This window comes from Plantactinospora sp. WMMB334, assembly GCF_049179095.1.
Lineage (GTDB): Bacteria > Actinomycetota > Actinomycetes > Mycobacteriales > Micromonosporaceae > Plantactinospora.
Window position 1 is genome coordinate 7,819,845 of record NZ_JBMHME010000002.1, and the last position, 113,598, is coordinate 7,933,442.

General features: G+C 72.5%; 108 protein-coding genes and 4 pseudogenes (2 of these 112 running past the window's edge). 77 read left to right on the forward strand and 35 right to left on the reverse strand.

The genetic code is table 11. The annotated features are described in order from the left end of the window. Positions 1–782: the 3' portion of a PrsW family intramembrane metalloprotease gene (locus ACN27G_RS33920; RefSeq protein WP_421497574.1), read on the forward strand. It extends 931 nt beyond the left edge of the window; the window shows 782 of its 1,713 coding nt (coding positions 932–1,713); the start codon falls outside the window, past its left edge; its stop codon occupies positions 780–782. A 23-nt stretch (positions 783–805) separates the two neighbouring features. Here ACN27G_RS33920 and ACN27G_RS33925 read toward each other — a convergent pair whose 3' ends face one another. Beyond that, positions 806–1,144, reverse strand: a complete 339-nt coding sequence (locus ACN27G_RS33925) for a GroES family chaperonin (protein ID WP_421497575.1) — start codon at positions 1,142–1,144, stop codon at positions 806–808. Positions 1,145–1,286: 142 nt separating this feature from the next. Here ACN27G_RS33925 and ACN27G_RS33930 point away from each other — a divergent pair, with 142 nt between their 5' ends. Beyond that, positions 1,287–2,582 carry an AI-2E family transporter gene (locus ACN27G_RS33930; RefSeq protein WP_421496715.1) on the forward strand — a complete coding sequence of 432 codons (1,296 nt, stop codon included), beginning with the start codon at positions 1,287–1,289 and terminating at the stop codon, positions 2,580–2,582. 79 nt (positions 2,583–2,661) lie between these two features. Here the strand turns inward: ACN27G_RS33930 and ACN27G_RS33935 are convergent. After that, positions 2,662–4,842: pseudogene (locus ACN27G_RS33935) on the reverse strand (ATP-dependent DNA helicase); the annotation flags it as partial. A 262-nt stretch (positions 4,843–5,104) separates the two neighbouring features. Here ACN27G_RS33935 and ACN27G_RS33940 point away from each other — a divergent pair. Then, positions 5,105–5,608, forward strand: a complete 504-nt coding sequence (locus ACN27G_RS33940; protein ID WP_421496716.1) for a DUF402 domain-containing protein — start codon at positions 5,105–5,107, stop codon at positions 5,606–5,608. 24 nt (positions 5,609–5,632) lie between these two features. On the opposite strand, the gene sigJ is transcribed toward ACN27G_RS33940, so the two are convergent. Next, positions 5,633–6,649 carry an RNA polymerase sigma factor SigJ gene (gene sigJ / locus ACN27G_RS33945; RefSeq protein ID WP_421496717.1) on the reverse strand — a complete coding sequence of 339 codons (1,017 nt, stop codon included), beginning with the start codon at positions 6,647–6,649 and terminating at the stop codon, positions 5,633–5,635. A 285-nt stretch (positions 6,650–6,934) separates the two neighbouring features. Here sigJ and ACN27G_RS33950 point away from each other — a divergent pair, with 285 nt between their 5' ends. Beyond that, the gene (locus ACN27G_RS33950; RefSeq protein WP_421496718.1) at positions 6,935–7,561 is read left to right on the forward strand and encodes a DUF47 domain-containing protein; all 627 of its coding nucleotides are present in this window, start codon (positions 6,935–6,937) and stop codon (positions 7,559–7,561) included. A 5-nt stretch (positions 7,562–7,566) separates the two neighbouring features. Beyond that, a complete protein-coding gene (locus ACN27G_RS33955) occupies positions 7,567–8,568 on the forward strand; it encodes an inorganic phosphate transporter (protein WP_421496719.1) in 1,002 nt (333 codons plus the stop codon). Between the two features lie 55 nt (positions 8,569–8,623). Here the strand turns inward: ACN27G_RS33955 and ACN27G_RS33960 are convergent, their stop codons facing one another. Continuing rightward, positions 8,624–9,592, reverse strand: a complete 969-nt coding sequence (locus tag ACN27G_RS33960) for a Gfo/Idh/MocA family protein (RefSeq protein WP_421496720.1) — start codon at positions 9,590–9,592, stop codon at positions 8,624–8,626. Positions 9,593–9,706: 114 nt separating this feature from the next. Here ACN27G_RS33960 and ACN27G_RS33965 point away from each other — a divergent pair, with 114 nt between their 5' ends. From ACN27G_RS33965 to pstB, 6 genes are all read left to right on the forward strand, one after another. After that, complete coding sequence (locus ACN27G_RS33965) at positions 9,707–10,537, forward strand: NUDIX hydrolase (RefSeq protein ID WP_421496721.1); 831 nt, start codon at positions 9,707–9,709, stop codon at positions 10,535–10,537. A gap of 233 nt (positions 10,538–10,770) precedes the next feature. Then, positions 10,771–11,217, forward strand: coding sequence for a hypothetical protein (locus ACN27G_RS33970; RefSeq protein ID WP_421496722.1), 447 nt, complete (start codon positions 10,771–10,773; stop codon positions 11,215–11,217). 235 nt (positions 11,218–11,452) lie between these two features. Beyond that, entirely contained in the window at positions 11,453–12,553 is a 1,101-nt protein-coding gene (gene pstS, locus ACN27G_RS33975) for a phosphate ABC transporter substrate-binding protein PstS (RefSeq protein ID WP_421496723.1), read from the forward strand. A 172-nt stretch (positions 12,554–12,725) separates the two neighbouring features. Then, positions 12,726–13,709, forward strand: coding sequence for a phosphate ABC transporter permease subunit PstC (pstC, locus tag ACN27G_RS33980; RefSeq protein WP_421496724.1), 984 nt, complete (start codon positions 12,726–12,728; stop codon positions 13,707–13,709). Continuing rightward, positions 13,706–14,782: a phosphate ABC transporter permease PstA gene (pstA, locus tag ACN27G_RS33985; protein WP_421496725.1), complete on the forward strand. Its 1,077-nt coding sequence runs from the start codon at positions 13,706–13,708 to the stop codon at positions 14,780–14,782. Before pstC ends, pstA begins: the two co-directional genes overlap by 4 nt. A gap of 19 nt (positions 14,783–14,801) precedes the next feature. Beyond that, on the forward strand, positions 14,802–15,581 hold the full coding sequence (gene pstB / locus ACN27G_RS33990) for a phosphate ABC transporter ATP-binding protein PstB (protein ID WP_421496726.1): 780 nt from the start codon (positions 14,802–14,804) through the stop codon (positions 15,579–15,581). 52 nt (positions 15,582–15,633) lie between these two features. Here the strand turns inward: pstB and mshD are convergent, their stop codons facing one another. The 3 genes from mshD to ACN27G_RS34005 all read right to left on the reverse strand — a co-directional run bounded on the left by mshD (position 15,634) and on the right by ACN27G_RS34005 (position 18,613). Continuing rightward, positions 15,634–16,641, reverse strand: coding sequence for a mycothiol synthase (gene mshD / locus ACN27G_RS33995; RefSeq protein WP_421496727.1), 1,008 nt, complete (start codon positions 16,639–16,641; stop codon positions 15,634–15,636). 32 nt (positions 16,642–16,673) lie between these two features. Continuing rightward, a complete protein-coding gene (locus ACN27G_RS34000) occupies positions 16,674–17,639 on the reverse strand; it encodes a polysaccharide deacetylase family protein (RefSeq protein ID WP_421496728.1) in 966 nt (321 codons plus the stop codon). A 260-nt stretch (positions 17,640–17,899) separates the two neighbouring features. Next, positions 17,900–18,613, reverse strand: coding sequence for a winged helix-turn-helix transcriptional regulator (locus ACN27G_RS34005; protein ID WP_421496729.1), 714 nt, complete (start codon positions 18,611–18,613; stop codon positions 17,900–17,902). Between the two features lie 275 nt (positions 18,614–18,888). On the opposite strand from ACN27G_RS34005, the gene ACN27G_RS34010 reads away from it, so the two are divergent. From ACN27G_RS34010 to ACN27G_RS34030, 5 genes are all read left to right on the forward strand, one after another. Continuing rightward, positions 18,889–19,899: a hypothetical protein gene (locus ACN27G_RS34010; protein ID WP_421496730.1), complete on the forward strand. Its 1,011-nt coding sequence runs from the start codon at positions 18,889–18,891 to the stop codon at positions 19,897–19,899. A gap of 190 nt (positions 19,900–20,089) precedes the next feature. Then, on the forward strand, positions 20,090–20,902 hold the full coding sequence (locus ACN27G_RS34015) for a DUF2993 domain-containing protein (RefSeq protein ID WP_421496731.1): 813 nt from the start codon (positions 20,090–20,092) through the stop codon (positions 20,900–20,902). Between the two features lie 101 nt (positions 20,903–21,003). After that, positions 21,004–21,081, forward strand: coding sequence for an Ms5788A family Cys-rich leader peptide (locus ACN27G_RS34020; protein WP_311202345.1), 78 nt, complete (start codon positions 21,004–21,006; stop codon positions 21,079–21,081). A gap of 170 nt (positions 21,082–21,251) precedes the next feature. Continuing rightward, the gene (locus tag ACN27G_RS34025; RefSeq protein WP_421496732.1) at positions 21,252–22,100 is read left to right on the forward strand and encodes a sulfurtransferase; all 849 of its coding nucleotides are present in this window, start codon (positions 21,252–21,254) and stop codon (positions 22,098–22,100) included. A gap of 5 nt (positions 22,101–22,105) precedes the next feature. Continuing rightward, positions 22,106–22,426 (forward strand): DUF1416 domain-containing protein, encoded by a 321-nt coding sequence (locus ACN27G_RS34030; RefSeq protein ID WP_421496733.1) that lies wholly within the window; start codon positions 22,106–22,108, stop codon positions 22,424–22,426. 116 nt (positions 22,427–22,542) lie between these two features. Here the strand turns inward: ACN27G_RS34030 and ACN27G_RS34035 are convergent, their stop codons facing one another. From ACN27G_RS34035 to ACN27G_RS34045, 3 genes are all read right to left on the reverse strand, one after another. Beyond that, positions 22,543–22,680 carry a hypothetical protein gene (locus ACN27G_RS34035; protein ID WP_421496734.1) on the reverse strand — a complete coding sequence of 46 codons (138 nt, stop codon included), beginning with the start codon at positions 22,678–22,680 and terminating at the stop codon, positions 22,543–22,545. Beyond that, on the reverse strand, positions 22,677–23,438 hold the full coding sequence (locus ACN27G_RS34040; RefSeq protein ID WP_421496735.1) for a class I SAM-dependent methyltransferase: 762 nt from the start codon (positions 23,436–23,438) through the stop codon (positions 22,677–22,679). Before ACN27G_RS34040 ends, ACN27G_RS34035 begins: the two co-directional genes overlap by 4 nt. A gap of 99 nt (positions 23,439–23,537) precedes the next feature. Further along, complete coding sequence (locus ACN27G_RS34045) at positions 23,538–24,563, reverse strand: esterase/lipase family protein (RefSeq protein ID WP_421496736.1); 1,026 nt, start codon at positions 24,561–24,563, stop codon at positions 23,538–23,540. Between the two features lie 221 nt (positions 24,564–24,784). Here ACN27G_RS34045 and ACN27G_RS34050 point away from each other — a divergent pair, with 221 nt between their 5' ends. From ACN27G_RS34050 to ACN27G_RS34070, 5 genes are all read left to right on the forward strand, one after another. Further along, positions 24,785–25,198, forward strand: coding sequence for a MerR family transcriptional regulator (locus ACN27G_RS34050; RefSeq protein ID WP_421496737.1), 414 nt, complete (start codon positions 24,785–24,787; stop codon positions 25,196–25,198). A 203-nt stretch (positions 25,199–25,401) separates the two neighbouring features. Next, complete coding sequence (locus ACN27G_RS34055) at positions 25,402–25,989, forward strand: hypothetical protein (protein WP_421496738.1); 588 nt, start codon at positions 25,402–25,404, stop codon at positions 25,987–25,989. Between the two features lie 28 nt (positions 25,990–26,017). Beyond that, positions 26,018–26,377, forward strand: a complete 360-nt coding sequence (locus ACN27G_RS34060) for a DinB family protein (RefSeq protein WP_421496739.1) — start codon at positions 26,018–26,020, stop codon at positions 26,375–26,377. A gap of 2 nt (positions 26,378–26,379) precedes the next feature. Next, positions 26,380–27,066, forward strand: coding sequence for an alpha/beta fold hydrolase (locus ACN27G_RS34065; RefSeq protein WP_421496740.1), 687 nt, complete (start codon positions 26,380–26,382; stop codon positions 27,064–27,066). A 280-nt stretch (positions 27,067–27,346) separates the two neighbouring features. After that, positions 27,347–30,268: a DEAD/DEAH box helicase family protein gene (locus tag ACN27G_RS34070; RefSeq protein ID WP_421496741.1), complete on the forward strand. Its 2,922-nt coding sequence runs from the start codon at positions 27,347–27,349 to the stop codon at positions 30,266–30,268. A gap of 67 nt (positions 30,269–30,335) precedes the next feature. Here the strand turns inward: ACN27G_RS34070 and ACN27G_RS34075 are convergent, their stop codons facing one another. Continuing rightward, complete coding sequence (locus tag ACN27G_RS34075; protein ID WP_421496742.1) at positions 30,336–31,157, reverse strand: SAM-dependent methyltransferase; 822 nt, start codon at positions 31,155–31,157, stop codon at positions 30,336–30,338. A gap of 167 nt (positions 31,158–31,324) precedes the next feature. Here ACN27G_RS34075 and ACN27G_RS34080 point away from each other — a divergent pair, with 167 nt between their 5' ends. Continuing rightward, the gene (locus ACN27G_RS34080; RefSeq protein ID WP_421496743.1) at positions 31,325–32,476 is read left to right on the forward strand and encodes a hypothetical protein; all 1,152 of its coding nucleotides are present in this window, start codon (positions 31,325–31,327) and stop codon (positions 32,474–32,476) included. Positions 32,477–32,483: 7 nt separating this feature from the next. On the opposite strand, the gene ACN27G_RS34085 is transcribed toward ACN27G_RS34080, so the two are convergent. Next, positions 32,484–33,257 carry a hypothetical protein gene (locus ACN27G_RS34085; protein ID WP_421496744.1) on the reverse strand — a complete coding sequence of 258 codons (774 nt, stop codon included), beginning with the start codon at positions 33,255–33,257 and terminating at the stop codon, positions 32,484–32,486. 264 nt (positions 33,258–33,521) lie between these two features. Between ACN27G_RS34085 and ACN27G_RS34090 the strand changes: the two genes are divergently transcribed. Together ACN27G_RS34090 and ACN27G_RS34095 are read left to right on the forward strand one after the other, a co-directional pair. Next, positions 33,522–34,343 (forward strand): hypothetical protein, encoded by an 822-nt coding sequence (locus tag ACN27G_RS34090; protein WP_421496745.1) that lies wholly within the window; start codon positions 33,522–33,524, stop codon positions 34,341–34,343. A gap of 560 nt (positions 34,344–34,903) precedes the next feature. Beyond that, positions 34,904–38,221, forward strand: a complete 3,318-nt coding sequence (locus ACN27G_RS34095; RefSeq protein ID WP_421496746.1) for an AfsR/SARP family transcriptional regulator — start codon at positions 34,904–34,906, stop codon at positions 38,219–38,221. Positions 38,222–38,300: 79 nt separating this feature from the next. Here the strand turns inward: ACN27G_RS34095 and ACN27G_RS34100 are convergent, their stop codons facing one another. Continuing rightward, complete coding sequence (locus tag ACN27G_RS34100) at positions 38,301–42,698, reverse strand: S8 family serine peptidase (RefSeq protein ID WP_421496747.1); 4,398 nt, start codon at positions 42,696–42,698, stop codon at positions 38,301–38,303. Between the two features lie 314 nt (positions 42,699–43,012). Between ACN27G_RS34100 and ACN27G_RS34105 the strand changes: the two genes are divergently transcribed. Both ACN27G_RS34105 and ACN27G_RS34110 read left to right on the forward strand, forming a co-directional pair. Next, positions 43,013–43,498, forward strand: coding sequence for a winged helix-turn-helix domain-containing protein (locus ACN27G_RS34105; RefSeq protein ID WP_421496748.1), 486 nt, complete (start codon positions 43,013–43,015; stop codon positions 43,496–43,498). A 198-nt stretch (positions 43,499–43,696) separates the two neighbouring features. Then, positions 43,697–44,563, forward strand: coding sequence for a hypothetical protein (locus tag ACN27G_RS34110; protein ID WP_421496749.1), 867 nt, complete (start codon positions 43,697–43,699; stop codon positions 44,561–44,563). 93 nt (positions 44,564–44,656) lie between these two features. Here the strand turns inward: ACN27G_RS34110 and ACN27G_RS34115 are convergent, their stop codons facing one another. Beyond that, on the reverse strand, positions 44,657–45,019 hold the full coding sequence (locus tag ACN27G_RS34115; protein WP_421496750.1) for a DsrE family protein: 363 nt from the start codon (positions 45,017–45,019) through the stop codon (positions 44,657–44,659). A gap of 25 nt (positions 45,020–45,044) precedes the next feature. On the opposite strand from ACN27G_RS34115, the gene mtfM reads away from it, so the two are divergent. Together mtfM and ACN27G_RS34125 are read left to right on the forward strand one after the other, a co-directional pair. Next, positions 45,045–45,149, forward strand: coding sequence for a small membrane protein MtfM (gene mtfM / locus ACN27G_RS34120; RefSeq protein ID WP_349337864.1), 105 nt, complete (start codon positions 45,045–45,047; stop codon positions 45,147–45,149). A gap of 175 nt (positions 45,150–45,324) precedes the next feature. Further along, entirely contained in the window at positions 45,325–45,918 is a 594-nt protein-coding gene (locus ACN27G_RS34125; protein ID WP_421496751.1) for an FABP family protein, read from the forward strand. Positions 45,919–45,986: 68 nt separating this feature from the next. Here the strand turns inward: ACN27G_RS34125 and ACN27G_RS34130 are convergent, their stop codons facing one another. Further along, a complete protein-coding gene (locus ACN27G_RS34130; protein WP_421496752.1) occupies positions 45,987–46,847 on the reverse strand; it encodes an aminotransferase class IV in 861 nt (286 codons plus the stop codon). 67 nt (positions 46,848–46,914) lie between these two features. Between ACN27G_RS34130 and ACN27G_RS34135 the strand changes: the two genes are divergently transcribed. The 10 genes from ACN27G_RS34135 to ACN27G_RS34180 all read left to right on the forward strand — a co-directional run bounded on the left by ACN27G_RS34135 (position 46,915) and on the right by ACN27G_RS34180 (position 55,250). After that, positions 46,915–47,346, forward strand: coding sequence for a Fur family transcriptional regulator (locus tag ACN27G_RS34135; RefSeq protein WP_421496753.1), 432 nt, complete (start codon positions 46,915–46,917; stop codon positions 47,344–47,346). Positions 47,347–47,400: 54 nt separating this feature from the next. Continuing rightward, positions 47,401–48,513 carry a YgfZ/GcvT domain-containing protein gene (locus ACN27G_RS34140; RefSeq protein WP_421496754.1) on the forward strand — a complete coding sequence of 371 codons (1,113 nt, stop codon included), beginning with the start codon at positions 47,401–47,403 and terminating at the stop codon, positions 48,511–48,513. Positions 48,514–48,742: 229 nt separating this feature from the next. Then, positions 48,743–49,579 (forward strand): 3-keto-5-aminohexanoate cleavage protein, encoded by an 837-nt coding sequence (locus ACN27G_RS34145; protein WP_421496755.1) that lies wholly within the window; start codon positions 48,743–48,745, stop codon positions 49,577–49,579. Positions 49,580–49,626: 47 nt separating this feature from the next. Continuing rightward, the gene (locus tag ACN27G_RS34150) at positions 49,627–50,607 is read left to right on the forward strand and encodes an asparaginase (RefSeq protein WP_421496756.1); all 981 of its coding nucleotides are present in this window, start codon (positions 49,627–49,629) and stop codon (positions 50,605–50,607) included. A gap of 152 nt (positions 50,608–50,759) precedes the next feature. After that, a complete protein-coding gene (locus ACN27G_RS34155) occupies positions 50,760–51,473 on the forward strand; it encodes a helix-turn-helix domain-containing protein (RefSeq protein WP_421496757.1) in 714 nt (237 codons plus the stop codon). Beyond that, on the forward strand, positions 51,470–52,150 hold the full coding sequence (locus tag ACN27G_RS34160) for a hypothetical protein (protein ID WP_421496758.1): 681 nt from the start codon (positions 51,470–51,472) through the stop codon (positions 52,148–52,150). The genes ACN27G_RS34155 and ACN27G_RS34160 overlap by 4 nt, the downstream gene beginning before the upstream one ends. Before the next feature lie 68 nt (positions 52,151–52,218). Then, on the forward strand, positions 52,219–52,533 hold the full coding sequence (locus tag ACN27G_RS34165; protein ID WP_421496759.1) for a DUF2516 family protein: 315 nt from the start codon (positions 52,219–52,221) through the stop codon (positions 52,531–52,533). Continuing rightward, positions 52,530–53,414, forward strand: coding sequence for an alpha/beta fold hydrolase (locus ACN27G_RS34170; protein ID WP_421496760.1), 885 nt, complete (start codon positions 52,530–52,532; stop codon positions 53,412–53,414). Before ACN27G_RS34165 ends, ACN27G_RS34170 begins: the two co-directional genes overlap by 4 nt. A gap of 75 nt (positions 53,415–53,489) precedes the next feature. Continuing rightward, the gene (locus tag ACN27G_RS34175; RefSeq protein WP_421496761.1) at positions 53,490–54,227 is read left to right on the forward strand and encodes an alanyl-tRNA editing protein; all 738 of its coding nucleotides are present in this window, start codon (positions 53,490–53,492) and stop codon (positions 54,225–54,227) included. A 96-nt stretch (positions 54,228–54,323) separates the two neighbouring features. Then, positions 54,324–55,250 (forward strand): SDR family oxidoreductase, encoded by a 927-nt coding sequence (locus ACN27G_RS34180; protein WP_421496762.1) that lies wholly within the window; start codon positions 54,324–54,326, stop codon positions 55,248–55,250. A gap of 60 nt (positions 55,251–55,310) precedes the next feature. Here the strand turns inward: ACN27G_RS34180 and ACN27G_RS34185 are convergent, their stop codons facing one another. Further along, entirely contained in the window at positions 55,311–56,276 is a 966-nt protein-coding gene (locus tag ACN27G_RS34185) for a helix-turn-helix transcriptional regulator (protein WP_421496763.1), read from the reverse strand. A gap of 102 nt (positions 56,277–56,378) precedes the next feature. Here ACN27G_RS34185 and ACN27G_RS34190 point away from each other — a divergent pair, with 102 nt between their 5' ends. Next, positions 56,379–57,161: an EI24 domain-containing protein gene (locus tag ACN27G_RS34190; protein WP_421497576.1), complete on the forward strand. Its 783-nt coding sequence runs from the start codon at positions 56,379–56,381 to the stop codon at positions 57,159–57,161. A gap of 36 nt (positions 57,162–57,197) precedes the next feature. Here the strand turns inward: ACN27G_RS34190 and ACN27G_RS34195 are convergent, their stop codons facing one another. After that, a complete protein-coding gene (locus ACN27G_RS34195) occupies positions 57,198–58,214 on the reverse strand; it encodes a LacI family DNA-binding transcriptional regulator (RefSeq protein ID WP_421496764.1) in 1,017 nt (338 codons plus the stop codon). A gap of 110 nt (positions 58,215–58,324) precedes the next feature. After that, on the reverse strand, positions 58,325–59,092 hold the full coding sequence (locus ACN27G_RS34200; protein ID WP_421496765.1) for a maleylpyruvate isomerase family mycothiol-dependent enzyme: 768 nt from the start codon (positions 59,090–59,092) through the stop codon (positions 58,325–58,327). A gap of 65 nt (positions 59,093–59,157) precedes the next feature. Between ACN27G_RS34200 and ACN27G_RS34205 the strand changes: the two genes are divergently transcribed. After that, a complete protein-coding gene (locus ACN27G_RS34205; protein WP_421496766.1) occupies positions 59,158–60,246 on the forward strand; it encodes a UDP-N-acetylmuramate dehydrogenase in 1,089 nt (362 codons plus the stop codon). Here ACN27G_RS34205 and ACN27G_RS34210 read toward each other — a convergent pair. Together ACN27G_RS34210 and ACN27G_RS34215 are read right to left on the reverse strand one after the other, a co-directional pair. Next, positions 60,230–61,138: a class I SAM-dependent methyltransferase gene (locus tag ACN27G_RS34210; RefSeq protein ID WP_421496767.1), complete on the reverse strand. Its 909-nt coding sequence runs from the start codon at positions 61,136–61,138 to the stop codon at positions 60,230–60,232. The genes ACN27G_RS34205 and ACN27G_RS34210 overlap by 17 nt on opposite strands. 5 nt (positions 61,139–61,143) lie before the next feature. Further along, the gene (locus tag ACN27G_RS34215) at positions 61,144–61,923 is read right to left on the reverse strand and encodes an SDR family NAD(P)-dependent oxidoreductase (protein WP_421496768.1); all 780 of its coding nucleotides are present in this window, start codon (positions 61,921–61,923) and stop codon (positions 61,144–61,146) included. 184 nt (positions 61,924–62,107) lie between these two features. On the opposite strand from ACN27G_RS34215, the gene mshA reads away from it, so the two are divergent. Then, on the forward strand, positions 62,108–63,481 hold the full coding sequence (mshA, locus tag ACN27G_RS34220; protein ID WP_421496769.1) for a D-inositol-3-phosphate glycosyltransferase: 1,374 nt from the start codon (positions 62,108–62,110) through the stop codon (positions 63,479–63,481). A gap of 91 nt (positions 63,482–63,572) precedes the next feature. After that, entirely contained in the window at positions 63,573–64,097 is a 525-nt protein-coding gene (locus tag ACN27G_RS34225; protein WP_421496770.1) for a YbjN domain-containing protein, read from the forward strand. A gap of 65 nt (positions 64,098–64,162) precedes the next feature. Here ACN27G_RS34225 and ACN27G_RS34230 read toward each other — a convergent pair whose 3' ends face one another. Continuing rightward, entirely contained in the window at positions 64,163–64,978 is an 816-nt protein-coding gene (locus tag ACN27G_RS34230; protein ID WP_421496771.1) for a hypothetical protein, read from the reverse strand. A gap of 145 nt (positions 64,979–65,123) precedes the next feature. Between ACN27G_RS34230 and ACN27G_RS34235 the strand changes: the two genes are divergently transcribed. Continuing rightward, positions 65,124–65,399: a hypothetical protein gene (locus tag ACN27G_RS34235; protein WP_421496772.1), complete on the forward strand. Its 276-nt coding sequence runs from the start codon at positions 65,124–65,126 to the stop codon at positions 65,397–65,399. A gap of 432 nt (positions 65,400–65,831) precedes the next feature. Further along, entirely contained in the window at positions 65,832–65,966 is a 135-nt protein-coding gene (locus ACN27G_RS34240) for a hypothetical protein (RefSeq protein WP_421496773.1), read from the forward strand. Between the two features lie 125 nt (positions 65,967–66,091). Here ACN27G_RS34240 and ACN27G_RS34245 read toward each other — a convergent pair whose 3' ends face one another. Further along, on the reverse strand, positions 66,092–67,387 hold the full coding sequence (locus ACN27G_RS34245) for an MDR family MFS transporter (RefSeq protein WP_421496774.1): 1,296 nt from the start codon (positions 67,385–67,387) through the stop codon (positions 66,092–66,094). 189 nt (positions 67,388–67,576) lie between these two features. Between ACN27G_RS34245 and ACN27G_RS34250 the strand changes: the two genes are divergently transcribed. Continuing rightward, positions 67,577–68,341, forward strand: a complete 765-nt coding sequence (locus tag ACN27G_RS34250; protein WP_421496775.1) for a phosphoglyceromutase — start codon at positions 67,577–67,579, stop codon at positions 68,339–68,341. A gap of 92 nt (positions 68,342–68,433) precedes the next feature. Here ACN27G_RS34250 and phoU read toward each other — a convergent pair whose 3' ends face one another. Continuing rightward, complete coding sequence (phoU, locus tag ACN27G_RS34255; RefSeq protein ID WP_421496776.1) at positions 68,434–69,081, reverse strand: phosphate signaling complex protein PhoU; 648 nt, start codon at positions 69,079–69,081, stop codon at positions 68,434–68,436. Positions 69,082–69,326: 245 nt separating this feature from the next. Between phoU and ACN27G_RS34260 the strand changes: the two genes are divergently transcribed. Then, the gene (locus ACN27G_RS34260; RefSeq protein ID WP_421497577.1) at positions 69,327–70,634 is read left to right on the forward strand and encodes a sensor histidine kinase; all 1,308 of its coding nucleotides are present in this window, start codon (positions 69,327–69,329) and stop codon (positions 70,632–70,634) included. A 47-nt stretch (positions 70,635–70,681) separates the two neighbouring features. Further along, positions 70,682–71,365 (forward strand): response regulator, encoded by a 684-nt coding sequence (locus tag ACN27G_RS34265; protein ID WP_421496777.1) that lies wholly within the window; start codon positions 70,682–70,684, stop codon positions 71,363–71,365. A 20-nt stretch (positions 71,366–71,385) separates the two neighbouring features. Here the strand turns inward: ACN27G_RS34265 and ACN27G_RS34270 are convergent, their stop codons facing one another. Further along, entirely contained in the window at positions 71,386–72,279 is an 894-nt protein-coding gene (locus tag ACN27G_RS34270) for a hypothetical protein (protein WP_421497578.1), read from the reverse strand. Positions 72,280–72,359: 80 nt separating this feature from the next. On the opposite strand from ACN27G_RS34270, the gene ACN27G_RS34275 reads away from it, so the two are divergent. Beyond that, positions 72,360–73,325, forward strand: a complete 966-nt coding sequence (locus ACN27G_RS34275; RefSeq protein ID WP_421496778.1) for a Ppx/GppA phosphatase family protein — start codon at positions 72,360–72,362, stop codon at positions 73,323–73,325. A 147-nt stretch (positions 73,326–73,472) separates the two neighbouring features. Then, the gene (locus ACN27G_RS34280) at positions 73,473–74,210 is read left to right on the forward strand and encodes a sugar phosphate isomerase/epimerase family protein (RefSeq protein WP_421497579.1); all 738 of its coding nucleotides are present in this window, start codon (positions 73,473–73,475) and stop codon (positions 74,208–74,210) included. A 142-nt stretch (positions 74,211–74,352) separates the two neighbouring features. On the opposite strand, the gene ACN27G_RS34285 is transcribed toward ACN27G_RS34280, so the two are convergent. Next, a complete protein-coding gene (locus tag ACN27G_RS34285) occupies positions 74,353–75,162 on the reverse strand; it encodes a permease-like cell division protein FtsX (protein WP_421496779.1) in 810 nt (269 codons plus the stop codon). A gap of 119 nt (positions 75,163–75,281) precedes the next feature. Between ACN27G_RS34285 and ACN27G_RS34290 the strand changes: the two genes are divergently transcribed. The 6 genes from ACN27G_RS34290 (at position 75,282) to ACN27G_RS34315 (ending at position 81,587) form a co-directional block, all read left to right on the forward strand. Next, on the forward strand, positions 75,282–76,145 hold the full coding sequence (locus ACN27G_RS34290; protein WP_421496780.1) for a hypothetical protein: 864 nt from the start codon (positions 75,282–75,284) through the stop codon (positions 76,143–76,145). After that, positions 76,142–77,362 (forward strand): hypothetical protein, encoded by a 1,221-nt coding sequence (locus ACN27G_RS34295; protein WP_421496781.1) that lies wholly within the window; start codon positions 76,142–76,144, stop codon positions 77,360–77,362. Before ACN27G_RS34290 ends, ACN27G_RS34295 begins: the two co-directional genes overlap by 4 nt. A 104-nt stretch (positions 77,363–77,466) precedes the next feature. Then, a complete protein-coding gene (locus ACN27G_RS34300; protein ID WP_421496782.1) occupies positions 77,467–77,670 on the forward strand; it encodes a hypothetical protein in 204 nt (67 codons plus the stop codon). Further along, positions 77,667–79,190 (forward strand): hypothetical protein, encoded by a 1,524-nt coding sequence (locus ACN27G_RS34305; RefSeq protein WP_421496783.1) that lies wholly within the window; start codon positions 77,667–77,669, stop codon positions 79,188–79,190. Before ACN27G_RS34300 ends, ACN27G_RS34305 begins: the two co-directional genes overlap by 4 nt. Next, positions 79,187–80,227: a virulence RhuM family protein gene (locus ACN27G_RS34310; protein ID WP_421496784.1), complete on the forward strand. Its 1,041-nt coding sequence runs from the start codon at positions 79,187–79,189 to the stop codon at positions 80,225–80,227. Before ACN27G_RS34305 ends, ACN27G_RS34310 begins: the two co-directional genes overlap by 4 nt. Beyond that, positions 80,214–81,587: an AAA domain-containing protein gene (locus ACN27G_RS34315; protein ID WP_421496785.1), complete on the forward strand. Its 1,374-nt coding sequence runs from the start codon at positions 80,214–80,216 to the stop codon at positions 81,585–81,587. Before ACN27G_RS34310 ends, ACN27G_RS34315 begins: the two co-directional genes overlap by 14 nt. A 136-nt stretch (positions 81,588–81,723) precedes the next feature. Here the strand turns inward: ACN27G_RS34315 and ACN27G_RS34320 are convergent, their stop codons facing one another. Together ACN27G_RS34320 and ACN27G_RS34325 are read right to left on the reverse strand one after the other, a co-directional pair. Next, positions 81,724–82,275, reverse strand: a complete 552-nt coding sequence (locus tag ACN27G_RS34320; RefSeq protein ID WP_421496786.1) for a flavoprotein — start codon at positions 82,273–82,275, stop codon at positions 81,724–81,726. Beyond that, a complete protein-coding gene (locus ACN27G_RS34325; protein WP_421496787.1) occupies positions 82,272–83,525 on the reverse strand; it encodes a helix-turn-helix transcriptional regulator in 1,254 nt (417 codons plus the stop codon). Before ACN27G_RS34325 ends, ACN27G_RS34320 begins: the two co-directional genes overlap by 4 nt. A 245-nt stretch (positions 83,526–83,770) precedes the next feature. Here ACN27G_RS34325 and ACN27G_RS34330 point away from each other — a divergent pair, with 245 nt between their 5' ends. The 4 genes from ACN27G_RS34330 to ACN27G_RS34345 all read left to right on the forward strand — a co-directional run bounded on the left by ACN27G_RS34330 (position 83,771) and on the right by ACN27G_RS34345 (position 85,919). After that, positions 83,771–84,043 carry a hypothetical protein gene (locus tag ACN27G_RS34330; protein WP_421496788.1) on the forward strand — a complete coding sequence of 91 codons (273 nt, stop codon included), beginning with the start codon at positions 83,771–83,773 and terminating at the stop codon, positions 84,041–84,043. After that, positions 84,040–84,387: a DivIVA domain-containing protein gene (locus ACN27G_RS34335; protein WP_421496789.1), complete on the forward strand. Its 348-nt coding sequence runs from the start codon at positions 84,040–84,042 to the stop codon at positions 84,385–84,387. Before ACN27G_RS34330 ends, ACN27G_RS34335 begins: the two co-directional genes overlap by 4 nt. Further along, positions 84,384–84,617: a hypothetical protein gene (locus tag ACN27G_RS34340; protein WP_421496790.1), complete on the forward strand. Its 234-nt coding sequence runs from the start codon at positions 84,384–84,386 to the stop codon at positions 84,615–84,617. Before ACN27G_RS34335 ends, ACN27G_RS34340 begins: the two co-directional genes overlap by 4 nt. Positions 84,618–84,776: 159 nt before the next feature. Continuing rightward, entirely contained in the window at positions 84,777–85,919 is a 1,143-nt protein-coding gene (locus ACN27G_RS34345; RefSeq protein WP_421496791.1) for a peptidoglycan recognition family protein, read from the forward strand. A gap of 21 nt (positions 85,920–85,940) precedes the next feature. On the opposite strand, the gene ACN27G_RS34350 is transcribed toward ACN27G_RS34345, so the two are convergent. Then, the gene (locus ACN27G_RS34350; protein WP_421496792.1) at positions 85,941–86,159 is read right to left on the reverse strand and encodes a hypothetical protein; all 219 of its coding nucleotides are present in this window, start codon (positions 86,157–86,159) and stop codon (positions 85,941–85,943) included. A 98-nt stretch (positions 86,160–86,257) separates the two neighbouring features. Between ACN27G_RS34350 and ACN27G_RS34355 the strand changes: the two genes are divergently transcribed. The 3 genes and pseudogenes from ACN27G_RS34355 to ACN27G_RS34365 form a co-directional block, all read left to right on the forward strand. Beyond that, on the forward strand, positions 86,258–88,126 hold the full coding sequence (locus ACN27G_RS34355) for a LamG-like jellyroll fold domain-containing protein (RefSeq protein ID WP_421496793.1): 1,869 nt from the start codon (positions 86,258–86,260) through the stop codon (positions 88,124–88,126). Between the two features lie 74 nt (positions 88,127–88,200). Beyond that, the gene (locus ACN27G_RS34360; RefSeq protein WP_421496794.1) at positions 88,201–88,716 is read left to right on the forward strand and encodes a GNAT family N-acetyltransferase; all 516 of its coding nucleotides are present in this window, start codon (positions 88,201–88,203) and stop codon (positions 88,714–88,716) included. Positions 88,717–88,753: 37 nt separating this feature from the next. Then, positions 88,754–88,813, forward strand: a pseudogene (locus ACN27G_RS34365) (hypothetical protein); the annotation flags it as partial. A gap of 246 nt (positions 88,814–89,059) precedes the next feature. On the opposite strand, the gene ACN27G_RS34370 reads toward ACN27G_RS34365, so the two are convergent. Beyond that, positions 89,060–89,689, reverse strand: a complete 630-nt coding sequence (locus tag ACN27G_RS34370) for a CGNR zinc finger domain-containing protein (protein ID WP_421496795.1) — start codon at positions 89,687–89,689, stop codon at positions 89,060–89,062. A 433-nt stretch (positions 89,690–90,122) separates the two neighbouring features. Between ACN27G_RS34370 and ACN27G_RS34375 the strand changes: the two genes are divergently transcribed. Both ACN27G_RS34375 and ACN27G_RS34380 read left to right on the forward strand, forming a co-directional pair. Continuing rightward, positions 90,123–91,043, forward strand: coding sequence for a proline dehydrogenase family protein (locus ACN27G_RS34375; RefSeq protein ID WP_421496796.1), 921 nt, complete (start codon positions 90,123–90,125; stop codon positions 91,041–91,043). A 73-nt stretch (positions 91,044–91,116) separates the two neighbouring features. Beyond that, positions 91,117–92,019, forward strand: coding sequence for a DUF1963 domain-containing protein (locus tag ACN27G_RS34380; RefSeq protein WP_421496797.1), 903 nt, complete (start codon positions 91,117–91,119; stop codon positions 92,017–92,019). A gap of 184 nt (positions 92,020–92,203) precedes the next feature. On the opposite strand, the gene ACN27G_RS34385 is transcribed toward ACN27G_RS34380, so the two are convergent. Next, positions 92,204–94,138, reverse strand: a complete 1,935-nt coding sequence (locus ACN27G_RS34385; protein WP_421496798.1) for a hypothetical protein — start codon at positions 94,136–94,138, stop codon at positions 92,204–92,206. A 488-nt stretch (positions 94,139–94,626) separates the two neighbouring features. Between ACN27G_RS34385 and ACN27G_RS34390 the strand changes: the two genes are divergently transcribed. The 9 genes and pseudogenes from ACN27G_RS34390 to ACN27G_RS34430 all read left to right on the forward strand — a co-directional run bounded on the left by ACN27G_RS34390 (position 94,627) and on the right by ACN27G_RS34430 (position 103,423). After that, positions 94,627–94,956: a hypothetical protein gene (locus ACN27G_RS34390; protein ID WP_421496799.1), complete on the forward strand. Its 330-nt coding sequence runs from the start codon at positions 94,627–94,629 to the stop codon at positions 94,954–94,956. Continuing rightward, positions 94,953–96,557, forward strand: coding sequence for a hypothetical protein (locus tag ACN27G_RS34395; RefSeq protein ID WP_421496800.1), 1,605 nt, complete (start codon positions 94,953–94,955; stop codon positions 96,555–96,557). Before ACN27G_RS34390 ends, ACN27G_RS34395 begins: the two co-directional genes overlap by 4 nt. 107 nt (positions 96,558–96,664) lie before the next feature. Continuing rightward, positions 96,665–98,089, forward strand: coding sequence for an efflux RND transporter periplasmic adaptor subunit (locus ACN27G_RS34400; RefSeq protein ID WP_421496801.1), 1,425 nt, complete (start codon positions 96,665–96,667; stop codon positions 98,087–98,089). A 95-nt stretch (positions 98,090–98,184) separates the two neighbouring features. After that, entirely contained in the window at positions 98,185–99,066 is an 882-nt protein-coding gene (locus ACN27G_RS34405) for an ABC transporter ATP-binding protein (RefSeq protein ID WP_421497580.1), read from the forward strand. Further along, positions 99,063–100,247, forward strand: a complete 1,185-nt coding sequence (locus tag ACN27G_RS34410) for an ABC transporter permease (protein WP_421496802.1) — start codon at positions 99,063–99,065, stop codon at positions 100,245–100,247. The genes ACN27G_RS34405 and ACN27G_RS34410 overlap by 4 nt, the downstream gene beginning before the upstream one ends. A 261-nt stretch (positions 100,248–100,508) precedes the next feature. Continuing rightward, on the forward strand, positions 100,509–100,721 hold the full coding sequence (locus tag ACN27G_RS34415; RefSeq protein WP_421496803.1) for a helix-turn-helix domain-containing protein: 213 nt from the start codon (positions 100,509–100,511) through the stop codon (positions 100,719–100,721). A 229-nt stretch (positions 100,722–100,950) separates the two neighbouring features. After that, on the forward strand, positions 100,951–101,052 hold the full coding sequence (locus tag ACN27G_RS34420; protein ID WP_007465623.1) for a 30S ribosomal protein bS22: 102 nt from the start codon (positions 100,951–100,953) through the stop codon (positions 101,050–101,052). A 119-nt stretch (positions 101,053–101,171) separates the two neighbouring features. Next, positions 101,172–102,239, forward strand: a pseudogene (locus ACN27G_RS34425) (NAD-dependent epimerase/dehydratase family protein); the annotation flags it as partial. Positions 102,240–102,403: 164 nt separating this feature from the next. Then, a complete protein-coding gene (locus ACN27G_RS34430) occupies positions 102,404–103,423 on the forward strand; it encodes a lysophospholipid acyltransferase family protein (RefSeq protein ID WP_421496804.1) in 1,020 nt (339 codons plus the stop codon). Positions 103,424–103,459: 36 nt separating this feature from the next. Here ACN27G_RS34430 and ACN27G_RS34435 read toward each other — a convergent pair whose 3' ends face one another. The 3 genes and pseudogenes from ACN27G_RS34435 to ACN27G_RS34445 all read right to left on the reverse strand — a co-directional run bounded on the left by ACN27G_RS34435 (position 103,460) and on the right by ACN27G_RS34445 (position 106,690). Further along, positions 103,460–104,338, reverse strand: coding sequence for an HAD family hydrolase (locus ACN27G_RS34435; protein WP_421496805.1), 879 nt, complete (start codon positions 104,336–104,338; stop codon positions 103,460–103,462). Between the two features lie 304 nt (positions 104,339–104,642). Continuing rightward, positions 104,643–105,542: pseudogene (locus ACN27G_RS34440) on the reverse strand (DUF5667 domain-containing protein); the annotation flags it as partial. 272 nt (positions 105,543–105,814) lie between these two features. Then, positions 105,815–106,690 carry an ECF subfamily RNA polymerase sigma factor, BldN family gene (locus tag ACN27G_RS34445; protein WP_421497581.1) on the reverse strand — a complete coding sequence of 292 codons (876 nt, stop codon included), beginning with the start codon at positions 106,688–106,690 and terminating at the stop codon, positions 105,815–105,817. Between the two features lie 823 nt (positions 106,691–107,513). Here ACN27G_RS34445 and ACN27G_RS34450 point away from each other — a divergent pair. The 3 genes from ACN27G_RS34450 to ACN27G_RS34460 are packed head-to-tail and all read left to right on the forward strand — an operon-like array spanning position 107,514 to position 110,178. Then, positions 107,514–109,265 carry an AMP-binding protein gene (locus ACN27G_RS34450; protein ID WP_421496806.1) on the forward strand — a complete coding sequence of 584 codons (1,752 nt, stop codon included), beginning with the start codon at positions 107,514–107,516 and terminating at the stop codon, positions 109,263–109,265. Then, a complete protein-coding gene (locus tag ACN27G_RS34455) occupies positions 109,262–109,519 on the forward strand; it encodes a glutaredoxin family protein (protein ID WP_421496807.1) in 258 nt (85 codons plus the stop codon). Before ACN27G_RS34450 ends, ACN27G_RS34455 begins: the two co-directional genes overlap by 4 nt. Before the next feature lie 17 nt (positions 109,520–109,536). Beyond that, positions 109,537–110,178 carry an HAD family hydrolase gene (locus ACN27G_RS34460; protein ID WP_421496808.1) on the forward strand — a complete coding sequence of 214 codons (642 nt, stop codon included), beginning with the start codon at positions 109,537–109,539 and terminating at the stop codon, positions 110,176–110,178. A 67-nt stretch (positions 110,179–110,245) separates the two neighbouring features. On the opposite strand, the gene ACN27G_RS34465 is transcribed toward ACN27G_RS34460, so the two are convergent. Further along, entirely contained in the window at positions 110,246–110,911 is a 666-nt protein-coding gene (locus ACN27G_RS34465; protein ID WP_421496809.1) for a response regulator, read from the reverse strand. Positions 110,912–111,023: 112 nt separating this feature from the next. Next, a complete protein-coding gene (locus ACN27G_RS34470) occupies positions 111,024–112,334 on the reverse strand; it encodes a sensor histidine kinase (RefSeq protein WP_421496810.1) in 1,311 nt (436 codons plus the stop codon). Between the two features lie 520 nt (positions 112,335–112,854). Between ACN27G_RS34470 and ACN27G_RS34475 the strand changes: the two genes are divergently transcribed. Then, positions 112,855–113,598 carry the 5' portion of a redox-sensing transcriptional repressor Rex gene (locus ACN27G_RS34475; protein ID WP_421496811.1) on the forward strand. 135 nt of this gene lie beyond the right edge of the window, so the window shows 744 of its 879 coding nt (coding positions 1–744); its start codon is at positions 112,855–112,857; the stop codon falls past the right edge of the window.

Here is a 113,598-nt window from a genome sequence, read left to right on the forward strand (position 1 = left end):
GCTACGTCGGCCTGATGGTGCCGATCTTCCTGGGCGTGGTCGGCCTCGCCGTCTGGGTGCGGAGCTGGGAGGGGCGGCTCACCCAGCGACGGCTGCCCGAGTACGTGCGGGCGGGCTGGCTCACCCCGCCCGAGCTGGCCGCGCTCGGCACGCTCGGCCGGCGGCACGCGGCCCGCCGCTGGGCCCGCCGGGTGGCCGGGGACGAGGGCGTGAAGGCGATGCGGAGGTTGCAGGCCGCCGCGACCAGACTGGCGCTGCTCCGGGACGGGCTGGTGCGCGGGCTGGAGACCCGGCCGGGGCGGCTGGCCCAGGGGCTGGGCGAGGAGCGCCGGCTGCTCGACGCGATCCAGGCCACCCGGCGGGTCTTCGTGGGCCGTGATCCGCAGGCGCCGGTCGGGATCTGGGACGGCAGCCGTTACCACCTGGCCTTCCCGGACGGCTCCCGGCGCAGTCTGGCGGCCCCGGCCGAGCCGGTGGTGCCGATCCCGGTGGTGCTGGTGACGCCGCCGCGACCGCCGGCCCCGGTCGGCACCGGCTATCCGCCCCCGCCGCCGGGTTACGGCGCCCCGCCGCCGGGTTACGGCGCACCGCCCGGTTACGGCGCCCAGTCACCGCCCGGTTACGGCGCCCAGTCACCGCCCGGTTACGGCGCCCAGTCACCGCCCGGTTACGGCGGCCCGCCCGGTTACGGGGCCCAGCCGCCGTCCGGCCACGGCGGCCCGTCGCCGGCCGGACACGGTTGGCCGCCGCCCGGCCCGCACGGTGGGCCGGGCCGGGCCTAGAGCGGGCCCTGGAGGCCCTGAAACTAGAGGTAGAGCCCGGTGGAGTCGGTCTCCACCCGCCTGGCGGCCACGGCGTGCACATCCCGCTCGCGGAGCAGCACATACTCCCGACCGTGCAGTTCCACCTCGGAGCGGTCGTCGGGATCGAAGAGCACCCGGTCACCGGAGACGATGGAGCGGACGTTCGGACCGACGCCCACCGCGGTCGCCCAGGCGAGCCGCCGCCCCATCGAAGCGGTTGCCGGGATGACGATGCCGGCGGTCGAGCGCCGCTCGCCCTCGCTGCCGTCCGTCCGCACCAGCACCCGGTCGTGCAGCAGTCGGATCGGCAGGCCGTCGTCGTTGTTCTCCTCGGCGATCACGACGGTGACGGTACCGTGCGCCACCGCTGGCGGAGTTGGTGGCGTCGGCCCGCTGGCCGCACCGGGCCGACCTGTGCCGGTGCGGCTACCGTAGGGAGGCCGATTCCGCCGCCGGGTCGACGCGGATGCCCCGGCGGCCGCCGTGGGAGGTGCGCGCTTGCGCCGTTTCGATGAGCTACGAGCAAGGATCCGTCGCGCGTACGCGTCCGGACGGTCGTCGGACCCCTCCGCCGGGCACGCTGCCGCGTCGGACAGTCACCCGGCCGCGACACCCGAGCCGGGGCCGCCTGCCGTGCCACCGCCCGACATCGAGGAATCGAAGGACCTCCACCCGTCGACGTCGAGCCGGGACGACGCGGACGTGCCGCACGCACTACGGATCGCCGCCGCCTGGTCCTGGCGACTGATCGTGATCGGCCTCGTCGCCTGGGCACTGGTCCGGGTGATCGGCACGATCCGGATCGTCATCATCCCGCTGGCGATCGCCCTGCTGCTCTCCGCCCTGCTCGCCCCGATGGTCGGGGTGCTGCTCCGGATCCGGTTGCCCCGCTCCCTGGCCACCGCCGTGGTGCTGGTCGCCGGGGTGGCCGCCGTGGTCGGCACGCTCACCCTGGTGGTCAACGAGTTCATCCAGGGCGTACCGGACCTGAGCCGCAACGCCACCCGGGGGATCCGGCAGATCCAGGAATGGCTGAAGACCGGGCCGCTGCACCTGTCGGACAACCAGCTCAACTCCTACATCGAGCAGGGCGAGCGGTGGATCGACGAGAACACCCAGTCGTTGACCAGCGGAGCGGTCTCGACCGCCGCGACCGTCGCCGAGCTGCTCACCGGCGCCCTGCTGGTGCTCTTCGCCACCTTCTTCTTCCTGCGGGACGGCGAGAAGATCTGGCGTTTCCTCGTCCGGTTGCTGCCGGTGGCCGCCCGGTGGCGGGTCGACGACGCCGGTAGGGCCTCCTGGTCGACGCTTGTCGCGTACGTCCGGGCGACCGTCCTGGTCGCCTTCATCGACGCGGTCGGGATCGGGATCTTCCTGGTCGTCTTCGACATCCCGTTCGCGTTTCCGCTCGCCGCGCTGGTCTTCCTCGGCGCGTTCATCCCGATCGTCGGCGCCACCCTCTCCGGTGCGGTGGCGGTGCTGGTCGCCCTGGTCGACAGCGGCTGGGTGACCGCTTTGATCATCCTCGGCGTGGTGATCGGGGTGCAGCAGGTGGAGGGGAACATCCTGCAACCGCTGATCATGGGGCGGGCGGTGGCGATCCACCCGCTCGCGGTGATCGTCGGCATCACCGCCGGGGTGGTGCTGGCCGGCATCGTCGGCGCCCTGGTCTCGGTGCCGCTGATCGCCGTGCTCAACACCGCGGTCCGCCGGCTGGCGCACCGCCGGGCGCCGGAGGTGCCACCGGACGCCGTGGTGATCGCCGCCAAGTCCCCGTAACCGGTCCGGGCCGGGTCGGCGTCGGTTCGCGTCCGATCGGTGTGTCCGGTGTGGCCGGTGTGGCTGGAAACGGGCCGGCTCAGGTCCGGCCGAGCCGCTCCAGGGCGCCCCGGGCGACCTCCGGCCGGGTGGTGTACCAGAACGGCGGCAGTGACCTGCGCAGGAAGGCGCCGTATCCCCGGGCGGTCTCCAGCCGGGAGTCGAGCACCGCCACCACACCCTTGTCGCCGGTCGAGCGGATCAGCCGGCCGACCCCCTGGGCCAGGCGTACGGCGGCGATCGGCACGCTGACCGAGGCGAAGCCCGAGCCGCCCGAGGCGTCCACGGCCGCCGACCGGGCCGCCGCCAGCGGCTCGTCCGGGCGCGGGAACGGCAGCCGGTCGATCACCACCAGTTGGCAGGAGTCGCCCGGCACGTCCACGCCCTGCCAGAGCGACATCACCCCGAACAGGCAGCTCGTCCGCTCCTCCCGGAACCGGCGCACCAGCAGCGGCAGCGCCTCCTCACCCTGCAACAGGATCGGCAGGTCGGTACGCGCCCGGAGCAGCTCGGCGGCCTGCAACGCCGCCCGGCGGGACGAGAACAACCCGAGGGTACGGCCGCCGAGCGCGCCCACCAGCCCGAGCAGTTCCTCACCGGCCGCCGCCGGCAGCCCCGAGGCACTGGGCCGGGGCAGGTGCGCGGCGACGTAGAGGATGCCCTGGCGGGGGTAGTCGAACGGGGAACCGACGTCGAGCGAGCGCCAGCCGGCGATCGGCTCCGTGTCGTCCCCGCCCGCCCGGGTCGCGCCGGTGTCCGACGGAGTCGGGTCCGTCCTCGCCGGGGCGGAGCCGGCGGGCGGGGTGGTGGCCGGGCTTGGTGACGGGTGCCGGTCCGGCCCCGCCGTCGTCCTGCCGGCCGGTGCGGGTGCGGGCGCCGGCCGGACGGTGCGGAGTGCGGCCGCCCGGGGATGCGGCCGGGTCGGGTCGGGCGCGGGATCCGCCGGGGCGGCCAGCCCGAGCGACCGGGCCACGGTGTCGAACCGGCCGCCGAGGGCGAGCGTGGCCGAGGTGGCGACGACGGTGCGGTCGTCGTACAGGTGGGTGGCGAGGGTGCCGGCCACGGAGAGCGGTGCGACGACCAGGGCGCGGCGTCCCGCGGCGGCGCCGTCCGGCTTCTCCACCCAGGCCACGTCGTGGTCGGCCTCCTCCAGCAGGCGCTGGGCGGTCGTGGAGAGGTCGTCGAGTACGGCCCTGGCCTGCTGCTTGCGCACCGGGTCGGGGTCGTCGGCCCTGACGTCGCCGATCTTCTCCAGCGCCGCCCGGGTCGCCCCGTCGAGCAGCGTGCACGCCTCGCGCAGCGGTGCCGGCAGCTCACCGGTGATCCGGCCGGCCGGCGCCTCGGCCAGCCCGACGGCCAGCGCGTCGCCGGCCGCGACCAGCGACTCGGCCAGCTCCGGTGTGAGCAGTGTCCGGCTGCGCCGGGCGGCCCGGTCGATCAGCTCCGGAATCAGCTCGGCCTGGGCCGCCGAGGAGACCCGGTCGGCCAGCTCGTGCGCCTCGTCGACCACCAGCAGCTTGTGCGGCGGCACGATGTGCCGGCCGGCGAGCATGTCCACGGCGAGCAGGCTGTGGTTGGTCACCACCACGTCCGCCTCCCGGGCGCGCAGCCGGGACGCCTCGGCGAAGCACTCGGTGCCGTACGGGCACCGGCCCGCGCCGACACACTCCCGGGCCGGCATCGAGACCAGCCGCCACGCCTGGTCGTCGACGCCCGGGTCGAGTTCGTCGCGGTCGCCGGTCTCGGTCTCCATCGCCCAGTCGCGGAGCCGCTCGACCTGCTTGCCCAGCCGGCCCGCCTCACCGAGCCACTTGGTCCCGCCACCGCCACCGCCGCCCCGGCCCGGTGCGTCGAAGAGGGCGTCCTCCGGCTCGTCCGCTGTGGAGTTCTCCAGCCGGGCCAGACAGAGGTAGTGGTGCCGGCCCTTCAGCACCGCGAAGGTCGGCCGCCGGCCGAGGACCGGGGCGACCGCGTCGGCCAACCGGGGCAGGTCGTGCTCGACGAGCTGGGACTGGAGCGCCAGCGTCGCCGTGGAGACCACGACCGGACCGTCGACGGTCAGCGCCGGGGCGAGGTACGCCAACGACTTGCCGGTGCCGGTGCCGGCCTGCACCAGCAGGTGCTCGCCGGAGAGGATGCTCTCCTCGATCGCGGTGGCCATCTGCTGCTGGCCCGCCCGGGCACTGCCGCCGGGCACGGCGCCGACCGCCGCGGCCAGCAGGTCGGAGCCGGTCGGACGGTCGCCCCTACGCCGCCGGCGGCCCGGGGATCGGCCGGGGTCTGCCGCCGTGGAGCCGGTCGGGGTGGGGGAGCTGGCGTCGGTGGCGGGCACGGTCACCGTGCGACCGTACCGGCCGATCCCGACACCGTCGCGCACCCACGCCCCCGGGCGGGTTCGCCGAGGGTGATGTTGTCGATCCAGACGCCTTCCGGACGCTTCGCACACCACGCGACGTGGGCGATATCGGCTAGGGTGCGGAGGCATGTCGAGCGATGTGGTCCGGGTCGTCTACCGCAAGTACGACGGCACCGCGCACCGGGACTACCCCGCCCGCAGACTGGCCGAGGACGACCTCGGGGTCTGGCTCGGCGTGACCGCCGGCACGGAGTCGGTCTATCATGGCCGGCCCTCGGTGGAGCAGATCCCGTTCGTGCTGCTGGTGCCGCACGACGCCTGGTGGAGCACGATGTTCAACCCGCCACCGCGGACGAGCGAGGTCTACTGCGACATCGCCAGCCCGGCCCGCTGGGAGGGCGACACGGTCCACCTGATCGACCTGGACCTGGACGTGGTGCGTCGGCGTGGCACCGGCCTGGTGGAGCTGCGCGACGAGGACGAGTTCGCCGAGCACCGGGTCCGGTTCGGCTATCCCGACGAGGTGGTGGCGCAGGCCAGGGCGGCGGCGGAACGGCTCTTCGTCGCCCTCGGTGACGGCACCGAGCCGTTCGCGTCGGCGTACCGGAAGTGGTTGGCCCTGGTGGTCTGACCCGGCACCCGCCCGGACGCGCCGCTAGCCACGCACCGGCGGCACCGGGTGGGCCCGTCCCTCTTCGGTGATCCTGGCCACCCGGGCCAGCTTCTCCGGGTTGACCTGGTGGTAGGCGCCGGTGATCCGGCCGTCCGCGACGGTGAACCACATGACGCCGTGCAGCGGCAGGCCCGGCCGGTACTCCGCCTCGACCTGGATGCCGAGCGTCCCGTTGACCAGGACCAGCCGCATCCGCAGGTCGCGGGTCTCCCAGGAGGCCCGGCGCATCAGCCCGAGGGCGAACCGGGCCACCTTGGCGGCGCCGGCGACCGGCTGCCGTGCGGTGGGGAAGAGGCCGCCGCCGTCGCCGACGAAGACCACGTCCGGGGCGAGCACCTCGAGCAGCCGCTCGGGATCGCCGGACTCGACCGCCCGGAGGAACGCGGCGACCAGGCGGCGGTGCTCGGCCGGGTCGGCGGAGTGGCGGGGGCCCTCCTCGGTGACGGCGCGCCGGGCCCGCGAGGCGAGCTGCCGGGCGGCGCCCGGACTGGTCCCCAGCACCACGGCGATCTCCGGGAACGGCACGGCGAAGACGTCGTGCAGCACGAACGCGACCCGCTGGTCCGGGGTGAGCCGCTCCATCAGGGTCAGCAGGGCGATGCCGACCTGTTCGGTCTGCGCGGCCCGTTCGGCCGGGTCCGGGGCGAACCCCTCCGCGCCGCCGCCCGGCCCGGAGCCGGCCGGGTCGGGTGTCCCGGGACCCTCCGGGCCGGGCAGCCGGCCGACGATCGGCTCCGGCAGCCACTGGCCCTGGTACGACTCCCGCCGTATCCGGGCCGAGCGGAGCAGGTCGAGACAGATCCGGGCGGTCGCGGTGGTCAGCCAGGCCCGCAGGTCGCGTATCTCGGCGCGGGCCTGCGGGGTGCCGAGCGCGGCGGCGTAGCGGAGCCAGGTCTCCTGGACGGCGTCCTCCGCCTCCGCCCGGCTGCCCAGCATCCGGTAGGCGACCGCGGTGAGGTGGTCCCGCTCGGCCTCGAACTCGGTTGCCAGGTCCCGCATCGCCGCCTCCCGCCGCCGTAGCCTCGTCCCGAGCTCTCGACTCCGAGGCTCTTTCCCGCGAGGTTAGCCCGGCGGTGTGTCCGGACCGGTCCCCTCTGTCGACCGGTTCCGGACTCTCCGTCCCGCCGTGTCGGGTTGCAAGGTGAACATTGGATGAATGGAAAATGAATCGACCCTGACCAGGGGTGGGCCGGCGAGAGCGCCGATCCGAGGTTTCCTAGCATTCCCGGGGGGCAGCCTCTTGCGCCCGCCACCCGTCCGCCGACGCAACGAGGTTCCTGAGCCGTGAAGTTTTCCCTCCGCCCCTCCGAGGGCGCCTTCTACGAGTTGTTCACGAGAGCTGCGCAGAACCTCGTACGGGGCACCGAACTCCTCAACGAGTTGGCGCTGCCCGGGGTCGACGTCCAGTCGGTCAGTGAGCGGCTCACCGAGGTCGAACACGACAGCGACCAGATCACCCACGAGCTGTACAAGAAGATCAACTCAACCTTCGTCACCCCGTTCGACCGGGAGGACATCTACCGGCTCGGCTCGCTGCTCGACGACGTGATGGACCACCTGGAGGCGGTCGGCAACCTGCTCTACCTCTACGGGCTGACCAAGCTCCCGTCGCTGCCCCGGGAGATGCACGAGCTGGTGAACGTCCTCGACCAGCAGGCGAAGCTCACCGCCGAGGCGATGCCCCGGCTGCGGGCGATGAAGGACCTCGAGGACTACTGGATCGAGTGCAACCGGCTGGAGAACGACGGCGACCAGGCGTACCGGATGCTGCTGGTCCGGCTCTTCTCCGGTGAGTACGACGCGCTGACCGTGCTGAAGATGAAGGAGGTCGCCGACGAGCTGGAGGCGGCCTGTGACGCCTTCGAGCACGTGGCCAACACGATCGAGACGATCGCGGTCAAGGAGAGCTGACCCCGGTGAACCCTGAACTCATCGCCGTCCTGGCGGTGATCGCCGTCGCGCTCGTCTTCGACTACACCAACGGCTTCCACGACGCCGCGAACGCGATCGCCACCAGCATCTCCACCCGGGCCCTGACCCCGAGGGTCGCCCTGGCCATGGCCGCCGTCGGCAACTTCGTCGGCGCGCACTTCGGCGCGGACGTGGCCAAGACGGTCGGTTCCGGGCTGGTCGAGCTGCCGACCGGCGTCTCCAGCCTCGGCATCGTCTTCGCCGGCGTGATCGGCGCGATCACCTGGAACCTGATCACCTGGTACTTCGGCCTCCCCTCGTCCTCCTCGCACGCCCTGATCGGCGGGCTGGTCGGTTCGACGCTCGCCGCCGCCGGCACGGTGCTCTGGAAGGGCATCGGGGAGAGCGTCGTGCTGCCGATGATCCTCTCCCCGATGGTCGGCTTCCTCCTCGGCTACCTGGTCATGGTCGCCGTGCAGTGGATCTTCCGGAACGGGCAGCCCAGCAAGCTCAACCGGGGTTTCCGGTGGGCCCAGACCGTCTCGGCGGCGGCGATGTCGATCGGGCACGGCATGCAGGACGCGGCCAAGACGATCGGCATCGTGGTGCTCGCCCTCTATGTCGGCGGCTACCAGGGCAGCGCCGAGCACATCCCCGAGTGGACGTTCTGGACCTCGGCGACCGTGCTGGCCCTCGGCACGTACGCGGGCGGGTGGCGGATCATCCGTACCCTCGGTCGGAAGATCATCGATCTCCGGCCGCCGGAGGGCTTCGCCGCGGAGACCGTCGCCAGCAGCGTGCTCTACTTCAACGCCCTGGTGCTGGGCGCCCCGATCTCCACCACGCACACCATCACCTCGGCGATCATGGGCGTCGGGGCGACCAAGCGGCTCTCCGCCGTCCGGTGGGGCGTGGCGGGCAACATCATCGGCGCCTGGGTCCTCACCTTCCCGGCGGCCGGCTCGATCGGCGCCCTGATGTACGTGCTCGTCAACCCGCTCTTCTGAGGTGTAAGGAGGGGGCCCTTCTACAACAGAAAACGATAAGCGGGGGCCCTTCCTTTCACGGGTATGTGACGCCGAGCTGCTCGCGGATGTCGTCGAGCAGGCCCATCACCTCGAGGGTGGCGGCGTGCGGCACCAGCGGGCTCTCCAGCAGCCCGGCGGCGAGGCAGCGCTGCACCTCGGCCGCCTCGTGCTGGTAACCGGAGCCGGTGAGGTCGACCGGCAGCAGCTCCGGGTCGGCGCCGTCCCGGAGCAGGGTGACCTGCCCGGGGCGGTAGAACGGCGGCGCCAGCTCGATCCGGCCGGTGCGGCCGGTGATCACCGCCGCCACCCGGCTGGCGCCGATCATGCCGCAGCTCAGTGTCGCGACCGCGCCCGAGTCGTAGCCGAGGATGACGCCGGTGTTCTCGTCGACACCCTCCGGGCTGATCTTCGCCCAGGAGCGGACGTGGTCCGGCAGGCCGAGCAGCAGGTGCGCCAGGCTGATCGGATAGACCCCGAGGTCCAGCAGGGCGCCGCCGCCGAGCGCCCGGGCCCGCATCCGGTGCTCCGGCGGGAACGGCCCGCCGACCCCGAAGTCCGCCTGCACGCCGGTCACCTCGCCGATCGCGCCGTCGGCGATCAGGTCCAGGATCCGGAGTACGACGGGATTGCAGCGCATCCACATCGCCTCCATCAGGAAGCGGTTGCCGGCGACGGCGGTGTCGACGAGCCGTTGGGCGGTGGCCCGCTCCAGGGTGATCGGCTTCTCCACCAGCACCGCCCGGCCGGCGGCGAGGCAGGCCGAGGCGGCCTCGAGGTGCGCCGCGTGCGGGGTGGCGACGTAGACGACGTCGATCTCGTCGTCGGCGGCGAGTTCCTGCCACGACCCGTACGCCCGGCCGATCCCGTGCCGGTCGGCGAAGGCCCGGGCGGTCTCCGGCGTACGGGAGCCGACCGCGACGACCTCGGCGTCGGGGAGCAGGCGGAGGTCCTCGACGAAGGTGGCGGCGATGTAGCCGGTGGCCAGGATGCCCCAACGTGTCATTCCGGCACGGTAGCCCAGCCGGGCCCCGGCCGGACGACGCGTCCCGGCGGGCAAGATCGCGGCTTCCCGGCCGGGACTCCCGGGCGCCGCTGCTCCGGGAACTACGCTCGCGGCATGACCAGCTTCGTCGCCCCGGAGTCGATCGTCGCGCACGCCCGCCGGTTCTACGCCGAGGGCGGGGTGCCGGCGCCGCCCCGGCCGGCAGCCACGGTGTTGCTGCTCCGGCCGGACCCGTCCGGTCCGGAGGGCTTCGAGGTGTACGTCATCCGCCGCGCCGCCTCGATGACCTTCGGCGGCATGTACGCCTTCCCGGGCGGCAGCGTCGACCCGGGCGACTCGCAGATCCGGCTGGACTGGTCGGGTCCCGCCCCGGCGGACTGGGGCGGCCGGCTCGGCCAACCCGCCGGGGCGGCCCAGGCGCTGGTCTGCGCGGCGGCCCGGGAGGTCTTCGAGGAGGCGGGCGTGCTGCTCGCCGGGCCGGGGCCGGAGGCGGTGGTCGGCGACGTCAGCGGCGAGGAGTGGGAGCGGGACCGGCGGGCGCTGGTGGAGCGGCGTACCGGCTTCGCCGACCTGCTCCGGGAGCGTGGGCTCACGCTCCGCTCCGACCTGCTGCTGCCGTGGAGCCGGTGGGTCACCCCGGAGTTCGAGCCGCGCCGCTTCGACACGTACTTCTTCGTGGCGCTGTTGCCGGCCGGGCAGCTCCCCCGGGACGTCTCCGGGGAGGCGGACCACACGATGTGGATCCGTCCGGCCGACGCGTTGGCCCGGGTCGGGGCCGGTGCGATCGCCATGCTGCCGCCCACGCTGATCACCCTGACCGAGCTGGCCGGCTGCCCCGACCTGGCCGCGGTGCCGGTCGCCGCCGCCGGGCGGGACCCGGCCCGGCCGCTGACCCCGAGGCTCGCCACCGCCCCGGACGGCACGTCCCGGTTCACACTGGACTGAATCTTCCACCGGACGTACGGCAGATGAATTCTCGGCGTCGAGTTGGTGTATCGGGTTGTCGCTCGGTGATCAAACGTTACCGAGTGGTGATATTTTGGCGCAGGCGGGACGGGTAGACGGAAGTCAATCGCCTTCGGCGGCGGTCGTACAGCTATCGGACGGGGTAGATGAACCCACAACGAGCATCAATCGCGAACGACACGCCGCGGGAATCGGATCTCGTACATATTGCCGTGCCGGCCGAGTACGTCGAACACATCGCCCGGCTGATCAAGGATCTCGACCGGCGGGCCCGACCGCTTGCGCCGCCGACCCGGCGGGGCAGGCCGGTGGTGGCCCCGCACGGTGGTGAGTGGCCGGTCGACGAGTTGCGTCGGTTCGCCCAGGGGCGGTCCCGCACCCACGAGACCGTCGTCGCCGTCCTCGACCTGCTCTCCGACCGTCCGGGGGAGCGGCTTCCGGTGAGCGAGATCGCCGCCGAACTCGGCAGTCCGGTCGGCAAACTGATCGGCGCGCTGGGCGGGCTCACCCGCATCGTGAAGGCGTACCACGATTATCAGCAATGGGGCCTTCCGGTGCACCGGACGTGCCAGTCTGCGCCGGGACGGGCCACCGTCGTCTACTACGGCGTCTCGGCGGAACAGGCCCGCCGGTGGCGGTTGGTCCGGGACGGCGAATAACGCGCCGGGCGCGGCGACAAACGGTAATAAGGGCGCGGGTCGGCCGGAAATGATCCGGACGGGGACGGTCGGGCGGGCGCAACTCCACGGCGACAGCTTTTGTTCAGCTTCCGTTCACCATGCCCGGTCCAGTCGTTTATGAACGGCTCGTACTGTCCACGGCGTTCGACACGGGACCAGTACCAGGCCGCTAGGCCGGCGGCTCGACCCAGACCTCAGAGAGGCAACCATTACCGTGAAGCGTAAGACCCTTCGGCTGGCCGCACTGCCGGTCGCCGTCATGCTTACCCTGGGCGCCGCCGCCTGTGGCGGCGGCGACAACGACTCCGACAGCGGCAACGGCGACGCGGCCTCGGTCAGCGGCAACCTCGCCGGTGCCGGCGCCTCCTCGCAGGGTGCCGCCATGGAGGCCTGGATCGCCGGGTTCTCGGAGCAGGCGCCGGACGCGACCGTGACCTACGACCCGGCCGGCTCCGGTGCCGGGCGCAAGCAGTTCACCAGCGGCGGCGTGCAGTTCGCCGGCTCCGACGCCTACCTCAAGCCGGAAGAGATCACCGCGGCGAACGCGACGTGCGGGCCGGACGGCTTCGTCGAGTTCCCGGGCTACATCAGCCCGATCGCCGTCGCCTTCAACCTGCCCGGCGTGCAGAAGCTCAACCTCTCACCGTCGGTGATCGCGAAGATCTTCGACGCCAAGATCACCAAGTGGAACGACCCGGCGATCGCCCAGCTCAACGAGGGCGTCCAGCTCCCCGACCGGAACATCACGCCGGTGCACCGCTCCGACGAGTCGGGGACGACCGAGAACTTCACCGACTACCTCGCCAAGGCCGCGCCGCAGGACTGGACGCACGAGGCCGACGGTGAGTGGCCGACCCAGACCGGTGAGGCGGCCGCGCAGACCCAGGGTGTCGCCGCCGCGCTGCGCGGTGGCGAGGGGACCATCGGCTACCTCGACGCCTCCCAGGCCAGCGGCCTCGGCAGCGTCGCCGTGCAGGTCGGTGAGGGCTTCGTCGAGTACTCGGCCCAGGCCGCCGCGGCGGTCGTGGACGCGGCCGAGAAGGTCTCCGGCCGGCCCACCCACAGCTACGCGATCGACCTGCCGCGCGACACCAAGCAGTCGGGCGTCTACCCGATCGTGCTGGTCTCCTACCAGCTCGCCTGCACCCAGTACGACAGCCAGGAGAAGGTCGACCTGGTCAAGGCGTTCCTCTCCTACGTGATCAGCCCGGAGGGCCAGGAGGCCGCCGCCGGGAACGCGGGCTCCGCGCCGATCTCGGACACCCTGCGCACGCAGGCCAAGCAGGCGATCGACGCCATCAAGGTCGCCGGCTGACCGCCGCACCGACGCGTCAGGTGGTGTGACGCGGTGGGCCCGGAAGACCGGTGTGATCGCCGGCCGGGCCCACCGCCGTGGCAGAAGGTCCGACAACCGAATACCAGTTCGACGAGGAACACCAGGAACACCACAGCCTGAGAACCGGGTACGAGCCTGAGGAGGCGTACACGTGACCACCCCCGCCACCGCGCAGAGCGGGGCACCGACCGGCGGAGAGGGACCGCAGGCGGGATGGACGACCGCCAGCCGGCGGATCGGCGACCGGGTCTTCTCCGGTACGGCGGTCGCCTCCGGGGTCCTCATCCTCCTCACGCTCGCCGCGGTCGCCGCCTTCCTGATCTACGAGGGCTATCCGGCGCTCATCGCCGACCCGGTGGACGTGCCGGGCGGTGAGGGCTTCCTCGCCTTCGTGGGCCCGCTCCTCTTCGGTACGGTCCTCGCCGCCGTGATCGCCCTGGTCGTGGCGGTGCCGCTCTCCATCGGCATCGCGCTGTTCATCTCGCACTACGCCCCCCGGAAGGTGGCCGCGGTGCTCGGCTACCTCGTCGACCTGCTGGCCGCCGTGCCGAGCGTCGTCTACGGCCTCTGGGGCATCTTCTTCCTCGCCCCGCAGGTGGTGCCGGTCTACCGCTGGCTGGAGAGCACCCTCGGCTTCATTCCGATCTTCGCCGGCCCGACCTCCACGACCGGCCGGACGATGCTCACCGCCGGCCTGGTGCTGGCGGTGATGGTCCTGCCGATCATGACGGCGGTCAACCGGGAGGTCTTCCTCCAGACGCCGACCCTGCAGGAGGAGGCGTCGCTCGCGCTCGGCGCCACCCGCTGGGAGATGATCCGGATGACCGTGCTGCCGTTCGGCCGCTCCGGCATCGTCAGCGCCAGCATGCTCGGGCTCGGCCGGGCCCTCGGCGAGACGCTGGCGGTCGCCATGCTGCTCTCCGCCTCCAACGTCATCACCGTGAACCTGATCAGCAGCACCAACACCAACACCATCGCGGCGAACATCGCGCTGGACTTCCCGGAGTCGAGCGGCCTCGCGGTCAACGCGCTGATCGCCTCCGGTTTGGTCCTCTTCGTCCTGACCTTCGTCGTCAACTACGCGGCGCGGGCGATCGTCGCCCGGCGGCGTGACTTCTCGGGAGCGAACGCATGACGGCGACGACCACCAAGCCGAGCGCACCGCCCGCCGCCCTCGGCGCCGCGCTGAGCCGGCCCGTCCTGCCCGCCTGGGCACCGTGGACCATCGCCGCGGCCTGCATCGTCGTCGGCGTCGTCGGTGCCACCCTGCTCGGCGCGGGGCTGCCGCTGGCCGTGGTGCTCGCGGTGCTGCTGGCCGCGATCGTGCTGCCGGCGGTATCCGCCCGGGTCGAGGGGGCGCGCCGCGCCAAGGACCGCTTCGTGACCATCGTGGTCTCGGTCGCCTTCAGCCTGGCGATCCTGCCGCTGATCTCCCTCCTCGTCACCGTGCTGACCAAGGGCATCGGCCGGCTCGACGGTGAGTTCATCAGCAGCGACATGCGGGGGGTCCTCGGACCGGGCGGCGGTGCGCTGCACGCCATCGTCGGCACCCTGCTGATGACCGGCGCGGCGGCGGCGATCTCCGTACCCGTCGGCATCATGTGCGCGGTCTACCTCGTCGAGTACGGCCGTGGCCGGCTCGCCCGGGCGATCACGCTGCTGGTCGACGTGATGACCGGCATCCCCTCCATCGTCGCCGGCCTCTTCGCCTTCGCCTTCTTCGCGATCTTCCTCGGCCCGAGCGTCCGGTTCGGCATCGGCGGTGCCGTGGCGCTCTCGGTGCTGATGGTGCCGATCGTGGTCCGGTCGGTCGAGGAGATGCTCAAGCTCGTCCCGAACGAGCTGCGCGAGGCGTCGTACGCGCTGGGCGTGCCGAAGTGGCGCACCGTCATCCGGGTCGTGCTCCGGACGGCCGCGGCCGGGATCGCCACCGGCGTCATGATCGCCATCGCCCGGGTGATCGGCGAGACGGCACCGCTGCTGATCATCGCCGGCGCGACGACCAGCGTGAACACCGACCTCTTCGACGGTCGGATGGCGTCGCTGCCGGTCTTCACCTACTACTCGTACAGCATTCCAGGGGCGCGGCCGGAGTTCGGCGTCGACCGCGCCTGGGCCGCCGCCCTGACGCTCTTCATCATCGTGATGGGCCTGAACCTGGTGGCCCGGCTCATCTCCCGGTTCTTCAGCATCTCGAACAACCGCTGACGCGCGGAAAGGACCTCTCGTGGGCAAGCGGATCGACGTCTCGGACCTCGACATCTTCTACGGCTCGTTCAAGGCCGTGGAGGGCGTGAACATGGCGATCGAGCCGCGCTCGGTGACGGCTCTGATCGGACCGTCCGGGTGCGGCAAGTCGACCTTCCTGCGCTCGCTGAACCGGATGCACGAGGTGCTGCCGGGTGGGCGGGTCGCCGGCAAGGTCGTGATGGACGGCCACGACCTCTACGGCGACGGCATCGACCCGGTCGCCGTACGCCGGCACGTCGGCATGGTCTTCCAGCGGCCGAACCCGTTCCCCACCATGTCGATCTACGACAACGTGGTGGCCGGGGTGAAGCTCAACAGCAAGCGGATGCGGAAGCCGGCCCTGGACGAGCTGGTCGAGAGCACGCTGCGCGGCGCGAACCTCTGGGAGGAGGTCAAGGACCGCCTCAACCGGCCGGGTTCCAGCCTCTCCGGTGGCCAGCAGCAGCGGCTCTGCATCGCCCGGGCCATCGCGGTCCAGCCGGACGTGCTGCTGATGGACGAGCCCTGCTCGGCGCTCGACCCGATCTCGACCCTGGCGATCGAGGACCTGATCTACAAGCTCAAGGAGCAGTTCACGATCGTGATCGTGACCCACAACATGCAGCAGGCCGCCCGGGTGAGCGAGCGGACCGGGTTCTTCAACATCGAGGGCACCGGCAAGCCGGGCCGGCTGATCGAGATGGACTCGACGCAGAAGATCTTCAGTAACCCGTCGGTGAAGGCCACCGAGGACTACATCACCGGTCGCTTCGGCTGAGCCGACGCACGTCGCCCGCCGGGCGGCCGCGCTGCGCGGCCGGTCCCGGCGGTCAGTCCCGGCGGTAGTGGACGTGTGCCGCCCAGTGGGCGAAGCCGAGGCGCTCGTAGAGCGCCACCGCCGAGGCGTTCGACTCGTCGACGTAGAGCATGACCCGGGCGACGCCCCGGTCCCGCAGGTAGGCCAGTCCGGCGACGGTCAGCGCCCGGCCCAGCCCGCCCCGGTGCGCCGACGGATCCACGCCGAGCACGTAGACCTCGCCGATGCGGTGCGGGCCCGGCTCGCCGTGCGCTCCTCGCTCGCCGGGCGGTCCCCCCTCGCCGTGTGGTTCTCCGTCGCCGTGCAGCTTCGTCCAGTGGAAGCCGAGCAGGCGATCGCCGGACTCCTCGACGGCGAGCAGGAAACCGGCCGGGTCGAACCACGGCTCGGCCAGCCGGAGCCGCAGGTCGGCAAGGCTCCACCGGCCCTGCTCCGGGTGGCTGGCGAAGGCCCGGCCGTTCACCGCCAGCCACGCCTCGTCGTCGAGGCCGGGACGGAAGGCGCGCAGCCGCACGCCCGCGGGCAGGGGCGTCTCCGGGAGCGTCGGGCCGAGCGGGCGGCGTAGTTGCCAGAGCATCCGGGCCCGCCGGAAGCCCAGGTCGACCGCGAGTGCGGCGGCGGAGGGATGGTCGCCGTGTGCCCAGAGGCGCAGCGGGCCCGGCGTCGCCGCCACCCTCTCCGCCAGCGCGCGCCCCACTCCGCGCCGCCGGTGCTCCGGATGCACCACCAGCTCGGCCATCGTCCCGGCCACCGGCCCGCCGGACTCGTCCGACCCGCCCGATCCATCGGGCCCACCCGGCTCGTCCGGTTCCAGGTAGGCGTAGCCGGCGAGTACGCCGTCGGCGGTGCGTACGGTCAGGTGTGTGGCCGGGGCATCCGGCTGGCGGAGCCGGAGCAGCACGTGCTCGGCGAGCGGGTCCGCCCCGTCGGCGGTGCCGGCGGCACGGGCGAGCGCCAGCACCTCGTCGACCTCGGCCGGGGTGAGCCGGCGTGTTCCGGAAACCGCGCTGCTGCCGTGCACCCCTATACCGTATCCGCGCCCTGATCTGGCGCTCAGGCCGGTCGAGGGGCGGTCGGCAGGGCCGCGAGCGCGTACCACCGGCCGAGGTTCGGCAACAGCCGGTAGAGCGCGTTGACCGTGCCCTGCCGGTTGCCGCCCGCGTCGTGCAGCAGCACGATGGCCCCGGGCGTGACCCCGGCGGTCACCCGGGCCGCGATGGTGCCGGCCCCGGGGCGGGTCCAGTCCTGCGGGTCCACCGCCCAGTGCAGCGACGTCATCCCCAACTGCCGGGCCACCGCGACGACGGACGAGGTCCAGGCGCCGCCGGGCTGCCGGAAGTAGCCGATCCGGGCATCGGGGACGGCCGCCCGGATCGCCGCGTTGGTGCGCTCCAGGTCGGCCCGGATGGTGGTGCCGGACCGGCTGCCGAGCTTGAGATCGTGCTGCCAGGAGTGGTTGCAGAGGGTGTGCCCGTCCGCCGCGATCGCCCGTACCAGCTCCGGGTACGCCTTGGCGTTCTGGCCGACCAGGCAGAACGTCGCCTTGACGTGGTGGTCGCGGAGCGCGGCCAGGGTCTGCGGGGTGTACCGGGGATCGGGGCCGTCGTCGAAGGTCAGCGCCACGTAACTGTCGCCGGTGCTGATCCGGGCGCCGTACGGGCCGCCCCGCTCGGCGGGGAGTTGCGCCGGCCCGTGGTCGGGATCGGGTCCGGTGGTGCCGGGCTGCGGGCTGCCGCCGGGCGAGGGCTGTGCGCCCGGCGACGTCGCGGCCGGTGCGCCGGTGCCGGTGCCACCTTCGGGCGGTGGAGCCGTCAGGCCGGGATCACCCCGCCCCTGCGGGCGCCCGCCGGGCCGGTCACCGGGCCGGACGTCCGGCTCCGCTCCGGCGTGCGGCTCCGGCTGCTGCTGGGCGCGGGGTGTGGGCGGGGCCAGTGGCCCGCCGGGCCGGCCAAGGACGTGGCCGAGCGCGTACGCACCGCCCAGTACGGCGACGGCGAGCACCGCCGCGGCGGTGAGCATGCGGCTCCTGGAGACGGCCGGCATCAGCGCGCCGCCCGGTGTGAAACCGCCCGTGCCGCGCCGCGGACCATCGTGGCGACCGCTGGTACCAAACCCTGCCTCCTACCGGATACTTCCGGTAAAAGGCTATGCGCGGAATGACCGAATTATCTCACTTTTCCGATAATTGCAGTCCTATCGTCGCTGCCCCGGCATGCCAGAAGGCCACCCGGTGCACCGGGTGGCCTTCGTGGTCGTGATCCGACGGGCGGCGGCACCGATCAGACGGGCAGCGGAATTCCCTCGGACTCCGGCAGCGGCCGGGACGGCGGGGTGACGAACTTGTAGCCCACCTGGCGGACGGTGCCGATCATCGACTCGTACTCCGAGCCGAGCTTGGCCCGCAGGCGCCGGACGTGCACGTCGACCGTGCGGGTGCCGCCGAAGTAGTCGTAGCCCCAGACCTCGCGCAGCAGCTGGTCCCGGGTGAAGACCCGGCCCGGGTGCTGGGCGAGGAACTTGAGCAGCTCGAACTCCTTGTAGGTCAGGTCGAGCGGCCGGCCCTTGAGCTTGGCGGCGTAGGTGTCCGGGTCGATGGTCAGCTCGCCGGCCCGGATCATGCCGCCGGCCGCCGCGGTCGCGTTGCTCAGCCGGCCCACCGCCAGCCGCAGCCGGGCCTCGACCTCGGCCGGACCGGCGCTGGCCAGGATGACGTCGTCGACGCCCCAGTCGGCGTTCAGCGCGATCAGGCCGGCCTCGGTCACCACCGCCACCAGCGGCACACCGAGCCCGGTGGCGTGCAGCATCCGGCAGGTCGCGCGGGCCTCGCTCAGTTCCGAGCGGGCGTCGACCAGTACGGCGTCCGGGCTCGGCCCGGAGACGAGGGTACGGACATCACGCGGAGCGGTACGCACCGAGTGGGGAAGCAGGTCGAGGGCCGGCAGCACAACGGACGGTTCGCCTGCGCGCGCGGTCACCAGCAGCAGGATCTCCACACATCACCTCCGTCCCCGCGGCACCAGGAGTATGCGCCGCGCGGTGGCCAGCGGCACTCGGGCGGGGGACACCGGGACCGCTGGAGACTGGGGTCGTCCCGGCGTCGCTGACGGGTAGGTAAGGCTTAACCTTATCGGAACTTCCGGCCGACGCTCTCACACGTTCGGTTCATCGCTTGTGTGATCGGTCATTACAGGCAGGTTTCCGGATCGTGTTTCCGGGTTGGGCGGGCCGGGCCCGGCGCGCCGGCCGGTCGGTCTGGCACGATCGGGGCGTGTACCCCTCGAAGCCACCGGAGACAGGTCGCGACTCCTGGCCGGAACCGCGCAACCCCTTCGACGGTCCACGCAGCGGCGACACCGGCCCGCGCAATCCGGGCGGCCCACGCGGCGGCGATGCCACCCGGCCGGCGGGGACGGACCCCGACCCGGCGGCGACCGACGGCGAGGACGACACCTCGCCCGTCCCGGTCCGCCGGCTGCTCTCGGTGGCCATCGCCGGCTTCGCCGGCCTGCTGGGCGTCGGACTGATCTTCGGCGCCCAGACCGCCGGGCCGGGCGCCCGACTGCCGTTCGCCGTGGTGCTCTTCGGCGTGCAGCTCCTCTTCGTGCTCGCCTGGACCATGGCGATGCGACCGCCGGCACTGCCGCTGGTCGCCGGGGTCGCGGTGGCGGTGGCGGTCGCCTCCGACGCGGCCGCCGTGCTGCCCCGGATAGCCGCGCTGGCCCCCCTCGGGTACGTCGCCGCGGGCGGCTTCCTCATCGGCGTACTCGGGCAGCTGGTCCGGCCGGCCGACCGGGCCCGGGTGACCGAATCGCTCGGCGCCACCCTCTTCATCGTGGTCGGCGTGGTCTCCTTCGGCACGCTGATCGTGCTCAGCCGGATCCCGAAGGGCACCCAGGCGATCTTCGTCTGCCTGACCGCGGCGGCGGTGGCCCTGGCCGTCGCCCGGCTGACCGACGCGCTGCTGCCCTGGCCGCGGCTTGCCCCGCAGGTGCCGCGCGGCGCGGCCGGCGTGGTGATCGGGGCGATGCTCGGCACCCTCGCCGCCGGTCTTCTCGGCAGCTATCTGGTCGCCTTCACCCCGACCAGCGGCGCCCTGGTCGGGCTGGTCGCGGCGGCGGCCGCCGCCCTGGCCGACCTCGGTGTGGGGTACGCCGAGGCGGGCCGCCAGATGGCCGGCGAACCGCCGACGATGTGGGTGGCCCGGCACATGCAGGGCCCGCTCGGCGGCTTCGCCCTGGCCGCCCCCGCCGCCTACGCCATGTCCGTCTTCTTCCTGTAAGGAAGGGCCCCCGCTTATCGCTTTCTGTTGTAGAAGGGCCCCCTCCTAACCGCTGGCCGCCGGGTCTGGCGGGTGGGCCGCGGGCGTCGCCGACGGTTGGAGATGTGCCGCGTCGGGTAGATAGTGGTCTCCGGCGACGATGATGGGACGAACGGTGCCGTATCACGGCACCTGTGATCGGGGAGGCGGCGTGGCGGACAGCTATCCGGCAGAGGGCGGGACCTACGGCGAGCGGCCGCGCCGGCGCAGGGGGCGTCGGGCGCTGGTCATCCTGGTCGTCGTCCTCCTCGTGTTGGCCGGGCTCCTGGTGGTGGCCGACCGGGTCGCCGCCGGGGTCGCCGAGCGGATGGTCGCCGACCAGGTCGAGCAGGAGCTCGCACAGCAGAACGTGCGGTCCAGCGCCCCCGAGGTGACGGTCGGTGGCTTCCCGTTCCTGACCCAGGTGCTCAACGGCAGGTACGACTCGATCAAGGTGCTGCTCCGCGACGTACAGGGCCCGGTGCAGGGCACCGACGCGGCGGTGCGGGTGCCGGAGCTGACCGTCGACGCGCAGGACGTGACCGCCTCGATGGACACGCTCCGCACCGGGCAGGGCGAGGTCACCGCCGCGACGGTGCGGGGCACCGGGACCATCGCGTACGACAGTGTGGTCGAGTTGATCGACCGGCCCGGGGTGCAACTGCGGGAGCAGGACGGCAACCTGGGCATCACCGCCCCGGTGCGGGTGCCGATTCTCAACCAGGAGTTGACCGTCCAGGGCACCGCGACGCTGAGCGTCGAGGGTGACGACGTCGTGATCAACTTTGAGAACCTGAGCTCCGCCGACCTGCCGGACAACCCGGTGATCCAGACCTTCGTCAACAACTTCGCCCGGCAGCTCGCCGTCCGGGTACCGCTGCCGTCCCTGCCGTTCGCGCTGCAACTGCACGAGGTACGGCCGGCGCCGGACGGTCTCGCCGTGACGGCCAGCGCCGAGAACGTGGCGCTCAGCCAGCTCAGTTGAGGGCGGCCCGACAGGCCGGCGGTCGCTCGTCGGGGTGGAACGATCCCGGATCGTGGTTGGTCCTGGGTGCCGGTCCGCTCCCGCTGGTAGGCTCCGGATCCATGGGGACGCTCCTCACCAAACGGCGCGCGGTCGACCTGTGCCGCGTGGCCACCTGCCTGTGTCGCCCCGTCATCTGACGGCGGGGCTGTTCTGCGTACCCTCTGAGTCCTTCCCTCACGCCCGGCAGCGGCGCCGTCGCACGTCCCGTGATCCGTCCTTCCATGGGTCCCGCGCGTGACATGCGACAACAACGGCGGTCGATAACCACGCGCAGGCTCACACACAATCCTCACCAAGGAGTGATCTGATGAGTCGCGACACCGCACTCGTCTCGGCCGACTGGGCCGAGAAGAACCTCGACGCCCCCGGCGTGGTCTTCGTCGAGGTCGACGAGGACACCACCGCCTACGACGGTGGGCACATCGCCGGTGCGATCAAGCTCGACTGGAAGAACGACCTCCAGGACCAGGTACGCCGGGACTTCGTCAACAAGGCACAGTTCGAGGCGCTCCTCTCCGAGCGGGGCATCTCCAACGACGACGTCGTGGTGCTCTACGGCGGCAACAACAACTGGTTCGCCGCGTACGCGTACTGGTACTTCAAGCTCTACGGCCACCGCGACGTGAAGCTGCTCGACGGCGGCCGCAAGAAGTGGGAGCTGGACGCCCGGCCGCTCGTCACCGACCAGGTCTCCCGGCCCGCCACGCGGTACACCGCCCAGGAGCCGGACCTGTCGATCCGGGCCTTCCGCGACGAGGCGGTGGCCGCGATCGGCACCAAGAACCTGGTCGACGTGCGCTCCCCCGACGAATACGCTGGTCGGCTGCTCGCCCCGGCCCACCTGCCGCAGGAGCAGGCGCAGCGCGCCGGGCACATCCCGACCGCGATCAGCGTGCCGTGGTCGAAGGCGGCCAACGAGGACGGCACGTTCAAGTCCGACGACGAGCTCCGCAGGATCTACGGCGAGGCCGGGCTGGACGGCGGCAGGGACACCATCGCCTACTGCCGGATCGGCGAGCGCTCCTCGCACACCTGGTTCGTGCTCAAGGAGCTGCTCGGGCACCAGAACGTGAAGAACTACGACGGATCCTGGACCGAGTACGGCTCGCTGGTCGGCGTGCCGGTGGCGCTCGGCGACGAACCGGGGGAGGCGTGACCACCATGACCGCTCCGATAGCCGCCGGCTGCGCGGCACCCGACCAGGCGGCGCCGCTGCCGGCAAGTCTGGACCTGGAGAAGGAAACCGTGATCACCGGGATCGTCAGCGCCGCGAGCGGCGAGATCGTGCCCGGGGCGTACGTCCGGCTGCTCGACTCGACCGGCGAGTTCACCGCCGAGGTGGTCACGTCGCCGGCCGGGCAGTTCCGGTTCTTCGCCGCACCCGGCACCTGGACGCTGCGGGCGCTGTCCCGGCACGGCAACGGCGACACCGAGGTGACCGCCGCCCGTGGCGTCAACGAGGTGACGGTCACGGTCGCCTGATTTTCCCGTGCCACGTCGGAAGGCCCGCCGATCTCGTGTGATCGGCGGGCCTTTCCGCGCGCCCCCGGCACCGGGCCACTCCGACCCGCCTCTGCGCCCGGCGGTGGTCAGGGGGGTCAGGGGGTGAGGACGACCTTGCCGACGACGGTCTTGGATTCGGCCAACCGCAGGGCGTCGGTGCCGCCGTCCGCGGCGAGCAGTTCGGCGTGCCTGTTGACGACCTCCACCGTCACGAACAAGCCCCTGGGGGTCATCGCTGGCCGGTTATGGTGCGAGCTGTCGCCGGCATGCCGTACCCGCCGGAGCTGGTTCGGTGTTCTTCGATCTCGGCGGTCATCAGGCGGCGGGCGGTGTCACGCTGACGCGCGTCCAGGGAGTCGAACAACGCCTTGAGAGGACCGAAACCGGTGTCGTAGCTCCACCATGATTCGAAGTCGGGATACTCGGTCACCCAGTTGAACCACGACGCATGGATGGTGTGGATGCCCGCGTTTTCCAGGTGCCGCTCGAACGCACCGGGCCGGGCAGCCTCGGTGAAGAGCACCTCCATGTCGGGAATTGCTCCTTCGGGAAGTATCTGGCGCAACACCGACAGGCCGACACGTGTGTACGGGCTGCCTGCCAGGTTACTCCAGGTAGCAATGCTGATCAGGCCGCCGGGCCGGAGAATGCGGCCGGCCTCCCGCGCCGCCACGTCGAACGGAGCCGTTCCCGGTAGGAACAGACCCATTCTGGAGACGACCGCGTCGGCACTACGATCGGCGAGGTCCAGCTCGGCCATGGACATTGCCCGGAACTCGACGCCCAGACCGTCCCGTGCCGCGCTCGCCCGCCCCACCGCGAGCACGGCCGGGTCGATGTCGACGGCGGTGATCCGCAGATCCGGACGGCGGCGGGCCAACGTCAGGCTCAGCTCCCCGGTGCCGCAGGCCAGTTGGACGACGTGGGCGCGGTCGGGCAACATCTCCACCGGATTCAGCAGCCGGTCTGCCAGGCCGGTCAGCAGCCGCATGACGTTGACAGCCGTCGCGTCGGGTTCGGGAGTTGTCACGGACAAGGTCCTCCTCGTAGAAGCATCGGGGCGGGTAGCGCCGGATCGCGGCCGGGTCGCCTAGCGTCGCGCGTACAGGTAGCGTTTCGCGGCGGGCTCTGCGGTGGCGAGCGGGGCCGCACCCCAGTTCGCGGCCAGGGTGGCGTTGAGTTCGGCGAGGTGTTGGTCGTACCTACCGGGGTCGACACCGGGCATGTGGGTCTGGGCGCACACGGCCGGCGGAATCCGGCCGGGCCGCGCTGCGCCGTGATGCGTGAGTGCGTCCATGGTCAGGGCGTAGGCGACCGCGTCGGAGGTGCCGACCGCGATGTGCTCACTCGTGTCGTCCGCACACAAGCTCTGTACCGAGACGTTGGTGATCGAACCGGGTCCGGTGTGCAAGCTTGTCGACCCGGTGCTGTCCTGGTTGGGCGTGACGTACTGATCCAGGGTCGTGTAGACGTTGGTGTAGGAGATGCCCCGGAAGGTTTCCTGGTACGAGTTGAGCGCCCCGATGAACGTCGCGTCGGGCGTCATCTGCCAGAAAGCCGCCGGGCAGGCACCACCGGAACAATTCGCGGCGCTGACGAGGCTGCCGTGGTTGGGCGTTGCCAGGGCGACGTTGTCAGCGACCATGCGGCGGGTGTCGGGCCAGAAGCGCAACGCGAACCGGGCCTCGAGCCCACCCTGGCTGTGTCCGATGACAGCGATCCTCCGACCGCTGATCCTGTGGACGTAGCGGATGGCATGCACGACGTACTCGGCGGACACCTGGATGTCGCCGAGACCGTGACCGGGCAGTGTCACCGAACAATACGGGTAATGGATCTTGTCGAGGGCGGCGAACCAGTTCCACGAGTACTGTGCCGGATCCAGCGCCGTCGCGGGGACGAACAGGGCCACCTCGGCCCGGGCCCGGGCTACGTTCGGCGTGCACGTCACTGCCGCCGCGAGCGCTGCCGCCGGCACCGACAGGCGCGGTCCCGGTTGAAAGACCGGCGCATAGTCCCGTGCCGGGCCGTCGGCGGACCGTCCGGTGGCCGACGCCTGCCCGGCCGTGCCTCCCAGCGCCCCGGACAGGAGCAGGCACGCCACCAGGCCAGGCACGAAGTTGCGGAGAAGAACGTTCATAGGGCTTCCTTCGAACAGTTGACAGGTCGTGTGGTGGCGTTGACCGTCGCGCCGCCAGTCAGAAGCTGGGCGGCGAACAGGCTGCCGAGGCCACGGCTCGCCCCACCGGCCACGGCGACTGCTCCACGTGTCTGCACACGAATACGCTACGATCTGACGTTGGCGTCAGAGACAAGGACTGTGACGGGAGACACCGCATGCGTATCGGCGACCTGGCAACAACGACTGGTGTCAGTGCGCGCGCCCTGCGCTACTACGAAGAACACGGCCTGCTCTGGTCCACTCGCACCCCTGGCGGCCAACGCAGCTATTCCGAAGCCGCCGTCGAACGCGTCCAGATCATCCAGCAGCTTTACGCCGCCGGAATACCCAGCCGGACCATCGCCAACCTGCTGCCCTGCATCGAGACCAGGACCAGCACACCAGAATCGCGCACCCTCCTGATCGGCGAACGAGACCGCATCAACACGCAGATGACGAAACTCGCGACCGCGCGTCAGCGCCTCGACGAACTCATCGCCTACTCGACGAGTGCGGAGAGCGGATGCGCCGTCGTACCGGGTGAACCCGAGTCCGACGCGCTAACCCTTTCGCGCCTGTCTGTACAGTAGACGGCCGATCTTGGCTTCTGCGTGGGTCGGTTGGTTGCCGGGGCCAGCCGGCCCTCGAAGGCGATCCCGAAGAGTGCCCTCAATGCCCTCGCCGGTCACCGCGGCGGACGTCATCACCGGAAACCGAAGGCGATCGCCGCCGCACCATTGAACGCCGCTGTTATCATGAGGTTCGATGGGGCAAGCGGACCCGGAGGTCTGTATTGGACGTCAACCTTGCCGTGAACATTGCCGCCATAGTAATCTCCCTGTCCGCCGTCGCCCTGTCCGCCTTCTTCGGTCTGCGCCAGCTGCGCTCGATGCGGAGGGCCAACAGCACGGTCGTGGCAATCGAGTTGTTGACCCGTGAGTGCCGCAGTGACGCCTTTCTGGACAGTGAAGAATTCGTTCTCTACGAGCTGTCGAGCCATCCGCCCGACGGCGGCGTGAACGGCTTGCGGCCTGAACACCGCCGGCACGCCACCCGCGTCGGCCTGTTCTTCAGCAGCCTCGGCGCACTGTCGGTATTTGGCGGAATCGAGACCAAGATGATCGTCGGCCTCGTGCCGACCCGCGCACGCCGTGCATGGGTGGCGTTGGAACCCTACATCCTCGCGGAAAGACAGCTGAGATCGCCAACCTATCTCTCGTTCTTCGAGCATCTGGTCTGCCTGATCGACGACGCCGAACCTGCCAGGCACCACGCCAGCCTCAACCTTCGCCGGATGGACCCGCTGTCCGGGCGATCCCGTATCGAGGCAGGAGCCGACGGAACCGGCAGCGGTGCGGGGGCAGCAGCGGTAAAGGTGTGAACGGCCGGCGCACGGGGCCTGGCAGGGGGTGCGGAAGCCGGCCGCCTGGGTGGGCCGGGCGCTCCTCGGCGATCCCTCGCCATGGCATCCGCTCGACCTGCACTGGGGCGGGGTGCCCGGCTGGGACGGCGTTCCGTGGGACCGCGAGGCACGTCCCTCGCTCGACGAGGTGCTCGCGGTCCGGCGCGACCGGCAGGCGATGGTCCGGCGGGTGCTGGAGTCGCTCACCGGGGAAGGGCTCGGCGCTGCGGTGACCCGCACCGGGCCCGGTTGGCCGCACCTGGAGGGCTTCCCGGTCAAGGAATGTCTCCGCATCGTCCTCAACGAGGAATGGGAACACCGGCGCTACGCCGAACGGGATCTGACCGTACTGGAGAAAGAGAACTGACCATGGACATCGTGCTCGTCGCCGGCCTCTGGCTGGACGGATCGGCGTGGGACGAGGTCGTCCCCGCGATCGCGGAACTCGGCCATCGCCCCGTGCCGCTGACCCTGCCCGGGCAGGGAGACGGAGCCGGCTCCGCCACGCTCGACGACCAGGTCGCGGCGGTGCTCGCCGCCGTCGACGCGGCGCCCGGAAAGGCCATGGTGGTGGGGCACTCCGCCGCCTGCACCCTGGCCTGGATGGCCGCCGACAGGCGGCCGGAGCGGGTCGCCGGGGTCGCCCTCATCGGCGGCGTCCCGGCCGTCGACGGGGACAGCTACGCCAGCTTCTTCGAGATCTCCGACGGCGTCATGCCGTTCCCCGGCTGGGGTCCGTTCGAAGGGCCGGACTCCGCCGACCTCGACGAGGAGACCAAGCGGCGTTTCGCGTCCGCCGCGGTCCCCGTCCCGGAGGGGGTGGCCAGGGGCGTGGTACGGCTGACCGACGACCGGCGGTTCGATGTTCCGGTCGTGCTGGTCTGCCCCGAGTTCACCCCCGCACAGGCGCGGAAGTGGATCGAAGGTGGTGATGTCCCCGAGCTCGCCGGGGCCAAACGGCTCGACTATGTCGACATCGATTCGGGTCATTGGCCCATGTTCAGCAGGCCGGTCGAGCTGGCCCGGTTGCTCGCCGAGGCGGCGGCCCGGGAGTGACCGGCGGGCAGGACGGCGTCGGCGGCAGGCGGGTGGGCGGAGGCCCGCCTGCCGCCTGTCGGTTTGTCGACAGGCGTCGCCCCGTCGCGGACCGGCCGCCCGCCGCGCTGCGACTACCCCCCGACGGGGAACGCCTGAACAGGGAACATTCACCGGCATGGTAACGATTGATCGGCATTTCAAGCCTTAACTCTGTGGGTCGTTCGAGGGTCTTCGAAGGCTCCGGGATATCGCTATCCTGACCTGTTCCCCGGCGGCTACGCGGAGTGAGTGGTTACGCATGGATCCTCGATACATCAGCAAGTTGGCGGAACAGTCCGCCAACTTCGGTTTCCTGAAGTCGCATCCGCTGCTGCTCTGGTACGGCGCCGGTGCCGAGTCAATGGTCTATGTGGACGCCCAGTCGTCGATCTTCAAGACCCGCGCCTTCGGTGAGGTCCTCGCCCGCGACCTGGTGCAGCGCACCGGGGTGCAGACGGTGGGCGGCAGGTTCAATCAGCACGTGCAGGCGCTCAACGCCAGCGGCGCCCTGGTGCCGCACATCTTCGAGGCATTCAACCGGCTGCGCAACGTCGGCAACCAGGCCGTGCACGACCACCTCGGCGAGGCGCGGTTCGCGCTGGAGTCGCTGCGTACCTGCTTCGAACTCGGGGTGTGGTTCCACCGGGCACTGACCGGTGACCGTACGCCGATCGGGTTCGTGCCGCCGAGCCCGCCGCCGCAGCAGGTGCCGCAGTCGGTCGTCGACGGGCTGCACGCCGAACTGGGCCGCTACCGGCAGGAACTGGCCCAGACGAAACTGCTGCTCACCGGCCGCCGGTCGCTGGCGGAGGCGCAGACGGCCGCCGCCGCCGAGGCCGAGCGGGTGGTGCGGGAGGCCGACGCGCGCCGGGACAGCACGGTCGACCTGGTGGCGACGCTGGAGGCGCAGGCCGAGGAGGCGCAGCGCGAGTTCGACAGCCGCAGGCCGGCGAAGGTCTCGGCGGCCAGGCGGGAGGAGTTCATCTCCCGCGCCCGCCGTGCCTCCCGCGAACCGCTCAACGAGCTGCAGACCCGGGCCGAGATCGACCGCCAACTCGCGGCGGCCGGCTGGGTCGTACAGCACGAGAACCAACTCAACCTCAACGCCTGCCAGGGCGTCGCCGTCCGCGAGGTCACCCTCGCCACCGGTCGGGCCGACTACCTGCTCCACGTCGACCAGCGGCTCGTCGGCGCCATCGAGGCGAAATGGGAGGGTACGGCGCCACGGGGCGCCGAGGCGCAGCTCGACCGCTATCTGGGTGGCCTCACCGCCGAGCAGCGGATGCGGGCGTGGCGGCGGGACGAGCCGCTGCCCTTCGGCTACCTCGCCACCGGCACCGAGACGGCGTTCGTGAACGGGCTCGACCCGTTTCCGCGTACCAGGGAGGTTTTCGCCTTCCACCGGCCCGAAACCCTCGCCCGGTGGATGCGCGAGGCGGACGACGACCCGACGACGCCGACGCTACGGGCCCGGCTGCGCCGGATGCCGGCACTCGACGGCGAGGGGCTGCGGCCGGCGCAGATCGACGCGATCCGGGGCGTGGAGCGCTCCCTGTCGGAGGACCGGGCCAGGTCGCTGGTCCAGATGGCGACCGGCGCGGGCAAGACCTTCACCGCCGTCACCGCCAGCTACCGGCTCTGCAGGCACGCCCGGGCCAACCGGATCCTCTTCCTCGTCGACCGGAACAACCTCGGCAAGCAGACGTTACGGGAGTACGCCGCCTACCGGACCCCGGACGATCGCCGCAGGTTCACCGAGCTCTACAACGTCGACCGGCTCTCCGGGGCCGGGATGCTCGGCTCCGCCACGGTCGTCATCTCCACCATCCAGCGGCTCTTCGGCGCGCTCTGCGGGCGGGAGCTGCCCGACGTCGACCTCGATGACCAGGCCTACGACAGCTATGACCGGGACGAGCCGGCGGAGGTGGGCTACAACCCGCAGATCCCGCCGGAGACCTTCGACCTGATCGTGGTGGACGAGTGTCACCGCTCGATCTACGGCAGGTGGCGGGGGGTGCTGGAATACTTCGACGCCTTCACGGTCGGGCTGACCGCGACCCCGGTGAAGCAGACCATGGGCTTCTTCCAGCAGAACCTGGTCTCGGAATACACCTACGAGCAGGCCGTCGCCGACGGGGTGAACGTCGACTTCGACGTGTACCGGATCAGGACCCACACCACCGAGGCCGGCGAGCGGATCGAGGCCGGCACGGTGGTGCCGCTCAAGGACCGGCGGACCCGGGCCGAGCGCTACCAGGAGATGGAGGACGATTTCGCGTACGAGGGCAGCCAGGTCGGCCGGTCGGTGATCTCCCGGGGTCAGCTCCGGCTGGTGCTGGAGACCTTCCGGGACCGGCTCTTCACAGAGATCTTTCCGGGTCGCTCCAAGGTGCCGAAGACGCTGATCTTCGCGCGGGACGACAACCACGCGGAGGAGATCGTCACGATGGTGCGGGACGTCTTCGCCCGGGGCAACGACTTCGCGCAGAAGATCACGTACGCCTCGCGGCGCGAGGGGAACAACCCCGACGACCTGATCCAGGACTTCCGGAACAGTCCCGAGCTGCGGATCGCGGTCACCGTCGGCATGATCGCCACCGGCACCGACGTACGCCCGCTGGAATGCGTCTTCTTCCTCCGCCCGGTACGCAGCGCCGCCTACTTCGAGCAGATGAAGGGGCGGGGCGCCCGCACCATCGAGCCCTCCGAGTTCCAGGCGGTCACCGAGGACGCCGAGGTGAAGGAGCGGTTCGTGGTCGTCGACGCGGTCGGGGTCACCGAGCTGAGGCTGGACGAGGCCGTACCGCTGGAACGGCACTCCGAGCGGCAGGTCTCCCTCGCCCAGCTCCTCGGCAGGGCGGGCCGGCTCAGCGCCACCCCCGACGAGGTGGCCACCCTCGCCTCCCGGCTCTCCCGGCTCGGGCAGCAGCTCACCGGGGAGGAGCGGCAGGAACTCGACGAACTGGCCGGCCAGCCGATGACCCAGATCGTGCGCGGCCTGGTCGACGCGGTCGCGCCGGAGCAGTTGAACGCCGCCCGGGAGGCCGGCCGGGATGCGGTGCAGGGCCTGATGGCCACCGCACTGCGTCCGCTGGCCGCCAGGCCGGAGCTGCGAGAGCGGATCATGGAGATCCGGCGCGCACACGACACCACAGACGACGGGGTCGGCGGGGGGTCGTAGTGTGCGGAGGCACCGGGCGGCTCGGCCAGCAGGGTCGTCTGGGGGCCGAGCCCCGCCCCGTCGTACGTCAGCGCTTGTAGGCGATGCCGCCGTAGCCGTCGACGTGGGCCGGGAGCTCGGATGCACCGGCCTCGGCCTCGGGGCGCCAGTGCGGGAAGGACACCACGCCCGGCTCGACGATCTCCAGCCCGTCGAGGAACCCCGCGAGCTGCTCGGGGCTGCGCACGATGTACGGGGGCTTGACCGACTGGTTGCGGACGCGGGTCGCCTGCACCATCGCCTCGCTGGTGTTCGTGCCGTCGCCGACCAGCAGATAGCTGCCGGCGGGCACCGCGTCCAGCAGCGTGCGTACGATCGCCCGGGCCTCGTCGTAGGACTCGATCGCGCCCAGGACGCCGAGCAGGATGACCCCGATCGGCCGCGTGAAGTCCAGCGTCCGGTGAGCCTCGCGCAGGATCTTGTCGGTGTCGCGCAGGTCGGCGTCGATGTAGTCGGTCGCGCCCTGCGGGTCGCTGGCCAGCAGGGCGCGGGCGTGCACCAGCACCAGCGGGTCGAAGTCCACATACACGATGCGGGACTCCGGGGCGGACGACTGGGCGATCTCGTGGGTGTTGTTGGCGGTCGGCAGGCCCGTGCCGATGTCGAGGAACTGGCGGATGCCCGCCTGCTCGACCTCGTAGCGCACCGCGCGGGTGAGGAAGACCCGCGACGCGCGGGCCATCGCGACCAGCCCCGGAGCGGCGGCCAGGACCGCCTTGCCGGCCTGCTCGTCCACCAGGTAGTTGTCCTTGCCGCCCAACAGGTAGTTCCACACCCTGGCCTGGTGCGGCACCGTGGTGTCGATTGTCGTCGCTCGCTCGACGTTGGGCGACGCGGCGGAATCGGTCATTGCGCAGCCTTCCATGATGGGGAGGTCGGTGCCTGCCGACAACAGCCGGATTCGGTGGCCCGGCCGCCACGGACTCGGAACAACACCCGAACATGAATCAGCATAGGCAGTCGGGGCCACGCTTTGCTGTGGGGTGGGGCCCGCCCGCGCCCGGATGGAGGATGCCGATGCCCTACCTGCCGATATCCCGGAAGCGGTGGCTGGAGCTGGCCCGGGAGAGCAACCACTACGGCGAGCAGGCCGCCCGGCTCCTGCTCGACCGTCAGTACAGCCTCGCGCTGGAGGTGGCGGACCGGGGAATCGGCGTGCGGGAGAAGCTCTACCGGCGCGGCCGGGGCGACCGCGAGGTCACCGAGGTCTTCGCCGACGACCTCCGCAACCGCGCCGAGATCCAGTCGACGTGGATGCAGGCCAGGCGGATGGAGGGCACGGAGCAGGCGGCCGATCTGCTCAGGGGCGGGATCGCGGACGCCACCCGGGCGCTGGCCCTCTTCGAAGAACTGGCCAGGGCACCGGAGGCGGAGTATCCGCTGCGGCCGGCGGAGGTCCGCCTGATGCTGAGCGAGCTGCTCGCCATGGCCGGTGACGCCGCGGCAGCCACCCGGCAGGCGGAACTCTCCATCGCGGACTACCGGCGGCACGGCGCAGGTGACGGGGATGCGGACGACGGGGGTATGAGCCAGCTCAAGTTCGCCCGCGCCCTGGCCCGGTATGCCGACATCATGGAGGCCACCGGATCGTCACCGGATCCGGTCGTGGCGGCGCGGCGCGAGTCCGTCGAGCTGAGCAGGCCGCACGCCCAGCCCGGCGGATGGCTGTGGCAGTGGCGGCTCGACCGGAGCCTGGTATGGCTCAGCACCCCGACGATGGAACGCTACTGCCTGAACGCGCTCCTGCTGGCCGCACGACTCACTCCGGCCACCGCCACCGCCACCGCCACCGGTCCGGCCACCGCCACCGGTCAGGGTGGCGGCACCGGCCCGGGTGGCGGTGCGGGTCCGGGCGGCGGCGCCGTCCCGGAGACCGTCGGCGGCGCGGTCGAGGCGCTGCTCGCGCTGCAGAGTGCCGCCGAGGGGTACGCGAGCCTCGGCGAAAGGGGCTACGGATGGCAGGTCGACACGTCGTTGGAGACCGCCCGGATTCTCCAGCGCCAGGCCGAGCTGCTGCGGGCGTACGGCCAGCGGACGGTCGCCGGTGCCTATCTCAGGCTGCGGGGCCGCATTTCCACCCCGACCGGGCAGGGCTGGTACGACGAGGTCACCCAGCTCCGGCCCACGCTTGCGCGGGCCGTCGCGGAGATGGCGTCCACGAGCCGGTGAGGTGCTGTCACGGCAGGTTCCGCAGGGCCTCGATCGCCACCCGCCGGCTCGTGTTCGCGTACGACGCGGCCTCGACGGCGGCCGGGTCGATCGGGCCCAACTGCCACTCGCCGAGCCAGTACTGCTCCAACTGCGTCGCGGTGTGGTTGCCGTAGACGGTGCAGGTGTAGGCCCGGATCAGCGGCACCGCGTTCGGCTCGGGGTAGTGGTAGCGGCAGCTCGGGGCGAGCTTGTCGATGAGCTTCTGCAGCGCGGCGCGGTAGTTGGTGCGCAGGTTGGCGGTGCCGAAGCCGGCCCGCGCGCGGGCGACCAGGGCGATCGGATAGAGCGTGACGACGGCGTACCCGACGTCGTCGATCGCTCCCTTGCCGGCGAGCGCGTCCAGGTAGCTGCTGGCCCGGATGGCGTCGTGGGTGACCTCCTGGGCCCAGTCCTCCAGCGTCTCCTCGGCGAAGTTGTTGATGTCGTCGAACTCGATGATCGCGGCGGTGGCGTCGTCACGGATGTCGGCCACCGCGATGGCGTCGAGGTGTGCGATCACCGCCGACTCGGCCTCGTTGAGCGCGTTGATCACTTCCTGGGTCATCGCGGCCAGCTCGGCCGGGGAGACGCCGCCGTCACCCACCCGGGACAACAGACCGAGGGCGAAGTCGACCATGTCGATCAGCGAGTCGTTGGGCCCGTCGGGATCGGTGGCGTGCGCCGGCTGGGCGGCGCCCGAGAGCACGAGCGTGAGCGCGAGCGCCGCCGCGGCGAACCCGCGCAGCAGTCTGGCCTTCATCTGGAGTCTCCTCTCACCCTGGTGCCGGCAGGCTGCCGGAGTCGACTGGACCTCCACTGGAGAGTGACTGGATCACCGGGCGATCCAGTCGGCGTCCAGTAGCTTTCCAGACCTGCTCAATACCGTGCGCCTGACGCCGATCGGCGTCCATCAGTGCCGGTCAGTGCCCGTCGTCCCACCTCACGCAGGTCCGCCTCCCCGGTGGCCGGCGTACCTACCCGGGTGGCTGGTGCCCGTGGCCGGCCCGGCTCTCCTGGAGGCGCAATGAGACGAAGGCTGCTGAAGACCGTCACCGCCGCGGTGCTGGCGACCGCGGTCGTGGTGCCGGGTGCCGCCCGGCCGGCCCAGGCGACGGATCCAGCCACGATCATCGCCGTCGCCCAGTTCGCCCTGCAGGCCTACTCGTACTTCAACAGTTCCGAGGACGGCGGGATGACGATCGAGGAGGCGACCAGCCGGATCATCGTCGAGATCGGCAACACCCGGAACACGATCATCGCGCACCTGGACGGGCTCGCCACCGCCGAGGCGCGGGCCTGCGCCGAGCACCACCTGCTCGAGTTCGCCGACATCGAGGAGTTCTCGCTCAGCCTGAAGCAGCGGTGGGCACAGGACGTCACCTCCTGCGTCACGCTGATCAACAGCCTCTGGAGCGCGGTCTCCACCGTCAGCGCCAAGAACCAGCTCGGCATCGCGCTCGGCACGGTCGGCCCGATCGCGCTGGTCGCCCGCGCCCAGGCCAGATTCAGCACCACCGAGCTGAAGAACCTGCTGATCGCGGCCTTCGAGCGGATCGAGCAGCGGTTCACGCCGTACTGCACCGCCGTCCCCAACGTGCCCGAGGAGTACTGGCAGTCGAATCCCGACCCCTCCTGGGTGTACGCCTGGTATTCCTGCGCACCCAGCCGGGAGCCGGGCAACCCGTGGGAGGAGACGAGCGTCGGCGCCTCCGGCGTCTACGAGCTGGGGCTCTGGCACTGGGGCGCCCCGGTCAACTACGCGAACTGGCCGACCCTCGTCGAGCAGTCCAAGGAGCGCTCCGCGGCGTCGGTTGCCAGGGCCGCGCTGAGCCAGCTCCGGGGGTAGCGTCGCCGGCTCCGGGGCCACGCGGCCGCTCGACGCCGTGATCATTCAATGATCGAAATATGACGCGTACGTGACGACTGCCGGCAGGGTCTCGATCAAGCGCCCGGCCGGGGCACGGATCAGCCGCCCCGGCCACCGGGGGCGAGTGCCCTGAGGGGGTGTGGGTAGAGACACCGTCGCAGCGCGACGTACCCGGCTGACCGGTTGGTTTCACGGGGGTACTCCGGCCGCCGCGAGCGCGGGCCAGCGGCGGCAGCCGGAGTGCACCGGTCAGCGCGGAGATCTACCGACACGACAGCATCCGGCGGCCGGAACACCGCTCCGGCCGTCGGATGCTGTGCCGCGTACGGTTGCCGCCGTCCCGCCGGTACCTTCTCCGCAGGCCACCGCGCCCGGATCCCCTCCGTCCCGACCACCCCGGGAGCCGTTCCGCGCTCCGCTGACCGGTCGACGGCTCCCCGGGACAGCCCGCTATTGCATACCGTCTGTCCAAACCGGGCAGTAAGGTTCGGGTCGACCACGGTTGCGTCGATCGGTAGCACACCATGCGGGGGAGCGGCGTGCGAGCTGTGACGTTTCGGCTGCTCGGGCCGGTCGAGGTTCGGGTGGACGACCGCCCGGTACGACTCGCCGGCCCGCGCAGCCAGGCCATCCTGGCCGCCATGCTGCTGGAACCCGACCGCCTCGTGCCGGTCTCCCGGCTCGTCGACGCCACCTGGGGCGAGAGCCCGCCGTCAAGTGCCAACGTGCAGGTACGCAACCGGGTGGCGGAGATGCGGCGGCTGTTGCGCGGCGTCGGCGTACCGGAGGACACGATCGAGACCCGTGGCTCCGGCTACCTGCTGCGACTGGCGGCGGGGCAACTCGACCTCGACGTCTTCGAACGCCGGGTCGCGGCGGCGGAGGACCACGCGCGGCGCGGCGAGTCGGCCGAGGCGGTCGAGGGGTTCGTCGCCGCGCTCACGCTCTGGCGAGGACCGGCGCTGGACGGGCTCCGCGCGCCGGTGCTGGCCGCCGCGGCCCAGCGCCTCGAAGAACGCCGGATGGCGGTGGTCGGCCACTGCATCGACCTCGAACTCGACCTCGGCCGGTACGACCTGGTCATCGGCAAGCTGCACGAGCTCGTCGACGCGTACCCATGGCGCGAGCCGCTGGTGGGCCGGCTGATCAGGGCGCTCTATCTCGCCAACCGGCAGCGGGAGGCGCTGGAGCGCTTCGACCAGCTGCGCACCCGGCTCGCCGACGAGCTCGGCGTCGACCCGTCGGCGGAACTCGTCGAGCTGCGCGACCTGATCCTGCGCAACGATCCCAGCCTGCGGGCCGGGGTGGCCCGGCCGCAAGGCGGCACGACATCGTCCGGAGCACAGCCGCGCACGGGGGCCGCCCCGGAGCCGCGCGCGGCGGCCGACCCGCGACCGCGCACGGCGGCCGGTCCGGAGTCGCGTCCGCCGCAGGTGGGCGGGGCCGGCGACGATCGGTCCGGTGACGATCCGGTGGATGCCGCGGCTCCGCCGGCCCGGATGCTCCCCGCCGAGGTGGCCGACTTCGTCGGCCGGGAGACGGAGGTGGCGGCGGTCCTCAACTGGCTGCCGGCGGAGCCGAAGGTCACCGTCGTGATGATCAGTGGCCTGCCGGGAGTGGGCAAGACCTCGCTCGCCGTACGGATCGCACACCGGCTCGGCTCCCGGTGTCCCGGCGCACAGCTCTACGTCGACCTCGCCGGCCACGAGCACCCGCTCGCCCCGGTGGAGGTGCTCGGGCGGTTCCTCCGGGCACTCGGCGTACCCGGTGACGACCTGCCGGCAGACCTGGACGAGCGCGCCGCGCGGTTCCGCGCGGCGGTCGCCGGCAAGCCCAGCCTGCTGGTGCTCGACAACGCCGGAAGCGCCGCACAGGTCCGCCCGCTGCTGCCCGGGATCGAGGCGGTCGTCCTGGTCACCGGCAGGCGCGCGCTGGTCGACCTCGACGGTGCGTATCAGCTCCGGCTGCGGCCGATGCCCGAGCCCGAGGCGGTACGGCTGCTCGCCGGTATCGTCGGCGCCGACCGGGTCAGTGCCGAGCCGGACTCGGCCACGCGGATCGTCCGGCACTGCGGCCTGCTGCCGCTCGCCGTGCGGATCTTCGCGGCGCGGCTCGCGGTGCGCAGTCGCGACACGCTCGGCCAGGCCGCCGAGCAGCTCGCCGAGGCCACCCACCGGCTCGACCACCTCACCCGGGCCGACCGCAGCGTCCGGGCCGCCTTCCAGTCGGCGTACGTCGGGCTCGACGTTGCCGCCCGGCGGGTGCTGCGCCGGCTCGCGGTGCTGGACCTCGACGACGCCCCCGGCTGGCTGGTGCCGGTGCTGCTGCCCGAGGAGCCGGCCACCGCCGCCGACGAGGTGGTCGGCAGCCTGGTGGAGGCGAGCCTGCTGGAGGTGACCGGGCCGGACGGCGCCGGCCAGCTCCGCTACCACGTGCACGACCTGGTCCGGGCCTTCGCCCGGGAACGCGCCGACGAGGAGGAGCCGGCGGACGGGCGCGAGGGGCTGCTCCGCCGGGTCCTCGGCACCTGGCTGACCCTGACCGAGGAGGCTCGGGTACGCCTCAGCCAGGAGGAACAGCCGCCACTCGCCCCCGGCCTGTCCCGGTTGCCGGCCCCGACCGACGCGCACCGACGCGACCCGCACGCCTGGTTCACCGCCGAGGCGACGGCGCTGCTGACGATGATCGAGCGGGCCGCGGCCGAGCCCGCACTCGCGGACTATGCCTGGGCGCTGACCTGGAACTGCGACTACTTCCTGCAACTCGACGTACGCCTGGACGACCTCGGCCGGGTCACCCGGATCGGGCTGGCCGCCGCCCGGCGCCGGGGTGATCCCGAGGGAGTCGCCCGGATGCGGCTCTGCGTCGCCTTCGCCGCGCTGCTGCGGGACGACCTGGAACCGGCGCGCGACCAGATCCGGGGAGCTGGCGACGGGGTGGCGGAGCCGTGGCTGCGCGCCGAGATCTACGGCGTGGAGCACCAGATCCAGGAGGCGCTCGGCAACTTCGCCGAGTCGCGGGCGGCGCTGACCCGGGCGATCGACCTCTACACCGAGGCCGGCGACCCTGCGTCGACCGGCACCAAGCTCACCCGGCTCGGGATGCTGCAACTCCAGCAGGGCGACCCCGCCGCCGGTGACACGCTGGCCCGCAGCGTCGGGCTGCTCCGCGCCGTCGCGGCCACCCGGCCGTTGGCCCTGGGGCTGCGCGGCCTGGCCGCCTGGCACGGCAGCCGGGGCGACATCGAGCCGGCCCGGACGGCATATCTGGAAAGTCTCGACCTGGTCCGGTCGCACCGGGACCACGTCGGCGAGGTGGTCGTGCTCAGCGAGTTGGCCGCGATGCTCACCGATCACCGGCGGCTCGTCGAGGCTGCCGGTCATCTCGACACCGCGCTCGACCGGGCCCGCCAGCTCGATGTGCCGCTCTACGCCGCCTACGCCCGGTCGGTGCACGGCCGGTGGCGGTTGGCGGCCGGTGAGCCCGGCCCGGCACGCGCCGAGATCGAGGCGGTGGTCGAGACCCTGGAGGTCCATCCGAGCTGGCACGTCACCGCGCTGATGGACCTGGCCCGCGCCCGTGACCGGCTCGGCGATGCCGAGGCTGCGGCGCGGGCCTGGTCGCGGGCGCTGAGGGTGGCTGTCCGGATCGGCGCCGAGGTCTGGGCGAACGAGATCGCCGAACGGCTTCCCACGCCGCCCGGCCTCACGCCGGGGCAACCGCCTCCCGACGACCCGGCCCGGTCGCCCGATCGCGACGACCTCCGGCCGACCGGCCGGGTCGTCCCGTCGAGTTCGCCCCGTCGGGAGGATCGGGTGCGGTCATCCGGCCGGCGGTCGGGCCGAGCCGCGCGGTGAGCGCCCGCCGCCCCGTCAGGGGACGGCGGGCACGCACCGTCTTCACCTCCCGCCGGTCGTCACCCGGCGGATCGGCCGATCAGATGCCGCCGAGCCGGGCCGGACACGGGTTCACCGGCTCCAGCACGTAGTCGAGCGTGCTGACCAGGCTGGGCTCGATCCGCTGGCGCTGCACCTGCGGCACCCAGCCGTCCTTGGCGACGATCACGTCGTACCGGCCCTTCGGCAGCCACCAGGAGTACATCCCCTTCTCGTTCGCCGAGAGGGTGTATCCGGTGGCCGGGTCGCCGACCCGGTTGACCCGGACCGTCGCCGGCAGCCGCAGCTCGGCACCGCCGCAGGTCCGGCCGATGACCGTCCCCTGCACCTTGCCCCAGCTACCCGGCGGGGAGACGTTCATCTCCACCCCGATCACCGGCAACGGATACGGGCTCTCCGTCACCAGGCCGAGGTCGGCGGTGTAGGTGCCGGGCTGCGCGACCCCGGCTGCCGCCGTGGCGGTCAGGGTGACCGTGACGCTCCGGGACGCACCGGGTGCCAGGGTGAAGCTGGCCGGCGTGCTGCTCAGCCAGGAGGCGTCGCCCGCCTCCAGGCAGGACTCGAGCCCGCCCAGCCGCTCGCTGTCGGCCGAACCCACGAACGAACTCGGCGAACCACCGACCTTGTACGCGCCGCAGACACCGGCGCCCCGATAGCGGGCGAACTGCGCGTTCGGCAGGTTCAGCCATGCCCCGGTCGCCGGGTCGTACGCCACCGTCCGGTTGGTAAGCGTGGTGGAGGCGGCGGTGGCGCCGCCGGCCAGCACCAGCATGCCGCCGGCGGCCGCGTACTGCGAGCCCCAGAGGTCGAGCGGCATCTCCGGCAGCGGGCTCCAGAGGTCGGTGCCCGGGTCGTAGACGTAGCCGTTCTTGAACTCCGTCGTGCCGACGCCACCGGCACAGTAGATCCGGCCGCCGATGCCGCCGCAGGACATCCAGGAGGAGCCCTGCGGATAGGAGTTCACAACTCCGAACGTCCGGGTGAGCGGGTCGAAGACTGTCACGTCCGCCGTGTCGACGGCGCACTCGTTGTCACCGCAGCCGCCGACGACGTAGAGCTTGCCGTCGACGGTCGCGAAGGCGGCCGCCGCCCGTGGCTCCGGATTCGTCACCCCGGGCAGGGTGCTCCAGGTGCCGGAGGCCGGGTCGAAGACGTCGACGGTCTCGACCGGCGCGTCACCGGCGCCCCAGCCGCCGACCGCGTAGATCCGGCCGTTCAGGGCGGCGACCGCCGGCTTCGACCGCCCGGACGGCATGTCCGGCAGGGCGGTCCAGACGTTGGTTGCCGGGTCGTACACCCAGGTCTTCCGCTCGGTGCCGGTGCCGGCACCGCCACCGATCGAGTAGACCTTGCCGTCCAGCGTCACCGCCGAGTTGTCGTAGACCGCGGCCGGCAGGTTGGCCACCCGGGTCCAGGCGTCGTCGACCAGCGGCGCCGCGCCGACGGTGCCGGCCCCGCCGCCGTACCTGACGCCGGTACGTCCCTTGCTGAGCCCTTTGATCTTCTGTTCCACCAGCTCCGCGCCGCTGGCGGAGAGTTCGCTGAACCGGGAGGCCCGCTCCAGCGCCTGCACCGTGGCGGGGGCGTTACCGGTGTTCGTCACCGTCACGGTGACGTTCCGGGTGCTGCCGTAGGGCTGGTGCAGCTCCAGGTTGGTCGGGCTGACCGCCAGCCGGGCGGCCCGGAGCGCGAAGTCGGCCCGCCGGGTGCCGTCCGCGACCACCGTCACCTGCTTGGTGAGCGGCCGGTACGGCGACAGGCTTGCGGTGAACGGCTGCGCGCCGGTCAGGCTGGAGAAGAGCCAGTAGAAGCCGTCCGGGATGTTCGGGTCGTCCGGCGTCGCCGCCGAGACACCCTTGTCCAGCGGCTCGTTGTCGCTGGTGACGGTGACACCGTTCAGGGGTCCGCCCGTGTTGGCGTCGGTGGTGAAGCCGGCGACCAGTCCGCCCGGCTCCGGCGTGCAGAGCCGGTTGACCACCGTGACGTCGTCCACCTCCCACCACCAGGCGAAGGTGCCCTTGAAACGGAACCGGACCAGCGCCTCCGCCGCCCCGGCGGCCGGGTCGAGCGGAATCTCCTCGATCCGGGGGCCGCGCCGGCTGACCGTCTGGTGCCAGACGTTGGTCCAGGTGGTGCCGCCGTCGGTCGAGACGTCGACGTCGGCGGTGTCGCTGACCCCCACCGCGCGCCAGTCGCTGTTGAAGCGCAGCAGCGGCGCGTCGACCGCCGAGAAGTCCAGCGGCGGCGTGATCAGATCGGTGTCCTGGGTGTTGCCGCTGCCCAGCGCGTCACTGTCGATGATGGCGAAGTTGCCGGTACCGCCGGTGAGGTTGCCCCGGCCGGCCGGGTCGTCGAAGGCCCAGCCACCCTTGTCGGTGCGGTTCACCACCGACCAGCCCGCCGGCGCCGAGCTGGCGTCGAAGCTCTCCGAGAGGAGCGGCTCGCCGATCCCGGCCCGGTATCCGGCGGCGGTGCAGCTCGGCAGCACGGCGACGGTGATGTTCTGCGTCTTGGAGCCGGTGCCGACCGCCACCTCGGTGCTGACCGGCCGGTAGCCGGGGTAGACGACCGTGGTGGCCAGCGTGTAGGTGGCGCTGCCGGGGACGGTGAACGAGTAGGCGCCGGTCACCGGGTTGGTGTAGACCGGGCCGCCGGGGCGTCCGGAGACCTCGATCCTCGCGTAGAGCGGCCAGCCGTGCCCGGAGCCGTCGGTGACCCTGCCGGCCACGGTGACCATCCGGGCCGGACTCAGGGCGAAGTCCTGGGCCAGCACGTCGCCACGGGCGACGGTCACGGTGGCGGTCGCCGGGGTGTAGCCGTAGGCGCCGGCGGTCAGCTCGTGCGTGCCGGGGGGCAGCATCAGCGCGTACGTCCCGTCGGCGTCGGTGAGGGCGGTGAAGGTGCCGGTGCGTACCTCGACACCGGCGATCGGCTCGGAGGTCGCCGCGTCGGTGACGGTGCCGGTGACCCGGCCGGCGTCGCCGCGCGGCGCGGCGCTGACCGCCTGGTACGCGTTGAGCCGCCCCTCCCCGAAGGTGTTGTTGTCGTCGAGGGTGCCGCCGCAGGTGAGCGCGTCGACGTCGGTGGCGGTGTCGTCGAGCAGGGTCTCGGTGGCCTCGATGTTGCCCTTCAGCGCGGGGGCGGCCGACCAGATCAGTGCGACGGTGGCCGAGACGTGCGGCGCCGCCATCGAGGTGCCGCTGCCGAGCCCGTAGCCGTTGCCGGGCAGGCTGGACCGGACGTTGCTGCCCGGCGCCGCGATGTTCGGCTTCACTCCGCCGTCGATGCTGGACGTGCCCCGGCCGGAGAAGCTGGAGATGACGTTGTTGCTGTCGTACGACCCGGCCGCGTACGCCAGCGGGTAGTCGCCGGGGTTCTCGGTGGTGTTGCAGCCCGGCCCGTCGTTGCCGGCGGAGAAGCTGGGGAAGATGCCGGCGGCGCGCCAGGCGGCCACGGTCTGCGTGTACCACTCGTCGCTGCGGCCGCCGCCCCACGAGTTGTTCACGACGTCGGGGCGCAGGTCGGGTCGGGGGTTCTGCCCGTTGAGGTCGGTCGGGGCGAGCACCCACTGGCCGGCGGCGAGCAGCGAGGCGTCGGAGCAGTTGTTGGTCTCGCAGCCCTTGGCGGCGATCCAGCGGGCGCCGGGTGCCACGCCGATCTGGTTGCCGGCACCGTCGTCGCCGACCATCGTGCCCATGGTGTGCGTGCCGTGGCCGTTGTTGTCGCACGGCGCCGGGTTGGCGCAGACCCCGGCCGGGTCGAACCAGTTGTAGTCGTGCTCGAAGCCGCTGCCGGTGTTGCCCCGGTAGGAGCCGCGCAGGGCCGGGTGGTCGAACTGGACGCCGCTGTCGATGTTGGCGACGACCAGGCCCTCGCCGCGGACGTCGAATTCGGACCAGACCCGGGGCGCCTCGATGTTGCCGATGTTCCACTCGACCGCGTCGGTGCCGGCATCGGTCGTGGCCCGAATCGGCTCGGGTTCGATCAGTTCGTAGTTACGACTGGGCTCGATGCGTCGCACGTCGTCCCGGGCGGCGATCGCGTCGAGCAGGGCCCGGTCGCCCTCGACCCGCAGGACGTTGGCGATCCAGTACGGCCGGTAGCTCGTGCCGCGTTTGTCCAGTTCGGCGCGGAGGCCGCGCTGGCTGCGCTCGGCAGTCGTGGTCAGCGCCCGGTAGACCGCGGTGGCCCGGTCGTCGGAGTCGGCCAGCTTCGCTGCCCCGCTGAGCTCGGCGCGGTCTCGCATGTAGACGGTGAAGGTGGTGGTGCCCTCGGCGGCGAGCTCGGAGAGGAGCTCTCGGCTCACCTCCGCGTCGGGTGCGGCTGCGGTGGCGACCGCAGGCTGTGCGGTGACGGCAAGCAGCGCGGCGGCGGCCACGGCCGCCAGCCGCCGGCGTAGTGGCTGGTCGGCCCGGCTCGATCTGGATCGGTGCGGCATGCTTCCTCCCCCATTGTTCGGTGTCCCGAGTGGTCTCGGGGCCGGTCGCCCAGCTCCGGATGTCCGGGCTAGCGCCACGCGTGTGCCCGACAATCGTTCACGGACAGCACCCCCCACATGGGCTAGGAGTAATGCTCTTGCTCCGGGGGGTAGTGATCAATGCTCGATGTCGGCCAGTATCTAGGCAGTAACTAGGCGTATTTCGGTCAGGAGTGAGCCTACTGCCCTACATCGGTTAGCGTCGCTGTTGACGCGCCCGGTCAAACCCGTTTGGCTAGGGCCCGCACAGCCGACGGGGGAGGAAGTGGAGCGAGGTGGCAAACGGAGAAGTCCCGCTGGTCGTGTGCGTCTCTACCGACGTCGCGGTGCGGGAACGCGTGGTGCGACGGCTGGACGACTTCGGCACCGTCGTGATCTGTTCGGATCTCTCCGAGCTGCGGGCGATGCTGTTTCCGACGGCCGGCGACGCAACGAACCCCGGCCCCGGCCCCGGCCCCGGCCCAGTGAGCCTCGGCGAGCTCTCCGTCGACCCCGGCGGCCACCTGGTCACCTGGCGCGGCGAGCCGCTGGCGCTGACCCGGCTCGAACGGGAGCTGCTGGCCCGGCTGGCAAGCGCCCCGCTCGGGGTCTGGACCTACGAGCGGCTCTTCGGCTCGGTCTGGGGTGGCGCCTACCTCGGTGACACCGCCATCCTGCACTCGGCCGTGAAACGGCTGCGCCGCAAGCTGCGCGCCGTCGAGGGCGGGCCGCAGGTGCAGACCGTACGCGGCGTCGGCTACCGCCTCGCCCCCGGTCGCTGACGACCGTCGGGGGTCGGTCCCCGTCGGTCGGCCCGGCTGTGCTGCGGGCCGGTCTCCGGTCGGCCCGGATGCGGTGCGGGCCGGTCTCCGGCGGTCGGCCCGGCTGCCGAGCTGGCCTGTCTCCGGTCGGCCCGCCCGGATGCCCTCGGCGCCGGCTCGATGCCGGCACTCCGAGGGCGCCGTGCCACCATGGCAGGCGTGAGCACAGACGTCCCGGTGCCGCCCCCGCCCGGCCAGCCGGCCCCTCCTCCGGCCAACCCCCGGTGGCGGCGCTGGCTGCTCGGCGCGCTCGCCGGCTGGGCGGCGCTGCTGCTGGTGCTCACCCTCGTCTCCGTGCGCCGCGACGACCCGACCGTACGGGAGCAGCGCAGCATCGAGCAGGCCGGACCGGTGGTGGACCGGGCGCTCGGGGAGCTCGTCGCCGCGGCCGGGCCGGACGTCGCCGTCGAACTCGCGCCGAGGGTCCCCGACGAGTGCGAGCTCACCGTGTTGCGCGAGGGCGCGACGTTGGACGCGACGGTCCTGATCCGCGCCCCGGAGGCGGAGCTGCCCGGGCTGCTGGACCGGATCGCCCAGCGGCTGCCGGCCGCGTACCGGGCCGGGGTCCGGCACAGTGCCGACGGCAGCGTGCACGTCCTGCGGGCCGACGCGGGAGAGTTCGTCGCGATCGAGGGCGGCCAGGCTGGTCCGGGCATCCTGGAGCTGACCGTCAGCACCGGCTGCCGGCCGGTCTCCGGCGGCCCGGACCGCCGCGCCGCCGCGCCGCTGCCGCCGGCCGAGCCGGACCCGCTCCGGGTGCTCGGCGCGCTCGGTGCGACCGAACCGACCCCGGTCGAGCTGGTCACCGTGGGCTGCCCGGGCCGGGGCAGGGCCTGGACGGCGTACGCCATCGGGCGGGGGAGCTCGGCCGGCCCGCCGGGCGCCCTGCTGCCCCGGCCCGCCGGGGCCGTCGTGATCGCCGACACCACCGAGCTGTACGCCTACCGCAGCGGCCCGGTCAGCGTGGTGGTCGAGAGCGGCGACGGCCGGGTCCGGGTCGCCACCACCACGAGCTGCGAGGGGTGACCGGACCATGCCGGCCCGGCCGATCCAGCCTGCCCGGCGGTCGTCAGGCCCGGCGGGTCTTCGAGCCCAGCGGTCGTCAACCCCCGGCGGTCATCAGTAGACCAGCGCCTGGGCGCCGTCGGCCATCGCCTCCTCGACGAAGACCGCCGCCCCGGCGATGCGTACGCCCGACAGCACGTCCGGCTCGCCGATCTCGCGCCGGGCGGCGCACTGGCTGCAGACGGTCACCCGACCGCTGCTCAGGATCACGTGTAGCAGCTCGGCCAGCGGCGCGGAGTGCGGCAGCTCGAACTCCTCGGCCCGGCCCGGCAGCGCGAACCAGCTCGACTCGCCGGTCAGCCAGAGCGACACGTCGACGCCGGAGGCGACCGCCGTGGCGGCCACGGTGAGGGCCTGTGCGCAGCGTTCCGGAGAATCCGAGCCGGCGGTGGCCTTGACGACCAGGGTACGAGCCATGCCGCCAGCATAGGATCTACCCGTCATGGTTACCGAGATCGGGTTCGTCAGCCTGCTGGTCGCGGGATTAGGCGCGCTCGCCGGTTATCTGGTCTATCTGGCCGTGAGAATTTCGAGAGGACGTTGGTGAGTGCGAGGAGTGAGCCGGGTTTGCGAGCCCCGCAGTCACGAACGGAGGGGATGTTGGTGAGTGCGAGGAGTGAGCCGGGTTTGCGAGCCCCGCAGTCACGAACGGAGGGGACGTTGGTGAGTGCGAGGAGTGAGCCGGGTTTGCGAGCCCCGCAGTCACGAACGGAGGGGACGCTGTGAGCGACAACTCGATCGAGCCGCCGCCCTGGCTGAACGCGCCACCGGTCGACCCGTACCCGTACGAGGAGACGTACGACCTGCGCAAGGGTCCGGACCTGCATCCGGCGCTGCTCGGGCTGCTGCCGTACGTCGGGCTGTGGCGGGGGCGGGGGCGGGGCGGCTTCCCCACCATCGAGGACTTCGACTACGCCCAGGAGATTCGGATCACCCATGACGGTCGGCCCTTCCTCCGCTACGAGTCGCGGGCCTGGATCCTCGACGAGCAGAGCCGGCCGGTCCGGCCGGCCGGGCGTGAGGTCGGCTGGTGGCGGGCGGTGCTCGACTCCGAGGGCAGGGGCACCGACGAGCTGGAGGTCACGCTGACCACCCCGACCGGGGTGACGGAGCTCTATCTGGGCAAGGTCACCGGTACCCGGGTGGAGTTGGTCACGGACGCGGTGCTGCGCACCTCGACGGCGAAGGAGGTCACCGCCGGGCACCGGCTGTTCGGCATCGTCGAGGGTGCGCTGCTCTACGCCCAGGACATGGCGGCGATGGGTCACCCGCTCTCGCCGCACCTATCCGCCCGCCTGATCCGCGTCGGCGGCTGACGTGTAAGGAAGGGCCCCTTCTTATCGTTTTCTGTTGTAGAAGGGCCCCCTCCTTACACACCCCCTCCTTACACCCATTCCTCACAGGTGAAGCCGAGGAGGTCGCGCAGTGCGGCGGTGTGCGGTGAGGCGGGCAGCGGTGCGCCGTCCAGCGCGCGGACCTCGGCGAGCCCGCGTACGGACGAGGTGAACCAGACCCCGTCGGCCGCCCGCAGCTCGGCGGGGGTGACCAGGCGCTCGGCCACCCCCCAGCCCAGGTCGCCGGCGTGCCGGAGCAGCCAGTCGACGGTCACGCCGGGCAGGATTCCGGTCCGGTCCGCCGGCACGGTGTGCAGTGTCCCGCCGGTCAGCCAGACCAGGTTGGCGGTCGGCCCCTCCAGGGCGTACCCCTCGATCGAGGTCCAGAGGGCGTCGTCGACGCCGTTCGCGGCGGCCCAGCGCCGGGCGGCCTCGCTCACCCCGTACGACGTGGTCTTGAGCCCGCCGAGCAGCCACGGCCGGCCGGTACGGGCGTCGGCGGCGATCCCGAGCGGCAGGGTCGCCACCGCGATGCCGTCCCGGCGGGCCCGGCGGGACGCGGCCGGCACGCCGGAGAGGGTGGCGTAGACGGTCGGCCCGCCGCCCTCGGGTCCCCGGGTGCAGACCAGCCGGAGCGCGCCTTCGGTCCCGGCCGGCCAGCCGGCGCAGGCGGTGTCGAGCAGGTCGCGCAGCGCGGCGGTGCCGGGCAGCGGCAGCTCCAGCGCGTTCGCCGCGCGGGCCAGGCGGGCCAGGTGCTCGTCGGCCAGCCAGGGACGGCCGGCACGGACGTGCATCGTCTCGAAGAGTCCGTCGCCCCGGAGTACGCCCCGGTCGTCCGCGCGGACCACCGGCTCGCCGGCCGGCACCACGCCCCGGCCCAACACCACGATCACCATCTCCGGGTGCGACATCCTGCCGAGGGTAGTCGGGCGTCGGGCCGTGACCCGGGTACGGCCGAGGGCGAACTATGCTTTGTCGGTGTCGGAATCGTCACTTGCGGAGATGCTGCGTTCCCGCGGACTGCGGTTGACGGCGCAGCGACAGTTGATCCTCGAGGCCGTGCTCGAGCTCGGGCACGCCACGCCCGAGCAGGTGCACTCGGCGGTCCGCGAGGTCGCCGCCGGAGTGAACATCACCACGATCTACCGGACACTGGAACTACTCGAACGCCTCGGATTGGTTACCCATACGCACCTGTCCCACGGGTCACCGACATACCACGCCGCGGGTGAGGACGCCCACGTGCACCTGGTCTGTCGGATCTGCGGGGCGGTCGACGAGGTCGATCCGGAGGTGTTCCAGCCGCTCTGCGACAAGCTGGCGGCCGAACGGGGCTTCCAGGTCGACATCGGGCACGTGGCGCTCTTCGGCGTCTGCGGCCGGAGCGACTGCGAGGAGCAGCGGGAATGAGTGGAGCAGCGGGAATGAGTGGAGTGGTCGCGGGATGACGGAGGAGCGGCGGGGATGATCGACATCGCGGGCGCGGTGGCTGTCGAGGCGATCGACGAGGAGACCCGGGACCGGCCGGCGCCGGAGCACGCCGCGGCCGGCGTACGTCCGGTGGCCGCGCACTACGGCGACCCGATCCGGGAGCAGCGGCTGCTCGCCACCGACGTCGGCCTGGTGGACCGCTCGCACCGGGGCGTGATCGCCGTACCGGGGGTCGAGCGGGCGGGTTGGCTGCACACCCTGACGACCCAGCACCTCGCCTCGCTCGCCGCCGGGCAGGGCAGCGAGCTGCTTGTGCTCTCCCCACACGGGCACGTCGAGCAGCACGCCATGGTCGCCGAGGACGGCGAGACCACCTGGCTGGACACCGAGCCGGCGGACACCGCCGGCCTGCTGACCTATCTCGAGAAGATGCGCTTCTTCACCCGGGTCGACCCGCGCGACGCGACCGCCGACTGGGCGCTGCTCTCCCTGGTCGGCCCGCGCGCCACCGAGGCGGTCGCCGTGCTGGGGGTCACCGGCCTGGCCGAACCGGACGTGCTCGGTGTGCCGGGCCCGAAGTTCGCCGCCGGCTCCCTGCCACCCCGGCCCACCGCGGTGTACGACGTGCGCGCGCTGCCGGGCGGCGGCTGGGCGCGCCGGGTTCGGCTCGGGGTCGACCTGCTGGTGCCCCGGGGAAGCCTGCCGGAGGTGGTCGGCACGGTGACCGGCGCCGGCACGCCGGTCGCCGGGCTGTGGGCGTACGAGGCGGTGCGGGTGGCGCAGCGGCTGCCCCGGGTCGGCTTCGAGACCGACCACCGGACGATCCCGGCCGAGGTGGGGCTGGTCGCACCGGCCGTACACCTGGACAAGGGCTGCTACCGGGGGCAGGAGACGGTGGCCCGGGTGCACAACCTGGGGCGCCCGCCGCGCCGGCTGGCGCTGCTGCACCTCGACGGGGTGAGCACCGACCAGCTTCCGGCGGTCGGCGCCCCGGTGACCGCCGACGGCCGTACGGTCGGGTTCGTCGGCACGGCGGTCCGGCACTTCGAGTTGGGGCCGGTCGCGCTCGCCGTGCTGAAGCGGTCGGTGCCGGCGGACGCCGCGCTGCGGGTCGAGGATTCGACGGCGGCGATCGACCCCGAGTAGACGGCGGCGGCGGTCGACCACGGGCAGACGGCGGCGGCGATCGACCCCGAGTAGACGGCGGCGGCGGTCGACCACGGGCAGACGGCGCCGGTCGGCGCCGGATAGACGGCGGCAGCGGTCGGCACCGGGCAGACGGCGGCGGTCGGCACCGGGCAGCGGCGACCGGACGGCCGGGGGCGCGGTTTCGCCGGTGGCGGGTGTGCCCGGACGCCTCGGTTAGGATCCCGGCATGACGGGCACCTTGATCACGGTCGCGCCGACCGGGGCCGAGTCGGCGAAGGCGGAGGTCCCGGCACTGCCGGTCACCCTCGACGAGCTGCTGGTCACCGCCAGGGAGTGCGAGGCGCTCGGCGCGGCAGTGATCCACGTGCACATCCGCGACGACGAGGGCCGGCCGACCCTCGACCCGGGCCGGCTGCGGGAGACCGTTGCCGCGCTGCGGGACGACACCGGGCTGGTCGTGCAGCTCTCCACCGGTGGCGCGGTCACCGATCCGGAGGCGGATCGGCTGGCGGTGCTCGACGCCGGTCCCGAGATGGCCTCCTGCACCATGGGCACTGTCAACTTCGGTGACGACGTCTTCCTCAACCGCTGGGAGTTCATCGTCGAGCTGCACACCCGGATGCAGGACCGGGGCATCGTGCCCGAGTACGAGATCTTCGACCTCGGCCACCTGACCACGCTGCGCCGGCTGCTCGACCGGTACGGCCTGCCGGCCGGCGGGCACGTGCACGTCGACTTCGTGATGGGGGTGCCCGGCGGCATGCCGGGCAGCACCGGGACGCTGGTCGCCTGCGCCGAGGCGCTGCGCGATCTGCCCGACGGGACGACCTTCTCGGCGACCGGCATCGGCCGGAGCACGATCCCGGTGATGCTCGCCTCGGTCTCGGCCGGCGGGCACCTGCGGGTCGGCATGGAGGACACGATCACCTACGCCAAGGGGCGCCCGGTGGAGTCGAACATGCAACTGGTCGCCCGGGCGGTCGGGCTGGCCCAGCTCGCCCAGCGTCCGCCGTTGGGCCCGGCACAGGCACGGGAGCTGTTGGGACTCGCCGTACAGCGTTGAGGGGGCGCCGGGTCGACCTCCCGGCCCGGTGGGTACCGTCCGCCGCCATGGGCGAGATCTACGACGGCGGTGCGCCGCTGGTGGAGGTGGTCCGGTCGGGCTTCGTGGAGTCCGTGCACCGCGGTTCGGTGGTGGTGCTGGACGCGGGCGGATCGGTGCTGGCCGGGGCGGGTGACGTCACCGGTCCGGTCTTTCCGCGATCGTCCAACAAGCCGCTCCAGGCGGTCGGGATGCTCGGCGTCGGGCTGCGGTGCGGCGGTGCCGACCTGGCCGTGGTCTGTGCCAGCCACCACGGCGAGGACCTGCACGTCGACCGGGTCGGCGGGCTGCTGCGGCGTACCGGGCTGGCGGAGTCGGCGCTGCGCTGCCCGCCGGACCTGCCGCTGTCGGAGCAGGCCCGGGAGGCGCTGTTCCGGGCCGGGGGCGGGCCGTCGCGGCTGCGGATGAACTGTTCCGGCAAGCACGTCGGAATGCTGCTCAGCTGCCAGGCCGCCGGCTGGCCGGTGGATGGGTACTGGCGCCCCGGGCACCCGCTTCAGCGGCGGATCACGGCCACGGTCGAGGAGTTCACCGGCGAGCCGGTCGCGGCGGTCGGGGTCGACGGCTGCGGCGCGCCGGTGCTCGCCGTCTCGCTGACCGGGCTGGCCCGGGCGTACCTGCGGCTGGTCTCGGCGGAGGCGGCCCCGGCGGCACGGACCGTCGCCGACGCGATGCGGGCGCATCCGGAGCTGGTCGCCGGCACCGCTGCGGAGGCGTACGACACCCGGCTGATGACCGGGATCCCCGGGCTGCTCGCCAAGAGCGGCGCGGAGGGAGTGGTCGCGGTGGCGGTGCCGGGGTACGGGGCGGTGGCCGTCAAGATCGACGACGGAGCGACCCGCGGCCGGATGCCGGTACTGGCCTCGGCGTTGCGCCGGCTCTCGGATCGCGCCGGCAACCCGCTGGACGCGCCGGTCCTCGACGAGCTTGCCGAGCTACCGCTGTACGGCGGTGGCGAGGTCGTCGGCTCGGTACGCGCCCGCTGGTGACCCCTGCCACGCCGGCCTCTGCCGGCTGTCCGACCCGATGCGTCAAACAGCTCGCCGAGCGGGAACGCCGGAACTGAGACGTGCACAACTATCGCTAACTCTGGCAAGCGTTTTGCTTGCAGGAGCAAGCGGGGGTCGTTACCGTCGAAGACATGGCCAACCCGAAGGACCTTCCCCGGGACATCGGTGGGTTCATCCGCGACCTGCGCCGCAACGCGAAGATCTCGTTGCGGCAACTGGCCGAGCAGGCGGGGGTGAGCAACCCCTACCTGAGCCAGATCGAGCGCGGGCTGCGTAAGCCGAGTGCGGAGGTGCTCCAGCAGTTGGCGAGCGCCCTGCGGGTCTCCACGCCGGTGCTCTATCTCCGGGCGGGGCTGCTCGACGACCGCGAGGGGCAGGGCGTGCTGGCCGCCATCGCGGCCGACCCCGACCTGACGATGCCGCAGAAACAGTCGTTGAGCCAGATCTACGAGACGTTCCGCCGGGAGAACCTCCGGCACGGGGACGCGGACGTCCGGCACCCGGACATGGACGCGGACGTCCCGACCGGACCGCCCACCGGCACCGGTGCCGGTGATGATCCGACGGAGGCCGTACTCGAATCGGTGGCGGTGACCGAGGCGGGCGCCGCCGCGCCGCCGGCCGGGACCCGACCGGGGGCGGAGTCCGCCCCGCCGGGCGGGGAGACCACGCCGCCGGGCGGGGAGACCACGCCGCCGGGCGGGGAGACCGCCCCGCCGGGCGGGGACACCACGAGGACAACCACGACGAGGACGACCACGAAGAGGACCGCCAGGAAAGCGGTCAAGAAGGCCGCGCCACCGGCTCCGTCGGTCGCCTCGGCCCCTGAGGAGGAGCAGCCATGACCCAGCCCCGTACCACCCGGATCCCCGGCCCGCTCTACGCGGTGGCCGGTGCCGGCGACATCGCGTACCAGCAGTTGCGCCGGCTGCCCGCCGTGGTGAGTGGGCTCGGCGACGAGACCACCCGCACCGAGCTGCGCGACAGGGCCGTGGCGACCAGCACCGAGCTGCGTCAGAAGGCCGCGCTGACCCTGCGCAACGCCAACTCCGGCGCGGTGAACCTGCGGCACCGCGCCGCGAGCCGCGAATTCGACCTCGACCGGCTGCGGGAGGCGACCATCCGCAACGCGGCCGTGGTGGTGGCCGGCGCGCAGGCCGCCCAGGAGCGGGCGCTCGCCGTCTACGGCGACCTCGTCGCCCGGGGCGAGCGGGTCGTCGGCAGCAGCGTGGTGCAGGCGGCCGACACCGTCAACGCGGACATGACCGCCAGCGAGACCCGGGCGGTGCCCGGCCCAGGGCAGCCGGCGCTGAGCACCACCCCGGCCGAGGTGGTCGAGCAGGTCAAGGAGCCGGCCGCCGCGACCGCCGCTACCGAGGCGACGCCGACGGCCACCGAGATCGGGGTGACACCGGCAGCGTCGGAGGCGACGCCGACGAAGCCACCGGCCGCGAAGCGCCGCCCGGCGGCGAAGTCGACCCGCCCGGCAACCCGGCGCACCCGCCCCACGACCGAGAAGTAGCGGGCAGGCGACCCGGGTGGGTGCGGCAAGTGGCACGCACCCGGGGTCGCCGGCATAAGCTTTCCGCCATGGCCCAAGCCGCGCCACTCTTCTTTGACGAGGTCGTCACCGTCATCAACCTGGTGCTGATCGTCTTCGCCCTCGTGGTCCAGGGCGTCGCGCTCGTGCACTGCATCACCCAGCGCTCGGATGCGTTCCCCGCGATCGGCACGCTCCCGAAGGGAGCCTGGATCGCCATCCTGGCCGTCTGTCTGGTGCTCACCCTGCTGCTCTACCAGCCGATCAACCTCTTCGCGCTGATCGGCATCGCGGCGGCACTTATCTATCTGCTCGACGTCCGGGTCGGACTGCGCGACCTGACCGACGGCAAAGGCTTCTGGTGAGAGACTTCCGCTGGCCACCGCCGCCCGACGGCGGACCACGGACGTACGGCCCCGGTCCGACCGCGCCGCGCAGCGGTCGGCCGGCGTTGCCGGATCCGGAGACCGAGCTGGTCGCCACCCCGCACGGCGTACGGCTGGAGCAGTTGGTGACCGGCGACGGTGACCCGGTCACGGTCTTCGCACACGGTCTCGGCACCGGCATCTCCACCACCCGGCCGCTGGGCAGCGCGGTCAACGGCCGCAAGATCTTCTTTCAGTTCCGTGGCCACGGCCGCTCCGACGCGCCGGAGGGCGAGTGGAGCTACGCCGACCTGGCCCGTGACCTGCGCGCCGTCGCCGACCTCGGCGGCGCCACCCGGGCCCTCGGGATCAGCCTCGGCGCGGGCGCGCTCTGCCGGCTCCTCTGGGAGAGCCCGGGCCGCTTCGCGCGGGCCGTCTTCGTGCTACCGGCCGTGCTCGACAGGCCCCGGCCGGAGGTGGCCCGGCGCCGGATCGGCGAACTCCTGGCCGCGGTACGCGGCGGCGACGCCGCCGAGGTGGCCGAGGCGGTCGCCTTCGAGGTGCCGCCGGCGATCCGCAACACACCGGCCGGCTGGGCCTACCTGCGGCAGCGGGTGGACCAGTTGACCCGGGACGGCCTCGCGGCCGGGCTGGCCGACCTGGCCGGTCAGGTCCCCGTCCGGCAGCCGTCGGCGCTGACGGCGGTCACCGCCCGTACCCTGGTGATCGGCTGTGCCGGTGACGACCTGCATCCGGTCCCGGTCGCCGAACAGCTCGCCGAGGCGCTGCCGGGGGCGAGCCTGCACGTCTACGACCGGCCCGGCCTGCTCTGGACACACCGCGCCGACCTGCGCGAACGGATCAGCAGCTTCCTCAACTGAGGCGACCGCGCGGCATGAGGCGACCGGGCGGCATCGGGCGCCCCTCGGCGGCGACCCGGAGTACCGTGACGATCCATGGGCGTTCATCAGCACGGCCGGACCAGCCGGCTCGACCTCGCCGACCCGACCGTGCGCGAGTGGGAGTGCACGGTGCTCGCCGTCGACCCCGAGCAGGGGATCGTGCTGGACAGGTCGGCCTTCTATCCGGGTGGCGGCGGCCAGCCGCCGGATCACGGGGTGCTGCTCTGGCAGGGCGTACAGACCCGGATCGTCGGCACCCGCAAGGGCGACGACCTCTACCTGATCCCCGCCGAGGGTGATCCGCTGCCGCCGGCCGGCACGGCGGTGACCGGGGCGGTCGAGGACGAGCGGCGCAGCCTGCTGATGCGCACCCACTCCGGGCTGCACGTGCTCTGCGGCGTGGTCTTCCGGGACTTCGGGGCCCTGGTCACCGGCGGCAACATGGAGCCGGGCGAGGCCCGGATGGACTTCAACCTGCCGGAGGTGCCGGGCGACTTCAAGGCCCGGCTGGAGGAGCTGGTCAACAGCGAGGTCGCCGCCGACCGGGCGGTCGCGGTCAGGGTGCTGCCCCGGGCGGAGGCGCTGGCGCTGCCGGACATCATCCGTACCCAGTCCAACCTGATCCCCGCCGACGAACAGGAGATCCGGATCGTCGACATCGCCGGGCTGGACGTACAGGCCGACGGCGGCACCCACGTCGCCTCGACCGCCCAGATCGGCAAGGTCCAGGTGGTCAAGGTGGAGAGCAAGGGGCGGGCCAACCGACGGGTACGCCTCCGGCTCGTCCCCTGACCGGTAGCACCGCCGCCGAGACGGGTGACCGGTAGCACCGCCGAGACGGGAAAATCCGGACGCCGGTTGTCAGGTTTCGCTGCCAGAGTCGCCACCATGACGCAAGACAGCACAGCAGGACTCACTGGAAAGATCGCCCTCGTCGCCGGGGCGACCCGGGGCGCCGGCCGGCAGATAGCCGTGCAGCTCGGCGCGGCCGGCGCCACCGTCTACGCCACCGGGCGCAGCACCCGGGAGAAGCGCTCGGAGGTGGACCGGCCGGAGACGATCGAGGAGACCGCCGAGCTGGTCACCGCCGCCGGCGGCGTCGGCATCGCCGTACGCGTCGATCACCTCGTACCCGACGAGGTGCGCGCGCTCGTCGAGCGGATCGACCGGGAGCAGGGCCGGCTGGACGTCCTCGTCAACGACGTCTGGGGCGCCGACCGCTACATCGGATGGCACCGGCCGATCTGGGAACAGTCCCTCGACGAGGGCTTTCGCACCCTCCGCCTCGCGGTCGACACCCACATCATCACCAGCCACCACGCCCTGCCGCTGCTGATCCGCAACCCGGGCGGCCTGGTGGTGGAGGTCGGCGACGGCACCAGGGAGTACAACGACGAGAACTACCGGCTCTCCGCCTTCTTCGACCTCGCCAAGACCTCGGTCAACCGGCTCGCCTTCCTCTGGGCGCACGAGCTGAGGGAGTTCGGCGGCACAGCGGTCGCGCTCACCCCGGGCTGGCTGCGCTCCGAGTTCATGCTCGACGAGTTCGGCGTCACCGAGGAGAACTGGCGGGACGCCGTCGAGAAGCAGCCGCACTTCGTCATCTCGGAGAGTCCGGCGTTCGTCGGCCGGGCGGTCGCCGCGCTCGCCGCCGACCCGGACCGGGCCCGCTGGTCCGGGCAGTCGCTCTCCAGTGGCCAGCTCGCCAGGGTCTACGGCTTCACCGACCTCGACGGCAGCCAGCCGGACGCCTGGCGCTACATGGTCGAGGTGGAGGCCACCGGCAGGCCCGCCGACGCCACCGGCTACCGCTGAGGCGCAAGGAAGGGCCCCCTATTATCGCTTTCTGTTGTAGCGGGGGCCCTTCCTAACACCTCAGGCGTAGAGCTCGGCCAGGCGGTGGGCAGCGGCGACGAGCCGGGCCCGCAGCTCCGGCGGCTCCAGCACCTCGACCTCCGGGCCGAGGCTGAGCAGTTGGCCGTACGCGACGTCGGGGGACTCGACGGGCAGCCGGCTGACCACCCAGCCGTGCGCGTCGGGCTCCCCGGCGTTCGCCTCCGCCTCCCGTACGGCGGGTGGCTCGGCGACGTACCGCAGGGCGTGCCGGCCGGCGGGGCTGAGTCGTACGGTGATCTCGTCGCGCAGCATCTCCCGGACGAACCTCTCCGCCTGGCTGCTCCAGTAGCCGGCCAGCTCGAAGGAGTCGTCCCTGGTGAACGTCTCCGGCCGCACCGTCACCTCGGTGATCCGGTCCACCCGGTAGGTGCGGTGCCCGGCGCCGACCCGGGCCACCAGATACCACCCGCCGCCCTTGCACACCAGCCCGTACGGCTCGACGGTCCGGGCCACCTCCCGCTCCCGGCGGCGGTAGCGGAACTCGACCGTACGGTCCTGCCACACCGCCTCCGCCAGCTCGGCGAGCCAGCTCGGCGGGTCCTTCTCCCGGAACCACCCCGGTACGTCGAGGTGGAACCGCCGTTCCACCCGGGTCGACGCGTCCCGCAACCCGCTCGGCAGGGCGGCGAGCACCTTCAGCCGGGCGGTCGCCACCACCTCGGCGAGACCCATCTCGCCGGCCGGCCCCGGCAGCCCGGAGAGGAAGAGGGCGTCGGCCTCGTCCCGGCTCAGCCCGGTCAGCCGGGTCCGGTAGCCGCCGAGCAGCCGGTAGCCGCCGGCCCGTCCCCGGTCGGCGTAGATCGGGATGCCGGCGGCGCCGAGCGCCAGCACGTCCCGGTAGATCGTCCGTTCCGAGACCTCGAGTTCCCGGGCCAGTTCGGCGCCGGTCATGGACTCGCGGTTCTGCAACAGCAGGACGAGGGAGATCAAGCGAGCGGCGCGCACGTCTCCATCCTGCCTGCCGTGGCCGATAGGCTGCCGGTCGTGCAGACCCCCACCCCCGGCGATCCCGACCCCGGCCGCCCCGGCGCCGACCGTTCCGGCTCCGTGCGTCCCGGTTCCTTCCTCTCGGCGTTCGGCTCCGGCGTCGGGCTGCTGTTCCGGGGGCTCGCCGTCTACGGCCGCAGCCCCAGGCTGGTGCTGCTCGGCATCGTGCCCGCGGTGATCTCCGGAGCGCTCTACCTCGCCGGCCTCGCCACGCTGATCTACTTCTCCGACGAGCTCGCCGAGCTGATCACCCCGTTCGCCGACGGCTGGTCGGAGGCGGCCCGTACGCTCGTACGGCTGGTCGCCGGGTTGGCTCTGCTGGGTGTGGGCGGGCTGCTCGGTGTGCTCACCTTCACCGCGATCACGCTGGTGATCGGCGACCCGTTCTACGAGAAGATCTCCGAGCGGGTGGAGGAACGGCTCGGCGGCGTACCGGACGAGGTCGAAATCTCCTGGTGGCGCTCGCTGCGGCGCAGCATCGCGGACGCGGCGCGGCTGATCGTCCGCTCCGTACTCTTCGGCGTGCCGCTCTTCGTCGCGGGTTTCCTGCCGATCGTCGGCCAGTTCGTCGTGCCGGTGATCGCCGCGCTGGTCGCCGGCTGGTTCCTCGCGATGGGCCTGGTCGGGGTGCCGTTCCAGCGGCGCGGGCTCCGGCTGGCGGAGCGGCAGCGGGCACTGCGGGCGCACCGCCCGCTGACCCTGGGCTTCGGGGTCGCGGTATTCCTCTGCTTTCTGATCCCGCTCGGCGCCGTGCTGCTCACCCCGGCCGCGGTCGCCGGGGCCACCCTGCTGGCCCGCCGGACGCTCGGGCTCTCGATCGACCGACCCGTCGCGCCGGCCTGACCCGGGAGCCGGCGGCGGACGAGCCGACAGCACCCATCAGGCGGAGGCGCGGAGCACGAGTTCGGTCGGGAGCAGGACCGTCGGCTCGATCAGGTCGCCGGCGGTCAGCTGGAGGAGTTGGCGGGTCATCGTCCGGCCGAGATCCTGGATCGGCTGCCGCACCGTGCTCAGCGGCGGATCGGTGTAGCCGGCCAGTTCGATGTCGTCGAAGCCGATCACCGCCACGTCCTCCGGGACCCGGCGGCCCGCCTCGCGCAGCGTGCGGAGTGCGCCGTGCGCCATCAGGTCGGAGGCGACGAAGACCGCGTCCAGCCCCGGGTCCTGGGCCAGGAGCTGCCGCATCGCGACCGCCCCCGACTCGCGGGTGAAGTCGCCCACCGCCTCAACGGGCCGGTGCCCGGCGTCGTGCACCTCGGCACGGTAGCCGGCCAGCCGGTCGATCCCGGCCACCATGTCCTGCGGGCCGGCGATGGTGGCGATCCGCCGCCGGCCGGACTCCAGCAGGTGCCGGACCGCGCCGCGCACCCCGGCGACGTGGTCGACATCGACGTACGGTACGGGTACGCGTGACCGGCCCAGCGGGCGGCCGCTGCAGACCACCGGCAGTCCCGCCTCGGCGAGGATGCCGGGCAGCGGGTCCGCGCCGTGCAGCGAGGCGAAGAGCACGCCATCGACGTGCCCGCCCATCGCGTACCGCTCGACCCGCTCGTGGCTCGCCGCCGACTCGGCCAGGGTCAGCACAAGCTGCTTGCCGGCCGCCTCAAGCTCCCGGCTGACCCCGAGGATGATCCGGGGAAAGACCTGGTCGTCGGAGAAGACCCGGGTGGACGCCTCCGGCAGGACCAGCGCGACCGAGTCGGTCTGCTGGGTGACGAGGCTGCGCGCGGCGAGGTTGGGCACGTAGCCCAACTCCTGCACGGCCCGCCGGACCGCCTGTTGAATCGGCTCTGCGACCGTGGTCGAGCCGTTTACCACGCGGGACACGGTCGCCCGGGACACTCCGGCCCGTCTCGCCACCGCCTCCAGCGTGGGCCGCGCGCGGATCACCGCCATCTCCGCTCCTCAGCTCAGCTGCCGGGAAAATGGTTCCACGCCTGCCTGAAGGTCAACAACCCGCCGGCCGGGTGGCCGACAGGTCGGTCGCTTCGCCGGCAGGGCCCGGCCTATCGGCCGGCGCGCAGTCCTTCCAGCAGCGAGACGTCACCGGCCACGTCCAGGGCGTCGAAGCCGAGCCGACCCCAGAGGGCCAGCAACAGGTCGCTGGCCGTACCCGAGACCTGCGCCCGGGCGTGGTGGTCGTCGCCGTCCAGGAGCGTGTCGGTGTCCAGCAGGGCGACACCCTCACCACGCAGCCGCAGGTACCACTCCTGGCCGGCGTCCGACGCGATCAGATGGACGACACCGTGGAACGGCTGGTCGGAGCCGCGCCGGCCGGCCGGCAGCAGGGTGTCGAGCACCTCGCCGACGCCGTCCGCCGCGAGCTTGGCCTCGATCGGCTCCCCGGCGGCGACCGCCATCTGCGCGTCCCAGCGGTGCACCGCGGTCTCCTGCGCCATCCGGCGGTGCCAGAACCCGGCCTTCTTCGGCTGGGGTGCCCAGTTCCACGCCGGTGCCTCCGGGTCGACCCGCTCCAGCACGGTCATCAGCTGGTCGAACTCCGCACGCCACCACTCCACCGCCGCCGCGCCGGTGGGCAGGCCGTCCGGCACGGTGAGCGGCCCGGGCGGCGGCTCGGTGTCGCCCCGGCCGACGATGCTCCGGACCCGGGTGTAGACCGAGCCGAGATGGTGCACCAGATAGGTCAGGGTCCACCCGGGGCAGGACGGCACCGGGATGTCGAGCTGCGCCTCGGCGACGGTGGCGGCGAACGCCGGTCCCTCGGTGCGGAGTGCTCCCACCCAGAAGTCCTTCGTGCCGTGCAATCTGGTCATGACCATCCTCCCGTGCGACCGGACCCGCCACCGGCCGGGCCACCCCTCAGCCTAGGGTGAACGGTGTGCCGGACGTTAATGCCCGCCCGACAAGTGCCACCGACTCCGCCGATCCCGATCGGCTGGCCGGTTATACGACTCTGCGGCTCGGCGGGGCCCCCCGGCACCTGCTGACCGCGACCGGGACGGCGGAGATCCCGCAGCGGCTGCGCGAGGCGGAGTTGCGGGACGAGCCGGTCCTGGTGCTGGCCGGCGGCAGCAACGTGGTCGTCGCGGACGAGGGCTTTCCGGGTACGGTGCTGCTGGTCCGGTCCCGGGGTTTCGAGGTCGTGGCCGAGGAGGAGACGGCGGTGACCCTCCGGGTCGCGGCCGGCGAGCCGTGGGACGACCTGGTCGCCGCCACCGTCGAGGCCGGCTGGTCGGGGGTGGAGTGCCTCTCCGGGATCCCCGGTTCGGCCGGCGCCACCCCGATCCAGAACGTCGGGGCGTACGGGCAGGAGGTCGCCGAGACGGTCACCGGGGTCGAGGTCTACGACCGGTCGACCGGCGAGGTGACCCGGATGGGCGCGGCGGAATGCCGGTTCGGCTACCGGTCCAGCGTGTTCAAGTACCACGACCGGCGGATTGTGCTCACCGTCGACTTCCGGTTGCTCCGCTCGACACTCTCCACGCCGGTGCGCTACGCGGAGCTGGCCCGCGCGCTCGGGGTCGAGGTCGGTGACCGGGTGCCGCTGGGCGACGCCCGGGCGGCCGTACGCGCGCTGCGCGCCGGCAAGGGCATGGTGCTGGACCCGGCCGACCCGGACACCCGCTCGGTCGGCTCGTTCTTCACCAATCCGGTGCTGGACGCCGGGGCGTACCAGGCGCTGCGGGAGCGGGCCGCCGGGTTGGGCGAGCCGCCGTCCTGGCCGGGTGCGGGCGGCACGGCGAAGGTCAGCGCCGCCTGGCTGATCGACAAGGCCGGGTTTCCCAAGGGCTATCAGGCGGCCGGTGGTGTCGCCATCTCCTCGAAGCACACCCTGGCGCTGACCAACCGGGACGGCGGCTCGACGGATGCGCTGCTCGCGCTGGCGCGGGAGATCCGCGACGGGGTGCACGACCGGTTCGGGGCCACGCTGCACCCGGAGCCGGTCCTGGTCAACTGCGCGTTGTGAGCTGTCCGCCGGGCGGAGCCACCGCCGCCCAGGCCACGGTGACCTCGCCGAGTCGCCACCGGGCCGGCCGGTCCAGTACGGGCCAGCCGGCCGTGCGGACCCCCTCGACCGTACGCCGCCAGCGTTGCCGGGGCCCGAAGGTGGCGTACGGGGCCGCGTTCCGCCAGGCGTCGTCGAGCGCCCGGATCAGCGCGTGGATGCCGGTGCCCGGCACGTTGTGGTGGATCAGCGCCTTGGGCAGCCGCTCGGCCAGCGCCGCCGGGCTGTCGAGTGTGGAGAGCCGGGCGGCCAGGGTCAGCGACCGGGGGCCGGCCGGATCGACGAGCAGCCAGCCGGCCAGCCGGCCCAGCTCGTCGCAGGTCCCCTCGACCAGCAGCCCGCCGGGGTGCAGCGCCCCCGTCATCGCCCGCCAGGCCGGTCCGACCTCCGGTTCGGCGTACTGCCGTAGCACGTTGAACGCCCGGACCAGCACCGGACGCAGCCCGGCCAGTTCGAACCCGCCCCGGGCGAAGGTCAGCCCGGGCGGGTCGGCGCTGGGCGCGGCGGTGGCGACGCGTACCGGATCGATCTCCAGCCCGACGACCCGGACGTCCGGCCGGACGACGGCCAGCCGGGCCCGCAGCTCGACCACGGTGACCGGGCTGGCGCCGTAGCCGAGGTCGACCACCAGCGGATCGCGGGCGTCCCGGAGCAGGTCGCCGCAGGTCGCCGCGATCCAGTTGTCGACCCGGCGCAGCCGGTTGGGGTTGGTGGTGCCCCGGGTGACCTCCCCGGCCGGCCGGCCGGCCGGCGGTCGGTCGTCCCGCCGGCCCGGCCCGCCAACCGGTGCCGGGCTGCCCCGCCGGCCCGGCCCGTCGGTCGGCTGTGGGCCCGGCCCGTCGGTCGGCGCCATCCGGCTCACTCCCCGGCGTCGGTCCCGACCCGGTGCACCTTGTGCTGGGCCGCCTGGGCCAACGGGCGGACGACCAGCCGGTCCACGTTGACGTGCTGCGGCCGGGTGGCGCACCAGGCGACGCAGTCGGCCACGTCCTCGGCGACCAGCGGCTCGGCGACCCCGGCGTAGACCGACGCCGCCCGCTGCTCGTCGCCGCCGAACCGGACCAGGCCGAACTCCTCGGTCTTGACCATGCCTGGGTCGATCTCGACCACCCGGACCGGCCGGCCGCAGAGCTCCAGCCGCAGCGTCTCGGCGAGCGCGGTCTGGGCGTGCTTGGCCGCCGCGTAGCCGCCACCGCCCTCGTAGACGATCAGGCCGGCGGTGGAGCTGAGCACGACCACCGTGCCGGCGCCGGAGGACTCCAGCGCGGGCAGCAGGGCCTGGGTGACCCGGAGCGTGCCGAGCACGTTCACGTCGTACATCCACTGCCAGTCGGCGGCCGAGCCCGACTCGACCGGATCCAGCCCGCGCGCGCCACCGGCGTTGTTCACCAGCAGGGTGACCGGCCCGCCCAGCTTGCCGGCGGCGGCGGCCAGCGCCGCGACCGATTCGTCGGAAGTGACGTCACAGGCGCAGGCGGTGGCGGTGCCGCCGGTCGCGCGGATCCCGGCGACCAGGGCGTCGAGCCGGTCGGTGCGCCGGGCGGCGGCGAGCACGGCGAAACCCTCGGCGGCCAGCCGGCGGGCGGTGGCGGCGCCGATCCCGCTGGACGCACCCGTGACGATCGCGACAGGGGTCATCGGGACATTCTGGCCCAACCGGGCCCGGGGCCGCGGTCGGGGCCCGAATGAGGTCGGTCACCTCCTTGCCGGGCCGGACGATTGACGGTCGCACGATCGGGAAGATGACACGCAGCACGGTGGTTGCTCTGTGAGGTACCCCGGTGGTGCGGGACGGCGTGACACGTTGACAGAAGGAGCGGACGTGGCGGAACTGCACACCGGAGTCGCCCGGCAGCGAGGTACCCAGCCGTGGCCCGTGCCGCGGCGGATCGCCACCCTCTCCGTACACACCTCGCCGCTGCACCAACCCGGCACCGGTGACGCCGGTGGGATGAACGTCTACGTCGTCGAGGTCGCCCGGCGGCTGGCGGAGGCCGGTGTCGAGGTCGAGATCTTCACCCGGGCCACCGCCAGCGACCTGCCGCCGGTGGTCGAGATGGCCCCGGGTGTGCAGGTTCGGCACGTCACCTCCGGGCCGTTCGAGGGGCTGGCCAAGGAGGACCTGCCCGGCCAGCTCTGCGCCTTCACCGCCGGGGTGCTGCGGGCCGAGGCCGCCCGGCCGCCGGGCCACTACGACCTGATCCACTCGCACTACTGGCTCTCCGGCCAGGTGGGCTGGTTGGCCAAGGAGCGCTGGGGGGTGCCGCTGGTGCACACCGCGCACACCCTGGCCAAGGTGAAGAACGTCCGGCTCGCCGAGGGGGACCGGCCCGAGCCGAAGGCGCGGGTGATCGGCGAGGAGCAGGTGGTGGCCGAGGCCGACCGGCTGGTCGCCAACACGACGGTCGAGGCCCGGGACCTGATATCCCGGTACAGTGCGGATCCGGAGCGGGTCGAGGTGGTGCGTCCCGGCGTCGACCTGGACCGCTTCACACCGGCCCGGCTCGGCCGGGAAGAGGCGGCCCGGGCCGCCGCCCGGCGCCGGTTGGGACTGCCCGAGCGGGGTGCGATCGTGGCGTTCGTCGGCCGGATCCAGCCGTTGAAGGCGCCGGACGTCCTGCTGCACGCCTTCGCCGAGATGCGCATCCGGCAGCCGGAGATCGCACGGTCGCTGACCGTGGTGATCGCGGGCGGTCCGAGCGGCAGCGGGCTGGAGAAGCCGACATCGCTCATCGAACTCGCCGGCCGGCTCGGCGTCGCCGACGCGGTGCGGTTCCTGCCGCCGCAGACCGGTGAGGACCTGCCCGCGCTCTACCGGGCAGCCGACCTGGTCGCGGTGCCGTCGCACAACGAGTCGTTCGGCCTGGTCGCCCTGGAGGCGCAGGCCTGCGGTACGCCGGTGGTCGCCGCCGCGGTCGGTGGTCTGGTCACCGCCGTCCGGGACGGGGTCAGCGGGGTGCTCGTCGACGGTCACCATCCGCCCGACTGGGCGCGGGTGCTCGGCAGTCTGCTGGCGGCACCCCGTCGCCGGGCCGAACTGGCGCGGGGCGCGGTCGAGCACGCGCGCGCCTTCTCCTGGGCCTGCACCGCCGCCGGGCTGCTCGCGGTCTACCGTGAGGCGATGGCGGGACACCGGAACCGGCTCGCCGCCGAGCTGGCGGACGGGACGGCGACCCTGCCGCTGGCAGCCTGCTGAGCGCGCCGACGGGGCGGGCGAGGGCTCTGGCGGGACGGAGGCAAGGCGCTCCGACGGTGTGGGGCAGGCGCTTCGACGGGAGGGCGGACAGATGCGGTCTCGGGCGGAGATCGGTCGGCTGATCGAACGGGTCTGTGCCGACCGGGAGTTGGCCTGCGAACCCACCGGCGAGTACTCGTACGCCGTGACCCTGCCGGGCACACACAAGCTCAGGACGATCTGCAACCTGATCGTCGGGGAACACGCGCTGCGGGTCGAGGCGTTCGTGATGCGCCAGCCGGACGAGCGGCGTGAGGAACTCTTCACCTGGCTGTTGCAGCGCAACGCCCGGATGTACGGCGTGGCCTTCTCGGTCGACGCGGTCGGCGACGTCTACCTGACCGGCCGGGTCGGGCTGGCCGGGGTGACCGAGGAGGAGCTGGACCGGCTCTTCGGCTCCGTGCTGACCTACGCGGACGAGTCGTTCGACACCATGCTGGAGATCGGGTTCGGTACGGCGATCCGCCGGGAGTGGGAGTGGCGGGTCAAGCGGGGGGAGTCGTTGGCGAACCTTCAGGCGTTCGCGCACCTCTTCGAGCGTTCGGCGGTGGATAGCTCGGGTTTGGACCGCCCCTGACGGGTATGCCCCGGCGGCGGCACCGGGATGTGGCGATGGCCGCGCCGCCTGCCGAGGACAGACTGTCAGAGGGAGCGTGAGGATCTCATGGCCCAGCGAAACAGTCCCGGTCGCGGCGCGACCGCGACCGCGACGAAGCGCCGATCCAGCAGCACGGCCGACGTCAACGAGAGCAAGATCGGCTTGATGAAGGCCGAAGACATCCGGGGACAACTCAGGAAACGCGGCATCTCGGGCGTATCGGCGCTTCGTAAGCCGGAGCTCGTGAAGAGCCTGGTCCGGACGCTACGTGCGGAGAGCCGGGGTGGCCCGAGCGGCCGGAGGGCCACGGCGGCGCCGGCCAAGCGTGCGACCGCGAAGAAGGCGCCGGCCAAGCGTACGGGCGCGGCCAAGGCTCCGGCGCGTACGGTCGCGGCGACGAAGGCGCCGGCCCGGAAGACGGCCACCGCCCGGACGACCGGCCGGAAGTCGACCGGCGCGCGGAAGACGACCACGGCCCGGGCGACCGGGGCGAAGAAGGCGCCGGCCAGCAGGACGACCGCGAAGCGGGCACCGGCGGGCAAGGCGACGGCGAAGCGGGCACCGGCGGGCAAGGCGACGGCGAAGCGGGCACCGGCGGGCAAGGCGACCGCCGCCAGGAAGGCGACGGCGAAGAAGGCGACTGCCAGGAAGGCGGCTGCCAAGCGGCCTGTTGCCAGCGGTGCCCAGGTGCGGAAGACCACCGCGCGCAAGACGACCGCCGCGCAGAAGAACACCGCGCAGAAGAACACCGCGCAGAAGAACACCGCGCAGAAGAACACCGCGCAGAAGAACACCGCGCAGAAGAACACCGCGCAGAAGACCGCGGCTCGGAAGAGGACCACGGCCGCCCGGCCGAGCACCGGTACCCGGTCGAGCGCGGCGGCCGGCCGGACGACGACCGGGTCCAGGTCCGCCCCGGCCAACGGCGGGCAGTCCAGGTCGCTGAAGTACGCCCAGCCGATCTCCTCGACGCAGGACGCGCCGGAGCGTCCGGGGCGGAGCCTGGTGACCCGGGAGCACGACGTGATCCGGCGCTGGGCGGAAGCCCGAAACGCCCAACCGGCAACGATCGAGGGCACCGAACGCGAGGGCCGGCTCGGCGTACTGACGTTTGACTTCCCCGGTTGGCGGGAAGGCGGACGACTGAAGCCGGTGAGCTGGGACGAGTGGTTCCACACCTTCGACCTACGACAACTGAATTTCATTTACCAGGAGCAGCTTTCCGACGGCCGGCAGAGCAACTTCTTCCGGACCGAATCGCCGATGCGGGAGGACGGCTGAGTTCCGGTTGCGCGAGTCGGGAATGCATCTGCCGTACAGCGCTGTTGCACCAACAAGGCGCCGGAAATCGATCGCTCTTGGATGTGATGGGCGAGACAGAGACACCGGCTTGTGCCGGTCATACGGCGACAACTAACGTTAATGCACGCGCCACGCTCGGTTGAGTTCGGGGGAACGCCAGATCGCGCAGATCTGTGCATCGGGTGGTGGCGCTGGGGGACGGGTGGCAGTTGAAGCCGTTGGGGGACGGCGCCGCCACCTGTAACCGGCGGCGTGTGCGGGCGACGTTTACGGGGGTGAGCGTCGCCCGCCGCCGCCGGTCCACTTGACGCGGTCCCGGCTCGGGAGAGCCAGGACCGCAGCCGTCTTCAGCGGGCCGCGCCGCCGGTCCCGGTTGGCACCGCAGTCGGCCCGACCGCGACGACGTCGCCGTTGGTCGGCACGCCGATTTCTCGCCGGGTGGAAGGAAATTTCCCGGGCGACATCCAGATCCGGATCGTCCATCAACTGGAAGTGGACACGCCGTCGGAGGAGTTGCCGGAATTCTGCCACTCCGCGACCGGCTGACCGGTTCGGACCCGGTCGCCGGGCCGCCGCGGCGACCAGGTCGATGGCGTACGCCTGCCAGTAGGGCGCGTACGTCGTGGCCGGGCACCCTGCTCGTCGGACTGGTCAACGCCGACCGTACGTACTTACGTGATAGCTGCCAGCCTCGGTCGTGGCCCGGGATGCGCGGCCTGCTCGGCGTCGACCTCGGCGGTACGCAGCTGCCGGGCCCGCCGTTCCCGCATCGGCCCGGAGAGCAGGTGGGCGACGGCCACGATCCCGGCGAGCGCCGCACAGCCGAGCCAGAGCGCCGCGTCGCCGACCTGCTCCCGGACGAAGCCGCCGGTGACCGGGGCGGCGAAGGTCGCCACCGACCAGGAGAGCGAGAAGAGCCCCTGGTAGCGACCGCGCAGCGTGGCCGGCGACAGCTCCGCGATCAGGGTGGAGTTGGAGGGCGAGCTGAGCATCTCGCCGAGGGTCCAGATCACCACGGTGAGCGCGTAGAACCAGGCGGCGTCCGCGAACGCGGTCAGCCCGAACCCGACCCCCACGACCAGCGCGGCCAGGGCCAGCACCCGGGACCGGCTCCGTCCCCGGATCAGTCGCGGTACGAAGAGCTGCCCGGCCACGATCAGCACCCCGTTGACCGCGATCACCGACCCGTACGTCGACGGCGAGAGCCCGTCCTCGCCCATCGCGATCGGCAGCATCGAGACGTGCTGCATGAAGACCAGCGCGAGCAGGATGTTCAGCGCCACGAAGCCGACGAAGACCCGGTCGGTCAACGCGCTGCCCAACCCGCCCCGGTGCGGGGCGGCGCCGAGCGGCCCGGAGGTGCGCTGCTCGGCGCGGACCCGGCGGGTCTCGCCCACCCTGGCGAAGATGATCGCCGCGGTGGCGAGCGTCGTCGCCGCGTCGACGACGAAGAGCAGCAGGTAGCTCGCCTCGGCGGCCAGCCCGGCGAGGATGGCGGCCGAGGCGAAGCCGAGGTTGATCGCCCAGTAGTTGAGGGTGAAGGCACGCAGCCGGTCCCGCTCCGGCACGACGTCGACCATCATCGCGCCAAACGCCGGCCGGGCCGCCTCGGCGAACATGCCGAGCAGCAGCGCGCCGAGCCCGACCAGCCAGAGGTCCCTGGCGAACGCGAGCGCCAGCATCATGGCCGCGGCGCCCAGGTGCGCGGTGAGCAGGGTGGGGCGTCGGCCCCACCGGTCGGCCAGGATCCCACCGGTGAGGGTGCCGGCCGCACCGCCGGCGCCCCAGGCCCCGAGCACCAGGCCGGTCTGGAATTCGGAGAAGCCCCGCTCGACGGTGAGGTAGATGGCGAGGAAGACGAGGACGAACGAACCGAGACGGTTGATCAGGGTGCCTGCCCAGAGATACCAGAAGGTCCGGGGTAAGCCGCCGGTGGTGTCCTGGAACCAGCTCCGGACCGTCCGCATCCACGCCCCCGTACGGTAATGACCAATTGTCCTTGACAAGCCTTACGACGCTAGTGCTGGCGGTCCGGCCGGGTCATCCGGTTTTCCACGTGTCGGTCGTCACCCTGGGTCGCCCGGTGCCCGCCCTTCCGGTCCGGCAGGATGAGTGCCATGACTGTGAGCACGAGTACTGCGCCGGAGGGAGCCCCGGTGGCTGGCGAGGGAGCCACGGTGGGCACGTTGGTGCTGCTCCGGCATGGCGAGAGCGACTGGAACGCCAAGAACCTCTTCACCGGCTGGGTCGACGTCGACCTCACGGCCAAGGGTGAGGGTGAGGCGCGGCGCGGCGGCGAGCTGCTGCGCGAGCACAACCTGCTGCCCGACGTGATGCACACCAGCGTGCTGCGCCGGGCGATCCGCACCGGCGAGCTGGCCCTGCACGCCGCCGACCGGCACTGGATCGCGGTACGCCGGTCGTGGCGGCTCAACGAGCGGCACTACGGCGCCCTGCAGGGCAAGGACAAGAAGCAGACGCTGGCCGAGTTCGGCGAGGAGCAGTTCATGCTCTGGCGCCGGTCGTACGACACCCCGCCGCCGCCGATCGCGGACGGTGACGAGTGGTCCCAGGCCGGCGATCCGCGCTACGCCCTGCTGCCGCCGGAGCTGATGCCGAGGACGGAGTGCCTGAAGGACGTCGTCAACCGGATGCTGCCGTACTGGTTCGACTCGATCGTCCCCGACATCATGGCCGGCCGGACGGTGCTGGTCGCCGCGCACGGCAACTCGCTGCGGGCACTGGTCAAGCACCTGGACGACATCTCGGACGAGGCGATCGCCAAGCTGAACATCCCGACCGGGATCCCGCTCCGCTACGACCTCGACCGCAGCATGCGACCGCTGGTGGCCGGCGGGGCGTACCTGGACCCGGAGGCGGCCAGGGAGGCGGCTGCCGCCGTCGCCAACCAGGGCCGCTGAGCGCTGCCCAAGGTGTTAGGAAGGGCCCCCGCTACAACAGAAAACGATAAGCGGGGGCCCTTCCTTACATGCCTTACATGCCTTCCTTGCACCTAGGCGTCGTGGGGTTCGCCGGTGACGAGGTAGACGACGTGCCGGCCGGCGTTGACGGCGTGGTCGGCGTACCGCTCGTAGAAGCGGCCGAGCAGGGTCGCGTCGATAGCCGTCTCGACCCCGTACGGCCAGTCGTCGGCGAGCAGCACCGCGAAGAGCTGCCGGTGCAGCTCGTCCATGGCGTCGTCGACCTGGTCCAGCTCGGCCGCGGCGTTGGCGTCGGGCTTGGAGAGGACGCTCGCGATCTTGTCGGCGATCCGGTCCGCCACCTCGGCCATCGCGCTGAAGGTCCCGCGCAGCTCGGCCGGTACGGCGGGCGACGGGTGCCGGCGTACCGCCGTCTTGGCCACGTGGTCGGCGAGGTCGCCCATCCGCTCCAGGTCGGCGGCGACGTGCAGTGCGGTGATCAGCGAGCGCAGGTCGGAGGCGACCGGGGCCTGCCGGGCCAGCAGGTCGCTGACCCGCTCCTCGACCTGCCGGTAGAGGGAGTCGATCTCCGCGTCCCGTTCGATCACGACTTCGGCGGCCGCCCGGTCGGCGGTGAGCAGCGCCCGGGTGGCCTGGCGCATGGCGACCCGGATCGCCTCGGCCATGTCCACCAGCAACTGGCTCACGATGTTCAGGTCGATCCGGAATTCCTCGCGCATGATCACGTCCTGCTGGGAGTGGGGAGTTTTCGCCGTCCGTGGTGGCTTCGCCCACGCACGGTGCTACACGTATCGGTCCGGACCACGGTAGGGGGATCCGGCTGCGGCCGGGTGAACATCGGTGAACGGAACTGGGACGGAGGGTGAACATTCTCGGATGCGAGCGTGATTCGCCCGGTTTTGCCTGGTCGACAGGTTAACGATGACCATACGATCGCCGCGTGGAATGGGGGGTGGTCGCGGCCGTGCTCGTCGGGCTCGGCCTCGGCCTGGCCCTCGGTCCACTCCGCCATCGGGTCGCCGGATGGTTCTCGGCCGGCACCACCGCACCCGGACGAGGCGGGACACCGGGATCCGGGCCGGGCGGGACACTGGGCTCCGGACGAGGCGGGACCCGCGGCAACAGGAGGCCGGCGATAGCAACCGACGAGCAGGCCGGCGGGCTGCCCGGACTCGGCCGCAAGACCCTCGACTCCCTCCGGGTGGGGGTGGTCGTCCTCGACGGCCACGACGTGCCGGTCCTGGTGAACCCGGCCGCCCGGGCGATGGGACTGCTCCGGGTCGGCGCCACCCCGGGGACCGTGGCCGCGCATCCGCTGATCCGTACCCTGGCCGGCCAGGTCCGGCGCACCGGGGTACGCCGCGAGGTCGAGCTGGACCTGCCCCGGGGGCGCGACGGCGGGATGTCCGACCCGCTGGGCGTGCATTTGCGGGCGATGGGGCTCGGCGCCGGTTACGTCGCGGTCGAGGCGGCCGACGTGACCGAGTCGCACCGGGTCGCCCGGGTGCGCCGGGACTTCGTCGCCAACGTCAGCCACGAGCTGAAGACCCCGATCGGGGCGCTGCAGCTGCTCGCCGAGGCGCTACTGGACGCCACCGACCAGACCACCGGAAACGGCACGCTGGACCCGTCGGAGGACATGGCGGCGGCCCGCCGGTTCGCCGAGCGGATCCAGCACGAGTCCACCCGGCTCGGCAAGCTCGTCAACGAGCTGCTCGAACTCACCCGGTTGCAGGGCGCCGAGCCGCTGCCCGCGCCGGAACCGGTCGCGCTGGACTGGGTCACCGCCGAGGTGGTCGACCGGACCCGCACCGCCGCCACCGCCCGGGAGATCACCGTCACGGTGGAGGGCGACCGTGACCTGACCGTCTACGGCAGCGACAGCCAGATCGCCACCGCGGTCAGCAACCTGGTGGAGAACGCGATCGCGTACTCGGGCGAGCGGACCAGGGTGACGGTGGCGCTGCGGCGTACGGAGGAGCACATCGAGATCGCCGTCACCGACCAGGGGATCGGGATCGCCCCCGACGACGTGGGCCGGATCTTCGAGCGCTTCTACCGGGCGGACCAGGCCCGGTCGCGGCAGACCGGCGGGACCGGGCTGGGCCTGGCGATCGTGAAGCACATCGCCACCAACCATGGCGGACGGGTCGAGGTGTCCAGCACCCTGGGAGGTGGCTCGACGTTCACCCTCCGGCTACCCGCGCACCCGCCGGACGCCTTCCTGCCGTCAGCACCGCAAGTTGAGATCGAGACCGGTTCGCTCGGATAGCTTCCGCTCGGACAGTTCGAGCCGGACCGACAGAGAAAGGAAAGTCCGTGGCCCGCGTACTCGTGGTCGAGGATGAGGAGTCGTTCTCCGACGCCCTCTCCTATCTGCTGCGCAAGGAAGGATTCGAGGTCTCGACCGCGGAGACCGGCACGGCCGCGTTGACCGAGTTCGACCGCACCGGCGCCGACATCGTGCTGCTCGACCTGATGCTGCCCGAGATGTCCGGTACCGAGGTCTGCCGGCAGCTCCGCCAGCGCTCCCAGGTGCCGATCATCATGGTCACCGCCCGGGACAGCGAGATCGACAAGGTGGTCGGGCTGGAGATCGGCGCCGACGACTACGTGACCAAGCCGTACTCGCCGCGCGAGCTGGTCGCCCGGGTCCGGGCGGTCCTGCGGCGGCGCGGCAACGAGACGGTCGAGCCGGGCACCCCGACGCTGACCGCCGGCCCGGTCCGGATGGACATCGAGCGGCACGTGGTCACCGTCGACGGCGCCCCGGTGCAGCTTCCGCTCAAGGAGTTCGAGCTGCTGGAGCTGCTGCTCCGCAACGCCGGCCGGGTGCTCACCCGGGGGCAGTTGATCGACCGGGTCTGGGGCGCGGACTACGTCGGCGACACCAAGACCCTCGACGTGCACGTGAAGCGGCTGCGCTCGAAGGTCGAGCCGGAGCCCTCCGCGCCGCGCTTCATCGTCACCGTCCGGGGCCTGGGCTACAAGTTCGAGCCGTAGACCGCGCCGGGCCACTCGGGCTATCGGCCGCGCGGGCGGCGTTGCGGTGCCGGGCGGCGGCCGGCGTCGGCGGCCTTCGGGCTGGCCGGCTCCCGGCCACCCTCCGCCGGGCGGTCCAGCACCGGGTCGGCACCGGCGGTCGCCGGGTGCGGCGCCACCAGGCCGCGCCGCTCCCGCTCGCCGCAGAGTTCGGCCAGTTTCGCGTACGCCGGCTTGCCGATCAGCGCGGTCAACTCGGGCTCGTAGGAGAGGTACATCGGCTCGGTGCCGACGTGCGCCTCCGGTGACGAGGTGCACCACCAGTCGAGGTCGTGCCCGCCCGCGCCCCAGCCCCGCCGGTCGAACTCGCCCAACGTGCTGACCAGCACCTTCGTCCCGTCCGGCCGCTTCACCCAGTCCTGGTCCCGGCGCACCGGCAGTTGCCAGCAGACGTCCGGCTTGTATTCCAGCGGGTGGACGCCGTCGCGCAGCGCCTGGGCGTGCAGGGCGCAGCCGCCGCCGCCCGGGAAGTCGGCGTCGTTGAGGAAGACGCACGGCGCCTCCTCGCCCCGGGTCGCCGTACGCCGGGCCGGGGTCTCGCCGTCGACCGAGTCGAGTTCGGTGTAGTTCTTGAAGCCCCGCCGGTAGTGCTGCCAGGTCTGCGGGGTGAGTCGCTTGACCGCCGTTCGGACCCGTTTCTCGTCGTCGGCGTCGGTGAAGAACGCGCCGTGCGAGCAGCAGCCGTCGGCGGAGCGCCCGGCGATGATGCCGTGGCAGGTCTGCCCGAAGACGCAGGTCCAGCGGGAGAGCAGCCAGGTCAGGTCGGCCCGGATGACGTGTTCCGGGTCGGCCGGGTCGGCGAACTCGATCCACTCCCGGGGGAAGTCGAGCGGGACCTCCCGGCTGCGGGGGTCGGCGGGATCGTCCACCAGGATCCGGAGCTGGTTGCGCGCTGCTGCCACCCGGTCAGCCTACGCCCGCTATCCGCCCCGGACCTGCGTCTAGTGTCTTTCCCATGCGGCTCGGCGTGCTTGATGTCGGTTCCAACACCGTGCACCTTCTGGTCGTGGACGCCCACCACGGCGCGCATCCCTGGCCGGCGCACTCCGAGAAGGCGGTGATCCGGCTCGCCGAGCAGATCGGCCGGGACGGTGAGCTGACGGTGGCCGCCGCGGACGCGCTGGTCGCGGCGGTGAACGAGGCGAAGATGGCGGCGGCCCGGCTGACCGCCGACGACCTGCTGGCCTTCGCGACCTCCGCCGTCCGGGACGCCACGAACGCGCCGGAGGTGCTGGCCCGGGTCCGGGCCGAGACCGGGGTACGCCTCCAGGTGCTCCCCGGCGCCGACGAGGCCCGGATGACCTTCCTCGCCGTACGCCGGTGGTTCGGCTGGTCGGCCGGGCGGCTGCTGGTGCTCGACATCGGCGGCGGCTCGCTGGAGCTGGCGGCCGGGATCGACGAGGAACCCGAGTTCGCCCAGTCGCTGCCGCTCGGCGCCGGCCGGCTGACCCGGGACTGGCTGGAGCTGGGTCCGGACAGCGCGCGCACCCCGTCGGCGGCGGCGGTGGCGAAGCTGGAGGCGTACGTCGAGGAGACGCTGGACACGGTCGTCGACGACACCGCCGAGATCGGCTGGGACCGGGCCGCCGCCACCAGCAAGACCTTCCGGACCCTGGCCCGGCTGGCCGGCGCGGCACCCTCGTCGGCCGGACTCTGGGCCCCGCGCCGCCTCTCCCTGACCGGGCTGCGGCAGGTGATCGGCTTCATCCGGCACATCCCGCCGAGCGAGCTCGCCGAGCTCGAAGGGGTCAGCGCCCGCCGGGCCCACCAACTGCTGGCCGGCGCGATCGTGGCGGAGGCGGCGATGCGCCGGCTCGGCGTACGCGAACTGGACATCTGCCCGTGGGCGCTCCGGGAGGGGGTCATCCTGCGCCGGCTCGATCTCCTGGAGCCGGCGGTCGGGCTACGAGAGCCGGTCTGACCTGCGGATATATCCGTCGGTCGGGCGCTGTGCCCGGTCCGCCAACGGGTGCGGCGCGGCGGGTGGGGCTACGCTGAGGTCGTGACCACCCGCGTGTTGCTGTCAAGTTCCTCGGTCTTTCCCGAGCCGACCGCGGCCGCCTTCCAGATGGCGGCGGCGCTCGGCTACGACGGTGTCGAGGTGATGGTCTGGACGGACGCGGTGAGCCAGGACGCCGGAGCGCTGCGCGGCCTGGCCCGGCACTACGGCGTACCGGTGCTCTCGGTGCACTCGCCGTGCCTGCTCGTCACCCAGCGGGTCTGGAGCTCCGACCCGTGGGAGCGGCTGCGCCGCTCGGCGGTGCTGGCCGAGGAGCTGGCGGCGCCGACCGTGGTGGTGCACCCGCCCTTCACCTGGCAGCGGGACTACGCCCGCACGTTCGTCGACGGGTTGGGGCGGATCGGCGACGACCATCCGGGGGTCCGGTTCGCGGTGGAGAACATGTATCCGGTCCGGATGGCCGGCCGGGAGTTCGTCCCCTACATGCCGGGTTGGAACCCGACCGAGACCGGTTACCCCGCCTACACCCTGGACCTGTCGCACTGCGCCGCCTCGCACAGCGACGCGATCGAGATGGCCGACAAGATGGGGGCCGGGCTGGCGCACGTACACCTCGGGGACGGCACCGGCGAGGGCCGGGACGAGCACCTGGTGCCCGGCCGGGGCACCCAGCCCTGCGCCGAGCTGCTCGCCTCGCTCGCCGGCCGGGGCTTCACCGGCTCGGTCGCGGTGGAGGTCTCCACCCGGCGGGCCCGCAGCCGCGCCGACCGGGAGAGCGACCTGCGCGAGGCGCTGGAGTTCGCCCGCCAGCACCTGGCCGCACCCACCCCGGTCGACGCCCGCTGACACCGTCCGCGACCGGACGTGTCGGGGTGGCGGGTTAGCCTCGGCGCGTGGTGACCGTATCCGACGTGCGGGCACTGGCCCGGACGCTGCGTTTCTGGCCCGGCAGCGGCTGGGGAGCTGACCCGGGGCGGCGGGGTGCGGGTCATCCGGGCATCTTCGGCGGCAGCACCACCCTGGTGACGCCGGGCAACCGGCAGAGCTCGGCGTCGAGGTCGGAGTCGGCGACCCGGTTCGCGGCGGCCCGGTCGGCCAGCTCCACCAGGTAGGAATCGCTCTGCTTCGCCGGCAGCACCGGTGCGGGCGATCCGCTGCCGTCGCTCTCCGGGGTGGCTCCGGGCTCGTCCCGGGGATCCAGCTTCACCGTGACCACGTCCGGCAGCGCCCTCAGCCGCGCCTCGATCGCCTGCCGCTCCGACTCGGTGATCGTCCTGGACAGATAGACCCAGATTTCGCGCCAGTCGCCGTGGGTCGGCACCGGCTTCAGGCTTCCCCAGGCACAGTCGTCGGCGGTCGGGGCCGCCCGGGGCGGGGTCGGCGGCGGCCCGTCCTCCGGATAGGACACGTCCTCGACGCCGGGCATCGCGCGCAGCTCGTCGAGGAGCGGACCGTCGACGGTACGGTCGAAGGCCGCCCGGTCGCGCAGGGTCAGCAGGAAGGACTCGGGCAGGATCTCCGGGCTCACGCTGTCGAGCAGTTCCGGGTCGTCCCTGGCCAGCTCCTTGAAGCGCGCGTACGCCTGCTCCCGGTCCTGGAAGGTGACCTCCGCCGCGTCCGGCACGCCGCGCAGCCGCTCCTCCACCGCCCGCTTCTGCTCCGGAGTCGCGTCGTGGCTGAGAAAGACGCTGATAGGGCCGTTCGGCCGGTTCACCCGTTCGGCCGGGGCCGGCCGGCAGCCGGCCAGCCCGGCGGCGAGCAGTGTCGCCAGGACCAGGGTCATCGCCGCTCTGCGCACGGTTGGGCACTGTAGCTGAGGGCAGCAACGCGGCGCCGCCCGGTTCCCGGCAGCCCGGTTCCCGCGTGTCGGGTTGCGGGTGTTTGCTGGAAAAGAGTGGAACTCATACTCTGCGACCCGTGCCGGAGCCGGTGGATCTCCTCGAACGCCGGATCGACGCCCTGCGGGCCGAGATCCGGCGGGCGGTGGCGGCCGGGGACACCGCCCGGACCCGGGGCCTGCGGGCGGAGCTGCGCGCCGCCGAGCGCGCCTGGGAGCAGGCCATCACCGATCTCGCGGCCGGGGTGGGCGGCGGGGCGGCGCCACCGGTGCCGGCCCGTGGGTCGTCGCTGCCGGTGCGGGGGTCGTTGGTGCCGGTACGTGAGCAGGTGCACCACGCGCTGACCCTGCTCTCCGTGCCGGCCGCACCGAGGCTGATCGCCGAGGTGCACGCGGCGTTCTTCGGCGTGACAGCCTTCGGCGCGACGGCGACCGGCCTGGCCGCGAACCGGCTCACCCACCTGCGGCGGGACGAGAAGCGCTCGTTCGCGGCCGCGCCGCACTCCCGGCCGTACCATCTCTGCGCCGCTCTGACCGCCGCGCACCTGGCGCCGGCGCGCGGCCTGATCGCGGTCTCGACCTGGCCGCTGGAGCGGCGGATCGTCGGCCCGCTCAGCGCCCGGGTCGACTTCCTGACGGCGGCGGTCCGGGTGGCGCAGCGGGCCGGCACGGTGCCGGAGGGCAGTGACGCGGTCAACCGGCTGCTGTGGCGGTTCGCCACCAATATCCCGGGTGCGACCGGTCCGCCCGGAACGATGTGTGATCGACATGACACAGTGGATCTCCAGCTGGTGATCCGGGCGGCCGAGGCCGAGTGCGCGGTGCACGCCGACGCCGACCGGGCACACCGGACGGCGGCGGCCGACCGGGCCCGCCGGCACCTCGACGAGGTGCGACAGCTCTTCGGCAACACGCTCCAGACGCTCGGAGGGAAGACGGCATGACGACCACGGGCACGAGCACGGGCACGGACAGGGATGTCGGGGTTGCCGAGCGGCTGGCGACGATCCGGGGCGGGGTCGGGCCGAAGCGGCACAACGCCCGCACCATCGCCGCGCTGACCCGCAACCCCGGCTGCGCGCGGCGGGCGGTGCTGGACACCGCCGGGGTGGACAAGCAGCGGCTGGCGGCGTACGTCGACTTCCCGGCCCGGTTCGGGCAGTCGCAGTTCGCCCTCGCCCGGGGCAACGCGTTCGAGGCGCTGGTGTTGGCGAGCGGCGCCGCCGAGCTGGTGCGGCTGCTGCGGGAACGGCTCGGGCTGCCGATCCCCGAGGTGGCGTACGACGACCTGGCGACGGTGACCGGGCGGGAGAAGGACACCCCCGAGGTCCGGTACGCCCGTTCCCGTGCCCAGCTGCTGCGGGCCGCCGCCGGGGGCGACGACGCCGGCACGCTCTTCGACCATCCGCTGCTGGCGCTGGAGGTGGCCGGGCAGCGGGTCTATCTCGAACCGGATGTGATCGCGTTCCGGCACGAGGGGCGGTTCCACGTCGTCGAGATCAAGTCGTTCGCGGTGGTGGACGGGCAGGCCGACCCGGCCAAGGTCTCGGCGGCGGCGATCCAGGCCGCCGTCTACGTGCTGGCGATGCGCGAGATGCTGGCCGGGGCGGGGCACGATCCGGAGCTCGTCGCCCATGACGTGGTCCTGGTCTGCCCGCGCGACTTCTCCAACCGGCCGACGGCGGTGCTGGTCGACGTACGCCGGCAGTTGGCCGTGTTGCGGCGGCAGCTGCGCCGGATGACGAGGGTGGAGGCGATGCTCGCCGCCCTGCCGCCGGAGCTGACCTTCGACCTGGCGCCCGACGCCGCAGGGGTGCCGACCCGGTCACCGGAGTCGCTTGTCGACGCGTTGCAGGCGATCGATGCCCGCTATGCCCCCGACTGCCTCTCGGTCTGCGAGCTGGCCTACTTCTGCCGGGTGGAGGCGCGGGGTCGCACCGCCGCGCTCGGCACCTCGGCCCGGGAGGAGCTGGGCGGGATCGACCGGGTCGAGACCGCGCTCGGGCTGGCCAGGGGCGAGCTGACCCCGGCCGAGGAGCAGGCGGAGGCGGCGGCGCTGCTCCGGAACGCCGCCCGGCTCCGCGCCGAGCTGCTGCCGACGGCGGTGGCCGGGGCGGCTGAAGCGGCCGGGGCGGCCGGGGCAGCCGGGGCGGCGGGATGACGCCGCTTGCTGTTCCCGCCGGATCGCACTACCTCCGGCGGAGACTGTCGAGCTGGGTGCACAGACGGGGCGGCCGGCCCGGTGCGGGTGGCCGGAGGGGCACGGTGACGGCGACGGCCACGGTGGCGGTCGCGGTAGTGGCCACGGTGGCGGTCACGGTCGCGGTGGCGGTAGTGGCCACGGTGGCGGTCGCGGTCGCCGTACCGGTGGCGGTCGCGGTGGCGGTAGTGGCCACGGTGGCGGTCGCCGTGGCGGTGGCGGTGGCGGTGGTGGTCGCCGTGGTGGTGACGGTCGTGGTGGTGGGGTGAGTACCCTGACCGCGCTGGCTCGGGCCGAGGCCGTGGCGGCCGGGCGGGCCCAGCGGATCACGACCGTCCGCCACCTGCACGTCGCGGACCGGCCGCTGGTGCTCATCCCGCTGAGCATGGCCGGTGAGGCGAACGCGCCGCTGGCTGCGCTGGTCGGCGACGACGTGGCCGCGCCGAGGCTGCTGCTGGTGCCGCAGCCGCGCAACCGTGACCAGCGGTTCGGCTTCGCCGCCGAGCTGGCCGAGGTGCTGCTGCCCTATCTGGACAGTTTCCGGGGCGTCGCGGAGCCGGTCGCCGTCAACCGGGGCCGGGAGGTCCGCTACCGGTACGCGGACGCGCCGCAGGTGCTGGTGCCGAACCCGGCAGGGATCGGCTTCGTCCGGATGTTCGGGCGGTCGACGCGGTTCCGGCGTACCGACGGGGACTATCCGGTGCGGCCGGACGTGCCGCTGCTCGGGCGGTGGCTGACCTTCCTGGCGGACCGGGCCGAGCATCCCGGCTCGGGGATGCTGCTGGCGATGACCGACGCGCTCGGGCTGCACTGGGCGACCGGGCAGTCGGCGCTGGAGGACGCCCATCTGGCGGCGCTGATGGCCTGGATCGACCCGCAGGAAGGGCTGACCGGCGCCGACGCGGCGACGATCGCCGAGGATCCGTTGCGCTGGCCGCCGGCCGGGCCGGTGACGGACCCGACCTTCGACAACGAGGTGCTGGCGCCGGCGACAGCAGGCTACGAGGAGGCGGCGGCGGGCGGTGACGAGGCGCGGCGGGAGCGGGCTCGGGGCGTACTCGAAGAAGCCGTGCGGTCGCAGCTCACGCCGACCTGGGAGCTGATGTGGCGGGGCGTTGCGCTGCTCCGGCAACTGCCGGTCGGGTCGCGGGTGGCCGGGCGCTGGGCCGAGGACCGGGACGTGTTCAGCACGTTCGCGCTCTATGTGGACGGTGGCGGGCATCCGCAGCCGCGCCGGGACGGTGCGGTGAACGCGGCGCACCGGCTGCACCGGCTGGAACGGGCGTCGCAGTCGTACGCCGTGCAGCGCGCCTACGACGACCCGCTGGTGATGGCCGATCACCGGCTGACCGGGGAAGCCTTCGTGGGTGAGGTGACGCTGGCCGACCCGCACCGGATCGACGACAGCGGGAAGCGGCGGGTGCTGCGACCCCGGATCCAGGTGACGACGGCGGATGTGGTGCTGGTGCCGGTGGGGGCGGTGCTGCACTCCCCGGGCCGGCCGGGGCAGCAGGCCCGGGTGGTCTTCGTGACCCCGGACGCGGCGGCCGGGCGGACGGACGTGGTACTGGAGCTGTCGGGTGGGCTGGGGCGGTCGCTGAGCCCGGCGCCGGGGAGCGTGCCGGAGGTGGGGGACCGGCTCTGCTACACGACGCTGTCGGACTCGTTCATGCCTCCGGGGGAGTTCCCGAGCCGGGACGAGACGCCGTGGACGCACGGCGGGCCGCCGAAGGCGTACGAGGAGCCGGCCGAGCCGAGCGCCGACGACGCTCGGGAGGAGTGGGCATGACAGAAGCGGCTGGCGAGATGATCGTCTACCGGACCGACGACGGCCGTACGGAGATCCAGCTACGCGCCGTCGACGGCACGGTCTGGCTCACCCAGGCGGAGATCGCCGCGCTCTTCGATACTCAGGTACCCAACATCAACAAGCACATCTCGGCTGTCCTGTCCGATGGGGAACAGGGCGAAGCAACCATTTCCGCTCAGGAAATAGTTCGCCAGGAAGGGTCCCGGCAGGTCAAGAGGACCGTACAGGTCTACAACCTGGACATGATTCTGTCCGTCGGGTATCGGGTCAGATCGGTCCGGGCGGTGCGGTTTCGGCAGTGGGCGACGACAGTATTGCGGGAGTACCTGGTCAAGGGCTTCGCGCTGAACGACGAACGGCTCAGGCAGCCCGGCGGCCACGACTACTTCGACGAACTGCTCGCCCGGATCCGGGACATCCGGGCCTCCGAAAAGCGCTTCTACCAGAAGGTACGGGATCTGTTCGCCCAGACCAGCGTGGACTACGACGGAACGAGCGAGTTGGCCCGGACCTTCTTCGCCACCATCCAGAACAAGCTGGTCTACGCGGTCACCGGCCGTACCGCCGCCGAGCTGATCGTGCTGCGGGCCGATCCGCATGCGCCGAACATGGGCCTGACCAGTTGGGCCGGCTCGACAGTACGCAAGACCGACGTGACGGTCTCGAAGAACTATCTGACGGCTGGTGAGATCGACGAACTGAACCGGCTGACCACGATGTTCCTCGACTTCGCGGAGGATCGGACGCGACGCCGTCAGCAGATCCGGATGGCCGAGTGGATCGTCCAGACCGACCGGTTCCTGGACTTCAACGAACGGCAGGTGTTGAGTCACGCCGGCCGGGTCTCGCAGAACGACATGCAGAAGATCGCTCACGAGCGTTTCGACGACTTCGACGACCAGCGTCGAGCCCGTGAGCGGGAGGAGGCCGACCGGGAAGCGGCCGAGGAGTTGGCGGCGCTGGAGGCCGAAGCCCGCCGGCTGAGTATCGACGGTGAGCGCGATGACCAGGAGTGATTCGCTGCTTCCCGGCGGCGGTGGGACCGGGCTGGAGTCTCCGGGCGAGGCGGCGCGGCGGGTGGTCGGCGAGGTGCTTGCCGACCTGCGCGAAGGGGACCACCGTGGGGTGGTGGTCGACTCGCCGCCCGGGGCCGGGAAGTCGACACTTGTGGTGCGGGCGGCCGGGGAGCTGGCCGAGGCGGGCGAGCCGCTGATCGTGGTCGCGCAGACCAACGAGCAGGTCGACGACCTGATCGACCGGTTGGCGCGGGCGAGGCCGGAACTGCCGATCGGGCGGCTCTCGGCCAGCGACTACACGGCGACGGACCGGATCAGGAACTATTCGACGGTCCGGGTCGCGGCGAAGGTCGCGGACCTGGGCGGGTCGTCCGTGATCATCGGTACGGCCGCCAAGTGGGCCCTGGTGCCGGAGGGTCGCTGGCCGTGGGCGATCGTGGACGAGGCGTACCAGATGCGCTCGGACGCGCTGCTCCGGGTGGCCGGGCGGTTCGACCGGGCGCTCTTCGTGGGTGATCCGGGGCAGTTGGATCCCTTCTCGACGGTGGAGACCGAGCGGTGGACCGGCCTGACCTGGGATCCGATGCAGTCGGCGGTGGCGGCGCTGCTGCGACACAACCCGGAGCTGCCGGTGCACCGGTTGCCGGTGTCGTGGCGGCTGCCGGCGTCGGCGGCGCCGGTGGTGGCCGAGGCGTTCTATCCGTTCACGGGCTTCTCGGCGGGTACGACCGCCGCGCAGCGGTCGCTGTCGTTCGCGGCGGCGGGGTTCGGCGGTGGGGCGGTGGACGAGGCGCTGGAGATGGCGGCGGTCACCGGCTGGGCGCTGTACGAGCTGCCGGCGCGGCACACGTTGCGGACGGACGGGGAAGCGGCGGCGGCCTGCGCGCGGCTGGCGTTGCGGGTGTTGGAGCGGGGTGCGGTGGCGGTGTCGGAGCGTTCTCCCGGGGGCGCGCCGGTGACCGCCGACCGGATCGCGGTCGGGGCGGCACACCGCGACCAGGTGGCGGCGATCCGTGCACATCTCGGGGCGGCCGGGGCGGGCATCACGGTCGACACGGCCAACCGGTTGCAGGGGCGCGAGTACGACGTGGTGATCGTGCTGCATCCGCTGTCGGGGCGGCGCGACGCGACCGCGTTCCATCTGGAGGCGGGGCGGTTGTGTGTGCTGGTGTCGCGGCACCGGCACGCGTGCGTGGTGGTGGCGAGGGCGGGGATCGCGGAGCTGCTGGACGCGCATCCGTCGACCGAGCCGGTGCACCTGAACGTACCGGTCAGGTTTCCGGACGGCTGGGAGGCGAATCAGGCCCTGCTGGGGCATGTCACAGACCACCGAGCAACCGCTCCACTGGTTTACGGCTGACCCGACTCGGCATACGTGGTACGTGCCGTGGAGCGCGGCCTGCATCTCCGGGCGTGGCCGTACCTCCGCCTGGCCGGCCCCCCACTTCGACACCGTCCGCTCGCTCACCCGAGGTGATCCGCGAAGTCTCGGATGCTCATCCGTGACGCCTGGCGCTGTGCAGGGCCGCACGACGTAGGTCCGCTAGCTCACCGGCTAACCGAGGCCACTCGAACTGGTCGGATGGCGCTGCGGGCCGTATGAAGTCCGATGGCGTGAAGATAACTCCGGCGTCGCCGAGCAGCTGCAGGTGAGACCGGTAGGCCGGGTGGGTGACAAGCGCGTTCTTGGCGTACGGGGAGACGAGGATGGGCAGGCCGAGGCCGAGTACCTCGTTCAGGATGCCTAGGGCGAGGGTGTCGTTGATGCCGAGCGCCCACTTGTTGATGGTGTTGAAGGTGGCGGGGGCGACCAGCACCGCATCTGCCTTTGGCAACAGATCCGGCTGGCCAGGTTTGCGGCGATCAGAGCGAGCGGGGTTACCCGTCTGCTGCGTGAGGGCCCCCTGATCGATCCAGCTTGCGGCCGTTGGCGTTGCAACGGCCCAAACCGCCCAGCCGTCCGCCATAAGCAGCTCAATGAGTGCATTGATCTGGAGCACCGGAGGAGCAGCGCAGACCACGAGGTAGAGGACGGGTCGCTCTGTCATGCCAGCAAGCCTGCTCTTTCAGCCAGCGGCCGCAGGCCGGGAGTAGCCGACCGGCATTCCCTTGACATCAGGTCGAGCAGCAGCGCACGGGCCTGCACGTTGACGCGCACCGACTCGGGGGCGACTCGTTCCGCCTCCAGCAGGTGCAGTATCGCGAGCGAGCCGCCGTCAGAGGTCATGGCGGTGGCCGCTGCCAGGTCGAGATGCACTTGAGCCCGGCGGCCGACGAGTGCGGCTGGCAGGCGGGAGGTGTCGAGTTTCGTGCCGATCTCGATGGCCCGGCTGCCGTTGCCGGCCTTCACCGCCGCCGAAACGCTGTGGATCAGGACGTTTGTCGGGCCGAAGCCTGTCCACAGCCGGTTCTGGTCCGTCTTGAGCTCTGCGGCCAAGCGCTGGCCCTCGGCCAGTCGGTTGTTTGCTGTCGGAGTCTGCCCTTGGCGCGCGGCAATGATGGCGGCCAGGAGCAGCAGGGCGCCGTGCGCGGACAGCAGGTTGAGATCGGTGGTGCGCCTGTCCTTCGTCAACCGCTCGATGCTGCTCTGTGTCACTCGCTCTGCCTCATCCAATCGGCCGGGCAGCCGAAGCAGTGCACAGGCAGCTTGGTAGGCCGCAATGGACGCCAGCCCCAGGTCGTCGGCGACTCGTGCGGCCGTGGCTGCACGATCGGCGACCAACAGCGCCGTGGCGCCATCTCCTATTTTCACGGCGACTTTGGAAGCCGCCAGGTACGCGGCGGCCAGCAATCGAAACGCGCTGCTCCGCTGCGGCCACGGGCCCCTACTCGTCAGATCGGTGGAGTGTCGGAGCAGCTCAGGCAGGAGTCTGGCAACCGCGCTGTAGCTTGCCCGGTGGTAGAGGGTGTGAACGCGGGTGACGTCGCGCCGTACTTCAGTGAGGGTGCGGGCCGGCCGTTCCAACTGCGGCTCGGGCAGGTAGTCGGTGAGGTAGGCGCGTAAGCCGCTGAGCAGATCGACTCGGACGGCCGATGAGGAGGAATGACGCGAGTCGTCTCCCATGGTCTGTCCCCGTCGGATCGGTGTGATCACATCACTGAGCATGTCGTCGAGCTGGTCAAGCGTGACCTGTAGCACCTCGGCGATGCGCGTCCGATGCCAGGGCTGCGGATCGGTCTCGGCGCTCTCCCACCGTACGACCGTCGACCGCTCCACCCCAAGAAACTCGGCCAGCCGTTCCTGGCTGTATCCGAGCGCCTTGCGGCGCTGGCAGAGCCGGTGTCGTTTCAAGGCCACGGCACCCCCCTCCGTCTGCCCGCCACTGTAGTGACACACCGTCTATGGATCAGTTACCCGAATGCCTCAGTTTTGCGCCGATCTGGCGCCCAAAGCGCTGTAGTTCCTGCTCACGTTCGTGGAAAGGGTGGAGTCGTGGCCCGGGGCGGGTGCTGGGCTCCGGTCGGTCCGGCGCGCGCGGTCGTACCGGTCGACCCCGCCCGCTTCGGCGCCAACCCTGCGAACCGGTCAACCGAGGGAGGAACATGAGCCAGGCCGGTGAACCCTCCGACATCTCCGACGACGAGCTGCCGATGCCGCCGTACGTGACGGCCGAGGATGTCGGCTTCGCGGTACGGGCCATCACGGTCCATGCCCCCGAGCTGTGGCCCACCGGACTGCTCTGCCGCAACGAGCACGCTCCACACCCGTGCCGGCTGCACCGCTGGGGGCGACGCGTCCTCGCCCTACGCGGCCTCACCACCACCGAGATTGCCGCCCTGGTCGCCCACTACGAGGCGACGGCGGTACGGCGATGATCTACCGCTCCGGTGGACGGCTACGCCCATCGGTCATCCGTGTCGCCTCCGCCGTGATGCGCTGCCGCTTTCGCGGCCTCGATCCCGACGAGGTCTACGAATTCCTCCGCCTGGTCGCCGCCGAGGTCGAACGCCTCGAACGCGAGGCCACCACCGCCCAGGCCCAGGCCGAGCGCGCCCGCCAGGGGCTACGCCAATGGAAGGCCCGGCACGTCGGCTGCAGGTTCGCCGAGCCATCCGATCCCGGTCCCCCACCCCCACCGCATCGGCGACCCGTCACCGGCCATCGCCCTGTCGACGGCGCCGAGCAGGACCGGCAACACCGCAACGGCGGCCGTTGGTGAGCACCGCACGCTGGGTGATCCACCTGCCCATCACCCTCACCGGCCGGGACGACACCGTCACCCTGTTCACCGCCGAGGACCATGTTGCCCGTGTCGCACGGGCGGTGGCCACGACGGAGACGGTACTCGGCACCTACGCCGAGCGTGCCGCTGCGCCAGCCGTCCGGACCAACGATCCACGGCATGTTCGGGCCGGACTGAGGGCCGCGGTGCGAACCCGCCACTCCTGACTCGACGCTGGCGGCGGGCCACCCCAGAGGGGATGTGACGACCCGGCCGCGTGTGCACCTTCGCGTCACCGATCCGTGATAGAAGCAGTGGGTCGTAACAGCGTGAGTCTGGAGGAGAACGTGGTTTCTCGACGTGGCGTCCTGCGCGGTACCGCAGGCGTGACCCTGGGTATGTCGGCCGCCGCCCTGGCCGGCGCGCCGGCAGCGGCCGCACCGGTGGCACCCACGGCACCTGCGGCGCCGGCCGTACCGGCAGCCACCGCCGAGGTGCCCAAGCCGCTCGCCGCACGCCGTGGTCGGCTGGCCAGCCGGACCGTGGTGACCTCGCCGGTCATTCCGCTGACCCACCTGTCGGTGGCCTCCGCCGGTGCGGCGGCGGTCCGGCTGCGTACCGCCGCCGGCTGGGGATCGTGGCAGGAACTGCGCGGCTGCGCGGGTGGCCGCGACGGCAGGTCCGCCGGGCCCCGCTCAGGTGTCGTGCTGGCGACCGGTGCCACCGGCTACGAGGTGCGGGTCTCGGACGGATCGGACGCCTCCGTCACCGAGCTGAACATGGTGGACGGTCCGCGGCGGGCGGTGGCCGCTCCGGCCGGATACCTGCCCCTGCCGGATGGCCAGCGGTTGCCGAACTATCTGCCCCGGTCCCAGTGGGGCGCCGACGAATCACTGCGCTTCGGTGAGGACGGTACGGAGGTCTGGCCCGGTGAGTTCTTCCCGGTGCAGACGATCACGGTGCACCACACCGGCGTGTACGAGCACAACGACGATCCTGACCCGGCCGCCACGATCCGGGCCATCTACTACGACCAGTGTGTGCTGCAGGCATGGGGAGACATCGGCTACCACCTGCTGATCGACGAGGCGGGCCGGGTCTACGAGGGACGGTACTCGGGCTCGGACCCGGTGCCGGTCTTCGGGTCCACCCCCGCCACCGGCCGCCTCATGGTCAACGGGGCCCATGTCGGCGGCTACAACGCCGGCAACATCGGAGTCTGCCTCCTCGGTCGTTTCACGTCCCGCCAGCCCAGCCCGGCCGCCCAGCAGTCGCTGGTCAGAGTGCTGGCGGCGCTCAGCGTCCTGGCACGCCGGGATCCACAGGCCCGGACCACCTACGTCAACCCGGTCAGCGGGGCCTCCGGCGAGGTGAACGTCGTGCCGGGACACCGGGACTGGGCGAGCATCGGCGCAGGGCCGACCGAGTGCCCGGGTGACGCCTTCTACTCCTACCTGCCGGGCGTACGGAAGAAGGCGGCCCTGCTGCGGTCGCTCGGGCAGCCGGAGACGCGTCGCGGCAGAGCGTGAGTCGATTCCCCCACTAACCCGTCAACTTCCGCCGTCGCCGGTCACCGACGGCGAGGACCGCTGCGGCGCCTTACGCAACCACAACCACACCCCGGTCAGCGCACAGACCGCTCCCGCGACCGTGATCGCCGACTTGGCCAGGGTAGGAAGATCGTCCAGGAACGGGAAGGCGCGGGAGAGCGCCAACGCCACGAACGCGATCAGCAACAGGAGGACGGCGACTATCCGCTGTCGAGTCATGGGTGCCATTGGACCACAGCACCTGCGGCATCCCTGTCGCTCGGGCACTGCCGGGGCGGCAAGCTGGTCATACGGTGCGGATTCCGGGGAGGACGACCATGCGACAGAGCCCGAGCCGCCGGGAACTCCTCCAGGGTGCCGGGCTGGTCGGCTCCGGCGCCGCCGCCGGGGCGCTGCTGCCGGCCGCCGCACTGAGCTGGCAGCGCTACGGCGACACCACCGCGTTCGACCCCGACTCGCCCCGGTTCACCCTCGCGGTCATCCCGGACACGCAGTATCTCTTCACCGACGAGCGCGGTGATCCGGAGCCGCTGGCGGCGACGATGCGGTGGATCGTCGCGCACCGGGCCGAGCGGAACATCGCCCTCGTCGCCCACCTCGGCGACATCGTCGACAACGGGACCGCCGCCGAACTGGCCGGGGCGGGACGGGTCTTCGACATCCTCGACCGGCACCGGGTGCCGTACAGCGTGTTGGGCGGTAACCACGACGTGGACGCGTCCCGCACCGACGCGGAGCGCGGGCCGAGCGCCTATCTGGAGGTCTTCGGCCCACGCCGGCTGCGCCGGCAGTCGACGTACCGAGGATCCACAGCGGACGGCTACAACACGTACCACGTCTTCTCCGCCGCCGGGCGGGAGTGGCTGCTGCTGGCGCTGGACTGGCGGCCGTCGGACGGCACCCTCGACTGGGCGCGGTCGGTGCTGGCGGCGCACCCGGCCAGCCCGGCGATCCTGACCACCCACGATCTGGCCGACGCCGACCACACCGGCGCGACCTGGCTGTCGGAGCACGGCCGACGCCTCTGGGATCGGCTGATCGACCGGAGCGACCAGATCGTCCTGACTCTGAACGGGCACTACTGGCCGCCGGGCCGAATGGTGCTGCGCAACGCCGCTGGGCGGGACGTGCACGTGCACCTCACCAACTACCAGGACCGCTACTACGGCGGCGGCGGGATGCTCCGGCTCTACGGCTTCGATCTTGCCCGGAACACCGTCGACGTCGAGACCCTGTCACCGTGGATTCTCGGTCAGCGGCCGGAGCGGCGGAACCCGCTCGCCCGGCGGGAGGTCGAGCTGACCGACCCGGCCAACCGGTTCAGCCTGACCGTCGACTTCGCCGCGCGGTTCGCCGGCTTCGCCCCGGTGCCGGCCCGGCCGCCGCGCGGGCCGGCCGCCGTCGTCACCGACGGCACCGTCGCATACTGGCGCTTCGACCAGGGGTACGCCGACGGCGGCGCGCTGCCGGACCGGCACGTGATCGAGGACCGCTCCGGCCGGGGCAACCACCTGACCCGGATGAGCCTCCCGGGAGCCGGGCTGGCGTGGCCGCGCTGGTCGGCCGAGTACCACGCCGACCAGCCCGGCCACGCCAGCCTCTTCTTCGACGGCGGGCGGCGGCCGGGTGGCGGCTACCTGCGGACGGTCGACGGCGCACCGCTGAACGAGGCGACGTTCGCACACGGCTACACCGTCGAGGCGTTCGTGAAGCTGCCGGAGGACGTCCGGGGCAGCGGTGGCACCGAGCTGCCCATCCTGAACCGGCCCGGCACCGCCGGGGATGCGGCCCGGACGGGTGCCGGCGGGGACGCCGGGCGGACCGGCGCCGAGCGGACGGTGCCGGCCGCGGCCCTCGGGCTCACCGCCGGGTTGGCAGTGAGCTGGGCGGTCGTGCCGGCCGAGCTCGGCGGCATCGTGACGAACTGGGGTCACGAGATGCGGCCCGGCGAGTGGTTCCACGTCGCGGTGGTGAACGACGGCCGGCACAGCACGCTCTACGTCGACGGCGCCCGGCTGCTGCGCAACCCGTCCGTGCCGGCGTCCGGGCTGGCGGTCTCCGGCGAACCGTGGCTGGTCGGCGCCGAGCACCGTGGCCGGATCGTGCGGCACGGCTTCTACGGCTGGATCGGCGACATCCGCGTCGCCGACCGGCCGCTGCCGGTCGACCGGTTCCTCCGGGCCTGAGCGTGGGAAGACGCGGTGGGACAGTGGGAAGACGCACCGGGACAGCGGGGACGACGGCGGAAGGGCGGTGCGGCATGACCGGAGGACCGGGCCGGGTCCGGATCGAACCGTGGGGCGAGGATGATCTCGACCTGCTCCGCCGGATCAACGTCCCGGAGATGAAACGGCACCTGGGCGGTCCGGAGACCGAGGAACAGGTCGTCGTCCGGCACGAGCGCTACGTGCGGTTCGGCGGCACCGACCAGGGGTGCATGTACCGGGTGGTGGTCCTGCCGGAGGAGGAGCCGGTCGGCAGCGTCGGCTACTGGGAGCGGGTCTGGCACGGCGAGACGGTGTACGAGATGGGCTGGAGCGTCCTGCCGGCGTACCAGGGGAGAGGGCTGGCCACCGCCGCGTTGCTGGCCACGGTCGACGTGGCCCGCGCCCGGCGGACGCACCGGTACGCCCACGCCTACCCCTCGGTCGACAATGCCGCCTCCAACGCGGTCTGCCGCAAGGCCGGCTTCGCACTGCTCGGCGAGACCGAGTTCGAGTTTCCGAAGGGGCGGCCGATGCGCGCCAACGACTGGCGGCTCGACCTGACCGCGTAGCCACCCCGGCCGAGTCGGTCCCGGCCGCGTCCGGCTTCTGGTCCGGAACCCTCGGCACCCCGGCCCGGCCCGCTACCACCTCGACATCGAGACGGACGACGTCGACGCCGAGGTCGCCCGTCTGGTGGCGCTCGGCGCCACCGAGGTGTCGACGTGGCTGGAGTGCCACGTGCCGCGGGCGCCGAGTCGGCATCTGCTCCGCGTCATTCCGGTGGCGGCGACCCGGAGCTCTTCCGGAGCCGGGCGCGCACCTGGCCGGCCCCCGACCAGGGGATCGGGGGACCGGGCCAGGAAGGGTAACCGGGGCCGGCCGGCGAGGAGTCGGGAACGGCGGGTACGGTCGTCAGCCGACCGGAGCCGGTGCCTTCTCCTCGACCTCCACCGTCTCCTCGACCTCCACCGTCTCCGCCACCTCGACCGAGGTCTTCCCCTCGACCGACGCCTTGGCCTCCACCGCGGCCCGCTTGCGGGCCCGGTGTGCCGCCACGTGCGAGCGGGTGGCGCAGCGCTCGGAGCAGAACCGGCGGCAGCAGTTGGACGAGGTGTCCAGGTAGACGTTGCCGCACCGGTCGTCGGCACAGACACCGAACCGGGCACTGCCGTACTCGCACAGCCAGACCGAGAGGCCCCAGACCGCGCCGGCCAGGTATTCGGCGCTCACCGAGGCTCCCCGGCTGGTCACGTGCATGTGCCAGTCCTTGGCGTCGTGCCCGGAGATGCGTGGTTGGACGGGATAGTTCTCCAAAAGCGAATTCAGCTCGGTCACGGCGTCGACGTCCCGTCCCGAGGAACCGAATTCGAAGACGTCCCGCAGCCGTTTCTGCGCCCTGCGGAAGGCGGGGACGTCCCGTTCGGTCACCTCGTCGCGCATCCAGCCGTGCTCGCCATTGAAAACGGCCCGCAGGTCATCGAAGTCGTCGAGTGGCGCGTTGACGAGATCGACAGCGGTCCGGGCGTACGCGTCGAAGTTCACCCGACAACCGTAGACGACTCACGGCTCCCGTGGCGCGTGCATGTAGCGAGGAAGGAACCGCGCGTAGCCGTCGGTGGTCGCGCCGGCTCTCCCACAGCCCGGTCACGGCCGCCGCACCGTCCACCATCCAACTCACCGGCACCAGGCGATTATCCGAAAACGACGGTAGCGCGGACGGAATTGCCGGCGGCGCCGCCCGGCATGCCGTAGATCCTCGATTTCGACGCGTCCGGCTGCGGCGACGATCCGGACATAAGTCACCTCTCGCCCTAAGAGCGGCGTCACCACGTATTCGAACATTCCGCAGGGCGAATCGGAGTAGGCCGGCGGCGTACGCCCTCGTCGCGGAGACGACGTGAGACGCCCGTCCGTTGCCGGGCCGTCGGGGCGCGGTCGCCGCGTACGGGAAACCGGCTGGCGTTACGCTCGGCTCATGCTCCGATCGGTCATCCTCGCCGCCTCCCGGTCATCCCGGATCGAGCGGCTCGTCGAGACGGCCCCGCTCACCCGGGACGTCGTACGCCGGTTCGTCGCCGGCACCACCGTCGACGACGCGCTGCGCGCCACCCGCCAGCTCGTCGGCGACGGTCTCGCGGTCTCCATCGACCACCTCGGCGAGGACACCGTCAACGGGGACCAGGCCGTCGCCGTCCGGGACGAGTACGTCGCCCTGCTCGGCGCGCTCGCCGAGGCGGGGCTCGCCCCGGCGACCGAGGTCAGCGTCAAGCTCTCCGCACTGGGCCAGAAGTTCGACGAGCGGCTGGCCCGGGAGAACGCCGTCGCGATCTGCGCCGCCGCCTCGGCGGCCGGCACCACGGTCACCCTCGACATGGAGGACCACACCACCACCGACTCGACCCTGGACATCCTGGCCGAACTGCGCAAGGACCATCCGGGTACGGGGGCGGTGCTCCAGGCGTACCTGCGGCGCACCGAGTCCGACTGCCGGGAGCTGGCCACCGTCGGGTCGCGGGTGCGGCTCTGCAAGGGCGCGTACGCCGAACCGGAGTCGGTGGCCTTCCAGGCCGCCCGCGAGGTGGACAGGTCCTACGTCCGGTGCCTCAACATCCTGCTCGCCGGTCAGGGATACCCGATGATCGCCACCCACGACCCCCGACTGATCGCGATCGCCGAGGACCGGTCCCGGTGGTTCGACCGTACGCCGGACGAGTTCGAGTTCCAGCTCCTCTACGGCGTACGCCCCGACGAGCAGGCCCGGCTCGCCGAGGCCGGCCACACCGTACGCGTCTACCTGCCCTACGGCACCGACTGGTACGGCTACCTGATGCGCCGCCTCGCCGAGCGCCCGGCCAACCTGGCGTTCTTCGCCCGCGCCGTGGCGACGCGCAAGTAGTTGGGCCCCGCGGCCCGGCGGGGATCGGGGCTTCGGCTGGGATCGGGGCGCTTCGGCTGGCATTCTCGGCGCCATGGAGTTCTCCCGCGCGGTGGCGGCGTTGCGGACCGCCGTCGCCGACTCGTCCCGGGCGCAGGCCCCTCCCGAGCTGGTCGAACAGGTTTTCGGCCTGGTCCGCCCGTCGATCGGACTCGCCATACCGGCCCGCTCGCGCAACGGCGCGATCCCCGGCCCGGCCGCCGACGCGACCCGTGGCCCGGTGCCGGGCGCGGTCACCGGGGCCACCCGTGGCCCGGTCGCCGGCTCGATCGCCAGCCCCGTGGCCAGCCCCGTGGCCAGCCCGGTCGCCGGCTCGATCGCCAGCCCTGTCGCCGGCTGGTACGGCGGACGTCCAGGGCTGCCGGACGGTGTGCCGTGGCCGCACCACCACGGTCGCCCGATGACGCTGCTGGCCCAGCTCGACTGTGCCGCGCTGGCGCCGCTGCTCGGTCCGGAGTGGACGCTGCCCCGGAACGGGACGCTGCTCTTCTTCGCAGACGAGTGGCACCACGCCGACTTCGGGGCGGATCCGGGTGACGACGGCTGCGCCGTGCTGCACGTACCTGGCGGGCTGCCGGGCCGGGCCGCCCCGCCTGCGGCCGTGACGATCCCGGCGCTGCCGCTGGTCGCCGCCCCGGTCCTGGCCGCGCCGTACTACGAGGAGCCGGAGCTCGCGGCGGCCTTCTGGACCGACCCGATCAGGGTGATGGGTCTGGCCACCGAGATCCGCGACCGGCTGCCGACGGTACGGCACCGGCTGCTCGGCTGGCCGGACACTCCGGTGGCGGAGCTGCCCAACCACCGGCCGCTGCTGTCGCTGCAGGCCGAGGAGGGGACCGCCTGGGGCGAGCTGGTCGGGATCTCCTTCTGGATCGGCGACCGGGACCTGGCGGCGGGCGAAGTCTCCCGGGTACGCCGGGTTCTCGACATCGCCTGATCCGCTGCCCGGGGGTTCGACCGGTCGATCCCCGAGGAGGCAGGCAGACACGTCCGGCCCGCCGGGGGTCCGATCTGCTGATCGTCGCCCCCGACGGGCCGGATGCGTCCGCTCCGTCACCGACCGCGGTCTCTGGTTACGGCTACCCGCCGTCGGTCACCGGCATCGCCTCAAATGTCGAGGCTCAGCCGAAGCAGTTGTCCACCGTCGCCTTGCCTGCGCAGTTGTCAGGCCGGTTCCGGCTGATCACGGTGTCGCTGTCCACCGTGACCTCGGCGTACTCGGCGAAGAGCCCGCCGCCCTTCCTGGTGGCGTCGTTCTCCACGATCTTGCTCTTCCTCAGGTCGAGCGAGCCGCCCTCGACCGCGATGCCGCCACCGACCGAGCGTCCCCCGACGGCGCTGTTCTGGCTGACCTCGGTGGTCCGCACGATCACCTCGGACTTCTCGGCGAAGACGCCACCGCCGTCGCCCCGAGTGGTGTTCTTGGTGATCTTGCTTTCGTCCACCGTGAGCAGGCCCATGACGGTGGCGATGCCGCCGCCGTCCCGGGTGCCGAGGTTCTTGCTGACGTGCAGCCCCCGGACTGTGAGGGTGGCGTCCTTGTTGAAGAGTCCGCCGCCGATCTTGGCCGTGTTGCCGTTGACCTCGCCGTCCGAGACCTTCGTCCGGGCCGAGACGCTGGCGATGCCGCCACCCTCGGCCGCGTTGTTGTGCTCGAAGGCGCTCTTGGTGATGTCGGCCGCACCCTGGTAGTTGGCGAGCCCGCCACCGGCACCGCTGGCGCTGTTGCTCAGGAACTCGGTCTTCTCGACGGTGAGGACACCACCGTTGAGCAGGCCGCCACCCTTGCCGGCGGCGCTGTTGTCCTCGAACCTGCTCTCGCTGACCGCCAGGTGGCCGTCGTTGAAGATCGCCCCGCCGCCGCCGCTCTTCGCGAGGGCGGTGCTGTCCGAGATCGTGACGCGCTTGACGGTGGCGGTGGCGCCGTGGTCGATCGAGATCGCGCCGCCGGTGCCCGCCCGGCCGTTCTCCAGGAAGAGCTCGGTCAACTCCAGCTCGCCACCGTCCCGGACGGTGAAGAAGCGGAAGTCGCCGGCGTAGGTGTTCCGGGTGATGGTCGCACCCTGACCCATGATCTTGATCGGTGCCTTGATCACGGGCAGGCCGGAGTCGTCGCTCGCGCTGTCAACGGCCTTCTTGCCCTTGCCGTCGTGCTTCTGGCCGCTGTGGCCGGAGGCGGTGAGGGTGTAGGTGCACTTCGGCGCGAGCTTCAGGCTGGCGCCACCCTCGGCGTTGGCGTGCACCAGCGCGGCGATGAGCTCGTCGGGGTCGCACGGTACGGACGTGACCTCCTCGTCCGCCGGCTTCTCCGAACCGCAGCCCTCCCGGCCGTTCTGGCTACCGCCCTGCGACCCGCCGTGCCAGCGGGAGCTGTCGGAGCCGGGCTTCTCCTCCCCGGACGAGCCGTTCTGGCTACCGCCCTGGGATCCGCCGTGCCAGCCGGACGACCCGTTGGACTCCTTGGCGTCCGTGGACTCCTCGGCGCCGTTGGACTCCTTGGCGCCGTTGGACTCCTTGGACTCCTTGGCGTCCTTCGAGCCCTCCGGCTTGGCCTTGGGGTCCTTGGTCGCCGTCGGTCCGGCCTTCGGGTCCTTGGTCGCGGGTCCGGCCTTGGGGTCCTTGGTCGCCGTCGGTCCGGCCTTCGGGTCCTTGGTCGCGGGTCCGGCCTTCGGGTCCTTGGTCGCCGTCGGTCCGGCCTTCGGGTCCTTGGTCGCGGGTCCGGCCTTCGGGTCCTTGGTCGCGGTCGGTCCCGCCTTCGGGTCCTTCGACTCCTCGGGCTTCGGCTTCTCCTTCGACTCCTCGGGCTTCGGCTTCGCCGTCCACTCTTCGGGCTTCGGCTTCGCAGCCGATTCCTCGCCCTCCTCGGCCTGGCCCTGCCAGCCGCCGCCAGGCTCGCAGGACTCCTGCCAGCTGCCGCCGCCCCAGGGGTTTCCGCCGTTCGAACCCTCGGCGGCTGCATCGCCGTTCGGCTTGGAGTCGTCGTGCTTGCCTGGGTCCTTACCGTTGCCATCCTTGCCGTTGTCGGCGGCGACGACGGACAACTGCCTCAGGTCCACGTCTGCCAGGCCCTTGTCTCCGGCCGTCGTGGCCACCCCGGTGAGACCGGCCGCGCCGGCTACCAGGCTGCCAGCGACGAGACCGCCGGCTAAGAACCAGCGGGACCGCCGCCTTTTCGGCCGCGTTGTCGGCTGAGCGCGATCCACGTGGTTCCCTTGGAATTCGGACATCAAGCTCCCTGCCTTTCGAATACAAGACACGGCCGCACCAACTGGGGCGCGGAGGGCCACAATTACGGTGTAGCCACATAACATCACCGTACGGCTACCTTCCGTGCATCGCGGGCGCATATGAAGAAAACCCACGAAGAAGTGGAATTAGGGCGTGAGCACGCTCGAAAAGTACTAAGCAGAGCGAGGCTGCCCAGATGGAGGCATTCGGTTCGGGCAGAGAAAAGCAGATGGCCGGTTTCATGCAGTTACCGGTTAGCGCGTCGGAGCGAAGCCTAAAAGGGCCAAGAAAGGTATAATTCGTACATCGGGCGCAGGTGGCACACTGGGGCGGAGCAGGCCCGAAAGCGGCGTTCGCCGGGCTCGCCATCGCCATCGCCATCGCCATCGCCATCGCCATCGCCATCGCCATCGCCATCGCCATCGCCATCGCCATCGCCATCGCCATCGCCATCGCCATCGCCATCGCCATCGCCGGGCGCCGGCGCCGCGGCCGTGCTGCTCCGCTGGGGACTGCGGCGCGCCGCTGGCCCTGCTTCCGCCCGAGACCGGGGCCGCACAGATCCCGCTCGGTGGGGTGGGCTGGGCGGTCTCGTCGGCGAGCAGGTTCGCGCGACTGGACGATTGGTCGTACTCTCCGGCCGTGACCGACGGGGAGTACCACTACCGCCGACCGGCCGACCACCAGCCGCCGCCCGGCTACCCGCCGCCCGGCTACCCGCCGCCCGGCTACCCGCCGCCCGACGCCGCGCCCATCGATGTTGCGCCGGTCGACGCCCTGCCAGTGGAGGCGGTGCCGCCTGCCTGGCAGTCGCGACCCGCCGATCACCCGCCGCCGAGCGGCGCCTACCCGGCCGGCTATCCGGGGACGGGCGGCTACCCACCCCGGGGGCCGCTGCCACCACGACCCGGGCTGGTGTTCCCACCCGGAGCGATGGCACCGGCACCACCCGGGCTGGTGCCGCCACGCCGGCGGCGCCGGTGGCCGCTGTGGGTGGGGTTCGGCACCGTCGTGGCCCTCCTGCTCTGCGCGGCGCCGGTGGCGATCGGAGCGGTCCTGCTCGACCGGGTGCCCGGCCCGGCGGGCGCACCCGGCGGCGTCGGTGCGGCGGCCAGTCCGCAGGCCGGCGACGCGCCCTCGGTGACCCGTGACTGGCTCACCGAGCAGATCGCCAGCCTGCTGGACGCCCAGGCAGCGGCCCTGCTCGGCGGCGACGAGAACGGCTACCTCGCGGTCGCCGAGCCGGGCTCGCCGGTCGCCCGGCAGCTCCGGCGGGACTTCCGGACGCTCCGGTCGATGCAGGTCAGCAGGTGGCAGCCGGCGCTGCGCGGCAAGGTGAGTCAGCTCGACACCGGCGAGTGGCGGGCCAACCTCACCGTCGCGCACTGCTTCGTGTCGCCCGACTGCGAGCCGAACGAGATCACCATGGTCACCCGGTGGAAGGATTCCGCCGGGCAGCCACGACTGTCCACCCTCGACGCCGACAATGTCGGCGGGCCCGGCCGGCCGAGGCCGTGGGAGAGCGACGAACTCGTCGCCTCGATCGGCGAGCGGACCCTGGTCGCCGCGCCCCGGGCATTCCGGGACCGGCTGCCCGACCTGCTCCGGGAGGGCGAACGGGCCGCCCGGGTCGCCGACCGGTACGCCGTGGACGGCTCTCCGCCCGAGCGCTACCTGATCTTCTACGCCGGCCCGAACGAGTGGAGCCGCTGGTACGGCGGCAACCGGCCGGAGTGGACCGCCGGTTACGCCGTCTCGGTCGGGGGCGACCAGTACGACCTGGTGCTCAACTCCAAGGCGGTGGTGCCAGGGCAGTATGCCGACCTGATGCGGCACGAGCTGACCCATGCCTCCTCGCTGGCCGGTGCCGGCCGGATCGACGACGACGCCTGGTGGCTGGTGGAGGGCCTGGCGGAGCAGGCTGCCGCAGGTGGCCGGGCGCCGAGCCGGTACGACAGCCTGGAGGACGTCGACCGGCTGATCGACTCCGGCTGGAGCGGCGAGCTCGCCGACGTCGCGCCCGGCGACCGCTCCGAGGACTGGTACGTCGCCGGCAGCTACGGCATCGGCTACCTCGCGGTCCGGCACCTCGTCGACCGCTTCGGCGAGCAGGACGTGCTGACCTTCTTCAAGCTGGTGGTGCACGACGGGCTCTCGGAGGAGGACGCCTCCCGGGAGGCGTTCGGTGCCGAGTGGTCGACGCTGCACGACGAGTGCGTGACGTACGTCAAGCGGACCGCCTCCTGACCCGTCCCGGTCAACGGCACTCGATCCCTCGACGGGATCCGGTGCAGCTCAGTGCGGCTCGCCAACCCCGCGCGTCCTGCCGGACGGGACGGGCGGCACCTCGTACGATGGGCGGCGTGCGTCGTGCCTCTCCGCCGCGCCTGTCCGCAGCACCGCGGCCCCGTCGCTCCGCCTTCTCCGCCACCCTCGTTACCGTGACCGTCCTGTTCGGCCTCTCCGCCGCCTCCTGCGAGTCGGACGACCAGGTCGGGCTGGCCAACGTCGAACGGGCCGACGTCGCCGAGCTGGTCGACGCGCCGGCCAGCGTGACCGCCCGGGCCGCCGCGACGCTGAGTGCCCCCGCCGACGGCACCCTGGCCGAGCTGAGGGTCCGGCCGGGCACCCTGGTCGAGCCGGGCCGGGTGCTCGCCGTCATCGACTCGCCGTCGGCGCGGGAGCGCCTGGCCAAGGCCGGCCGGGCCCTCGACGCGGCCCGCGGTGCGGGGCGGGGGGTCGGCGGCGGCGCCGACCTGACCCGGCTGCGGCGTGGCACCGACCGGGCGGCGGCCGAGGCGTTCCGCACCGCCCGGGACGCCGCCGGCAAACTCACCGACCCAGGACAGCGGGCCGCGCTGCTGGCCCAGGTCCGGGTCGCGGAGCGGCAGTACGAGGCGGCGGCCGAGACCGCGAGCGAGGCCGCCCGCGCCGTCCAGCGCGGTGTCGCCGGACTCAACTCGGCGGTACGGGCACTCTCCGCCGCCCAGCGCCTCCAGGCCGAGCAGGCGTACGACCTGGCCAAGGCGACCGTCGACGCGCTCGTGCTGCGGGCGCCGATCGGCGGGGTGGTGCAGCTCGGCGGTCCCGCCTCACCGGCCGGGGCCGGTTCCGCCGATGTGCTGGCCGGGCTGCTCGGCGCCACCGGTGGGCTCGGCGCGCCGGCCGGGGTCGACCCGGCCGGGCTGGTCGGCAGCGGCAACCCGACGGCCCCGGTGGCCGGCGTCGACGGTGCCGTGCCGGTGGGCGGCCGGGTCGGCGCGGGCACCCCGGTGCTGACCGTGGTCGACCTCGCCGACCTGGGGCTGGTCGCCGACGTGGACGAGACGGACGTGCTGCTGGTCACCGAGGGGGTGCCGGCGAGCGTGGAGCTGGACGCCGCCACCGGCGCGGAGTATCCGGCCCGGGTCCGCTCGGTCGACGTGCTGCCGACCGCTTCGGCGCGGGGTGGCGTCTCCTACCGGGTCCGGCTCTCCCTCGGCTCGGGCCGGTACGCCGACGGCCGGGCCGCCCCGGCGCCCCGCCCCGGGATGAGCGCCGTGGTCCGGCTGCGGGTACGCGAGGCGGCCGGTGCGGTGACCGTGCCCGCGGCGGCGCTGCACACGGCGCAGGGGCGGGACGCGGTCTGGGTGGTCCGGGACGGGATTGCCGAGCGGGTGCCGGTGACGGTCGGGGTGCAGGGGCAGGATCTGGTGCAGATCGTCAGCGGGGTGGAGCCCGGCCAGCAGGTCGTGGTCAGCGGCGGTGACCAGGTGCGCTCCGGCGAGCGGGTGCGGTGACCCGCCGACCGGACGAGCCGCCAGGTGAGCCGGTCCAGGCGTCGCCCGCCCAGGCGCCGGCCGGGCCTGCGGGACGGCGGGCGGAGCGGTCCGGGGTGGCGATCGAGGCGGTCGACCTGGTCCGGGCGTACGGCCTGGGCGGGGCGTCGGTGACCGCGCTGCGCGGCGTCTCGCTGGCCATCGCCGCCGGTGACTACGTGGCGGTCGTCGGGCCGTCCGGGTCGGGCAAGTCGACGCTGATGCATCTGCTCGGCGGCCTGGACCGGCCCACCGCCGGCCGGTTGGTGATCGGCGGTCGGGACGTGGCCGCGCTGGACGCGGCGGAGCTGGCCAGGTTGCGCAACGAGACCATCGGCTTCGTGTTCCAGTCCTTCCACCTGTTGCCCCGCACCTCCGCGGTCGACAACGTGGCGCTGCCGCTGGTCTACCGGGGGATCAGCGGCCGCCGACGGCGGGACCTGGCCGCGGCGGTGCTGGGTCGGGTGGGCCTCGGGCACCGGCTGGACCACCGGCCCAACCAGCTCTCCGGCGGTGAACAGCAGCGGGTGGCGATCGCCCGGGCTCTGGTCACCGATCCGGTGCTGCTCCTCGCCGACGAGCCGACCGGCAACCTCGACAGCACCACCGGCGAGTCCGTGCTGACCCTGCTGGAGGAGCTGAACGTCGACTCCGGGGTGGCGCTGGTGCTGGTCACCCACGACCGGGAGGTGGCGGCGCGGGCGCACCGGCAGATCGTGATGCGGGACGGGAGGATCGTGACCCCGGCGGCCGTGCCCGGGGCGCGGCGGCCTGAGATAGTAGACCCCGCTCCCAGCGCGGAGCCCCGACGAGCGTCCGGAAGCGACTCGGGGCACCCGTCCGGTGGCTCCGGTGGCGCCGCCGGAGCCACCGGACGCCGCGGAGGCTCCGGCGACGGGCCGGGAAGCGGCGGCGGGCCGGGGCAGAGCGGCGGATCCGGGCCGGGGAGCGGGTCGTGAGGCTCGCCGAGGCATGGCGGGTCGCGCTCGACGCCCTGGCGGCGAACCGGCTGCGCAGCATGCTCACCATGCTCGGCGTGGTGATCGGGGTGGCCGCGGTGGTGGTGCTGGTCGCCATCGGCAGCGGCGCCAAGCGCGAGGTCGAGCAGCAGGTCGAGGGGCTGGGGTCGAACCTGCTCGTCGTGGTGCCCGGCCGGCTCGACTTCGGCGCGGCACCGGCGGTCTCCCGGCTCTCCCTCGCCGACGTCGAGGCGGTGAACCGGATCGTCGGCGACCCGCGCCGGGTGGCGGTCACGGTCACCTCCGGCGAGACGGTACGCGCCGGCAACCGCTCGGCCTTCACCACCGTGCAGGGCGTGCTGGAGACCACCCCCGAGGTCTTCGTCCGGGACCTGGCGCGGGGCAGCTACCTGACATCGTCCGATGTGGACACCAGTCGCCGGGTGGCGGTGCTCGGCGCCGCCGTCGCCCGTACGCTCTTCGGCGACCGGGAGCCGGTCGGCCAGCAGGTCGCGATCGCCGGCGTACGGTTCCGGGTCGTCGGGGTCTTCGCGCCGCTCGGCCAGAGCCTCGGGGTGGACCGGGACGGCGAGGTGCACATCCCGGTCACCGCCGCACACCGGCTCTACGGCACGCAGCGGATCGACGGGATCGCCATCAAGGCACCGGACCGGGACGAGATCGACGACCTCGGCGCCCGGGTCGTCGCCGAGCTGTCCCGGCGGCATCCGGAGACCGAGTTCAGCGCGGTGACCCAGGAGCAGATTCTCGGCGTACTCGGGGACATCCTCGGGGTGCTGACCGGGGTGCTCGCCGCGATCGCCGGCATCTCGCTGCTGGTCGGCGGCGTCGGGGTGTCCAACATCATGCTGGTCTCGGTGCGCGAGCGGACCCGGGAGATCGGGCTGCGCAAGGCGGTCGGCGCCCGGCCCCGGGACATCGGGATCCAGTTCCTGCTGGAGGCGGTGCTGCTGACCGCGCTCGGCGGGGTGCTGGGGATGGGGCTCGGGGTCGGCGCCGCGCTGCTGGTCGCCGCGCTCTCCCCGGTGCCGGCGGTCGTCACCTGGTGGTCGCTGGCGCTGTCGTTCGGGGTCTCGGCGGCGGTCGGGATCGTCTTCGGGGTGGTCCCGGCGCAGCGGGCCGGGCGACTGGACCCGGTGGTGGCGCTGCGCGCCGAATGACGGCCGCCGGGACCCGTGGCGGACAGGCGACGGTCGGGCGGCCGGGGCCGGCGAGGCGGTCGCCCTGACGGAATGGCCCCGGATGGGTGAAGGCTGCCGTTTCCCACCCGTGAACCGGCGCGCCAAGGATGATCAAATGCCCGAAGGGATCGCGCCGGTCACAGCCGCCCCGTTACCGTACTGGTAACACGCGCGTAGCCTGCGGCGCGGAAGGATCCCGCCGGGTGGCACGCGCCGGGGAATGGGATGGGTTGGTGAGCCATGGCAGGATCACCACAGTTCGACGGCCGGATGCCGGAGGTCAGGTTCCTGACCGTCGCCGAGGTGGCGACGCTCATGCGGGTCTCGAAGATGACGGTCTATCGGCTGGTGCACTCCGGCGAGCTGACCGCCGTCCGGGTCGGCCGGTCGTTCCGGGTGCCGGAGCACGCCGTGCACGAGTACCTGCGCGGTGCCTTCCAGGAGACGGCCTGACGGCTGAACCGCGACGTCGTGACGGCCGGCGGAGCGCTCCGGGCGCTTCGTCGTGGGGGCGCTTTGGCCCGGCCGACGACCGAGGGCTAGGCTGGACCGCGACCGTGGCCACGTGCCGACATGGGCGAGAGCCCGTCGTGCCGCCCCGGTCCGTTGTCCAGCTCGGTAGCCGGCTGCACCTCCGGGTGGCGCCGGCCCGATCAGCACGTCGCATCAGAAGGGCTGTCGTATGGGCTCGGTGGTCAAGAAGCGCCGCAAGCGCATGGCCAAGAAGAAGCACCGCAAGCTGCTGCGCAAGACGCGCGTCCAGCGTCGCCGTCTCGGCAAGTGACCCCGGCCGGGCGCCTGCCCGGCCGGCGGTGAGCCGGTCAGCTGTCGACCTTCGGAGGCCCACGTGACCACGTCACGGCGGTCCGGGCCCGGCCCGGATCGTCCCGTGCGGAGCGCGAGGTGACCCCCGGTAGCACCCCGGGTGCGCCGGGGGTCGTCGTGGTGACCGGGGTCAGCCGGTTTCTCGGTGCCCACGTCGCGGCGCGGCTCGTCGCCGACGGCCGGATAGCCCGCGTCATCGGCCTCGACGTGCACGAACCGGCGGCCGGGATCGCCGGTCTGCTCGACGGCGTCGAGCGGGTCCGGGCCGACGCCGGGTCGGTGAGCACCATCATCGACGACCTCGGCGCCGACGCCGTCGTGCACCTGGCGCTGGTCAGCGCCGCCGATCCGCAGCACGGCGGCCGGGCGGCGATGAAGGAACAGAACGTCATCGGCACCATGCAGCTGCTCGCCGCCGCGCAGCGGGCGCCCCGGCTGCGCAAGCTGGTCGTCCGGTCGTCGACCGCCGCGTACGGGGCGTCGTTCCAGGATCCGGCGGTCTTCACCGAGGACACCGAGCCCCGCGCGGTGCCGCGCGGCGGTTTCGCCCGGGACATCCTTGACATCGAGGGGTACGTCCGCGGCTTCCGGCGCCGCCGCCCCGACGTCACCGCCACCGTGCTGCGCTTCGCGCCCGTCATCGGCTCGATGGCGAACACCACCCTGACCCGCTATTTCGCCCAGCCCGTGGTGCCGACCGTGCTCGGGCGCGACCCTCGGCTCCAGTTCGTGCACTTCGAGGACGTGCTGGAGGTGCTGCACCGCTCGGTGGTGGCGGAGCATCCCGGCACCTTCAACGTCGCCGGCCCGGGAGTGCTGGCGCTCTCCCAGGCGATCCGCCGGGCCGGCCGGATCGCCGTGCCGGTGGCGGAGCCCGGGCTCTCCGGCGCCGCCGGGCTCGCCCGGGTGCTGGGCTTCGGTCGCTACGGACTGGATCAGGTCGACCTCTTCGTGCACGGCCGCGTGGTCGACACCACCAGCCTGACCAGGGAGTACGGTTTCACGCCGCGCTCCACCGCCGCCGCCTTCGACGAGTTCATCGCCAGCCACCGGGACGGCACCGTTCTCGGCCCGGAGCAGCTCCGGCGCGCCGAGCAGGCGATCCTGGACGGCATCCGGCAGACCCGCGCCACCCTCCGGGAGCGGATCGGCCAGCTCGCCGCGATCGACGGCGCGCCGGCCAGCCCCTCGGGCGGTGGCTCGGCTGAGCGCTCCGGCGGTGGTGCGGTCAACCGCTCCGGTGGCGGCGCGGCGAGCCGCTCGGCCGGCCGGTCGGGCAGCGGCGAGGCGTCGGCGAAGCGTGGCCGGCGATGAACACCAACGCCGGCGCCAACGGAAACGGACGTGGAAACGCCGACGGCAACGGCGCGGGCGCCGGCCGGCGGTACGGCGTACCTCCGGAGGAGGGGGTCGCGGAGCTGGACGGTGCGACGCGGCGCAACGGGCACGCCCCCGGACCGGTCGACCCGGCGGTGGCCGACCGGCCGGGGGACGTCTGGGACCGGCGGGTCGCCGCCGGGCTGGCCTTCCTGCGCCGGCGCCTCTCCGGCCAGTACGAGGTCGACGAGTTCGGCTTCGACCCCGAGCTGACCGACCAGGTCTTCCACCCGGTGCTCCGCCGGCTCTACCGCGACTGGTTCCGCACCGAGGTCTTCGGTGTACACCACCTGCCGGTGCACGGTGCCGGGCTGGTGGTCGGCAACCACTCCGGCACGGTGGCGATGGACGCGCTGGTGCTCTCGGCGGTGCTGCACGACCAGCACCCCGAGCACCGCTACCTGCGGCTGCTCGGCGCGGACCTGGTCTTCCGGATGCCGGTCGTCTCCGAGCTGGTCCGCAAGACCGGCGGCACCGTCGCCTGCACCCCGGACGCCGAACGCCTGCTCGCCGGGGGTGAACTGGTCGGCGTCTTTCCCGAGGGCTTCAAGGGCATCGGCAAGCTCTACGCCGACCGCTACAAGCTGCAACGGTTCGGCCGGGGCGGCTTCGTCTCCGCCGCGCTCCGCACCGGGACGCCGATCATCCCGGTGGCGATCGTCGGTGCCGAGGAGTCGTACCCGATGCTCGCCGACCTCAAGCCGCTGGCCCGGCTGCTCAAGCTGCCGTACTTTCCGGTGACGCCGACCTTTCCCTGGCTCGGGCCGCTCGGCGCGGTGCCGCTGCCCAGCAAGTGGCTGATCGAGTTCTGCCCGCCGATCCCCACCGACCATCTGGTCGACTCCGCCGACGATCCGCTGGTCGTCTTCAACCTCGCCGACCAGGTACGCGAGACCATCCAGCACACCCTGCACCAGTTGTTGGAGCGGCGTCCCGACCCGTTCGGCCGCTGACCGACCCGGTTCAGCCGTCACCGGCGGGGCCGCTGTTCAGCGGGCGCGTCGGCGGCGCATCGCCAGGCCGGCGGTGACCGCCCCGGCCGCCAGCCCGGCGGCGACGGTCGACGGCACGGCGATCCGGGCCGCCTTCCGGCCGGTCCGGAAGTCGTACACCGACCAGCCCTGGGTCCGGGCGTGCCGCAGCAGGGTGCCGTCCGGGTTGATCGCCACCGCCCGACCGACGGCGGAGAGCATCGGCAGGTCGTTCGCGGAGTCGCTGTACGCGGCGCACCTGTCGAGATCCAGCCCTTCCACCGTGGCGAGCTGGACCACCGCGTCCGCCTTGGCGGGCCCGTGCATCAGGTCGCCGACCAGCCGGCCGGTGTACGCGCCGTCGCGGATCTCGGCGACGGTGCCGATCGCCCCGGTCAGCCCGAGCCGGGCCGCGATGATCCGGCCGATCTCCACCGGGGCCGCGGTGACCAGCCAGACCCGCTGGCCGGCGTCGAGGTGCTGCTGGGCCAGGGCCCGGCTGCCGGCCCAGATCCGGGGCGCCATCAGCTCGTCGAAGATCTCCTCGGTGAGGCGTTCGACGTCCTCGACCCGCCACCCCGCGACGAAGGCCAGCGCCGCCTCCTTGACCCGGGACATGCTCCCGACGTGTTCGACGGCGAGCACCCGGAACCGGAGCTGCTGCCAGGCGAACCGGGCCAGGTCTCCGGTGGTGAGGTAGTTGCGGGCCGCCAGGCCGCGGGCGAACCAGTAGATGGAGGCGCCCTGCATCATCGTGTTGTCCACGTCGAAGAAGGCGGCGGCGCGGGGGTCGGTCCGGGCCGGGTCCGCCGGTGCGGCCTGCGGCCCGGCGTCCGCCCACCCTGCGGTGTGACCACGGTCGTCGGTGCTGACCGTCACCTTGCGGGACCGGGCCACGCGGAAACCTCCTCGCTGGGCGTACAGAGCGAGGGTAGCCGGGTCGGCCGGGGTGCAGCCGTGCTCTGGGGTCGGAAGCCGCCCGTCCGAGCGCCTTCTGTCTAGGTCAGCCTGTGGTCCGGTGCACCGGTTCGGTGGTGGTCCGCCCGTCGCGTACCGGTGGCGGCTGCTCCTGGCTCGGCGTGGGGTCGAGTGGCCGGGGCCCCGAGGTCCGCTCCGGGTCGCGGGGTGGCTCCGCCGGGCTACGGGTGCCGCCGTCGCCCTCGGCCGACGGGGACGTGTCCGGCAGGGTGCCGGCGGGTCCGCGTCTGGCCGGGCAGGACTGGGGGAGCGGCCCGATGGAGTCGTGCCTGCCGGTCGCGCCGGCACCGCAGGCGAGCGCGTCCCGGAGCTCGTCGGAGCGGGTCTGCACGGCGTCGAGCAGCACCAGCGAGGCGTTGGCCCGGCTGCGGGTGGCCCGGGTGGTGTCCCCGAAGAGGCGGACGAGCTGGGGGCGCTGCTGGCGGAGGAAGCTGTCCACGGCGTCGAGCGCGGTCGGATCCTGGCGCTGCACGGCCGCGCTGGTCAGTAGCTTGATGCCCTGCCGCGTGTCGTCGTCCATGTCCTTGAGGACGTCGGAGAAGTCGTAGCTCTGGCCACCGACCGCGACCGCCTCGGCGAGCCGGGTCCGGGCGAAGTCGAGGAAGAGCTGACCACGGCTGAGGTCGGAGCTGGCCAGGGCGAGCTGGGCCCGCTCGGTGTGCCGCTTCATGCCGTACAGCGCGTCGCCGGGCACGGCGTTCTCGCTGGCCGCGGACATCCCGGAGACCGCGATCGCGCCGGCGGCGACCCCGATGACGACGGCGCCCCGGGCGCGAGCCCGGGTCCGCGCACCCCGGAAGGGCGGTTGACCGGCCCGGCGACCGGCGGGTTGAGCGCCGCCGTCGACGATGGCGTCGTCGGTGGCGGTCGTCCCGATCCCCTCCCGCTCGGCGGTGGCCACGAGCATGGCGCGCAGGCCGGCGCGGAAGTCGGGGTCGACCTCGGCGCCGGTCTGGGTCTCCGGGCCCGACGGGATGTCCCTGAGCCGTTGCCCGAGCGCCAGGGGCTCCGCGAGGTCGCTGTCGACCCGGGACCGGATGTGGTGGCGACGGCCGCCGGTGGCCTCGTCGAGTAGTTGCGCGAAGCGCTCGGCGCGCTGGCGGTCGAAGGGCTTCCAACTCACCGCCGACACCTCCTTCGCTGGTCGCGACGCTGCGGGCGGCGTCGTCGTCTCGCCGTCCGGGTACGACGGTGGCTGACTTCAGGACCAGGCCCGGGCAGGGGTGCCCACAGTCGGATCCGCTCTCCGACCTGCCGGCCGGCCGGATGTCGGGCCAACCACTGGTCGCACCCGGACAAACGGTCGGCGGGGCCGGCGGGTTACGGGCCGCTGCCGGCAAATATTACGAAGAGTGAGCGGAGTCACGGAGTCGTGGCGAGGCCCGGAGCGGCGCCTCACGGCTGGAATCCATCGGGCAGCAGCCGGGCCAGCGCGCGCACCGCGCGGTACTGCAGAGCCTTGATCGCACCCTCGTTCTTTCCCATCGCCTGGGCCGTCTCGGCGACCGAGAAACCCTGTAGGAAGCGGAGAACGATGCATTCCTGCTGCTCCGGGTTGAGCTGCTTGACAGCGGTCAGCAACGCGACATTCGTGATGTGCTCGACGACCGCCGCCTCCGGGCTCCCCTCCGGCCCGCGATCCTCGCGGTCCGCATCCAATACGTCACCCGTAGTAACTTCGAGGCGGTAGCGGCCGGACTTGAAGTGGTCCGCGACCAGGTTCCGGGCGATCGTCACCAGCCACGCGCCGAGGTCGCGGCCCTGCCAGGTGAAGCTGCCGATCCGCTTCAGGGCGCGCAGGAAGGTGTCCGAGGTCAGATCCTCGGCGAGCTGCCGGTTGCCGACCCGGAAGTAGACGAACCGGAACACCGTGTCGACGTACCTGTCGTAGATCAGGCCGAACGCCTCCGCCTCGCCGGCCTGGGCCCGCTCGACGAGCGCCCACACCTCACGGCCCGGGTCGGACGGACCCGGTCGGGCCGGAAAGCCGGTCGGGGAACCTCCGCCGGAGCCGGACTCTTCGGTGGCCGGTACGACCGGCAGGATCGCGGTCTCGCTCTCGGCCATCTCGGACCGGGGACCGGTCTCGGCGGGTAACGAGCCGGAACCCGGCTGTGCCGGCATGGTCGGCCGGGTCGGGCTGGCCACCCGCCCGCCGACCGGGCGCGCGTTGCCGCCGGGCGTGCTGTGCCGGGTCGGCGTCTCGTTCGGGTGCGGCCGGTTCCGGATCCGCTTCGAGCCACCGTCGTCCCGGACCGCCAGGCTCAGCATGTCGTCCATGGAGACGCGGAGCCGGCCCAGGCCCGCCGTGAGGGCGAGCCGGCTGTTGCGGAGCTTGCCGCCGGTGGTGCCGTCGATCCCGCCGGCCGCCCGGTGGACGTATCCGTGGGCGCTCACCGCGGGGTCTCCGTCCGCGACGGCGGGATCCGTGGACCCGGTTCGTTCCTCACACTCACTGGATCTCCCCCGGCCGGCCGAGGTCGCGAGACGGGTTGCCGGGACCCGACCGCGATGGTGGCCGTGCCCGCGCCGGAGGCGGCGCGATCCGGCACGGTGGTTCCGGGCTGCGCCAGACGACGGCACACGCCCCACAACTGCTGATGCAGTGCTTTCACAGGCACGGCGGCCTCCTCGGGCTGAGGGGTGTCGACTCACGGCAAAAGGGGTGAGCCGACCCGAGTGATGATAGGGCCAACGTCACCCATGTGCGGCAAGTCCGTTACACAGAGCCAAAGTATTTCCGGATGCCACCCGAACGGGGCGCACAAGCTGTCCGTTGTCGGATGCCTGACACTTGATCGGCAGGGGCCCTGAGCAGGGAAAACGTGGGGACACGCCAATGCGCGGCAGGCCTTGGGCGTGCCGCTTCGGACATGTTAGAAGCGGAGAACCGGCCGGGACGTCAATATCCGAAACCCGTTACGGTCTCGTGGGACGGTACCCCGGGTCGATGGCAAAGTCGAGGGAAGTTCCACGGTCGGGACGCGTCCGTCCCGATCGAAGAAGGCGTCCGGAATGGCCGGTCGGGCGACCGGCGAAACGCTGGGCGGCACGAGTACGCGCCCGGCCCGGCCCTGTGCCAGACTCGGCGACCGTGCAGGATGGACCGGACAGCCCCGTCGAGCCAGCCGCCGCCACCCTGGCCGACCGGGTGCGCCTGGCCGCCACCAGCCGGCCCGACCACCCCGCGCTGCTCTGGCCGGACGGCGCGCTGAGCTGGGCCGAACTGGACGGTGCGGTGGACCGGACCGCCGCCGCGCTCCGCGCCCGGTTCCCCCACCCGCCCGGCGGCACTCCGGCGGCGCCGAGCCAGCCCGGCGGCACTCGGGCGACTCCGGGTCCGCGCGGCGGCCATCCGGGGCGGGTCGCGATCGCGCTGGCCAACTCCGCCGAGTTCGCGGTGGCGTTCTTCGGCACCCAGCGGGCCGGACTGGTCGCCGTGCCGGTCAACCCGGCGCTGACCGGACCGGAGCTGCGGCACGTCCTGGCCGACTCGGCGGCCACCGTTCTCATCTGTACCCAGCAGGTCCGGGCGGCCGTCGCGGAGGTGCGCGCCGACCTGCCCGCACTGGCCGAACTGCACACCGGCCTGCCGGACCCGCCAACCGTGCCGGACCCGCCGCCGCCCGGTCCGATCCGGACCGATCCGGAGGCGGTGGCGGTGCTGCTCTACACCTCCGGCACCACCGGCGAACCGAAGGGCGCGATGCTCTCCCACCGGGCCCTGCTCGCCAACCACGAGCAGGTCGCCCGGATCGAGCCGCCGGTGGTCGGCCCCGACGACCGGGTGCTGCTCGCCCTGCCGCTCTTCCACGCGTACGGGTTGAACGCCGGGCTGGGCGCGGTGGCGTACCACGGCGCGTGCGGGGTGCTCGTCGAGCGGTTCGACGCGGCAGCCGTACTGGAGACGATCGCCCGGCACCGGGTGAGCGTGCTGGTCGGCGTACCGTCGATGTTTCTCGGTTGGACCATGCTGCCGGAGGCTCCGGCGGCGGCCGGGGTGCCGGCCGGTCCGGCGCTGCGCGCCGCGATGGCCCCGGTGCGGGTCGCCATCTGTGGCGCCGCCCCGCTGGCGGTCGGCGGCGCGACCCGGTTCGCCGAGGCGACCGGCCGGCGGATCCAGGTCGGGTACGGCCTCACCGAGACCGCTCCGGTGCTGACCACGACGCTCTCCGGTCCGGTGGCGAAGCCGAACTCGATCGGCCGGCCCATCCCCGGCGTCGAACTGCGGCTCGTCGCCGCCGACGGCGAGGAGTTGTGGCGGGACGGCTCCGTCACCGGCCCGGACGATGCCGAGGAGGACGCCGACGAGCCCGGCCTGGAGTTCTCCTCGCCCGGCACCGACCCCGGCGAGATCGTCGTCCGGGGCGCGAACCTCTTCTCCGGGTACTGGCCGGACGGGCGCGGCGGCCCGGACCGGGAGGGCTGGTGGCGGACCGGCGACGTGGCGTACGCCGACGGGGGTGGCGACCTCTTCCTGGTGGACCGGCTCGACGAGCTGATCCTGGTCAACGGCTTCAACGTCTATCCGCAGGAGGTCGAGCGGGTGCTCGGCGCGCATCCGGAGGTGCTCGAGTCGGTGGTGGTCGGCGTACCGCATCCGGTGGCCGGCGAGGCGGTCGCCGCCTACGTCGTGCGGGCCCCGCGGAGCACGGTCTCGGCCGAGGAGCTGGCCGGGCACTGCGCCCGCAGCCTGGCCCGGTTCAAGTGCCCGAGCAGGATAGAGTTCGTCGAGTCCCTGCCGCTCTCGGCGATCGGCCGGGTACGCAGATCGGTGGTCCGGCCCCGCGGCGACCAGGGTGCCCCGGTGCGTGATCGGCCACGAGTCGTGAGGGGGCCCGAGTGACGGCGGTCGAGCCACGGTTGACCTTGATCACCCGACCCGGATGCCATCTCTGCGAGGTGGCCCGGGAGGCGATCGGCCGGGTGGCGGCGGTCACCGGTGACCGGTGGACCGAGGTGGACGTCACCGGAGACCGGGAGCTGGAGCGGGACTACGGTGACCGGCTGCCGGTGGTGCTGCTCGACGGCCGCGAGCACGGCTACTGGCGGGTCGAGGAGGAGCGGCTGCTCCGGGACCTGACCGCGCCACGCGGCTGACCGCGTATCGTGCTCGGATGCGCGAGCACCTCGTCTGGGACTGGAACGGGACCCTGCTCGACGACCTGACCCTGGTCGTCGCCGCCACCAACGTCGCCCTGGCCGGTGCGGGCGGGCCGGCGGTGACCGCCGAGGAGCACCGTACGCAGTTCCGCCGGCCGATCGCCGACTACTACGCCGAGGTGCTGGGGCGGGCGGTGGACGTCGAGGAGTTCGGCCGGCTGGACCAGCTCTTCCACGAGGCGTACCGGGTCGGCCTGGCCAGTTGCGAGCTGGCCGCCGACGCCACCGTCGCGATCAGCTCGTGGACGGGCACCCAGTCGCTGCTGTCGATGTGGTTCCACGACGAGCTGGTGCCGGCGGTCGACCGGTACGGGTTGGCCGCCAGCTTCGGCCGGGTCGACGGGCTCCGTGACACCGTGGGCGGCGAGCGGAAGGCCGCGTACCTGGCCCGGCACCTGGCGGCGGCCGGGGTCACCGGGGAGTCGGCGGTGCTGATCGGTGACTCGGTCGACGACGCGGAAGCGGCCGAGTCGGTCGGCGCCCGGTGCGTCCTCTACACCGGCGGTTTCACCGATGCGGCCCGGCTGCGCGCCGGTGGCTGGCCGGTGGCCGACTCGCTCACCGAGGCCGTCACGCTGGCCGCCAAGCTCGACTGACCGGCTTCCGCACCGTCCCGCCCGGACTCGTTCGGATCAGCCGCGCGCAGGTGGACCAGCGGCCGGGTCAGCCGCGCAGGTAGGCCAGGACGGCGAGGACGCGGCGGTGCTGCTCCTCGTCCGGCGGCAGCCGCAGCTTGGTGAAGATGTTCCGGACGTGCTTCTCCACCGCACCGTCGCTGACCACCAGGGTCCGGGCGATGGCGGTGTTCGACCGCCCCTCGGCCATCAGCCCGAGCACCTCCCGCTCGCGCGGGGTCAGCTCCCGCAGCGGGTCGTCGCGGCGGCGCCGGACCAGCAGTTGGCCGACCACCTCCGGGTCGAGCACGGTGCCGCCGGCGGCGACCCGGCGTACGGCGTCGAGGAACTCGTCGATCGCCGCCACCCGGTCCTTGAGGAGATAGCCGATGCCGCCCCCGGCGGCGCCGCCGCTCGGCTTGACCGTGGCGAGCAGGTCGTCGGCGTAGGACACCTCGACGTACTGGGAGAGCACCAGGATCGGGGTGCGGGGCACCCGCCGCCGGGCCTCCACCGCCGCCCGTAGCCCTTCGTCGGTGTGCGAGGGCGGCATCCGGACATCCACGATCGAGACGTCGGGTCGGTGCGTGACGATGGCCTCGACCAGCGCCGCACCGTCGCCGACCGCGGCCACCACCTCGTGGCCCTGCTCGGTCAGGAGGCGGACCAGGCCCTCCCGGAGCAGCACGGCGTCGTCGGCGATCACTACGCGCATGACGTTGTCTACCACTGCCACGCCCACCGGCCGGCACCCGGTGCCGGATCCGCCCGTCGCGCCGCACCGGGTCGGCCGGCCGGGCCGGGTCGGCTCGACGGGCCGGAGCTGCTCAGCACGGCAGCTCGGCGCGGATCTCGGTCGGTCCGCCTTGCGGGCTGAGCACGGTGAAGGTGCCGTCGTTGGCGCGTACCCGGTCGGCGAGCCCGGTCAGGCCGTGCCCCTTGGAGAGGTGCGCGCCGCCCTCGCCGTCGTCGATCACCACGATCCGCAGGGCCCGTTCCTCCCGGGTCACCGTCAGCCAGCACTCGGTGGCCCGGCTGTGCTTGGCGACGTTGGTGAGCGCCTCGGCCACCACGAAGTACGCGGTGGACTCGATCGCCGGGTCGGGCCGCCCCTCCCGGGTGCCGAGCCGGGGGTCGACGGCGAGTTCGACCGGGATCAGTCCGCGACCGGCGAGCGCCGCCAGCGCGCTGGGCAGGCCCCGGTCGACCAGGATCGGCGGGGCGATGCCCCGGGAGAGCGCGCGCAGCTCGGCGAGGGTGTCCCGGGTCTGGGCGAGGGCCTCGCCGAGGGTCTGCCGGGCGGCGTCCGGGTCGGAGTCGAGCTGCTGCTGTGCCCGGCTCAGGTCCATGGCCAGCCGGACCAGCCGCTGCTGCGGCCCGTCGTGGATGTCCCGTTCCAGCCGCCGCAGCGCGGTGGCCTCCGCCGAGACGGCGGCCCGCTTCTGCTCCTCCAGCACGGTGATCCGGTTGCGCATCTCCGCCACGCCGGTGAGCAGGGCGCGGGAGAGCCCGGCCTGCATCAGGGCGCAGCCGCGGACCACCACCGGAAGGGTGATCAGGAAGAAGACCCCGCAGGCGGTGTAGAGGCCGATCCGGGCGGCGGCGGTGTCACCGAGCCCGAGCAGTTCGGGCAGGCCCTGGTCCTCGGAGCCGTACGGGATCGCCCAGTCGTACGCCCAGTAGAGCGAACCGCTGACAGCGCCGGCCCACCAGGCCATGGTGATCACGAAGGTGCAGACGGCGACCACCAGCCGGATCCAGCCGTGTGCCAGATCGAGCCAGGACTGGGGGTCGGCGATCGGGGTGAGGATCCGCCGCCAGGCGCCGGCCCCGGGCTGCGGGGTGCGGTAGGTCGGGCGTACCCGGGGCTGCCGGAGCACCGACGGGATCTGCAGCCGTTCGACATCGGCGAAGCCGCGGGCGGCGTAGAGCGTGCCGGCCAGGATCGGCAGCCCGGTCACCGTCACCGCGAGCCCGGCGCTGAGTGCGACTCCGGTGACCAGCACGACGAGGCTCGCCAGTGCGAGGGGAAAGCCGAGGAGGACGTAACCGGAGTCGATGGCGAGCTGCCGGAGCATGCTGCGGCCGGCGGCGGGCTCGGCATCGGCGGCCAGGCCGGTGGCGGTGGTCGTGGTCATGTTCTCGACGCTAGGCATCGGCGCGATCGGTCCCCATCCCATCGGCTGGCCTCTTCACGGTAGGGCTGTCCCCACCCGGTCCGGAATCGCGCCCGTGGCGCCGGCCCCGGGTGGCAGGGGACGATATCCGGTGTCCGGGAATCCGGTACGTCCCGGGGGATTGTCGCCGAATGCAATGGTGGGGTGGAGCAAATCCATGGCCGGATCGCGATTGCCGCGACGCCCCGAAGGTACAGGCCAGGCGGCCGGCGCCGTGGTGGCGAGTTGGTCAGATAAGTCGGACTTAGGTAATAATCGCCGTGACGGCTCCGGTGGGGTCGCGCAACTGATCTTGTTTGTGGAGGCCCAGGTGAGGCGTTATCGCGGTCTATCAAGATCGCGATTTGTGCGTGTCTTCACAAGCGCCTACTCTGAGAGTCGGACGAGCCCTGCTAGCACAGCCGGTCACCACGGCCGCGAGCGGGTGCCACGAAGTGACCCGCCGCGCCGGCTGGTCCAGGATCGCATGGCACGGAGTCGCATGAGTCAGCACCGCCCGATAGGCACGCCCGGCCCCGCCGGTGCCGTGCCGGCGCTTCCGGATCTCCCCGAGGCGACGGTCGCCAGACTCCCCGAATACCTTCGTGCCCTGCACAATCTCGCCGAAACCGGCAACGACACCGTCTCCAGCGAGGAGCTGGCGGCGGCGGCCGGGGTCAACTCGGCCAAGCTCCGCAAGGATCTCTCCCAACTCGGCTCGTACGGCACCCGTGGCGTCGGCTACGACGTCGCCCTGCTGGTCGACCAGATCGAGTTCGTGCTCGGGCTCACCCAGTGCCGGGCGGTCGCCCTGGTCGGTGTGGGTAATCTCGGTCACGCGCTCGCCGGGTACGCGGGCTTCGCCGGCCGGGGCTTCCGGATCGCCGCGCTCTTCGACGCGGATCCGGCGCGGCTCGGCGAGGAGATCAACGGGCTGGTCGTCCGGCACATCGACGAATTGCCCCGGGTGGCCGCCGAGGAGGGCATCTCGATCGGCGTGATCGCCACTCCGGCCGGCGCCGCGCAGAGCGTCACGGACCAGCTCGTCGCCGCCGGGGTGACCAGCATCCTCAACTTCGCGCCCTGCGTGCTGACGGTGCCGGACGGGGTCGACGTCCGCAAAGTCGACCTCGCCATCGAGCTCCAGATCCTCTCCTTCCACGAGCACCGCAAGGCGGCGCTGACCGGGCTGCCGGCCCGGGCCGGCTCCGGGCTCACCCCGCCGGGCGCCGCGCTGGGCACGACG

Coding starts and splice junctions, on each gene's coding strand:
- ACN27G_RS33940 (WP_421496716.1), top strand. CDS start 5,105: ATGTCGAGCGATGTGGTCCGGGTCGTCTACCGCAAGTACGACGGCACC.
- sigJ (WP_421496717.1), bottom strand. CDS start 6,649: ATGCGGGACCTGGCAACCGAGTTCGAGGCCGAGCGGGACCACCTCACC.
- ACN27G_RS33960 (WP_421496720.1), bottom strand. CDS start 9,592: ATGACACGTTGGGGCATCCTGGCCACCGGCTACATCGCCGCCACCTTC.
- ACN27G_RS33965 (WP_421496721.1), top strand. CDS start 9,707: ATGACCAGCTTCGTCGCCCCGGAGTCGATCGTCGCGCACGCCCGCCGG.
- pstA (WP_421496725.1), top strand. CDS start 13,706: ATGACGGCGACGACCACCAAGCCGAGCGCACCGCCCGCCGCCCTCGGC.
- ACN27G_RS34000 (WP_421496728.1), bottom strand. CDS start 17,639: ATGCTCACCGCCGCGGCGGTGCTCGCCGTCGCCGTACTGGGCGGTGCG.
- ACN27G_RS34020 (WP_311202345.1), top strand. CDS start 21,004: ATGGGGACGCTCCTCACCAAACGGCGCGCGGTCGACCTGTGCCGCGTG.
- ACN27G_RS34025 (WP_421496732.1), top strand. CDS start 21,252: ATGAGTCGCGACACCGCACTCGTCTCGGCCGACTGGGCCGAGAAGAAC.
- ACN27G_RS34030 (WP_421496733.1), top strand. CDS start 22,106: ATGACCGCTCCGATAGCCGCCGGCTGCGCGGCACCCGACCAGGCGGCG.
- ACN27G_RS34035 (WP_421496734.1), bottom strand. CDS start 22,680: ATGACCCCCAGGGGCTTGTTCGTGACGGTGGAGGTCGTCAACAGGCAC.
- ACN27G_RS34040 (WP_421496735.1), bottom strand. CDS start 23,438: ATGCGGCTGCTGACCGGCCTGGCAGACCGGCTGCTGAATCCGGTGGAG.
- ACN27G_RS34050 (WP_421496737.1), top strand. CDS start 24,785: ATGCGTATCGGCGACCTGGCAACAACGACTGGTGTCAGTGCGCGCGCC.
- ACN27G_RS34065 (WP_421496740.1), top strand. CDS start 26,380: ATGGACATCGTGCTCGTCGCCGGCCTCTGGCTGGACGGATCGGCGTGG.
- ACN27G_RS34070 (WP_421496741.1), top strand. CDS start 27,347: ATGGATCCTCGATACATCAGCAAGTTGGCGGAACAGTCCGCCAACTTC.
- ACN27G_RS34075 (WP_421496742.1), bottom strand. CDS start 31,157: ATGACCGATTCCGCCGCGTCGCCCAACGTCGAGCGAGCGACGACAATC.
- ACN27G_RS34080 (WP_421496743.1), top strand. CDS start 31,325: ATGCCCTACCTGCCGATATCCCGGAAGCGGTGGCTGGAGCTGGCCCGG.
- ACN27G_RS34085 (WP_421496744.1), bottom strand. CDS start 33,257: ATGAAGGCCAGACTGCTGCGCGGGTTCGCCGCGGCGGCGCTCGCGCTC.
- ACN27G_RS34090 (WP_421496745.1), top strand. CDS start 33,522: ATGAGACGAAGGCTGCTGAAGACCGTCACCGCCGCGGTGCTGGCGACC.
- ACN27G_RS34100 (WP_421496747.1), bottom strand. CDS start 42,698: ATGCCGCACCGATCCAGATCGAGCCGGGCCGACCAGCCACTACGCCGG.
- ACN27G_RS34115 (WP_421496750.1), bottom strand. CDS start 45,019: ATGGCTCGTACCCTGGTCGTCAAGGCCACCGCCGGCTCGGATTCTCCG.
- mtfM (WP_349337864.1), top strand. CDS start 45,045: ATGGTTACCGAGATCGGGTTCGTCAGCCTGCTGGTCGCGGGATTAGGC.
- ACN27G_RS34130 (WP_421496752.1), bottom strand. CDS start 46,847: ATGTCGCACCCGGAGATGGTGATCGTGGTGTTGGGCCGGGGCGTGGTG.
- ACN27G_RS34140 (WP_421496754.1), top strand. CDS start 47,401: ATGATCGACATCGCGGGCGCGGTGGCTGTCGAGGCGATCGACGAGGAG.
- ACN27G_RS34145 (WP_421496755.1), top strand. CDS start 48,743: ATGACGGGCACCTTGATCACGGTCGCGCCGACCGGGGCCGAGTCGGCG.
- ACN27G_RS34150 (WP_421496756.1), top strand. CDS start 49,627: ATGGGCGAGATCTACGACGGCGGTGCGCCGCTGGTGGAGGTGGTCCGG.
- ACN27G_RS34155 (WP_421496757.1), top strand. CDS start 50,760: ATGGCCAACCCGAAGGACCTTCCCCGGGACATCGGTGGGTTCATCCGC.
- ACN27G_RS34160 (WP_421496758.1), top strand. CDS start 51,470: ATGACCCAGCCCCGTACCACCCGGATCCCCGGCCCGCTCTACGCGGTG.
- ACN27G_RS34165 (WP_421496759.1), top strand. CDS start 52,219: ATGGCCCAAGCCGCGCCACTCTTCTTTGACGAGGTCGTCACCGTCATC.
- ACN27G_RS34175 (WP_421496761.1), top strand. CDS start 53,490: ATGGGCGTTCATCAGCACGGCCGGACCAGCCGGCTCGACCTCGCCGAC.
- ACN27G_RS34180 (WP_421496762.1), top strand. CDS start 54,324: ATGACGCAAGACAGCACAGCAGGACTCACTGGAAAGATCGCCCTCGTC.
- ACN27G_RS34195 (WP_421496764.1), bottom strand. CDS start 58,214: ATGGCGGTGATCCGCGCGCGGCCCACGCTGGAGGCGGTGGCGAGACGG.
- ACN27G_RS34200 (WP_421496765.1), bottom strand. CDS start 59,092: ATGACCAGATTGCACGGCACGAAGGACTTCTGGGTGGGAGCACTCCGC.
- ACN27G_RS34210 (WP_421496767.1), bottom strand. CDS start 61,138: ATGGCGCCGACCGACGGGCCGGGCCCACAGCCGACCGACGGGCCGGGC.
- ACN27G_RS34215 (WP_421496768.1), bottom strand. CDS start 61,923: ATGACCCCTGTCGCGATCGTCACGGGTGCGTCCAGCGGGATCGGCGCC.
- ACN27G_RS34225 (WP_421496770.1), top strand. CDS start 63,573: ATGCGGTCTCGGGCGGAGATCGGTCGGCTGATCGAACGGGTCTGTGCC.
- ACN27G_RS34245 (WP_421496774.1), bottom strand. CDS start 67,387: ATGCGGACGGTCCGGAGCTGGTTCCAGGACACCACCGGCGGCTTACCC.
- phoU (WP_421496776.1), bottom strand. CDS start 69,081: ATGCGCGAGGAATTCCGGATCGACCTGAACATCGTGAGCCAGTTGCTG.
- ACN27G_RS34275 (WP_421496778.1), top strand. CDS start 72,360: ATGCGGCTCGGCGTGCTTGATGTCGGTTCCAACACCGTGCACCTTCTG.
- ACN27G_RS34280 (WP_421497579.1), top strand. CDS start 73,473: ATGGCGGCGGCGCTCGGCTACGACGGTGTCGAGGTGATGGTCTGGACG.
- ACN27G_RS34295 (WP_421496781.1), top strand. CDS start 76,142: ATGACGACCACGGGCACGAGCACGGGCACGGACAGGGATGTCGGGGTT.
- ACN27G_RS34310 (WP_421496784.1), top strand. CDS start 79,187: ATGACAGAAGCGGCTGGCGAGATGATCGTCTACCGGACCGACGACGGC.
- ACN27G_RS34315 (WP_421496785.1), top strand. CDS start 80,214: ATGACCAGGAGTGATTCGCTGCTTCCCGGCGGCGGTGGGACCGGGCTG.
- ACN27G_RS34320 (WP_421496786.1), bottom strand. CDS start 82,275: ATGACAGAGCGACCCGTCCTCTACCTCGTGGTCTGCGCTGCTCCTCCG.
- ACN27G_RS34330 (WP_421496788.1), top strand. CDS start 83,771: ATGAGCCAGGCCGGTGAACCCTCCGACATCTCCGACGACGAGCTGCCG.
- ACN27G_RS34335 (WP_421496789.1), top strand. CDS start 84,040: ATGATCTACCGCTCCGGTGGACGGCTACGCCCATCGGTCATCCGTGTC.
- ACN27G_RS34350 (WP_421496792.1), bottom strand. CDS start 86,159: ATGACTCGACAGCGGATAGTCGCCGTCCTCCTGTTGCTGATCGCGTTC.
- ACN27G_RS34355 (WP_421496793.1), top strand. CDS start 86,258: ATGCGACAGAGCCCGAGCCGCCGGGAACTCCTCCAGGGTGCCGGGCTG.
- ACN27G_RS34360 (WP_421496794.1), top strand. CDS start 88,201: ATGACCGGAGGACCGGGCCGGGTCCGGATCGAACCGTGGGGCGAGGAT.
- ACN27G_RS34375 (WP_421496796.1), top strand. CDS start 90,123: ATGCTCCGATCGGTCATCCTCGCCGCCTCCCGGTCATCCCGGATCGAG.
- ACN27G_RS34380 (WP_421496797.1), top strand. CDS start 91,117: ATGGAGTTCTCCCGCGCGGTGGCGGCGTTGCGGACCGCCGTCGCCGAC.
- ACN27G_RS34400 (WP_421496801.1), top strand. CDS start 96,665: ATGGGCGGCGTGCGTCGTGCCTCTCCGCCGCGCCTGTCCGCAGCACCG.
- ACN27G_RS34415 (WP_421496803.1), top strand. CDS start 100,509: ATGGCAGGATCACCACAGTTCGACGGCCGGATGCCGGAGGTCAGGTTC.
- ACN27G_RS34420 (WP_007465623.1), top strand. CDS start 100,951: ATGGGCTCGGTGGTCAAGAAGCGCCGCAAGCGCATGGCCAAGAAGAAG.
- ACN27G_RS34430 (WP_421496804.1), top strand. CDS start 102,404: ATGAACACCAACGCCGGCGCCAACGGAAACGGACGTGGAAACGCCGAC.
- ACN27G_RS34445 (WP_421497581.1), bottom strand. CDS start 106,690: ATGCTGAGCCTGGCGGTCCGGGACGACGGTGGCTCGAAGCGGATCCGG.
- ACN27G_RS34460 (WP_421496808.1), top strand. CDS start 109,537: ATGCGCGAGCACCTCGTCTGGGACTGGAACGGGACCCTGCTCGACGAC.
- ACN27G_RS34465 (WP_421496809.1), bottom strand. CDS start 110,911: ATGCGCGTAGTGATCGCCGACGACGCCGTGCTGCTCCGGGAGGGCCTG.
- ACN27G_RS34470 (WP_421496810.1), bottom strand. CDS start 112,334: ATGACCACGACCACCGCCACCGGCCTGGCCGCCGATGCCGAGCCCGCC.